This window comes from Flavobacterium sp. Root186 (genome assembly GCF_001428525.1).
Classification (GTDB): domain Bacteria; phylum Bacteroidota; class Bacteroidia; order Flavobacteriales; family Flavobacteriaceae; genus Flavobacterium.
Genome location: NZ_LMHW01000001.1, coordinates 519,042 through 634,384, shown reverse-complemented (window position 1 = coordinate 634,384; position 115,343 = coordinate 519,042). Strand labels below are relative to the sequence as shown.

Sequence of the window (115,343 nt, the reverse complement as noted above, 5' to 3'; positions counted from 1 at the left end):
GCCAAAATATTCAAAAAAAGGAAATACGCCATTTGAATACAGAGAATATTTAAATGCCTGTACTTTCGGCTACACGACTCCGTGGTGGGACTGGAAGCGCTGGGAACAGGAAATTGACTGGATGGGAATGCACGGAATCAATCTTCCAACTGCAATGGAAGGTCAGGAAGCAGTATGGCAGGAATTATGGAAAGAGTACGGTTTGACCAGCACTCAATTAGAATCGCATTTTGCAGGACCTGCTTTTTTACCGTGGCAGCGTATGGGAAACATTAATAGTCTTGAAGGCCCATTGCCACAAGAATGGTTCAGTAAGAAAGAAGACCTGCAAAAGAAAATCTTAGAAAGAATGAGAGCATTAGACATGCATCCCGTTGTGCCTGCTTTTAGCGGTTATGTTCCTAAAGCTTTCGCAGAAAAACATCCAGAAGCTAAAATAACCGAATTAAAATCCTGGTCTGGAGGTGGTTTTGCAAGTACTTTTCTATTAGATTCTAAAGATCCTTTGTTTAAACAAATTGGTAAACGCTTTATTGAAATTTATACTAAAATGTACGGAAAGTCCAATTTCTATCTGGCAGATTCTTTTAATGAAATTACACCGCCGGTTTCTGAGAACAACAAATATGAAGAACTTTCTAATTACGGAAGTGCTATTTATGAAACTATAAATGAAGCTGCTCCCGGTTCAGTTTGGGTAATGCAAGGATGGCTTTTTGGAGACAATAAAGAATTTTGGACAAAAGAAGCCACTAAAGCATTTTTAAGTAAAGTACCAAATGACAGACTGATGGTTCAGGATTATGCCAACGACAGATATAAAGTATGGGAAAATCAGGAAGCTTTTTATGGAAAACAATGGACTTACGGTTATGTACATAATTATGGAGGATCAAATCCTGTATATGGAGATTTGGATTTCTATAAAAATGAATTAACGAGTTTACTAAAAAATCCCAATAGAGGAAATATTGTGGGCTATGGTGCTATGCCAGAAGGCTTAAATAACAACTCTATAGTTTATGAATACATTTATGATCTCGCGTGGAATAAAGGAGAACAGCCTATAGAAGACTGGCTCAATAAATATCTGGATGCGAGATACAGAAAAAAGACTTCTGTTTCTGTTTTTCAGGCGTGGCAATTATTGTTAGAATCTGTTTACAATATCAAATATTGGGAAACACGCTGGTGGAATGATAGGGCTGGAGCGTATTTGCTTTTTAAACGTCCAACTGCGACAATTACAGAATTTAAAGGAAACCCCGGAGACAAGAAAAAACTAAAAGAAGCTTTAGATATTTTGACCAAAGAAGCTAAAAAATATGATAAAAAGAATTTCATTAATTACGATTTAATTGATGTTTCAAGACATTACTATTCACTCTGCATTGATGAAGATTTGATAGAATGTGTAAAAGCGTACCAACAGAAAGACATCACAAAAGGAGATCAACTATTTAAAAAGATCGAAAAACAAATTTTGGCTATTGACAATATCATGATCGGACAACCTTTGAGCAGTCTTGATAATTGGGTAAAATCGGCCTCTGAATACGGAAGTTCTCCAGAGGTATCTAAATTGTACGTAAAAAATGCCAAAACATTAATTACGCTTTGGGGTGGAGAAGGTCATTTAAATGATTACGCTTCAAGAGCATGGCACGGAATGTATAAAGGATTTTACTGGCCAAGATGGAAAATGTTTTTAGAAGCGTTGAAAAAATCAGCAGTAAATAATACTCCATTTGATGAAACGAAAGAAAGGGAACTAATTAAAAATTGGGAAATAAATTGGTCTGAAAATAAATAAACAATACAAAGAGACCATAATTATTACGTATATAAACACAATATAACTTAAGCTTTAACCTATTGCCTTAAACTATACTGAATATATGAAATGAAATCTTTTACGAAATCGATTAATTAGTAAGTTTTTGATTATATAATTTTATAAAAATAAATTCGTAAGCCCTTGCTGTTACTAGTTTTAAAGGATTTATCCATATTTCTGAATAACTTGTCCATTTGTTAACATTTCTTTACCAGTAATTTCGTCAATACTATTTAACCAATTAACCAAAAAAACAATGGAAAAACTTAAACTTTTATTATTAGCCTTTTTTCTTGGCTTCTCAATTAATACCTGGGCACAAAAAACAGAAGTGTCCGGTATAATTTTAGATGACAAAGGTATTCCTCTGCCAGCCGCTAATGTACTTGAGAAAGGTACAAATAATACTGCAACAACAGATTTTGATGGGAAATTTAAAATTTCGGTTTCAAACAAAAATGCGATACTAATAGTTTCTTTTATGGGTTTTAATGATCAGACTCTAAAATTAGACGGAACAAAAACAAATTATTCGATTCAATTACAGCCTAACACAACTAATTTAGAACAAGTAGTAGTGGTTGGTTACGGTAAAGGATCGCGTAAAAACCTTACTACTGCTGTAACTTCAGTTAAAGCTGAAGATTTAAATAGAGGAGCAATTAGTGATGTTGGACAGCTTTTGCAGGGTAAAGTTTCTGGCTTGAACATTTCATCAAGCGGTGACCCTACAAGAACGGCTTCTGTGGTTTTGCGTGGAGCTTCAACATTAAATAGTTCTCAAGGTCCATTTTATGTAATAGATGGTATTCCCGGAGTTGATATCTCAGTAATTGCACCAGATGATATTGCAACTATCGATGTCTTAAAAGATGCTGCTGCAACGGCAATCTATGGTAATCGTGCTGCAAATGGAGTTATCATGGTAACAACAAAAAAAGGAAGTAAGGGCAGAACGCAGATTGCATACAATGGTTATGTTGGCTGGGAAGAAGTTTCAAATAATCTGGACATGATGAATGCAGATCAGCTTAGAGCTTTTACAACTAAAAATAATTTGAATTTTACTCCTGAAAATGACAAAGGTGCTAATACAAACTGGCAAAAAGAAATTTTAAGATCAGGACGTGCAGCATCAAGCAGCCATAACTTATCGATGAGCGGCGGCGGAGATCATGGAAACTACACAGCAAGTATTACTTCGCTTAATAAAGAAGGTATAATGCTAAAAAGTGATTTTTCCCGTATCATTGCCCGCTTATCTGTTGAACAATTTGCTTTTGATGATAAGGTTAAATTTGGTTTAAACGTTACTAATTCTAGTACAAAATATAAAAATGTACCACAGAGAAATACTGTTCTTTTGCAGGCAGCAAGCTATCTTCCTGTTTCTCCGGTAAGAAATGCTGATGGAAGTTTTTTTGAAAACTTTACCAGTCCGGGATATTTTAACCCAGTAGCTTTAATTGAACATGGTACTGATGAAACTAAAACGGATAACCTTGTAGGTAACCTTACTGCAGAAGTAAAACTTCCGTTTGGATTTACTTATAATTTGAATTTAGCACACCAAAGATTAACTGCGGCTCATGGAGAATTTTATGATAGTTATTATTCACAATACAACAGTGCCAACTTTTACAACAACCCAGATCCGCCTTTGACAAAAACATTGGTTAATTTTGGTGTAAATGGTTCTGCATTGAGAAATTCTTACGAAACCAGAAACAATATTATTGAAAGCTTCCTTACTTGGGATAAAGCAATAGGAGAGCATAAAATAAAAGCTGTAGCAGGTTACTCATGGCAGGAAAATACATTAGGAGACGGATTTCAGGCTACAACAACTAACTTTCCAGTAGATAATGTAGGATATAACAACCTTGCTTTAAGTAATTACACTTCTGTTAATGGTTATGTAGTAAATTTTGGAGATAGTAAAGCATACCAAAAAACGCGTTTAATATCATATTTTGGACGTCTAAATTACAATTACAAAGACAGATATCTTTTACAAGGATCACTTAGAAAAGATGGTGGATCTATGTTTGGAGCAAATAATCGCTGGGGGTATTTCCCTTCTGTAGGAGGTGCATGGAGAGTAGACAAAGAAAGTTTTATGCAGAATCAAAACATTTTTAGTGATTTGAAATTCCGCGGAAGCTGGGGGGTAACAGGTAACTCTTCTGGATTTAATGCTTATACAGCTCAGTTTATTTCCGGGAGTTTAGGAACTTTCTACTATAACGGACAACAAATTGGAGCTTATGGACCTAACCAGGCGGCTAACCCAGATTTGAAATGGGAAAAAACAGCTACTGCAAATATTGGAGTTGACTTCTCAATCTTAAAAGGAAAAATATCAGGCTCTGTTGATGTGTACAATAAAAAAACAACAGACATGATTTTTAACTATAATGTTAATCCGGTACTTGTACCAGTAGGAACAATTGTAGCAAACGGAGGAACAATGTCTAATAAAGGTATTGAGGTTAGTTTAAGTGCAACTGTGGTTAAAACTGCAGATTTCAGCTGGACAACTAACTTGAATTTGGCGCACAACAAGAATGAGATCGTTAAATTAACCAGCCCTTTCTTTGTTGGTGGAGATTCTATCCGTCGTGTACAACCAGACGGTGGTGGACAAACAGGAAGTACATTACAAATTTTTAAAGAAGGAAAACCTTTAGGACAATTCTTTACATTGAAGTATGCAGGGAAAAATGCTGCTGGAGTTTCGCAATATTATGATAAAAATGGTAATTTGACTACTACACCTCTAATTGGAGTAGATTATCATTATGCAGGAAGTGCACAGCCAAAATTATTAGCAGGGTGGGCAAATAATTTTCAATACAAAAAATTTGATTTAAGTATTTTCTTCAGAGGAGTTTTTGGTAATAAAATTTTCAATGCAACGCGTGCCGATCTATTTAGACCTAGCACTGCAATGACAAACAATATTTTAGTTGATGCAAGTGACGAGTCACCAAATGATTTAAACTCTTATAAATATTCGGATCGTTTTATAGAAGACGGAAGTTATATAAGATTAGACAATATGACTTTAGGATATAATTTTGGTAAAGTGGGCAGGTATATAAGCAGTGTGCGTATTTATCAAACAGTAAATAACGTATTTGTTATTACTAAATACAGAGGAATTGACCCGGAAGTTGAACAAGGAGGAACAGCTCCAGGTGTAGATTCAAATAATTTCTATCCAAAAACCAGAACTTATATGTTCGGTTTAAATGTGATCTTCTAAAAATTAAATGCTAAAAATTATGAAAAAGATATTAAAATATATAGGGCTTCCAGTACTTATGGCTGGTTTAATATGGTCTTGCGATGATCTAGATGTGCCTATTACAACACAATTAACACCTGAGGTTTTTCCTCAAAACTCAACGCAATATATTCAGACTACAGGTCCAGTTTATGCTGCTTTCAGAGGTGATTTTTCATTTTCTTGGTGGTGGACTCAGTCCTTATCTACAGATGAAGCTATTTTACCTGCAAGAGGTGGTAACTGGTTTGATAACAGAAATTATATCGCCATGCATTACCATGACTGGAATGCAGATAATGGTATCATAGGAAGTCTTTGGGATTGGTCGTCTAAAGTTATTGGAACAAGTAATCAGGCAATTTCAATTTTAAATCAAACAATGCCTGAAGGTTCAGAGAAAGAAACTTTGATTTCTGAGTTAAAAACAATGCGTGCTATTTCTTATTTCATGTTAATGGATAGTTATGGAGATGTGCCATTAGATACATTGTATGGAGATTTTACGTCTCATGCTAAAACTCCAAGAAAAGATGTTTTCAATTTTATTGAGAAAGAATTAAAAAAAGCAGTCCCTAATTTAAATGCTGCAGCGGGAGTTACAACTTATGGAAGACCAAATAAGCAGACTGCTAATGCAATGCTCGCTAAATTGTATTTGAATGCTGACGTATATACAGGAACACAACGCTATAATGATTGTATTGCGGCTTGCGATCAGGTAATTAATTCTGGTTTATATGTTATTGAACCAAGAGCAACTTATCTTCAAATGTTTTATCCTAACAACGGACCGCAGATGAAAGAGTTCATTTTTGCAGTTCCTTACGATCCGGCAGCAGTTACAGTTGGTTTCAATGGACAAATGTACCATGCTCGTTATGATGTACCTCGTTCTGAAAGAACTAAGTTCGGTCTTCCTTATACACCAAGTGCACCAAGAAGTACCCTTCCGGAATTTTATGCCTATTTTAATGATGTAAATGATATACGCAACAAGCAATGGCTTACAGGTCCTCAGTTTATGAATGACGGCGTTACTCCGGTAATGGTTACAACAACTAAAAAAGGGTACGATCAGTTTTATACAGGATCTGATGGAGGTGACGCATTTACCTATCAGGTAAATTTGACACCAGATATTCTTCTTCGTCAAAGTGTAACTTTATTTGATCTTGGAAATGATGAAATTGCCTGGAATATGGGATATAGAAATGTAAAATTCTATCCGGATGCTACTTCAACAAATCGTAACCAAAAGAACGACGTTCCTTTCTTACGTTATTCAGATATTCTTCTAATGAAAGCAGAGTCAATTCTTCGCGGAGGCGGTGCAACATTAGGACAAAGTGCAGATGCATTAGTAAATATGGTTCGTTCTAACCGTACAACATCCGCAGCTTTAAGCGGTGTAACTTTAGAAGAACTTTATCAGGAAAGAAGCCGTGAGTTTACTTGGGAAGCATGGCATAGAAACGATATGATCCGTTTTGGAAAATATGAAGGACAATGGGGTTACAAAACCAATACAGATGTTCGCCGTCGTGTTTTTCCAATCCCAACCAATGCCATGGTTTTAAATCCGGCTCTAACTCAAAATGATGGGTATTAATAATAAGAATTTAATTAAGTACACATTGTAACTCAATTTTAATTTTAAAAAGGAGAGGAGAGTAAAAATCTTCTCCTTTTTTACTAAAGAAAACTGATTTTTCAATTCCTCATGAGAATCAGTTCAGTTTCATTTTTGAATAAAAACAAAGCTTAATCGAATGTCGTTCCAGAAATCGATGAAAGATTAAGCTTTGTAATTTTCTCTCAATGTATGTTTTGAGAATACATAAAAATCCAATAATTATCAGGTAAAATCCTTCGCTTTACATTTTCGATTTAGAAATAAACCAATATTGCCCCAACAATACAAACAGAATAAATGGAACTAAATATAATCTATAAAATAGGACGCATTGGAGTAAGTTTAGCTCTTGTTTTTTTAGTGTCATGTAAAACCCAAAATGGGGTTTCTTTAAAAAAAAAGCAAGTGTCAGATATGGTTTATCCGCTGCTGGATACAGAAAATTCCAGATGGTTTTACTTCTCATCAGCAAGCCGGCCGTTTGGTATGGTAAACTTAAATCCTGATACCGAAATTAACGGCGATTGGGGAGGCGGTTATAAATATACTACAGATACAGTTAAAGGTTTTAGCCACGTTCACGAATGGCAGATGTCAGGCGTATCTGTAATGCCTGTAACAGTTTCTGCTGAAAACAAACAAACTATTTTTAAAGATTTTTATTCCAAATTCAGTCATCAAACCGAAATTATAACACCAGGATATCATTCAGTAAAATTAAATAGATATCAAATAACGGCAGAATTAACCAGCACGCCAAGAGTAGGTTTTCACAAATATACTTTTCCGGTAAAAGCACAAAAAGCAGTTCTTTTTAATCTGAATACTATTTTAGGACCTTGTGAAAATACAAATGGGAAATTAGAAAAAAACAATGATTATGAACTTTCCGGATCATTAGTTTTGAGTACCAATTTTAGACGTCCAAAACCATTAACTGTATTTTTTAAAATTAAAACAAATGAGCCTGTTATTTCTTTAGAAATAGATAATGTGACGGGTAATTATTTAGTCAATTTTAATAAAACGGACGAACAAATATTGATGAAAGTTGGAATATCATACACCTCAATTGAAAATGCCAATAACAATATTGAAACCGAATTACCACATTGGAATTTTAATAAAACAGTTGCTGATTCCAGAAAAGAATGGAGCAATTTATTAGGAAGAATAAAAACAGAAGGAGGAACAACAGCTGATCAAAGAAGATTTTACACGGATCTATGGCATGCCCTGCAAGGGAGAAAAATGATCAGTGATGCAAATGGAGCTTATCCTGATAATACAGGCGACAAATTCAGGGTGGGACATTTACCTTTAAATGCTGATGGAAAACCGAAATTCAATCACTATAATTCAGATGCTTTTTGGGGAGCACAATGGACAATAAATAATCTTTGGGGACTTGTATATCCTGAAATTATGGAAGAATTTGTGTACTCTTTAATGCAATATTATAAAGATGGCGGTATAATTCCGCGTGGTCCGTCAGGAGGAAATGATACTTATGTAATGACCGGAGCTTCGGCAACGCCTTTTATTGTGAGTGCCATCCAAAAAGGAATTGTAAAAGAAGATTTAGAGGAGATTTATATTGCACTCAAAAAAAATCATATGCCGGGAGGTATTATGGAAAAAGCAGGATATGAACACAATACAAACATTGGCGGCGGATTAAAATATTATTTAGAAAAAGGTTATGTTCCCTACCCGCTTCCCGAAGGTAATTTTGGAAGTCATGAAGACGGTGCAAGCCAGACTTTAGAATATGCGTATCAGGATTGGACTTTAGCGCAATTGGCTAAAAAACTTAATCATCAGGAAGATTACAATTATTTCATGAAAAGAGCTAAAAACTACCAAAATGTTTTTGATGCCAAAACAGGCTGGATGCGTCCGAAAGATGTGGAAGGAAAATGGCGTGAAAATTATGATCCGTATCAATATGAAAATGGATTTATAGAATCGAATGGAGCACAATCAACATGGTTTGTTCCGCACGATATTGAAGGTTTAGCCCTTTTAATGGGTGGAAATGAAAAAGCAGTTGCAAAACTCAACACGCAATTTGAAACAGCAAAAAAACAAAACTATACTTCTGGTACATCACATGATGCAGAGTTGCATCCAGAGTTTAGCAGGATTCCCGTAAATTTTGGAAATCAGCCTTCTATGCAGACCTCTAATATTTTTACGGTATTAGGAAGACCAGATTTAGCGCAGTATTGGACAAGAAACATTGTAAAAGAAACTTTCAGCGGATTATCTCCTGCAACCGGTTATAACGGAGATGAAGATCAGGGATTAATGGGAAGTTTGAATGTATTGCTTAAAATTGGTTTATTTCAAATGAATGGAGGAACAGATCAAGAAGCCGTTTACCAAATAGGAAGTCCAATATTCAATAAAATTACGATAGATTTAAATCCGAAATATTATTCGGGTAAAACATTTGTAATAAAAGCCAATAATAACAATCCTGAAAATGTGTATATAAAAGACATCAAATACAACAATAAAGCGGTAAAAGATTTTACTCTTTCGCATCAGGATATTACAAATGGCGGAGAATTAATTTTAGAAATGTCAAAATAAATGCCTGCAATAAGTTTTTTTGCCACAGATTTCACAGATTATTCGGATTATTTTAAATCATTATAATCCTTCAAATCTGAGGCAAAAAAAAGAGTTTTTAGTTATTAAAGAAATAAAATAAGTAATGAAAATATCCAGTAAAAATATACTTTTAGGAATATCATTTTTGTTTACATTAACGATCAATGCCCAGCAAATCGTCCATCAATTTGTAGACCCAATGATCGGATCAGAAGGAGTGGGCAGGGTTTTTATCGGGCCGTCTTGTCCGTACGGCATGGTAAAACCAAGTCCGGACTGCACTTCGAGTCCGAACAGCGGCTGGCTTCCAATGCCAAAAGAAGTAACCGGTTTCAGCCAGGTACATGTAAGCGGAACAGGCGGAGGCCCAAAATACGGAAACATTCAGATTATGCCTTTTTCCGGCAATTTGGATAAAATGGATCAGACTTCATTTCGAGCTGAAGAAAATGTAAAACTGGGTTACTACGAAACGGTTTTCAAAGAAAATAAAATCAAAACTGAAATAACTACAGGCGAAAAAGTATCATTTTACCGTATCACTTATCCAAAAAACACCTCAAAAGAATTAAAAATAGACCCGGGATTTTTTCTGGGAGAAGAAAAAATTCCTGATGCCAGAGAAGCACAGCAGTTTGTAGGTTCGCAGATTGAAATTGTTTCTGATACCGAAGTTCGAGGATACAGCAGAATCAGAGGAGGCTGGAATAATGGGCGTGCTTACACCGTTTATTTCTGGGCAGTTTTCGACCAGCCTATTGCAAAATATATAACCTTTAAAGACGGCCAATTTTACAATAATCAAAAAGCACAGTTTGATTCAGGTAAAAAAACCGCAGCGCTGCTTTCTTTTGGAAACACAGGAAAAGAAGAATTGAATGTCAAAATCGGAATCTCATTTTTAAGTGAATTAAAAGCAAAAAATAATATCGAAGTTGAAATTCCGCATTGGGATTTTAATACTGTTTTATCCACTTTAGAAAACAAATGGGAGGCATTATTAAGCCGAATTAAATTATCGGAAGATACATCAGAAGATTATAAAAAAATGTTCTACACGGGCTTATATCATACGATGATTATGCCTGTTGACCGAACCGGAGAAAATCCGTTATGGACAAATGACGAACCTTACTATGATGATTTTTATACAATTTGGGACACTTTTAGAACTTCAAGTCCTTTAATTACGCTAATAGATTCTAAACGTAAAGTAGAAATAATCAATGCAATGCTCAACATTTACAAACGTGAAGGTTATTTACCCGAAGGAAGAAGCGGCAACGACAACGGACGAACTCAGGGCGGTTCTAATGCTGAGGTTGTACTGGCAGATGCTTTTGTAAAAAACTTAAAAGGAATAGATTACGAATTGGCACTGCAGGCCATGCTTAAAGACGCGACAATTCCGCCGGGAGGAAATGAAGAAAAAGAAGGAAGAGGTGGATTAATAGATTATCTGAAATTTGGATACGTTCCCTATGGAACAGATCGCGCAGGAAACCGAACTATCGATTATGCCTACAACGATTACAATATTGCCATTGTAGCAAAAGGATTAGGTAAAACCGATTTGTACAATCAATACATCAAACAAGCCGACAGCTGGCAGAATTTATGGCGTCCTGATTACGAAAATAACGGTACCAAAGGATTTATTATGCCAAAAGACAAGGACGGAAACTGGCTGGACAATGTTGTTTTCGGTGAATCAAAAATCCAGAAACCTACTTTTAAATACACACCTGTAATTATCGAATCGCCTTGGTATGTCTGCCATTGGTGTGTATTTTTCTACGAAGGAAATTCTTGGGAATATTCATTCAGCATTCCGCACGATGTTCCGGAAGTAATTCGTAAATCGGGAGGTGAAAAAGCGTTTGAAAACAGACTGAATATTTTCTTTAATTCAGATTTGTATAATGTGGCCAACGAACCTTCATTTTTAACGCCATGTCTCTATCACTGGATAGGAAAACCGTATTTAAGCAGTGACAGAATCAGAACGATTATCAAAAATAATTTCAATACTTCAAGAGAAGGACTTCCCGGCAACGACGATTCGGGTGCAATGTCTTCCTGGCTGGCTTTTCATATGATGGGATTGTATCCAAATGCCGGACAGCCTTATTATCTGATTAATGCGCCTTTGATAAAAGAAACGACGATACAATTGGAAAACGGTAAAAAGTTTAAAATCTCTGCTAAAAAAATGAGTGATAAAAGCAAATACATAAAAGCGGCTTTTTTAAACGGAAAACCTTATAACAAAGCGTGGATTTTACATGATGATATTAATAACGGAGGAGTATTAATTTTAGAAATGGATTCGAAACCTTCGGCATGGGGAACTACAGTTTTACCGCCGGCAAAATAAAATGATCAGCAAGATGAAAAATATAATTGCAGCATTTCTGTTTTTGACATTTTATCAAACAGGAATATCTCAGAACTACATTCCAACAATAAAAAATAATACAGCGTTACATTATATCTGTAAGCTTCACGGACAGACCAGAACTTTATCGCTTACGACTGAACCAGCAGACAATAAACTGACTTTTAAATTGGAAACAAGAGGCGTAAAAAGTAGTATTGTTATGCTTCCCGAAGCAGTAAAAAACGGAAATGCCTTAAGTTTTAATCAAGGAGAATATGCGCCGGTTTTAAACTTAAAACCAACAGAAACTTTTTTTATGATTTCGCAGTCTGCTTATCAGGATTTATTGAAAAATAATTCTTTTGTGTATAATAACACGACATATGTTTTGGACAAAAACGAAGATAAAAACAGCGTTTCTATTGACGGAAAATTAATCGATGCGCTGCACGTTATTGCACAAATTGATGAAACTGAAATGTGGATTGTAAAAAATTCGGAATATCCATTAATCTGTAAAATAACTAATAATCCGCTTGGCATCAATTTCACTTTGGTGAAAGTAGTAGATGCAGTAAATTAAAAAATTAAGAGATAGACCTGTCAGTTATATGTTTCAATATCAAAACAATAAACAATGTCATTCAAAAATATCTTTTGTTCATTGATTCTTTTAGTTCTGATTTCCTGTAAAACAGAACAACACTTCAATGAGAAAAAGCTTCAGATCGCTTTTATAGCCGATGTTCATTTACAAGATGTTTTTGCAAAATTTGAAGATAACAATTATCAGGGAATAAAAAATCCGGTTACGGGCGAATATGCCAATATCAGGACGATGAACGCTCAATTGCATTCTACCAGAATTTTCAATGAAAATTATTTTGCCTTTTTAGAAGCTTTAAATGATATTGTCAAAAGAGGAATAAAACAAATCGTACTTCCGGGTGATTTCAGTGACGACGGACAGCCTGTTCACGTACGCGGATTGAGAAAAATACTCAATGAATATTCCCAAAAACACGGAATCTCTTTTTTTGTTACCACTGGAAATCACGATGTTGTAAGACCATTTTCGCAAGATGCCGCTAAAACCGATTTTTTAGGCAAATACGGAAAAGAGCAGATCATCAGCAGTTCAAAAAATTTCGATAAAACCAAAAGTGAACTGGAACCGATTATCACTTCCGATATAAAAAACTGGGGATATAAGGAAACGATTCAGGAAATGCGAGATTTTGGTTTTTTTCCAAAAAAGACCGATTTGTATTGGGAAACGCCTTTTTCTAACTACTCTTATGAGCATTATAATTTTGAAGAAGCTCAAAAAGAATCTGTTTTAGAAAAAAGAACGTATCTAATTAAAAACACGAATCTGTATCTTCCAGATGCCAGTTATGTTGTCGAACCCATTAAAGGAATCTGGCTTTTGGCTATAGATGCCAATGCTTATGTTCCGAACGAGAAATTATCGGGTCAGCCAGATAATCCACACGATTTTTCGGGAGCCAATACGGGTTACAATAATGTTCTGATTTATAAAAGTCACTTATTAAACTGGGTAAAAAAAGTTTCCGCGGAAGCGAAACAAAAAGGAAAAATACTGATCGCTTTTAGTCATTACCCAATGGTTGAATTTAACGACAATGCTTCGCCGGAATTAAAACAGCTATTTGGTGCCGATAAAATGCAGCTACAGAGAGTTCCAGACGAAGAAGTAGCGCAGCAATTTGCTGATGCTGGAATTCAGATTCATTTTGGAGGCCACATGCACATCAACGATACTGGAGTAAGAACATCAACAAAAGGAAATACATTGTTTAATATTCAAACGCCTTCGCTCGCAGCGTATATGCCGGCGTATAAAATATTGACGATTCATTCTGATTCTGAACTTGAAGTTGAAACGGTTGTAATTGGTAAAGTGCCTAAATTCAATAGTTTGTTTCCTTTTTATGAAGAAGAATATGCTCATTTGCAGAATAATAAAAGCGATCATATTTGGAATAAAGAGATTTTAAAAGCAAAGGATTATGCAGCATTTACAAACTGGCACTTAAAAGAATTAGTTCGTTTAAGATTCCTGCCAGAAGATTTTCCAGCTGAATTTTTAAAATCAATTGTAAATCTTTCAGGTAAAGATTTATTGCTAATAAATAAAAATGCATTAGAAATTGATAAAGATTTGAAATCGAATGCTGTGGTAGTTTCTGATTTTGAATCATGGACGGGTTTTGATATGATCTTCGATTTTTACCGCTTAAAAAGCGCCGATGAATTGGCAGTTTCCGAAATTGGAAAAAAGAGATTAAAGGAGTATGAATTGGTTTGCAGGCAGTTAAAAAAATCAAATAATCCGAAACAGATTTTATGGGCAGAAATATTTTCTAAAACCATGAATGGCGAGCCTTCCGATCATTTTATAATTGATCTTAAAAACAACAAAATTGATAATTTATCTGTTAAATAATTTTCATATTAATTAAATCAAAAAGATTAAATTGCATTTATAATTTATTTCGATGAGACAAAAATCCATTATACTATTCTTATTTTTTGCTATTTTTTATCATTCGTACTCTCAGAATATAAAATTTGCGCATTACAATGACAATAACGGATTGTCTCATAATTCGGTACGTCATATTGTACAGGATAAAAAAGGTTTCATGTGGTTTGGCACATTCTCAGGATTAAACCGTTTCGATGGCTATCAGTTTAAAAACTACATGAGTTCTACGCCAGGGAAAAATAAATTGTACAATGATGACATTACAGCTTTAGAGCTGGACGAAGAATCTAATCACTTATGGATTGGTACCAGAAAAGGACTGACTCTTTTTCAAATGGATACCCATGTTTTTACCACTTTTTTTAATAAAAAAGAAGACTCAAACAGTCTGCCCGATGATGAAGTCAGAGCAGTTTATGTAGATAAATTCAAAAGAGTCTGGGTTGGTACTAAAACGAAAGGAGTGTATCTATTTTTTTTGAAAGAAAACCGATTCGAAAAAATTAAGCTTAAAGGTTTCGATTATGTAAAAGAAATTTTTGAAGATAAAAAAGGCAATGTCTGGGTTGGCAGTTACGAAAAATCAGGTCTTGCAAAAATAACAATGGATGCTAAGGGAGCAATTGTGCGAATTAATAATTATATGCTTTCTGTTCCATATTCCAACATAAAAAATCCATATATCAACTTTATTTACGAAGATGCCAAATCTGATATTTTTGTTGGAACCCGAGAAGGATTATACAAATTGGACAAAACCACCGACCAATTTGTCAATTTATATATAGAAAACAAACAGATTAGAGGCGCTTTAGGCCCGTATTTTTTATCAGTTGCCCGCGCTCCAGACGGTAAATATTGGGTTGGAACTTTAGGCGGATTGCTGGTTTGTAATCAATTAGAAGACATTCAAAAAGGAAATTACAAATGGTATTATTCTATTTTATCAGATGATACTTCACTTGTAGATAATCTAATTTCATCACTTTATTTTGATGCTTCCGGGGTTTTATGGATTGGGACAGAAGACGGTTTGGACAAATATGATCCTTATGAAAATCAATTCACTTTAAACAAAGACATTTCACGTTCTATAGGCAATCAGGCACCTCGTATTAGAGGATTTGCTAAAACGTATGACGAAAAAGTGATTGTAGCAACCTACCATAACGGACTTTTTATTTCGAATACAAAAGGCTCAATTCCTTTACACAATACAGGAAAAGACATTGCCAGCATTTATTCTGATGATGGAAAAATTTTTTATTGCGGTCTTTGGGACGGAAACATATTAGTTTACAACTACATCACAAATTCTTCCAGAGAAATAAAGGCAGGATTTGAAAAATCCCCCGTTTTTGCTTTTAGAAAGATTACAGATGATTCTATAATCGTAGGTTCTTTTGGAGAAGGGGCTGTAATTTTAAATACCAAAACGCTGCAAGTACAAACTTCCAGCAAACTTTTACCGGACTTTCAGATTAATGCCATTGAAAGAGATGCCAAAAATAATGTTTGGTTTGCCACCGAAACCGGAGTTGTAAAATACAACATCAATTCTGGAAAAATAGAAACCTATTCGTCGCTTTTTATCAAAGAAAAAGGAGTGCCTCATGATGAAAATGTAAGTGATGTTTTGGTGGATACAAAAGGTAAAATATGGGCATCAACACGTTTCGGATTGTGTTTGTTCAATCCGAAGAAGAACGAATTTGAACCCGTAAAAAATCTTAAAGAACTTTCAGGCAAATGGATTACCGATATCTTGTCAGATGCACAAGGGAATTTGTGGCTGAATATCAATAACAATAATATTGCTTTCGTTAAATCTAATTTGAAGGATATCAGTATTTATCACGTAAACAGCGGTAACAGATTGGACGTTTTTAGTTCAAGCGGTTTCTTTTATTTTAATAATTCAAATATTTTTCTGGGTGGAAAAAATGGTATTATCTCTTTTTCACCGCCTGCAATGAAAAGAAATAATTGGTCGCCTTTACCTGTTATTTCAGAATTTAAAATTCAGAACGAGGAAGTTTTTCCGGAAATGGAGATTAATGGAGAAATTCCGCTTTCAAAAGATTTGAATTATGGAAAAGAAATAGAATTGAGTCATAAAAACCGCAATTTTTCGATTCAGTTTTCTGCTCCATCATTTGCAAACGAAAAGCTGAATAAATTTCAATATATGTTGGAAGGTTTTGATAAACAATGGATTACAGTTAATAGTACATCTAGAATAGTTCAATACACGAATCTTTATCCCGGAAATTATGTATTTAAAATAAGATCAAGCAACAGCGACGGATATTGGAGTAAAATAGTTTCTTATAAAATAAAAATCCTGCCGCCTTTTTGGTTAACGCCAACTTCTTTTTTACTGTTTTTGGCACTTTTATTTGGCGTTTTTTATTTTATCAGAAAGGAAATTAAAAACAGAATTCGTTTAAAACAAGAATTGCTTACCGAAAAAGTAAACAGAGAACACGACGTTAAATTGAATAATGAGAAATTACGTTTCTTCACCAATATTTCGCATGAATTAAGAACACCTTTAACGTTGATTTTAGGACCGGCCAAACAGCTTTTAGATGAAAGCAGTAACGCAACCGATTATGAAAAAAGCAGATACAATCTGATTTATCAAAATGCTAGCAGATTGCTGAATTTGGTAAATCAGGTATTAGATTTTAGAAAAGCACAGTCAGGTGAGTTAAAACTAAAAGTAACTAAAACCGATATTCTGGCTTATTCGAAAAATATTTTTGACTCCTTTAAGGAAATGGCTTATGATAAAAAGATTAAGCTCAATTTTATTTCTGAAGATGACGAAATAAACGGCTGGCTGGATAATGATAAGTATGATAAAATCCTGTACAATCTCTTGTCGAATGCATTAAAATTTACCAATAAAAACGGAAATGTAGACTTGTACATCAGGCTGAAAGATACGGTTGAAGATATTTTAGTGATTGAAGTAACCGATGACGGAATTGGTATTCCGTTGAAAAGCCAGGATAAAATTTTCAAACGATTTTATCAGGCAACAAACAGTAAAGCCCATAATACGGGATCGGGTATTGGTTTGTCGTTGGTAAAATCTTTAGTAGCAATTCATAAAGGAATTATTGCAGTCGAAAGTACACCGGGAAAAGGAAGTACATTTAAAGTCGAAATTCCAATTGACCGCGCTTCTTATGAGCATAAAGAAGTATTTGAATATGCGCTTAAAAATGACAGTTTGAGTATGCTTATTCCAGAAAAAGCGGCTAAGAAAATCATTCAAAATACAGATCTTAAAGAGAAAATATTGGTAATCGAAGATAACAGCGAACTTAGAAAATATCTGGTGGACTATTTATCTGATTATTACAAAGTTTATGACGCAGAAAATGGAGAAGAAGGTTTGAAAATCTGCCGACAAATTAAACCAATTTTATGTGTTACCGATGTTATGATGCCTGTTATGGACGGATTAGAATTTTGCCGACAATTAAAAAATGATGAATTCATAAGCCATATTCCAATTGTGATGCTTACTGCACTTTCCGAAAACATGGATAAAGTAAAAGGCTATGATATGGGAGCAGATGGTTATTTAGTGAAACCTTTTGAGCCATTATTGCTAAAAACGGTTATCGAAAACATGATCAAATCAAGATTAGAACTTAAACAAAAATTCTCAGGAGAAGTTGAAGGCAAGGTGAGCATGTTGACTCATTCTCCAATTGATGAAGAATTTATGGTAAAAGTAACAAATCTGATCAATGATAATTTGAGTGAAGTAGATCTTTCTACAGAATTTCTATGTGATAAATTAGGCGTGAGTTCTTCTAAATTATACAGAAAAATTAAAGAATTAACTGATTTGGCGCCAAACGAATTTATAAGAACTATTCGTTTAAAAAAGTCAGCAGAACTGCTCAAATCTAAAAAGTATAATGTTTCAGAAGTAACAAATTTAGTGGGCTTCAATGATCCTTTATATTTCAGCAGATGTTTTAAGAAACAGTTTGGTTTTCCGCCTAGTAAATTGATTTAATTGTTTTTTACCTTACTATGTCCCCGTGGTTGAAACCACGAGCTATATTTGAACTGTAATTCCGTCATCTTTTCATTTCAATATTAAAACATAGCCCGTGGTTTCAACCAGGGGCACGCAATGTWTATCCATAATCTAATTTTCCTCACGATGTTCCCGTGGTTGAAACCACGRGCTATATTTGAAMTGTAATTCCTCAATCTTTTATTTCAATATTAAAAACATTGCCCGCGGTTTCAACCGTGGGAACGCAATGTATATTCGTAATGTAATTTTCTCTCAATACGTTTCCCATGGTTGAAACCACGGGCTATATTTGAAATTCGATTCCGCAATCTTTTCATCTCAATATTAAAAACATAGCCTGTGGTTTCAACCACAGGAGCGTAATGTGAAACGACAAACAAGAACATGAAATGATGTTTTTTTAAGTAAAAAGCATGTGAAAATCTTACACAAATAAGAATCATCCATGTTTTTGATGTATTAATCCATTTTGAACAGTAGATGTAATTCTATTTTTGTCTTATAACTTTTAAACTTTTTAGCATTATGAAAAAGCATATAGACACAGACAATCCGTTGAATAATTTAGATGAATGGGAAGATGATTTGTTACTGCGATATCCTGATCCATCTGAAAGTGCGCCGGAAAAACAAAAAGAAGAATTCAGGAATTATGTCGATTCGGAAAGGGTAGAAACAGTTAAGGAATTTTATAGAATAAACCATACGTATCAGACTTACGATTTTGTATGCAGCAAAGAGCAGGAATTTTTACAATTCAATAAAAAAGAAATGTCAATCTGGGAAGCTGTTGAGTTTTTAAACACACTTGTAGACGACAGCGACCCAGATATTGACTTAGATCAAACACAGCATTTATTACAGACTTCTGAAGCTATTAGAGCAGATGGCCACCCAGATTGGTTTGTACTGACAGGTTTTATTCATGATTTAGGTAAAATTTTATGTTTGTTTGGAGAACCGCAGTGGGCCGTTGTAGGCGATACATTTCCGGTTGGCTGTGCGTATTCAGATAAAATTGTTTATCCAGAATTTTTTAAAGAAAATCCAGACTATACAGACGAAAAATTCAATTCCAAATTTGGGGTTTATACCGAAAATTGTGGATTAGAAAATGTAAAAATGAGCTGGGGTCATGACGAATATTTGTATCAGATTATGAAAGATTATCTTCCTGATCCGGCTTTGTATATGATTCGTTACCATTCTTTTTACTCTCAGCATAAAGAGAATGCTTATGCCCATTTAATGAATGAAAAAGACATAGAAATGTTTGATTGGGTAAGAAAGTTCAATCCGTACGATTTATACACTAAAGCCCCGGTGAAACCAGATGTAAAAGCATTACTTCCTTATTATAAAGAATTAGTTGCTAAATATTTGCCTGAAAAATTGAAGTTCTAGAAATATCAAAAAATTCATTTGAAAGCTATCTAAAACCACAATAATGCATAAAATCAAAACCAAAATACTTTTATTAAGCCTGCTCGTACTTTGCGGAAATTTTGTTTCGGCTCAGGAACAAGATCGCAACGATTGGGAAAATCCTCAAGTATTTCAAATTAACAGAGAACCAGCCCGTGCTGCTTTTCTTCCTTATGCAGACGAAACTTCTGCAATAAGCGATAAATATGAAAATTCTCCGTGGTATTTTTCTCTAAACGGTCAATGGAAATTTGCGTGGTCGCCAACACCAGATCAGCGCCCAAAGGATTTTTATAAAACAGATTTCAGTACGCTGCATTGGAAAGAACTTCAAGTGCCGTCGAATTGGGAACTGAATGGTTATGGTATTCCAATTTATACTAATATAACCTATCCTTTTGAGAAAAATCCGCCGTTTATCAATCATTGGGATAACCCGGTTGGGTCTTATAAAAAAGATTTTGTACTGCCAGAAAATTGGAAAAACCGACATGTTTTTCTTCATTTTGAAGCAGGAACGTCAGCGATGTATATTTGGGTAAATGGAGAAAAAGTAGGCTATACCGAAAATACCAAAAGTCCGGCAGAATTTGATATTTCGAAGTACTTAAAACCTGGGAAAAACGATCTTGCTATAGAAGTTTACAGGTGGAGTGACGGTTCGTATCTGGAAGATCAGGATTTCTGGAGACTTTCCGGAATCGACAGAAATGTTTATTTATATAGCACTGATAATGTTCGCATTTCAGATTTTTTTGCCAAACCAGATTTAGATGCAAAATACAAAAACGGAAGTTTAAATGTAGAAGTAAGTTTGAAAAACCTGACTTCGACTGCTGTTAACAATCAAAAGTTGGTTGCAAAACTGGTAGATGCTTCGGGAAAAAATGTATTTACAAAAGAATTGAATGTCAATTTTGAAGCATCGAAAATTCAGACTTTAAATTTTGCTCAGAATGTATCCAATCCAAAGTTATGGAGCAGTGAAACACCAAATTTATACACTTTGCTTTTGACTTTAAAAAATGCAAAAGGCGATCTTATAGAAACCGTTTCCACTCAAATCGGATTCAGAAAAGTAGAATTAAAAGGCGGACAATTATTGGTAAACGGAGTTCGATTAATGGTTCATGGCGTCAATATTCACGAACATAATCCGAAAACGGGACATTATCAGGACGAAGCTACGATGATGAAAGACATCAAAATGATGAAGCAGCTAAACATTAATTCAGTACGCTGCAGTCATTATCCAAATAATATTTTATGGGTAAAACTATGTAATAAATACGGTTTGTTTTTGGTGGATGAAGCCAATATCGAAAGTCATGGAATGGGAGTAGAAGGACAGCCTGTTATGTGGATGAATCCAAAAACCAATCCGGGTTATCTTCCGGAATGGAGAGAAGCACATCTGGATAGAATCTATAGTCTTGTTGAAAGAGATAAAAATATGCCATCGGTAATTCTTTGGTCATTAGGTAATGAAAGTGCCAATGGACCTGTATTTCATGAAGCCTATAAATGGATTAAAAAAAGAGACAATACAAGATTGGTTCAGTTTGAGCAGGCCAAAGAAAACGAAAACACAGATATCGTTTGCCCAATGTACCCAACAATAGAATACATGAAAGAATATGCGGCGCGCAAAGAAGTCAGCCGTCCGTACATCATGTGTGAGTATTCGCATGCGATGGGAAACAGCAGTGGTAATTTTCAGGAATACTGGGATATCATTCGCGGAAGCAAAAATATGCAGGGTGGTTTTATCTGGGATTGGGTAGATCAGGGATTTGAAGCAACAGATGAAGTTGGTAGAAAATATTGGGCTTATGGCGGCGATTTGGGAAGTCAGAACTATACAAATGATGAAAATTTCTGCCATAACGGATTGGTTTTTGCAGACAGAACTCCGCATCCGGGAGCATTTGAAGTAAAAAAAGTCTATCAGGATATTTTATTTAATGCTGTAGATATCAAAAACGGAGTGATCGAAATTGTAAACGATTTTGGATTTACAAATTTGAATAAATACAACTTTAGATACGAAGTTTTAGAAAATGGAAAAGTAATTAAAGAAGGAACAATTAATGTTGCTTTAGATCCGAAAACGAAAAAACAATTTAAGCTTGATTTACCAAAATTACAATCAAAAGAAGGGACAGAATATTTATTGAATGTTTTTGCATACACGAAAGTGAGTTCTGAATTACTTCCTCAAAATTTTGAAATTGCCAAAGAACAGTTTGTTATCGAAGACGCCAACTATTTTACAAAATCAGAAAAAGTAAATGCTGCTAAAATTCAGGATGAAAAAGAACAGTTTGTGTTAACCTCAGAAAATGTTGTAGTCAAAATCAGCAAAAAAACAGGATTAATTTCTTTCTATAGTGTAAAAGGAGAGGAATATTTTAAACAATATCCAGAACCAAATTTCTGGAGAGCACCAACTGATAATGATATTGGGAATAAAATGCAGATTAGAACGAATGTTTGGAGAACTGCAGGTAAAAATACCAGTTTAGAAAGCATTCAGCAATCGGAGGAAAACGGAAAGCAATATATCGTTGCCAAATTAAAACTGAATGATGTCGCTTCAGATTATACCATCAAATATTCATTAGGAAATGATGGTGCTTTAGAAATAGAAGCATCTTATAAAAAAGGCAATAATCCAATGCCGGAACTGCCACGTTTCGGAATGATTTTCACCCTAAAAAACACGTTAGAAAATCTGGATTATTATGGAAGAGGACCGTTAGAAAATTATTCAGATAGAAAAACTTCTTCATTCAAAGGAATTTATTACAGTAAAGTTGCAGACCAATATGTGCCTTATACACGCCCACAGGAAAATGGATATAAGACCGATATACGCTGGTTTAAATTGTCAGGCAATAATGGAAATGGCTTGGAGATAAAAGGTCTGCAGCCTTTAGGTATGAGTACTTTAAATAATTACCCGAGTGATTTTGACGGAGGAATTTCTAAGAAAAATATTCATTCCAGCGATATCACTCCAAGAAATGAAGTTGTTGTTTGTGTTGATTTAACCCAACGCGGCTTAGGAGGAGACAACAGCTGGGGATTACCTCCGCACGAACAATATGTATTAACCCAAAGTGAATACAGCTACGGATTTGTTATAAAACCTGTTTTTTAGTATTCAGTGGTCAGTTCTTTAGTATTCAGTTTTTTAGCATTAGTGTTCAGTGATCAGTTTTAGTAGGGGTTTCCACTAAGACTGACCACTAAAAAACTGATCACTGAATACTTAAAACTGACCACTAAAAATCTGACCACTGAATACTAAGCATGAATACTAAAAAAACTATCAACCGACCACTGAATACTAAAAAATGAGTAACACTACAAAAGAAAGATTAATTTCTTTAGATGCGCTTCGCGGATTTGTTATGTTTTGGATTATGAGCGGAGAACATATCATTCATGCTCTGGCAAAAGCAGCGCCAATTCCTGTTTTTATCTGGATGTCATCGCAACTGCATCATGCGGAATGGGATGGGATTACATTTTATGATATGATTTTTCCTGTTTTTCTGTTTGTGGCAGGAGTTTCAATGCCGTATTCTTTTGAAAAGAAAATGCAGCTTGCCGGTGTAAAAACGCCACAAGAATTACCAAGTAATGAAAAGCGAAAAATATACGTATCAATGCTCAGGAGAACCTGTATTTTACTGGTTTTAGGTTTTGTGGTAAATGGATTATTGCGATTCGATGGTTTTGATCATACCCGTTTTGCAAGTGTTTTAGGAAGAATTGGAGTGGCTTGGTTTTTTGCCGGAATTATCTTTTTGAATTTTGATTTTAAAAAACAATTAATCTGGTTCTTCGGTATTTTGATTGGCTATTACGCCGCAATGAAATGGATTCCCGTACCCGATTTTGGTGCAGGAGTTTTAACCAAAGAAGGATCATTAGAAGGATATATTGACCGTTTGCTTTTGCCTGGCAGACTACACAGCACCGTTTATGATCCAGAAGGAATATTTTCTACAATACCTGCTATTGCTACAGCTTTATTGGGAGTTTTTACAGGAACGTTCTTAAAAGCAAAATGCCCTTTTTCTATAAAAGTAAAATTGCTTTTAATGGCCTTGACAGGGGTTGTTCTGATTCTGGCAGGATTAATATGGGATATTAATTTTCCAATCAATAAACATTTATGGACGAGTTCATTTGTATGTTTTGTCGGCGGATTTAGTATTTTGTTTTTTGTCTTTTTTTATTTGATAATTGATTTGTTTGGATTTCATAAATGGGCATTCCCTTTAATCTTAATCGGTTCAAACTCTATTTTAATTTACATCGCTGCCGAAGGTTTAATCGATTTTAAACATACAGCAGATTATGTTTTTGGTGGACTTATACATTTTCTGCCGCTCATTTGGCAGCCAGTTTTTGCAGCGTTGTCGGTAACCACTGTGCAGCTTATTTTACTTTATTTTCTATATAAAAGAAAATGGTTTCTGAAAATTTAAGAGACATGAAGCTTTAAAATACATTTTACTATCTAACCACACAATAACCACACAATTATGAATGTATTACAAACCGCAGATTACATTGTTTTCTTTATTTACTTTGTCATAGTTACGGCTTATGGAATGTATATTTACAGAAGCAAGAAAACCGTAGCGACTAGTTCCAATGAATATTTTTTGGCTGAAGGATCACTTACCTGGTGGGCAATTGGAGCATCGCTGATCGCTTCTAATATTTCAGCAGAACATTTTATCGGTATGAGTGGTTCGGGTTTCGCCATCGGATTGGCCATTGCTTCTTACGAATGGATGTCTGCTGCCACATTAATTATCGTGGCGATGTTTATTTTACCCATCTATCTTAAAAACAAGATATTTACCATGCCGCAGTTTCTGGCCAAAAGATACAGCGGAACAGTAAGTACAATTATGGCAATTATCTGGCTTTTAATCTATGTGTTTGTAAATCTTACGTCTATCATTTATTTAGGTGCTTTGGCTATTTCATCAATTGCTCCTGTAAGCTTTCAGTTTTGCGTTATTGCGCTAAGTTTATTTTCGGTTATTGTTACTTTAGGCGGAATGAAAGTAATAGGATATACCGATATGTTTCAGGTTATAGTATTAATTATTGGAGGATTAGTAACCACTTATTTGGCATTGACTTTACTTTCAGATCAGTTTGGTTTTGGAAAAGATATTTTAAAAGGACTGTCTATCATTGCTGATGAAGCGCCGGGACATTTACATATGATCTTAGAAAAATCAAATCCGCATTATACTGAACTGCCGGGAATGTCTGTTTTGATTGGCGGTATGTTAATCAATAATCTGGCGTATTGGGGATGCAATCAATATATTGTACAGCGAGCTTTAGGAGCCGATTTAAAAACAGCCCGAAAAGGAATTCTATTTGCTGCTTTTCTAAAATTATTAGTTCCAATAATTGCTGTTTTACCGGGTATTGCGATGTTCGTCATGCATTCCAACGGAATGTTTCAACAGGAAATGGTAGATGCCACAGGAGTTTTAAAACCTGATCAGGCGTATCCAACTTTAATGAATTTACTTCCTGCAGGATTAAAAGGCGTGGCTCTTGCCGCTTTGACTGCAGCAATCGTAGCTTCTTTGGCAGGAAAAGCCAATAGTATTTCGACTATTTTTTCTTTAGATATTTATAAAAAATATTTCAATTCACAGGCATCAGAAAAAAAACTGGTACGTACCGGAAGATGGTGTGTGGTGGTTTGTATGATTATCGCAGCAATCGTAGCGCCGGCATTAAAATCATTAGATCAGGCCTATCAATTTATACAAGAATATGTGGGTTTCTTTTCACCTGGTGTTTTAGCGGTTTTCTTACTGGGAATGTTCTGGAAAAAAACAACACCATCAGCAGGACTTGCAGGCGCATTGTTAACAGTGCCGCTTGCCGCTATATTGAAATTCCTGCCAATGTGGACAGATGGCGCTTTTCCTGATTATCCTTTCTTAGACCGAATGACTATTGTTTTCTTCTTAATTGTGTTTATCATGGTGGGTATCAGTCTGGCAAAACCAGTTTCTGAAGAAGAAGCTGAACTACATAAAATAGAAGTCGATAATTCGATGTTTAAAGTGTCTTCAGAATTTATTGTAGGTTCATTTATTATCTGCGGAATATTAGTGGCTTTATATACCGTTTTTTGGTAATTTTTATTTTGCCACAAAGACACAAAGGCTCAAAGTTTATTTAAAAAGAATAAATTGAAAATTGCTTGCAAAGGATTGAAGGCGCAAAGTTTATTGAAAGAAACTGTAGAGAAAAAAGCTTAGCGACTTAGTGTCTTTGTGGCATAAAAAACAAAAAGAAATGAAAAAGAAATCTATAATCGCGATCCTAATTTTTTGTATTTCCTTAACCGTTTCGGCGCAAAAGATATTTGACATTAAAAAATATGGCGCTGTCGGAGATGGTAAAACTTTAAATACAAAAGCAATTCAAAAAGCGATTGATGCGGCCAAAAAAAATAAAGGCGGAAGAGTTGTTTTTTCTAAAGGAAAATTTCTATCAGGAAGCATAGTCCTGAAAAGCGGAGTGGAATTGTTTTTTGAAGAAGGAGCAATTTTGTTAGGAAGCACCAATCCAGATGATTATCCTAAATTTGAAGGAATAAGAGCTTTGATTGTAGCTAATGAATCCAAAAACATTGCGGTAAACGGAAAGGGAATTATAGACGGACAAGGAAGAGAACTGGCATTAGCAATCGATAGTCTGCATCATACAGGAATTCGAATTGATCCAAAATACAATTACAGAAGAATGCGCCCTGAAGATGGAAGAGGAAAGCTGATTTCGTTTGTGAAATGCGATTCTATAACCATGATCAATATCACATTAAAAAACAGCCCAGGCTGGGTGCAGTGTTTTACCGAATGCAAAAATATTGTAATTGATGCTATGAAAGTCAATAGTACCGCTTATTGGAACAATGACGGAATCGATGTTAACGGATGTGAAAATGTTCGAATTACAAACTGCAATGTAAACGCTGCAGATGATGGCATTTGTATAAAATCGGAGTCGCCGGGATTGCAGAATAATAATATTTACATTGCCAACTGCAGGATTAGATCAAGTGCCAATGCAGTTAAATTTGGTACAGGTTCTTACGGCAGTTTCAAAAACGTAAGTGTTGAAAACATAGAGGTTTATGATACTTTTAGATCGGCAATCGCGATTGAATCTGTAGATGGAGCTGAAATTGAGAATATTAAAGTTTTAAATATTACGGCCGTAAATACAGGAAATGCAATATTAATTCGTTTAGGTCACAGAAATGGAGATAAGCCGGGTTATATCAAAAATGTATCTATTAAAAATGTAAAAGTACAGGTTCCTTTTGGTCGTCCAGATATTGATTATGATTTGCGCGGACCAGAAGTTGATTATTTTCATAATCCGTTTCCGGCTTCTATTGTGGGAATTCCGGGGCATTTGATAGAAAATGTGACTTTAGAAAATATTGAAATTACATATCCGGGAAGAGCTTCAAAAGGAATGGCATATCATCCTTTAAGCAGATTAAAAGATGTAAAAGAAAATATAAACGGTTATCCCGAATTTAGCATGTTTGGAGAATTACCTTCCTGGGGATTTTATGTGCGTCATGTAAACGGAATCGAAATGAAGAATATAAAACTTATTTTAGAGAAAGAAGATTTTCGTCCGGCTTTTGTTTTTGATGATGTAAAAAATCTGACAATGAAAGCTATTGATATTCCTTCAGACAAAACTAACCAGATTATTTTTAAAGATGTTTCATCAAGCAATTTAGACAGTGAATCTTTAAAAAGAAAAATAGAACCAGAACAAAATAAATTTGAATTGCCTGCGCATTGAAATTTTGCCACAAAGGTGCAAAGACGCAAAGTTTTTTTGCCACAGATTGTAAATTTTGTTTCACGCAGATTAAAAAAAGATTTAAGCAGATTCTAATGATATTTCAAAAAAATCTAACTAAATCTGCAATATCTGCGTGAAACAAAAAACTTAGCGACTCTGCGACTTTGCGAGATTAAAAAAATAAATCAAAAACTTTGCGTAGACTATCTTAAACAAGGTTTTTAATAAATAAAATGAAATGAAAAAGAAATCTATAATCGCGATCCTAATTTTTTGTCTTTCGTTAACCGTTTCGGCTCAAAAAGTATATGATGTAAAAAAATACGGAGCCAAAGGAGACGGAAAAACCAATGATGCCGCGGCCATTCAAAAAGCAATTGATGCCTGTACGAAAACGGGCGGAAGAGTTTTAATTCCGGCACCATTTACCTTTTTAGCCGGACCAATTGATGTAAAATCCAAAGTAGATCTTCATATCGAAGCCGGAGCGAAATTATTGGCAAGCCCGGATGAAAAATTATACACAAAAAGTGCTTTTAGAACTAATCCGGGAGAAGGAACGATTTGGATTGGAGGAGAAAATGTAGAGGATTTTACCATTAGCGGAAGCGGAAAAATAGACGGAAATGGAATTTCTTTTATGGGTGAGGAATTAGAAGATTCTTATGTTTTAAAACCTTTTAATGTTCTGGATCCGCGACCACACGTATTGACGATTATTGGAGGAAAAAACATCAGAATCAAAGATGTTCATATAGGAAATTCAGCGTATTGGACCATTCATTTGGTTGGCTGTAATGATATTGTAATCAGCGGCATTACATTGTTGAACAGCTTAAAAGTGCGTAATAGTGACGGTATCGATTTGGATCATTCTAAAAATGTGAGAATCAGCGATTGTTATATCGAAAGTGGTGATGATTGCATTTGTTTAAAAAACAGAAGAGAATTTGAAGAATTTGGAGCTTGCGAAAATATTACGGTTACCAATTGCACGATGACGAGCAGCAGCTGTGCTATTAAAATTGGTTCAGAAAATATGGATGCGATTAGACAAGTGGTTTTCAATAATTGTATCATTAAAAACAGCAATCGCGCTTTGGGAATTCAAAATAGAGATGAAGGAACAGTAAGCGATGTTATTTTCTCTAATATCATTATTGAAGGTAAATTGACTACAGACACTTGGTGGGGAAAAGCAGAACCCATTTATGTAACGGCTTTTAGCAGAGCAAAAGGAAATCATAAAGATGCCAACTGGCGTTTTCCAAAAGGAGCGACAGAAGGAAAAGTAGGAGAAATAAAGAATATTTATTTCTCTAATATTCAATGCACAGGAGAAAATGGTGTGTTTGTAAGCGGTGAATCTAAAGATAAAATCAAGAATATTGTTTTTGACAATGTGAGTGTTTTTATTGATAAAACAACTTCTTTTCCTGGAGGAGTGTATGACAGACGTCCTTCTAATGTAGAAGGTTTTGTAAAAGGAAGTACTTCGGGATTCTATTTTGATTCGGCAGAACGCATTAAAGTGCAGAATTGTACGGTACAATGGGGAAAAAACAAACCGGAATATTTTAAATACGCAGTCGAAAGTAAAAATGTAGATGATTTAATTGTAACAAATTTAGACGGACAATCAGCTTTTCCTGCTAAATTAGAGGCAGTAAAAAAATAATTTCTTCCATTCCAGAACTTATGAAAAATAATATCCTTACCAGATTTATCATTTGCGGTATACTTTTAAGCAGTTTTTACGTAAATGCTCAAAAAACAATTTTAGAAGTTGATGCGAAAACCATTACCAAAATTCAGCCAACCATGTTCGGTTTGTTTTTTGAAGATATCAATTTTGCTGCTGATGGAGGATTATATGCCGAATTGATTAAGAACAGATCTTTTGAATTTGATAAACCTTTGATGGGATGGGAGCAGCCCAATACCAAAAGATCTTCTTTGAATAAGGAATCGGGGAGTGCAGCACCAATTAAAATTGAAGCGAATAATACTGTTTTTTGCAGAGTGGAAATTAATAGTGCTAAAGGTTACGCTTTAATAAATGAAGGCTTCAGAGGAATGGGAGGCAAAAAGGATGCAAAATATAACCTTTCATTAAAAGCGGCTAATCACAATTTAGCAATCCAAAAGATTATCATTCAGCTTATTGACAAAGATCAAAAAGTAATTGGAGAAACGAACATTGTTCCAAAATCAGAGCAATGGACGAATTATACTTCATCAATTACAGCAACTCAAACGGAAGCAAAAGCAAAGTTGAAAATAACTTTTGAAGGAACAGGAACGATAGATTTAGATATGATTTCGCTTTTTCCGGAAGATACATGGAAGAACAGAAAAAACGGTCTTCGAAAAGATTTGGTACAGCTTTTATATGATATGAAACCGGGATTTTTACGTTTTCCCGGAGGTTGTATTGTAGAAGGAAGAACATTGTCTGATCGTTACCAATGGAAAAAATCGGTTGGAAATGTAGACGATAGAGAAACAAAGATGAATCGTTGGAATGTGGAATTCAGCCATAAACAAACTCCAGATTATTTTCAAAGTTTTGGTTTAGGTTTTTTTGAATATTTCCAGCTTTCAGAAGATATTGGAGCAGAACCATTGCCTATTTTAAGCTGTGGAATGGCCTGTCAATACAATACTGGTGAATTGGCTCCAATAAACGAACTCGATCCTTATGTACAGGATGCTTTAGATTTAATCGAATTTGCCAATGGCACCGTTACGGCGACTTGGGGAAAAATCCGTTCAGATATGGGACATCCAAAACCATTTAATCTAAAATATATTGGAGTTGGAAACGAGCAATGGGGACCAGATTATATTGACAGATACAAAGTTTTTGAAAAAGCAATTAAGGCAAAATATCCCAATATCATAATTGTCTCAGGAAGCGGACCTTCGCCAGACGGAGAACATTTTGATTTTGCGATGGAAGAGCTTAAAAAACTAAATGCAGAATTGGTAGACGAGCATTATTATAAAAGTCCACAATGGTTTAGAGAAAACGCGGGTCGTTATGATAACTACGACAGAAAAGGTCCAAAAATATTTGCAGGAGAATATGCTGCGCAAAGTGTTTCAGGAGCAAATCCGAATAACAGAAATAATTGGGAATGTGCTTTTTCTGAAGCCGCTTTTATGACTGGTTTAGAGAGAAATGCAGAAGTAGTTCATTTAACCTCTTACGCACCTTTAATGGCGCACGAAGATGCCTGGCAGTGGACACCTGATATGATTTGGTTCAATAATCTTGAATCTTACGGTTCAGCCAATTACTATGTTCAGCAGTTATTTTCAACTAATAAAGGAACAGATTTGTTAAGTATTACCAAAGATGGAAAAGCTTTAACGGGACAAAATAGTTTATATGCTTCTGCAGTAAAAGATGTGAATAGCAAAGAAATAATTGTGAAATTGGTAAATACAGCTACAACAGCACAAGATATCAGCATTGATTTAAAAGGAGCAAAATTAGGATCAAAAGGCACGATTACTAGACTTGCAAGCTCAAATACACAAGATGAAAATACTTTTGCAGATCCGAAAAAGATAACGCCAAAACAAAGTGATTACAAAATAACAAAAGGGAGTCAGCAATTAAATCTTCCTGCTTATTCGGTGACTGTTTTAAAACTCAAAATGATTTAATTATTTAATAAATTTAGAATATTATTTCAACCTAAAATTAAAAATGCATGTTGTACAATTCTCTAAAAAAAAGCTTTTTTCTGCTATTTATAATAACAGGATTTTCTTCCTATGCGCAGCAGGATTTAAAATTGCAATATAAGCAGCCTGCGGTTGAATGGACAGAAGCTTTGCCTATAGGAAACGGTACACTCGGTGCAATGGTTTTTGGAAGAGTAGATTCTGAATTAATTCAGTTAAATGAAGCCACTTTGTGGAGCGGAGGACCTGTGGCGAAAAATGTAAATCCGGATGCTTTTAAAAATCTGGAGCTGATTAGGGAAGCACTTACGAATGAAGATTTTGAAAAAGCATATAATTTGACTAAAAACATGCAGGGTGCTTACAGCGAAAGTTTTATGCCGCTGGGAGATCTTATTTTAAATCAGAATTTTACCGGACAAAAAGCCGATTCTTATAACCGAAGTCTGGATATTGAAACAGGTTTAGCTGTAACCAATTTTAAAATTGACGGCGTAAATTATAAAAGAGAAATTTTTGCTTCGGCACCGGCGCAATGTATTGTAATTAAACTTTCGGCAGATCAGCTGAAAAAACTTTCAGTAACAATTGACGCTTCAAGTCTTTTAAGAAATCAAACATCAATACAAAATAAGTCATTGGTTTTAAAAGGAAAAGCACCATCGCATTCAGACCCAAATTATATTGATTACAATAAAGAACCTGTCATTTACGATGATGTAACAGGCTGTAGAGGAATGCGTTTTGAATTAATTATTAAGCCAGTTATAAAAGACGGAGAATTAAGTTCTGATGGAAATAAGCTGGTTATCAAAAATGCATCTGAAATAGTACTTTTCGTTTCTGCAGCAACCAGTTTTAACGGATTTGACAAATGCCCGGACAGTCAGGGAAAAGACGAACATAAATTGGCAGAAAGCCCAATTAAAAAAGCTGTTGGTAAAAAATACGAAAGTTTATTAAAAGAACATGTTGCAGATTTTCAGCATTTCTTTAACAGAGTTTCATTACAACTTAATCAAAAAGAAACCAATAAATCTAATCTGCCAACAGATACAAGATTAGAACAATATGCAAAAGGAGAAAAAGATGCCGGACTTGAAGCTTTATTTTTTCAATATGGGCGTTATTTATTAATTTCCTCTTCCCGTACTCACAATACGCCAGCCAATTTACAAGGTATTTGGAACAATAAACTCCGCGCGCCCTGGAGCAGTAATTATACAACAAATATTAATTTACAGATGAATTACTGGCCTGTAGAATCAGGAAGTTTGTCTGAATTGTTTTTTCCGCTTGACGAATTCATAAAAAACGTTTCTATAACAGGAGCTGAAACTGCCAAAAGTTATTATCATGCCAACGGATGGGTCTTGCATCATAATTCAGACATATGGGCAACAACAAATCCTGTGGGTGATTTTGGAAAAGGAGATCCAATGTGGGCAAACTGGTATATGGGTGCCAATTGGTTAAGTAGACATTTATGGGAACATTACCAATATACAGGCGATGTGGCCTATCTTAAAAAAGTATATCCAATCATAAAAGGCGCGGCAGAATTTAGTTTAGACTGGCTTCAAAAAGACAAAAATGGTTATTTGGTAACCATGCCATCGACATCACCGGAAAACAAATATTTTTATGATGGAAAAAAAGGAGGTGTTGTCACGACTGCTTCGACGATGGATATTGGAATCATAAAAGATGTATTTGAAAATACCATCGAAGCCTCTAAAGTGCTCAATACCGATTTAGAATTCAGACAAACGGTAAGCCAGGCTGCAGACAAATTACTTCCTTTTCAAATTGGCAGTAAAGGACAGCTTCAGGAATGGTATAAAGATTTTGAAGATGAAGATCCGCATCACAGACATACTTCTCATTTATATGCTTTACATCCTGCTAATTTAATTTCGCCTCTAAAAACTCCGGCATTAGCTGAAGCTGCAAAGAAAACATTAGAACTTCGCGGCGATGATGGTACCGGCTGGAGTCTGGCGTGGAAAGTAAATATGTGGGCAAGACTTTTAGATGGGAATCATGCTTATAGATTATTCAAAAACCAATTAAGATTAACAAAAGAAAATAATACAGAGTACAGTAGACATGGAGGATGTTATCCAAATCTTTTTGATGCTCATCCACCTTTTCAGATAGACGGAAATTTTGCCGGAACTGCAGGCGTTATTGAGATGTTAATGCAAAGTCAAAACAAAGAAATTCACCTGCTGCCCGCTCTTCCCGAGGCCTGGACAGACGGTGAAATAAAAGGTATTACGGCAAAAGGTAATTTTACTGTAGCTATAAAGTGGAATGATGGTAAAATGACTCAGGCAACAATTCTGTCTAATAATGGTGGTACATGTTCTGTAAGAGCTGAAATACCATTTGTAATTGAAAAGCTTAATATCAAAAGTGAGAAATCGTCTATAGGTTATTCTGCAGTATTTGAAACTAAAAAAGGAATGTCATATCTATTGATATCATCAAAATAGTTGACACAAATAATGTAATAGGTTTTAAATGAAAATGACTATTTTCATTTTTTTTTAGAACAGATATTTCACTTCTCATTTGTATGCATGAAATAAAAGTTTAATTTTACTTTTTAAACTATACACCCCTTCTTGCTTGTCATTACAAAATAATCCTTCCTAATTATTTGACAAGTTTGATTAAAGAATGCATTTTTAAGTGCTTATTTTTTATTACGTAACTCAAAATTTCATGTATCAATTTGTAAAATATATTTTGATGCTTTTTTTGGCATCCTTAAGTTTATATTCCTGTAAACAAAAACAGGGAGACAAAATCAAGGTCGGATTTTCTCAGGCCATGACTACTGACGATTGGCGCAAACAAATGAACAGCTCCATAAAAATTGAAGCTTCATTACGACCAGAAGTCGATTTAAAAATTAGTGATGCCAATAATAATATCGAGAAGCAAATCGAAGATATCGAAAGATTTATTTCTAATAAAGTAGATGTTATTATTGTATCTCCAATTCAATCTAAACCTTTAACGGCAGTTGTAGAGAAATCGATAAAAGCAGGAATCCCGGTTCTTGTAGTTGATAGAAAAATTGATGGCGAAAATTATACGGCTTATCTAGGAGCTGATAACATAGAAATTGGCAGAATTGCCGCTCGATATATTATCTCACACAGCAAAGGTTCTGGTAAAATCATCGAAATTACCGGAGCAAATGGTTCATCGCCAGCATATGAACGTAGTCTGGGGTTTGATCAGATCATAAATGAAAACAAGCGTTTCAAAGTCGAAAACACCATTCATGGCAATTGGGAGGGAGAGTCGGTTAAAGCTCCTTTAAAAGCAATTCTTTTGCAAAATCCAGACATTGAATACATTTTTGCCCATAACGATCGTATGGCTTTAAGTGCTTGGGAAACTGCCAAAACAGTTGGACTGGAAAAGAAAATTAAATTTATAGGCGTTGATGGACTTAATACTGTTAATGGCGGGATAGAATTGGTAAAAGGTGATGTTTTAGATGGAACTATTTTATATCCAACAGGAGGAAACGAAGCATTGAAACTGGCTCTGAAAATGTATAATAAAGAACCAATTTCTAAAAATAATATTCTCAATACAATTGTGATTGATCAAAATAACGCTGAAATTATCGAAAACCAAATGGATAAAGTCGATCAGCAACAATTGGTTATTGAGACACAACAAGGAGCGATAAAAGTACAGGAAAGAGAATATGCTTCGCAGAACAATTTGGTTCGTCTGCTTAGTTTTTTCTTAGTTATTATTTTGAGTTTGACCATTTATAGTATCTATTCGACAATTTCTATTTCAAGAAAGAAAAAACAGCTCGAAAGAATTAATCAAACTGTAATTGATCAGAATAATGAAATTCAGGAAATGGCAAAGATTGCTGAAAGAAGCAATGAAGCCAAATTAAATTTCTTTACAGGACTTTCGCACGAATTTAAAACGCCCATAACTTTGATTATGAGTTATGTAGAGTCGTTAATTGAAAATGAAAAAATTAAAGGAACTGCACTTATTGATGAGGTAAAACTGATTCATAAAAATTCGAATAGATTGTTGCGTTTAATAAATCAGTTGTTGGATTTTAGAAAAATTGAAGAACAGAAATTTACACTGAGAGCTTCAAATACAAAGATTTATGATTTTACAAACGAAGTAATGACCAATTTTAAAGGCGAAGCTGCCCGCAGAAATATTGATTTTCAGCTTACTTGCAAAAACAAAAATCTGGAGTTATTTATCGATAAAGGTTTGATGGATAAAGTGTATTTCAATTTACTTTCTAACGCCTTTAAATTTACACCTGATAATGGAAAAGTCACTATTTTGATTGTCGAAAATCAAGATAATACAGTTAAAATCAGTTTTAAAGATTCAGGAATCGGGATACCTGAAAATGAATTGTCTAATGTTTTTAATCCGTTTTTTAGGGCTTCAAACAATAATAAAAACAGCTCAGGAATCGGACTTCATTTATCTAAAGAATTTGTGCTTTTGCATCAGGGAACAATCGAGTTAAAATCGAAACAGGGAAGCGAATTTGTCATTACTTTATTAAAAGGAAACAGTCATTTGCAGCCATCTGAAATTATAAATAAAGCTGAAAAACTAAATACAATTCCAAATTTAATAACAGATAATCTTGATATTGAATCTGATATAAATGAAGCAAACCTGATTTCTGACTCAGAAAAACACACGCTTTTGATTATAGAAGACAATATAGATTTGGTAACATTTTTAAAAGCTAAATTATCGAATGAATATGTCGTTCATACTTCTGACGGAAGCGATGCTATTCAAAAAGCAGTGGAAATTGTTCCGGATGTCATCATTTGCGACATCAATTTAGTTGACAAAGATGGCTATGAAATTAGTAAAGAATTGAAGAAGGATTTACGTTCGTCGCATATTCCAATCATTATATTAACGGCGCAAAGTAACAAAGAATCTGTCTTGAAAGGATTGCAAAGCGGCGTTGATCAGTATCTTACGAAGCCGTTTAGCCTTTCGATTTTAAAACAATCCATTTCGGGTTTGCTTTTCAACAGAGAGAAACTTCGTTATTATTATACCAATAATATTTATCGTGTTGAGCCAGAATCTAAATTTGGAAATCAGGAACAGTCCTTTATTACCAAAATGAATGATATTATTAAGATAAATGTTGAAAATCCCAAATTTTCTGTTGAAGATTTATCAGATAAACTGGGAGTTTCCAGAGTTCAGTTGTATCGAAAGGTAAAAGCTATTATCGGAATTAATATCAGCGATCATATTAATAATGTAAAATTAGAGAAAGCGGCAGAGCTTTTAAAGTCCAATAACATGAATATTTCTGAAATTGCATACTCGCTTGGATTCTCTTCTCCAAACTATTTTTCTACAGCTTTTAAGAATAAATTTGGAATTTCACCAAAGGAATACAAATCATCCAATTGATATTGGTTTAAAATTGATACAAATCAGGTATCAATTTTAAACCTTATGTAACAAAATCGAAACTACACGGTTTTCGTAAATAAATTTTAAAACGTGTAAAGCCTTGTAAATAAAGGTTTTGTTGTTTAAGTATCAAACTATCAATATTTATAGAATTAAATTGTAACATCATTAAAAATAAGTTGTTTTTTTTGCGGATATCTTAGCGATAAGTTTTTAATACATCTACAATGAACAAGATATTGATTTGGTCTGTTACTGCTGCACTGGCAGGTTTTCTATTCGGTTTTGACACCGTAGTTATTTCTGGAGCTGATAAACAATTACAGCTTCTTTGGCATTCTTCTGATGCTTTCCATGGATCTGTTGTTATGGCAATGGCACTTTGGGGAACGGTTGTAGGTGCTATTTTTGGAGGAATCCCAACCAATAAAATAGGTCGTAAAAAAACACTATTCTGGATCGGGATCTTATATTTCATTTCAGCTGTAGGTGCTGCTTTTGCAAATGATCCGTTTGTATTTGCTGCTTTCAGATTTATTGGAGGTTTAGGTGTTGGTGCTTCAACCATTGCTGCTCCGGCTTATGTTTCTGAAATTGCTCCGGCTGACAAACGCGGACGCTTGGTCGCTTTGTATCAGTTTAATATTGTATTGGGAATTTTAATTGCCTTTATATCCAATTACTTTTTAAAAGATGTTGGAGAAAACGCCTGGCGCTGGATGGTTGGAGTTCAGGCTATTCCTTCTTTCATTTATATTCTTTTTATACTTACAATTCCAGAAAGCCCAAGATGGTTATTATCTAAAAACCGTGATGAAGAAGCGCGTAAAGTGTTGTTTCAAATAGATCCGACTGCAAATCTAAAAGACATCATGGACGATTCAAGAGAAAATGGTGTTACCAAACACGAAAATATCTTCATGAAAAAATACCGTTTCCCGTTAATGCTGGCTTTTTTAATTGCATTTTTTAATCAGTTTTCAGGAATCAATGCCTTTTTATATTATGCACCCAGAATTTTTGAAGAAGCAGGTTTAGGACAAAACACCGCTTTATTGAGCAGTATCGGAATTGGGATTACGAATCTTATATTTACTTTAATCGGTGTAGCATTAATTGACAAATTAGGAAGAAAGTTGTTAATGTACATTGGTTCTGTTGGATATATTATTTCTTTAGGATTGGTCTCTGCTTCATTTTACTTTAATTGGGGAGGTTTATCTGTGCCTATTTTCCTTTTCTTATTTATTGCTTCTCACGCCATTGGTCAGGGAGCTGTAATCTGGGTTTTTATCTCAGAAATTTTTCCAAATCACATTCGTGCTTCGGGACAGGCTTTTGGAAGTTCAGTGCATTGGGTTTTGGCAGCAATTATTCCATCTTTAATTCCGATGTTGTTTTCAGAAATAGGTCCGGAGGTCGTATTCTTAATTTTTACATTAATGATGGTGCTGCAGTTACTGTTTGTAATTTTTATAATGCCGGAAACTAAAGGAATTTCTTTAGAAGTATTAAGTGAAAATCTAACCAAAAAAAATATCAAAAAAAATGAAATCAAAGAAACATCTACCGCTGGCATTTTATAGTGCTGCACTCCTTTTAGTAGGAGGTTTAAAACCATATTCAGCTGTTGCACAAACGACTAATGTTTCGGTATCAACTTCTACTGAAGAACAAATGTATCGTCCTAATTTTCATTTTACATCAAAAAAAGGATGGATGAATGACCCTAACGGAATGTTCTATGCAAATGGATATTATCATTTATTCTATCAGCATTATCCTGATGGAAATAAATGGGGACCAATGCATTGGGGACATGCAGTCAGCAAAGATTTAATTAAATGGGATGAACAGCCTATTGCGATTTATCCTGACAAAGACAAGTACATATTTTCAGGAAGTGCTGTTGTAGATTCAAACAATACTTCGGGTTTAGGAACGGGAAAAACGGCTCCGATTGTGGTAATTTATACGCTGCATGATATGACCAAAGAAAAAGAAAATAAAATTGATGTTGAGCAGCAGGATATTGCTTATTCTAACGATAATGGTTTTACATGGCAGAAATTTGAGGAAGGAAATCCTGTCGTGAAAAACCCTGGAATTCGTGATTTTCGTGATCCAAAAGCGACTTGGGATGAAGTCCATAAACAATGGATATTGGTTTTGGCAGCTCAGGACCGATCTCAGTTTTACAAATCGAAAGATCTTAAAAACTGGCAATATTTATCTGATTTTGGCAAAAATATCGGTGCTCACGGAGGTGTTTGGGAATGTCCGGATTTCTTTCAGATAAAAGTTAAAGGAACCAATGAAACCAAATGGGTTTTGATTCAGAGTTTAAATCCGGGTGGCGCTAACGGAGGTTCCGGAACGCAATATTTTATTGGAGATTTTGATGGAACGACTTTTACATTAGATGCAAATTTTGCCAAAAGAGTAGAACAGGAAAAAGCGGTTTGGATCGATTACGGAAAAGACAATTATGCAGGAGTAACCTGGAATAATGTTCCAAGTGCCGACGGACGTCGATTATTTATCGGATGGATGTCTAACTGGGATTATGCACAAGAAGTTCCCACTTATGCCTGGAGAAGCAGTACTACAATTGCCCGTGAAATTCAGTTAATCAAAAAAGGAACTGACTACAGTCTGGTTAGCAATCCGGTAAAAGAAATCAATAAATATGTTTCTAAAACCATCAAAGGAAAAAACCTTAAAGGAAAAGGAAAACTTTCGATTCCTGAAGCAGGAAAAATTGATTTAACTCAGGCAATTGTCAATTTTAATTTAAAAAACTTAAAACAGGATACCTACACTTTTACACTTTCAAACGCAGCCGGAGAATCTTTGACTTTTGGGATCAATAATTCAGATCATTATTTATTTCTGGACCGTTCAAAGTCAGGAAAAAATGATTTCTCAGAAAAATTTGCCGCAACGGTTACTAAAGCAGCTTTAGATGGAAATCAAAAAGAAGGTGTTTTTAAAATCATTTTAGACAAAACCTCTATTGAAATATTTTACAATAATGGCGAAAAAGTAATCACCGAAATCTTTTTCACAAACCAGCCATTTACATCTCTGTCGGTTTCTTCAAACGAAGGAATTGAACTGAGTAATCTTGTACTTGACCAATTAAATATAAACTAACTAAAAACCACTAACCTCATGAAAAGTAAAATTATTTATTTTCTATTTTTCTTCTTTCCAATGCTGATTATGACAGCACAGGAAAGCGGAATTAAAGGAAAGGTAATTTCGTCAGATGACGGAATGCCGCTTCCGGGAGCAACTGTAACAATCTCTGGTACAAATACCAGTACAGCGACAGATTTTGATGGAAATTTTTCTTTCCAGGAAATCAATTCAGACGCCATAATTGTTGTTTCTTTTATCGGATTTACACCGCAATCGATTTCTGTTAAAGGACAAAAAACACTCACTATAATTTTAAAACTCGATAACAATCAATTGAATGAAGTTGTCGTAACAGGATATTCAAAACAAAAGAAAACAGATATTACCGGAGCCGTTGCTGTTGTAAACATGAAGGAAGTCATGAAACAGCCGGAACCCAACCCAATTAAAGCGCTGCAAGGAAGAGTAGCGGGGGTGAAAGTTTCGTCTGACGGATCTCCGAGTGGAGGAAATACAAAAGTAGTAATTCGTGGTGTAGGAACTTTAAACAACACAGATCCACTTTATGTAATTGATGGAATGCCAACTAAATCTGGAATGCACGAATTGAACCCGAATGATATTGAAACGATTCAGGTTTTAAAAGATGCTTCTTCGGCAAGTATTTATGGTTCTCGCGCCTCAAACGGTGTAATTATCATTACAACTAAAAAAGGAAAAGAAGGTAAGATGAGAATCAATTTTAGTACTTATACTTCTATTTCTGATTATTCAAGAAAGCAGGAAGTATTGAATGCAAATCAATTTGGTCAGGCTTTATGGCAGGCAAATATTAACGACGGATTAAACCCAAATAATAATAACCTGCGTTACCAGTTTGACTGGTCTGTAAATAATAACAAACCGCAGTTAAACAAAGTTTTAGTTCCTGAATATTTAGATGCAAATCAAACGTTGAAATCATCTAATACAGATTGGTACGATGCGATTTCACAAACCGGTATTGCAGAATCTTATGATTTATCGGTTTCAAATGCATCAGAGAGAGGAAATTATGTTTTTTCTTTGGGCTATTATGGAAACGAAGGTGTTGTAAAAACTACAGATTTCGAAAGAATTTCGGCCAGAATGAATGGTTCTTACAAATATTTTGATGGCAAATTAGTTATTGGAGAAAACTTTAGTTTCAATCGTACCAATGAAGTTACAGATCCTGGTGTTTTAGATCCTGCGCTTCGTGCTTTACCAATAATTCCAGTACATACTGTTGATGGAAAAGGTTGGGGCGGACCAGTTGGAGGAATGAATGACAGACAAAATCCGGTGCGGCTTTTAGAATATAATAAAGATAATAAATATGATTATTTACGTCTTTTTGGAAATATGTATGCCGATTTAGAGATCATTAAAAATCTTCATATCAAAAGTAGTTTTGGTATCGATTACGGGTTTTATAAAAAACGCACTTTGCAAAGAAGTTACCAGTCTGGTTATTTGCAAAACGATCAAACGTCGGTTACAATTGATCAATCGGTAAGTGATAAATGGACTTGGACAAACACGGCGATTTACAGTTTAAATTTCGGAAAAAGCAATTTGAATTTAATGGCAGGAACCGAGATGTACAAAGATATGTTCGATACAACTACTTTGCGTAAAAACGATTTCTTGATCGAAACGCCAGATTATATGTATCCTGATGCAGGAACAGGAGAATCTTTTACAAGCGGAACCTCAACAGTATATTCATTGCTATCTTATTTTGGAAAAGCAGATTATGAGTTTGATAATCGTTATTTGCTTTCGGCTACAATTCGTCGCGATGGTTCGTCTCGTTTTGGTAAAAATAATCAATTCGGAACCTTTCCGGCAATTTCTGCGGGATGGAGAATCAGCAATGAAAACTTCATAAAAAATAATGCTCCGGTTTTCTCTGATTTAAAGCTGCGTGCAGGATGGGGACAAACCGGAAATCAGGAAATTAGTAATACAGCTGTTTATAGTCTTTATTTGGCAAGTTATGCGGGCGGAAGCCCAACTTGGGCTACTTCTTTTGGTACAGCTTACGATATTGCAGGAAACGGAAACGGTCTGCTTCCATCTGGTTTTATTGCAACACAATCTGGTAATGATGATTTAAAATGGGAAACAACCACGCAAACTAACATTGGTCTTGATTTTGGGTTATTCAAGCAAAAATTAAGCGGATCTGTTGATTATTATATCAAAAAAACAGAAGACATCTTGGTTTTACCACCTTATTTAGGAGTAATTGGTGAAGGTGGAAATCGCTGGGTAAACGGAGCTTCAATGGAAAATGAAGGTTGGGAATTTACTTTAGGATATCATGATGAAACTTCGTTTGGATTAAAATATGACATTTCTGCTAATGTTTCGGCAAACAAAAACAAGATTACACAATTGCCGGATGAAGTAAAAAATAATTATGGTGGAGACGGGTTAAACGATAATATTTTAGGCCGACCAATCAATTCTATGTACGGTTATGTGGCTGACGGATTGTTTAAAAACCAGGATGAAGTAGACAACTCGGCCAATCAGGAAGGAAAAGGGCTTGGGAGAATTCGTTACAAAGATTTAAATGGAGATGGAGCCATTACGGATAAAGATCGTACTTGGATTGGGAACCCAAATCCAGGTTTGCTTTACGGATTTAATTTAGGATTAGGATATAAAAATTGGGATTTCACCACTTTCTGGGAAGGAGCAAGTGATGTTGATGTGATTAACAATACAAAATACCAAACTGATTTTTGGAGTGTTGATGATGTAGGTTCTAATAAAGGAACACGTTTGTTAAACGCGTGGTCTTTGGATAATCCAAATTCTACAATTCCAGCTTTAACAACTGTAGATAGAAATGCAGAATCAAGATTTTCAACTTATTATGTAGAAAACGGAAACTATCTTAAACTGCGCGTTTTACAATTTGGCTACAGTCTGCCAAAAGATTTATTGAAAAGAATAGGTTTTGAAAGCTTTAGATTTTACATCAGCGGGCAAAATTTATTGATCATTGATGCTAAAAGTTTCACAGGCATAGATCCTGAAAACGCAGGATTTGGATATCCGCAGCCAACCACTTTTACGGCTGGGCTTAATTTTACATTATAATAAAAGTTTAAATCTAAAGACATGAAAAAAATACTATATATAGCAGGATTTTTAGTGATGGGAATCATCACTTCCTGTTCAGATTTTCTTGAAAATGATCCTCGTGGTGTTCTATCAGAAGAAGATATTGTAACACCAGAATCAGTAGAAGGGTTTATGAATGCAGCCTATGCGCAATTAGGAAATGACCATTATGATTCCCCATACAGTTTGTGGCCATTTGGAAATGTTCGTTCTGATGATGCTTATAAAGGTGGAAGCGGAACTAACGATATTCAGGATTTTCACTTTTTTGAAGTTTCTAATAATATCAGACCAGATTTTGGCGAATTAGATTCTTTTTGGTACATCAGTTATGTTGGAGTTTCCAGAGCCAATAAAGCTTTGAAAGCCTTAGAACAAATTTCTGAAGCTGATTATCCGTTGAAAAAAACACGTATGGCTGAAATGCGTTTTTTAAGAGGACATTTTTATTTTATGCTGAAAATTATGTTCAGAAATGTTCCTTATATCACAGAAGATATTCCGATAGAAGATTATAAAACGATCTCAAACAAAACACTTACAAACGAAGAACTTTGGGATAAAATAGCCGAAGATTTTCAGGCTGCAGCCGATAATCTGCCAGAAACACAGCTACAAGTTGGGCGTGCAACTAAAAAAGCTGCTTACGCTTATTTAGCCAAAACGCGTTTGTATCAGGCATATACGCAGGACGAAACATTTGCAGTTACAGGAATCAATCAGCAGCATTTGCAGGAAGTTATTGCTGCGACTGATAAAGTAATTGGGAAAGCAAGTTTAGAACCTGATTTTGCCAATAACTTTTTGCCGGGAACCTATGAAAACGGAGCAGAATCGATTTTTTCTATTCAATTTTCAGACAACGATGGAACTTTATACGGAAGATTAAATTTCTCTGATGTTCTTTCAACTCCACAAGGTTTAGGATGCTGCGATTTTCATAAACCAAGCCAAAATTTAGTAAATGCTTTTAAAACAGGTGTCGATGGCTTGCCGGAATTTGACACTTATAATAATCAGGATTTTGATTATAAAAATATAGATGCCAATACGGTTGACCCAAGATTGTATCACACCGTTGCAATGCCAGGTTTGCCTTATAAATATGATCCGGAGTTTTTATATGTTGAAGCTTGGGTAAGATCTCCGGGAACATACGGATATTTTGCATCATTAAAAGAAAACGTGGCTCCAAGCTGCAGTTGTGTGGTAAATATTGACCCATTCTATGGAAATTCAAAAAACAGAATTCAAATTCGTTATGCCGATGTTATTTTAATGCGTGCCGAAGCTCTGATTGAATTAGGAAGACAAACAGAAGCTTTACCATTAATTAATCAAATTAGAGAAAGAGCGGCTCAAAGTACAGGAAGACTTCCGTATGTGAGCAACTTTAAAATCAACACTTATGTTGATGGAGTGAATTGCAACTGGACACAAGAGTTTGCCCGTAAAGCTATGCGTTGGGAACGCCGCTTAGAATTGGCCATGGAAGGAAATCGTTTCTTTGATTTAGTTCGCTGGGGCGTTACAGATCAGGTATTGAATGATTTTTATGCAGGAGAAAAAACAAAACGCACTTATTATCAAGATGCCTTTTTTGATGCTCATAAAGAAGAGTATTGCCCCATTCCGTTGAAACAAATTAATTTCAGTCAAGGATTATACAAACAAAATCCAGGTTATTAATCTATTTTAAGAACATCAATATGAGAAAATTTATATATAAAAACTGGACCAAAGTGTCTTTGATATTGGCATTGATTTATATGGTTTCTGCTTGTGAAAATAGCTTTGAAAATGACGGTTTTGATGTCAATTCACCTTCTAATGTTTCTTCTTTTAAAATAAAAGGAATAACAGGCGAAATTGATCAGAAAACAGGGAAAATTAGCATAACAATGCCTTACGGCTCAGATATTACAGCGGTAACTCCCGAGGTTGTTTTACAAGAAGGGGCAATATCAAATCTAGATGTAACAACGCCAATTAACTTTACAAATCCGATAAAGTTTAGAGTTACAAATGGTAATTTATACAAAGATTATACAGTAACAACGATTGTGTTAAGCCCAATTAAGACTTTTAAAATTAATGGAGTTGTGGCTACTGTGAATGACATAAGTAAAACTATTACAATGACATTGCCAGAGGGAACTAATTTAACAGCATTACAACCGGTTATCGAAGTAACAGAAGGAGTTTCTATTTTACCGGCTTCAGGAGCAGTAATTGATTTTAGTAATCCGGTAACTTTTGTGGTAACGTCTAACGGAAAAAGCGTGAATTATACCGCTAATGTAGGAGTGCCAGTAACAGGTTTAGTAGTGGCGTTTTTAGGAACTGCCGAAACCAGAGCGGAAATTACCAATATAGATGAAATCACAGCTGCCGATTGGTTCTTTTCCACTTTTAGCGGAGCTAAATATATTTCATTTGGCAGTATTGAAAACGGTGTCGATTTAAGTGATGTTGATGTAATCTGGTGGCATTTTGATTCTGCAGTCAATTTACCGGCAATTGCCTATAAACCTGCCGTCACTACAGCTCTAAAGAATTTCAGAGCTAACGGAGGGAATTTACTTTTGACTTCTTTTGCCTCTCAATATGTAGATGCTTTAGGAATTGTTCCTTCAGGAAAAGGGCCAAATAACGTTTTTGGAGATTTTCCTCCAAACGGATTTGTAGATGGCAACTCTTGGGGAATGTCATTTAAAGGGCATGAAAATCATCCCATTTTTGAAGGTTTAACAACTTATGAAACTGGAAAAGCGAATCTATTGCAAAGCGGAACTTTCAGACTAAACCATACCGCATGGTGGTTTGTACCGGAATGGGGAGGTTATGTTAATGGGGAAGGCTGGAGAAACCAAACAGGTGGAACCAATTTAGCCAGTGAGGCCTGGGATAATAATCTTGACGGAAGAGTTACCATTGCAGAATTTCCAAACACTACAGCCAATAAAAATGTGGTAGTAATTTCGATGGGAGCCTATGACTGGTATAATGAAACCAATAGCAGTGGTGTACCAAGCCAGGCTAATGAATTCATTAATAATATTAAGCTTTTGACACAAAATAGCATCAATTATTTAGCTAAAAAATAATTTACTCTGAATTCAATTAAAATGAAATACAAAAATACAATAATGATGGCTTCCATTTTCTTGTCACTTGCGTCATGCAGTCAGGAAGATACTTATGTTGGAGGTTCAATATCGGGAGGCAATTCAGAGATAACTAGTATTTATCCTGTTCCGCCCTCACAATGGATGGGGGCAGACGATCCCTATTACAGTGCAGGTTATACAGGCGATATTATGCCATTTTTTGATAACGGAAAATTCCATATTTATTTTCTTCATGATGCGCAGAATAAACCTGCTGGAAAAGGTTTTCACGATATTCATGAATATATAAGTACTGATTTGGTTCATTTTACCTATGAAGGGCAAATGATTCCATTCGGAAAAACTACTGATCCTGATTTTGCCATTGGCACAGGGTCAGTAGTAAAAGTGGGTAATCTTTATTGCTTTTATTACACCGGGCACAATGAAACACCGGCTTTTGTGCAATCAAATGCCAGAGAAAGTGTATTGTGTGCTACTAGTACTGATTTAAAAAATTGGACAAAAGTACCTTCATTTAAAATTACTGCACCAGCCGGATATTATAATTATGATTTTAGAGATCCGCATGTGTTTTACAATGAGGAGCTGAAAAAGTATTCGATGTTGGTAAGTACGCAGACAGAAGGAAGAAAAGCAGTTTTATTGCATTTTACAAGTGCAGATCCGGCTTCAGGAAAGTGGGATGTTCAAACCCCAATTTATGCCACAACTCCGCAAGAAAATTATTTAATGATGGAATGTGCCGATATTTTTAAAATGGGAAATTACTGGTATTTGATGTTTTCTGAAAACTGGAGCGGAAATAAAGGAACGCATTACAGAATGGCAGCATCTATTAACGGTCCTTGGACAACGCCAGAAAATGATATTATTGACGGAGAATATTTTTATGCCGGAAAAACAGCTTCGGATGGAGGTAAAAGATATGTTTTTGGATGGAATGCCAGAAAAACACCAGAAAATGATCTCGGAAATAAAGATTGGGCTGGAAATATGGTTATTCACGAGTTGATACAAAATTCTGACGGAACTTTAGGAACTCAGGCTCCTCAAAAAGTAAAAGATTTATTTTCTAAAAAGATAACTGCTGAGGTTGATAAAATATCAGAGAATGTAACAATTAATAACGGAAATTATACTTTATCTGGTGTAACAAATAAAGCACTAGCAACATTTAAATCTATAGGTAAAAAAGCAAAGATAACAGCTGAGGTAACTCTTGGAAATGCAAATGGTATTTCAGGATTTGTTTTTCATACCAATGATTCCGGAAGTTATTATAAGATTGTTTTTGATATAACGAAAGGGAAAATCATCGGATATAATTCTGCGTCACAAGAAGTAACCCGAATTCCTTTTCAATTTCAAACAAATACAAAATATGCTGTTGAAATAATTACTGAGGGAAGTGTTGTTGTACTTTACATTAACGGAAAAGCGGCTTTGACAAACCGTATTTACGGAAGAGACAAGAATAAATGGGGATTAATTGCTGAAGGACAAAATACAGTAATTTCAAATCTCCAGATTACACAACCAGAATAAACATTAATATAAAATAATTTTAGAATGAATAACGGAAAAAACCTTAAGGCAGTGGCCTATGGAGAGGTACTTTGGGATGTTTTTGCCAACGAAAAAAAGATTGGCGGAGCACCGCTAAATGTGGCTTTGCGTATGAAAACATTAGGCTGCGAGGTGGCCATGATTAGCTGTGTAGGAAATGATGAGGATGGAGAAGCTATTATCAAACAGGTTAAGAGCTTAGGACTTGAAACAAAAACAATAGTAAGGGCAGCCAATTTCCCGACAGGCTTGGTAAAAGTTAGCTTAAGCGATCGTGGCTCGGCAAGTTATGAAATCAGCTACCCATCGGCCTGGGATAAAATTGTATTGAATGATTTGGCCAGAAATTCAGTTTCTAATGCTGATGTTCTAATTTATGGCAGTTTAGTTTGCAGGGATGAAGTTTCCCGACTGGCACTGGAAGAACTGCTGCAGGCAAAAATCTTTAAAGTTTTTGATGTGAACTTAAGAAAACCCCATTATTCTTATGAAATGCTCGAGCAATTAATGCATGCTGCAGATTTTATTAAGTTCAATGATGAGGAATTGTTAGAAATAACCTCAGCTATGAAGTCGCCTTTTAAAACATTGGAAGATAACATGTTGTTTATAGCAGAGAAAACCAGTATAAATGCGATGTGCGTGACGAGAGGCAAGCATGGGGCTTTGCTAATGTGGAAAGGCCAACTTTATGAAAATACAGGTTACCCTGTTGAAGTTTCTGATACAGTAGGTGCTGGTGATTCTTTTTTGGCTGCTTTAATTACATCATTGCTTACCAAAAAAGAGCCACAATACGCTATCGATTTTGCTTGCGCAATAGGAGCTTTAGTAGCAGAAGCACCTGGAGCCAATCCCGAAATTTCGTGTTCTAAAATTGAAAAATTAATGTCCGGAAATAAAGTGTAATATTTATTTAGAAAAAAGAGTCATAGTATTCGGTTGATTGAATAGCTATGTTTTTTGAAGTTAAGCCTGATATCTTTTGGTATCGGGCTTTTTTTATAATAAGTAAAAGGATCTCTTAATTTCAATTTGCTCATTAAAATATTTTATTAGGACTTTAATAGGGAAATAGAACAGCTTTCTGCAAAAGAACTCAAAGGATTTGACTCTTGTTAATATGCCACGAAAATAAAATGTCAGTTTTTGATTTTTTAAAACGTGTAACGTGTTGTTTTTTTGGGTTTTGTGATTTGCTTTATCCCGAATTTGTTATTGTTTGTAATTAAGCGTTTTGTAATATCTGTATAAATGATCATAAATTATAAGTTCATATGTTCTCTGTTTTGAAGTATACTGTCTGTTGAGCATCATATGTACATGACTTTCAAGGAAGGTAACTAATGAGATTTGAATCTTGCATTTTATAGCTAAAACGGTTTCTTTGTTTTTATTTTCCTTTGTGTTTATGATTTCTGAAAATTCAAAATTATCAAGACAATTAAAATATTGATTTATCGCTGGAGATAATTCTCTATAGTGCTTATCAAGTTCCTTTTTTAAGGTTTTATCTATTTCGAATTCCTTTTTGAAAGAAAGCTGTAATCCATCCATGAGATTAAGCTTATCAGAGTTTGTTAACCCGAACGAATTTAATAAAGAATTAATTGCACAAAAACTGAATAAAAGCTGAGTTTGAGGATTAGGAAAAGAAGCTTTGATTGAAAGATATTCCAAAACCATTTCACTGTCATTCCAAAAAAGAGATTCAGATTCATTTATAGTTGATTCTCCATATCGTTCTAATTCTCTTTGATATGTATCTATTTGTATTTTCCAAATTAAATTTTTGACAAGGAGTTTATTCAATACAGGGTAAAGAACCTGAATCGCTTTTGATAACTTATTTGGATTTTGGATTAAAAATCTAATTCTAATATGAGAACCACCATCATTATAGCGAATAAAAAACCATTTTTGAATTATATTTTTCTTCTTTAATTTCGAAATTACCGGCTCAAGTTTTTCAATCAAAATAATATCTGATGTTTTTACACCAGTGTAAATTTTATAATACAACCATTCACTGCCTATACAGAAGTCTCTTTGCATTTATTGTTCTTTGTAAAATGATAATATAAACTCATTACAGAAATATTGACCAGCATTATTTTTTACAGCTGAATTTTCTGTGAATAAAAATTCTTCTAAAGTAATTTCTTCGCGATTTTTAACCGACTTTAAAAATAATTCTAAACTTATTGGGGCTTCAAAATCAAATAAAAGTGTATTATCATGATTGACCCAGTTTGCATATCTGGAAATATTTCGTTTCAATCGCCATTTTAAAAACGTTTCCGGAAGTATATTTTTATCGATTTTGGAAAGATTTATAATTTCTTCTTTTTTAATTAACCACTTAGCTTTTGATAATATGATTTTTTTATACATTACTCTTGGAAAAAAGTCATACAGTTTATTTAAATTTCCCCAGCTGAAAGAATTAATTGCTTTAGTTCTCTGCCCCTGTAAATCACATAAAAAATGATAGACGGGAAGTGAATTGCGGGAAAAATTATGCGCATTGGATAAACAAGGCAGAACTTCTTTTTTGTGTTTTTTTGAGTATAAAACTATTTTGTTATTGTTAATGGAAATTGATAAATCATTTAAAGAAATAGTGTCTTTTTGTGATACGCCAGGATTTGATAAATAAGGGATTTCATGTTTTCTTAAAATGGGTCTTCTCAGTATATTTCCTGTTCTTGATTCTGGAATGTGAACAATTTCTGCGGTTATTTTATCTAAATGAAGGTTTTCTTCTTTGTCAATGATTTCTTTTGTTAATTCATGAATTTCAGGGTTTCCATTACAAAAACGGCCTAATAGTTTAGCGGCGCTTACATTTCCCGAAGATTCTATTGATATTGTATCTTGTCCAAATATTTCGATAATTGTCGAAAAAGTTGCAGGCATATTTTTCAAATCTAAATTTAAATCTGAAAAATCATTTTCGGATAAAACAATCGTGTTTTCCTTATTTGAAATGCAATCGAATAGTTTTTTCTGTAGAACAAAATCATAAGAAGTCCATGACAAATTTTTTGTTTTTTGTTTTTTAAGCTTGAATGAAAAATTATCTAAGATTTCATGACTGTCATTTAAATCCAGATTTTGAAGATATCCTATGCCAATTTCTGAGTCCAAAACGGTTGTTAGCGGCATTGATTTATATTCATATCTTTTAATGAATTCTTTTTTAAATTCTTCCAGATTTTTTGAAGGCGTTTTAGGTTGAATTCCATTTAAGAAATAAAGTGCCTCAATTACTTGTTTAGATACGGTTTCATTTAAAAAACTCTCAGAAGTTTTAGTATTTAGATCAGTCTGGAAAAGGTATTTTTCATCATATAATGCTCCATTTTTTTCAATTTCGTTTTGGATCTTTTCATAAGCTTCATGAGATGGTGTAAGTGTTAAATCTAAATTCTTTAATTGTTTTTGTATAGTTTCTAAAAAACTATTTGTTTCGTTAAGATTTGGAACTTTTCTCAGGATATCAGTAACTCTTTTCCATTCATTATCGCCGGTAACTACAGCATCTAGTTCACATATCAAAAATTGATTTTTAATCAGGTTTAAAATAAACTCAAAGGCTTCGTTTTTTTCACTTTCATCATCGGCTAAAATAGAAACCATTTCTTCAATATTCATCCCTGATTTTGCACGTGAAAGTATTATTTTTAAAACTTTAGATTTTCTAAAAGCTGCTATTGTATGTTCTGTTCTTTCATTAATATATTTATATTCTACATATCGATAAAAATCTCCTATTTTATAAATACTGGTATTAGGATAATATTTTAATTGCGAGGTAACTTCTTTTTTGTTTCCAATTGCTTGTAATAAAGTAATCCAAAAACGCATGTCGAATTGAGTATTGCGCTTAAATTTATCAGATTCCTCTAGAGTAATTTTTGTTTCTCCAGCTATTGCCCCCACAGAACAGCCTGCAAACAAACCAAAGGGAGTACATCTAGAGGACATTCTGGCTAAATATTTTAAAAGGGTGATTTCAAGTTTTTCAGATTTCTCTTTAGAAATTGATGGATCTTTTTTTGACCATTTATTTAATTCTGTTACTAATTCCGGAGAAGCTAAATTTAAAGCTTCTTTAACCAAAGGAATTTGGTATATCTCTATTGCTTTTTCTAAAGAATAGCTTTCTACAAGATCTAAATAAAAAGACAATGGGTATAATGGTGTTCTTAATACAAACGATGAAAAAGGTACAATTTTGTATGGTTTAAGCATTTTTATTTTTTGCTGACTTTAGAGGCGAGTTTCGTAGCATTTAAACATTTAGGATTTTCCGGATTTGATAGCTTTGAAAAGTGATTTTTTTTATTGTTAGCTACAAAAAATAGAAGCACAAGTATGCCAAAAATAATTCATTTCGATTTGAGAAATATATTACGAATAAAAAAGATTCATCCTAATGCTGAAAGTATTGTTATCCTAAAAATGATTAATTTATTCTTATTGCCTAATTTTTAAGCAATAAGAATATTAAGTAAGAAAAGCTACTGTTTCTTATTGATCTTCATCACAATCTCTACTTGAAGTATTCTTAGGATCTATTGGTCCATCGCCGCTTCCTCCTTTAATTAAATGCAGGTTTTTGAATTTTGCGAACTCCATTTTGTTTAGATCAAATTTTTTGATTTCTTTTTTAGGTTTATTTTTTTTCAAGTTTTTTTAATTTATAAGGTGTGGTAAATAAAAGTATGATTTTAAAAATTATAGATTAATCATTTTCTGCACAATTTCCAGTTGATTTATTCTTAGGGTCTACAGGCTCACCGCCAGTTCCTCCCATAATTAAATGTAAGTTTTTGAATTTTGCGAACTCCATTTTGTCGAGATCAAATTTTTTTATTTCTTTTTTAGGCTTACTTTTTTTCATGTTTTTTAATCTACAAGGTGTAGTAAATAAAAGTATAATTTAAAAATGATAGATTAATGATCTTCTTCACAAACTTTAGTTGATTGATTCTTAGGGTCAGGCTCATCACTGTCTCCTCCTTTAATTAAATGCAAGTTTTTGAATTTTGCGAATTCCATTTTGTCGAGATCAAATTTTTTGATTTCTTTTTTAGGCTTATTTTTTTTCATGTTTTTTAAATTTGTAGGGATGTGACAAATATAAAATGTTGATGAAAAAAAGAGTAATAATTATAGGTTCTATTTATCGAAATTCCTGAATTTCGACATCTAAAAATTATTATAACATCTGATTATCAATTATTTATATTTTAATGATTCTTCAATCTGTTTGATGAAATAAGCTGGTTTTATTCCTGATTTTTTATAAAAAGCCGACGAAAAAGACTCAGCACTATTAAAACCAAATTCTAAAGCCAGTGCCTGAATTGTATATTTTCTTAATTTAGAATCTTTTTTTAAATTTTCCAGTGCATTATCTATTCGTAAATCATTTATGTATTGTATAAAAGATTTATTTCTGTAGGCGTTTACTATTTTAGATAAATATTTAGTATTGGTTTCAAAAACAATTGATAATGATTGTATGGTAATATTAGGTTTCAAAAAGCCTTTTTCTTTCTCAAAAGAATTTAGTTTCTTTAAAATTTGTTCGATTAATTCTTCATTAATTCCTATATCATCAGTTTTAATAGCGACAGTTTTACTATTCTTTAGAGTGTCATTTTCTTTTTCCTGAAAATTTTTGTCTGCCGTTTCCTGCATTATTTTTTCAAATCGGGAACGATACTTTTTTTTATGTTGAAATTGATAAAACCCAAATGCTGAAACGGTTACTATTCCTAAAAATAATATACCATTTCCCCAAAACGATTTTGCTTTATCTTCTTTTAATGACTCAATAAGATTTTCTTTTTCAGACATTAAACGTGGAATATCGTATTCGTTTCTTAAAGAAGTATTTAAATTTCTATACTTTTTCTGCAGGACACTATCAATAGCCATATATTTTGAAATATATTTAAGCTGATTTTCTTTGTCTCCAATGCTTTTATAATAACTAATCAAATAAGGATAACCATCCATAAATTCTTTGGTTATGTCCTTTGTTTTAGAATAAACAGAATCTACCTTTAGGTAATTTTTTACAGCATTTTTATTTTGCCCTAAGCCCTCATAAGCTTTTCCTAAATAAAAATATGAAGACAGGCTACTTCCAGTATATTTGTATTCATTTATTTTAGGGAAAGCTTTATAAATACTGTCCAGAGCAGCTTTATAATTTTTTCTTAAAATCTGATTTGCCCCTTCATTTAAGACAAAATAATAATGCAAAGTCATATTGTTTGTCATTTTTGTTTCCTGTAATCCTAATTTATTATAGTAGGTAGTCGAATCAATATTTTTTAATGACTTATAGCAGTTAGCTATTCCAAAAATGATGTATTGATAGTTTTTTGCATATTTTTTTGATCTGTAATTTTTGGTTCTGTAAAAACGAAAACATTCTTTGTAGATATTGAGCGCTTCATTATACTCTCCAAGATCTTCAGATTTAGTACCTGCAATAAAATCTCTTACCACATAATAATAATTTATGTTTGTTTGAAGTGCTATTTTTTCAGCGAGCTTATAATTAATCATAGCTTCTTCAAACTTAAATTGTCTTTTAAGAAAATCAGCCTTTTCGCAATATGCAGCGACAGGAAAAGACCTGTCATTTGTACCTGTCGAGTATTTTATAACACTATCAAGATATTGAATTGCTTTATTCATATCTGAATCATAGTAGAGTAGTGCGGTTAGGTAATAGCCCCGGGCTTTTCTAACCGTATTATTTTCTTTATAAGCCTTAGCTATATAGGCATCTTTATATGATATCTGTTTTGCAGTGTTTTTGTCATTATCAAAATAAAGATTATGTAATTCATCAAAAGACAATTTCATAAGTTCTTTTTTTGATTCCTGAGCCAAAAGAAAAATTGGAAAAAATAATAATATGAAGGTTTTTGGAAATTTAAGCAAAATCATGATTAAGGGTTTCGTACAAAAATAGAATTTCTGGATTAATTCATACCAAATAAGTATGGAATTTTTATTTGTATTTAATTGTTTGATTTTTAATTGTTTATAATGTTTTTTAAAATGTGAAATTCCTGAATTTCGATAAGAAATTCAGGAATTCAGATATATACTATTTGTGGACAATTTAATGGTTATTTAGCTTTGGCTCCAATAAAGTAAAGTAGCTATTACTATGGCAATATCATAAAAAGCCTTTATTTTTTTGATTTAGCTGTAAAAAGTGACGAATCTTCTGCTGTCTTTTCAAATAGTCCGTAAAGGATAATTTCCAAATAGTTTCCAATTAATTTAACCAATCTATATTCTGCATGTATGAAAAAATCTTATCACTTATTTCCCCCTTTATCGCACAATATTTATTTCCAATGTACTCTTTGGAAAAAATATTATAGAGAAAAGACTGAACCTGTAAAAGTTATTAAATCAGTTAATTAAAAAGTAACATGAAAAAAAACATACAAATACTGCTGGCAGCTTTGTGTCTCTTTTATTTTAATATCTTAAAATCTCAAACAACTTTTCAGACTCCGAAACTGAGTCCGCCTACGCCGGAGGTATTTTCGTTGTTTAAATTTACAGATATACCGGTTTCAAATACAACGGGTATTCCTAATATTTCTCTTCCGGTTTATACCATTAAATTGAAAGATTTTGAATTTCCTATTTCCTTAAGTTATCATTCATCTGGTATCAGGATTGAGGAGATAGCGAGTAATGTAGGTCTTGGATGGACATTAAACAGCGGTGGAATGATATATAATCAGGTAAATGATCTGGATGATAACGAAGCCGGAATCACTTTTCCGGGATCCTCAGGTTCAATACCTCAAAATAGAGAACTTGATCCTGTTATTTCAGGTGTTGAACAGCAATATAATCCCACGAATCCGGACTATCATACAGCTTTAATGCTAACTTCTCCAGATGTAGATACTCAGCCGGATATTTATTATTACAACTGCGGAAATTTAAATGGTAAATTCTTTTATTCTAAAGATGGAAAAATTAATACGATGCCTTACTCTCCAATTAAAATTGAAAGAAATGGCTATTATTCATTTATAATTACAGATGAAAAAGGTACAAAATATACTTTTGAAAGGATATCAGAAACAACTACCACATCTATCAGTATTGAGTCACCGGCTTACAGAATGACTGATGTTGACACTAAAAGCTTTACGTTTCATATTACAAAAATTGAAACTCTAAATAACGAAGTAATAAACTTTTATTACGAGAGTGAAAAATACTCTTATGATGAGCCATCTGTTTTTACTTCCAGAGAGTCAACCTATAAATCGAGTGGTTTATTTGGAGACTTAATTCCCGGAGGATTACCTCTTTTTGTTGAAACAGAAACCAAAAATAAAGTTATTCTTAGAGGAAAAAGATTAACATCTATTACAACCAATTCTGGTGAAAATATTCAATTTATATACAACAATTGCCCAAGACTTGATCTACCAGCATCAACAGGTCCTGATAATGAGGTTTTAAGTGGAGGTTTTGCTTTAAAAGAAATAAAAATAATGAGCGGACAAAGAAATGATTCTTATGTATTGGAGCATGGTTATTTTAATGTACCAAATTATACTCCTTGTGCCGCAAATGCATCTTTTGGATCTGACGTTAGATTAAAATTAATTTCTTTTAAGAAGAATTCTGAACCTGCTTATCAATTTCAATATGATGAAAGCGGTCGTTTGCCAGGAAGATTTGAAACTTCTTACGATCATTGGGGATATTTTAAATCATCTGGAGGGAGATATAGTAAAGACTACGATTTTGGTTTTTTTGATGGAGTTACCAGAGATCCTGAATTAGCAATGACAAAATTAGGGGTTCTAAATAAAATAACCTATCCAACTTCTGGTTACACAACTTTTGATTATGAACTAAATGATTATTATGGGATTTTTAAGAGTTATGCACAAAGAGTTGATAGATCTATTCAGGCACATATAGTGGGGGGAGAAGAACTTGGGTTACCAAATGAAGCGCAATATTTAACCCAGCCATTTACAATTCCACAAAATTTTGAAAGTACCAGTGCACTTATCATAAAAGATATAAGCACCGGGGAACAAACGACAAGTAATTTTGTAAATATCTATATTACAGATGCTAATAATCAATCTAATAATATTATATATAAAATAGTTCCTGAAAGCACAACACCTAATCATTTAGTTTATAGAATGCAAAATTTATTGCCTGGTGATTACACTTTACATGTTGACGGTAGTTATAGCGGCGGCGGAGCAACCATTTTGTGGGTTGAAAAAATTGGTCAGGATATTGAAGAATTAAGAAATATCAATGTAGGAGGACTACGTATAAAAAGTACATCAAATTATGATAATATTAATTTAACCAACCCAAGTTCCAGACAATTTTATGAATATAAGAGAATTGCCAGCCCATTAGAATCATCAGGCAGTATTGTTTCGCCTCCAAGATATTCCTACTTAGACATGAAATCTAACCCTATATGTGTTAATGTAGCTAATACTACTTATCTGGATCCGGGGATTATGACATATCGCAGTAGAAATTCTAAAAATTATTTGCCGTTATCCGGACTTCAGGGATATCATATTATGTATTCTGATGTTAAAGTTTATAACGATCAAAATAAGGTTAATGGTTATACACATTTTAAATATAGTCTGGCAGAAGATGATAAGAGTTATAATATACTAAGAAGTGCACCTGTAACCAGTCATGATTTTGAACGTGGAGATTTATTAGAACAAAATACTTATAAATATAATAACGGCTCATATCTGCCTGTAAAAAAAATAAGTAACGAATACTATTATGGTTTTAACCGTAACAGTTTTTTTTCAGATGCTTCTTTTCCAAACGAAAAACATGCTTTAGGTTTAGTTATTAATAAGTTATCAGGAGATGTTGGCTGTACTACAGGATCGTGGGGAATGCCTATACCGCCTTACAGATCTTTATTTGAGATGTCTTATTTTAAATTATATTCTGTTTGGAAGTATTTAAAAAAATCTACAGAATCAACTTATGATAAAAATGGAGCTAATCCGATAACGACCATAACTAATTATAATTACAATAATCCAACACATGCTCAGCTTTCTTCTGTTGAAATGATAAATTCTGAAGGAGAAACACAAAGCACAAAAACTCTCTATGCTCAAGATCCGGAAATGTCCGGTAAACCATTTGTGTCTGATATGATTGCTAAAAACATGATTCAGGTTCCGTTAGATACACAGACTTTTAAAGGAACTGATAAATTATCTGAGCAATTAACTTTATATGATAAAAGCACAGCAACAAGCAATTTATTATTACCAAAAGAGGTTTATTCGGCTAAATTTCCAAATACTTTGCCTTCTCTTGCAAATGTCGGAAGTCTAGAGAAAAAAATTACTTATAATCAATACGATGACAAAGGAAATATTTTGCAATATACTTTAGATGGAGGAATTCCTGTTTCTATTATCTGGGGTTATAATAAAACACAGCCAATTGCTAAAATTGAAAATGTTGCTTATTCATCAATTCCAACAGCTACAGTAACCAATCTTCAGACACTTTCAAATGCAGATGTTGATAACTGTATGTCGGGTAGCTGTACTGAACAATTGTTGCGTAATGCACTTAATACATTAAGAGGATCTTTTTCGGATGCTTATGTTTCGACCTACACTTATAATCCTTTTGTTGGAGTAACTAGTATAACCGATACAAAAGGAATACCTTCTTATTATGAATATGATTCTTTTGGAAGATTGAAATTTGTAAAAGATAAAGACTTAAACGTACTTCAAAAATATTGTTATAATTATAAAGGGCAACAAGTAAACTGCAGTGATAATACATCAAGTACTGTCATCTACTATAAGAGTCCGGCACAGAGTGGTTCTTTTACAAAAAACAATTGTACTTCTGGCGGAACTGGCTCTAGTGTAAGCTACAGTCAGGCAGTTGGAGTTTATATCTCTACTATTTCTCAGGCAGATGCTGATGCACAAGGGTTAGCTAAATTTAACACGGATGGCCAGGCAAATGCCAATGCAAACGGAATTTGTACTTTTTATAGTATAGCCAGAAGTGGTTCTTTTACAAAAAACAATTGTGCTTCTGGCGGAACCGGCTCAAGTGTTTCTTACAGTCAGGCAGTTGGAGCTTCTATTTCGACTATTTCTCAAGCAGATGCAGATGCAAAAGGATTAGCAAAATTTAATACAGATGGTCAGGCAAATGCCAATACAAATGGAATTTGTACTTTTTACAGTGTGGCCAGAAGTGGCTCTTTTACTAAAAATAATTGTGCTTCTGGCGGAACAGGATCTAGTGTTTCATACAGTCAGGCTGCCGGAGCTTCTACTTCAGCTATTTCTCAGGCAGATGCTGATGCAAAAGGATTAACTAAATTTAATACAGATGGCCAGGCGAATGCCAATACAAATGGAATCTGTACTTTCTACAGTGCGGCATTAAGCGGTTCATTTACAAAAAATAATTGTGCTTCTGGCGGAACTGGTTCAAGTGTTTCATACAGTCAGGCTGCCGGAGCTTCTACTTCAACTATTTCTCAGGCAGATGCCGATGCAAAAGGATTGACGAAATTTAATACTGATGGTCAGTCAAATGCCAATGCAAACGGAGTTTGTACTTTTTATAGTGTAGCCAGAAGTGGTTCTTTTACAAAAAATAATTGTGCTTCTGGAGGAACTGGATCAAGTGTTTCTTACAGCCAGGCTGCCGGGGCTTCTACTTCAACTATTTCACAGGCCGATGCCGATGCAAAAGGATTAACAAAATTTAATACCGATGGTCTGGCAAATGCAAATACAAACGGAATTTGTACTTTTTATAGTGTAGCCAGAAGTGGTTCTTTCACAAAAAATAATTGTGCTTCAGGCGGAATTGGCTCAAGTGTAAGCTATAGTCAGGCAGCTGGAGCTTCTACTTCAACTATTTCTCAGGCAGATGCTGATTCAAAAGGATTAACAAAATTTAATACAGATGGTCAGGCAAATGCCAATACAAACGGAATCTGTACTTTTTATAGTGCGGCCTTAAGCGGTTCTTTTACAAAGAATAATTGCGCTTCTGGCGGAACCGGATCTAGCGTCGGTTACAATCAGGCAGTTGGAGCTTCTACTTCTACTATTTCTCAGGCCGATGCCGATGCAAAAGGATTATCAAAATTCAATGCTGATGGTCAGGCAAATGCCAATGCAAACGGAATCTGTACTTTTTATAGTGCGGCTTTAAGCGGTTCATTTACAAAAAACAATTGTGCAGCAGGAGGAAGTGGTTCAAGCGTGGGTTATAGTCAGGCTTATGGAGTATCTTATTCAAATTCTTCTCAAGCCGATGCCGATGCAAAAGGATTAGCTAAGTTTAATGCTGATGGTCAGGCAAATGCCAATGCAAACGGAATATGTACTTTTTATAGTCCGGCTCAAAGCGGTTATTTTACCAAAAATGACTGTGTGGCCGGAGGTGCCGGTTCTACAATAAGTTTTAGTCAGGCTGCTGGTGCTGTAACATCAACCTATTCTCAGGCAGATGCTGATTACAGAGGAAATATTAAGTTTAATCAGGATGGTCAGTACCAAGTCAATACTACTGGTGTTTGTAATTTTAGAAGTAAAGCAATCAGTGGTTCATTTGTGAAAAATAACTGTCCGGCAGGAACTACTCCATCTACAGTACCATACTATTTTAATGATGGTGTGATTTATTCAACAGTTTCTCAGGCAGATGCAGATAATCAAGCTCAGGCTCTTTTTAATAGTCAAGGACAAGCGTATGCAAATTCAAACGGAACCTGTACTTACTATAACACGGTTAAAAGCGGTCAGTTTACTAGAAACAACTGTGTAGCAGGAGGAACAGGATCTACTGTAACTTACACCGTTAATGCAGGAACTTATAGTTCGACTACTTCTCAGGCAGCTGCAGACGCATTAGCTCAGGCAGCGGTTAATAATAATGGTCAGGCATATGCCAACACAAATGGAGTATGTGTATTCTATAATGTGATGATAAATCCAAAGTTTTACAAAACAGATTGCCCGGCAGGAACCACAAATCCTTATGTGTATTACTACGTTTATGCCGGAACTTATCAATCAACAATATCACAAGCAGACGCTGATAACAAAGCCTGGATAGAAGCAAATACATATGGGCCTGCTTATGCAAATGAAACAGGACGTTGCTTAAACCCTGGTGAACTTGAAGAATAGCAAAATGAGTTTTTTAAAACATTCAAAAGAGATGAAAAAATATATAATAATTATAGTTTTGTTATTGTTTGCAAGTTCTGGTACTATACAAGCTCAGAATTTTAGCGATGATAACTTTGTTTATACCTCGACGCCCAAAAAAGCGGTTCAGTCGGCCAATTACGGTACATTAACAAAAGATGAAGTGACTCAAAATGTTACCTATTTTGATGGATTAGGCAGACCAATCCAGGCAACAGCAATAAATCAGGGAGGAAATGGCTCAGATATCATAACTCCTATTGAGTACGATAACTATGGAAGACAAATTAGAGAATATCTACCTTACTGGCTTTCAAATAGTACGTTGAATTATCCCAGAATTGGAATTACCTCTTCTTTGGCCTCACTTAACGGACTTTATAATACTGCAAAATATGACAATACCACTAATCCATTTTCGGAGAAAAGCATTGAGTCATCTCCGTTAAACAGAGTATTAAAACAAGCAGCCCCTGGTACTTCATGGGCAATGAACAATGGTCATGAAATTAAATCTGATTACCAGACTAATGCGACAAACGAAGTAAAACTATATAGAGCCACAACAAATTGGGATGCTGCCTTAGGATTGTATACTATTGCTTTTGTAGATGCAGGGTATTATGGAGCAAATGAATTGCAAAAAAATGTAACCTACGATGAGAACTCTGCCGCTAATCCTGCAGAGAGTGCAGGATCAACAATAGAATTTAAAAACAAAGATGGAAAGATAGTATTAAAGAGAACCTATGATAGCGGAGTGAAACACGATACCTATTATGTATATGATACATATGGAAATCTAATCTATGTACTACCACCAAAAGCAGAAGGAACTATTACTGTTGATATTTTGAATAATTTATGTTATCAATACAAATATGATGTACGTAACAGACTTGTAGAGAAAAAACTGCCGGGTAAACAATGGGAGTTTATTGTTTACGACAAATTAGACAGAGTAGTGGCTTCCGGGCCTGCTAATTCTCCTTTTTCAGATATTACATCTGCAGGATGGATGGTAACTAAATATGATGTATTAAACCGTCCGGTAATTACAGCTTGGATGTCAGGCAGTGTTACAAATGCTGATAGAAAAACATTGCAGGATACCCAGAATGCATTAACGACAAACCTTAGTGAAACCAAAATCGCTGCGGCAGTCAATACTACTATAAACGGTGTGGCTTTTCGTTACAATAATAATGCCTGGCCAAGCTCAGGATATCATGTATTAACGGTTAATTATTATGATGATTATAATTATCCTAATGCACCAACAATTCCCGCTTCTGTAGAGACGCAGTCCGTTTATTACAATACAACTGTAAAACCAAAAGAGCTGGCGACAGGTTCCTGGATACGTATTTTAGAAACCAGTACGTTATATAAAAATGAGCTTTCGTACACTTTGTATGATGGAAAAGCGAAACCTATTCGGACTTATACCCAAAACCATTTGGGAGGTTATACTTATACCGATAGTAAGCTTGATCCCTTTTCAGGAGAATTGCAGTACAGTATTACCCGACATAAAAGGCTGAGTACAGATACAGAGCTTATGACCAAAGATGTTTTTACTTATTCAGCTCAAAATCGTCTGCTTACACAGACTAATCAAATAAATGGAGGTGCTGTTGAATTAATTGTGAGCAATACTTATGATGAGTTAGGACAGTTGATTTCTAAAAAAGTAGGGAATACTGCAGCTGTACCAACGCAAAATATAAATTTTGCTTATAACATTCGCGGATGGCTTACAGGAATCAACGATGTTACTGCCTTGACAAAAGCAGGAGACCCTAAAGATCTTTTTGCCTTTAAGCTAAATTATAACACTGCAGCTACAGCTGGTGTAAGTGCTTTATATAATGGAAATATTGCAGAAACCTATTGGACTAGTAACAATTCTGAAACGACACTAAGAGGTTACGGATATGTATATGATAAACTGAATCGTTTAAAAACAGGAATCTTTAAACAAAACGGAATTGTAAATAATTTTTATGACGAAACTTTAACTTACGATAAAAATGGAAATATCATGTCATTAATGCGTAATGGTGATCCAGCAGGAGTTAAGCAGATCGATAATTTAGTTTACAGTTATGGTGCCGGTAATAGCTTGAACCAGCTTACAAAAGTTGTCGATAATGCTACAACTTATAAAGCAGGCGGTTTTGTAGACAGCGCAGCAAATACAGTTGATGATTATGCTTATGATGCCAATGGTAATATGATTAAAGACAATAATAAAAATATCACGGTTATTACCTATAATCATTTAAACCTGCCAGCTAAAATAACTTTTACTGCAACAGGGAACATTGTATATCTTTACAATGCAGCGGGGCAGAAAGTACAAAAGATTGTAATTGAAACAGCAAAACCTGCTGTAACAACAGATTATCTGGGAGGTTATCAATATGATAATGCTGCATTGAAGTTTTTTCCAACGACCGAAGGTTATGTTGAACCAGTATCAGGATCTTATAAATATGTATACCAATACAAAGATCATTTAGGTAATATTCGTTTGAGTTATGATAAAACGCTTGCCATTAAAGAAGAAAGTAATTTTTATCCTTTTGGTTTAAAACAAGAAGGTTATAATACTGTTAAAACAGGTGTAGAAAATAAGTATAAGTACAATGGGAAAGAACTTCAAGACGAGCTGGGGCTTAACTTTTACGACTATGGAGCAAGAAATTATGATCCTGTAATTGGTCGTTGGATGAATATTGACCCTTTGGCGGAAAAGATGAGAAGATTTAGTCCATATAATTATGCTTTTGATAATCCAATTTACTTTATCGATCCAGATGGAATGGCTCCTAATGATTGGATAAATTGGACGGGTGCTAATGGTCAACAACATATAACTTACGATAATGATGTTAAAACTAAAGAACAGGCAGAAGCAAAAGGGTACGGAAATGTAAAACAAGTTTTTGCTAATGGAACTGCTCATACAGGCGATTACAGTACGATGGTGGATTTTGCTCCGGATGGAAATTTTGTTGTAAATAATGGTGAAAAAATGAATGTTGATGATACCAGTGTAACTACCGATAACGGTACTTTTATCTCTAAAAATAAAGGTGTTATAGATACAGTAGGTGATATTGTACCTGGTGCAATGCAAAATCTTGGTGATGGAATGACTGCATTAGCAGTTCCAGTAGCTGCTACCGGAATTGGAGCACCTTTAGCGGCAGGTATGGCAGAAGTTGGAGGAATTATTTCAGTTGTTGGTACAGGTGGAGAACTAGTAAATGATGCCTTTGAAGGCAATTTAACCTTTGAGAAAGTCTTAACAAAAGCAGTTATTGAAACAGCTTCTAGGAAAATAGGAGGATCAAGTGTTTTTGGACCAACAGAACAAATCGTTAATGATAACCTTTTCAACGGAATAGATAAGCTCGGAGATGAAATTAGAGATAAAAAATAAAACATATGATGTACATATATTACATTATCGGTATAGCATTTATAATTTACACTTTAGTAGATTTTAAGAAAAAACCAAATGATAATGCATTTAATAGATACTATAATTCTAAGTATTATCGGATTATTATTCTGGTTGCATTTGGTATATTAGCATTAATTATATCTTTTTTTGCTAAAAGACAATAAATCAATATTTAAATAATACTAAAAATGAAGAAATTAAAGTTATGAGTCATAATTGCATTTTGTATTTTAACAAATCTATTAATGCACAACAAGATGGAAAAGCTATTAAAATTGAAAATGCGATTGATGCTATGGGAGGAAAATCTTTTTTAAAAAGTATAAGCACTCTATATTGTAACTCTGAAACGCAAATGGATGGGCGAGCTGTTAATTGGATTACAAAAGAGATGATACCTAATAAGGAAAGTCTTGAAATCATATATCAGGATCGTACAGTTTATAAATCTTGATATGATGAAAATTAGGTTATCAATTGTCTGACGGAAAGAAGGTTCTTGCTAATCAAGATCAATTTAAAGATAAAGAATTAAAAAAAAATATTTTTAATGAATAGGATTATGTAGATACTTCCCTTTATAAATTATAATATGTTTCGATAGAGGATGTTGAATCAAGAAAATGTAATAAAATAAAAGCCAGATTAATAAATGGTAAAATTACATATCTATATTCCCCCACGCTGGCGCGAGCGTCCCGCCTGTGAAAGTAGCAAATAACACATATTATTCTTGGAATAAAATTGAATTAGAAATTCAACTTGCTAACCTTCAAAATCAGTTTATTATTTTTGGGGGTTAAATATGTCTTGCTGTCCCAGTTTAGTCGAGTAGTAGAACCTTTAACATAATCCATAGATTCAAAGCTATAGTTTTAAAGTTTAAGAAAATTGGAGGTAACAGGTTTTAAAAGTTTCGAACCTAAACTTCTTAGAGACTTATTTTGTTAGAATTTTAATTATTTAAAATACCTTGTGCCATGATTTTTGCCACAAGATTTAGACTGGTGAAATATTTCTAAAAAATTGCCTTAAGTTTTTGGGCATTTTTATAAACATTTAAAACTGTCTTAAAAAGAAAAAACCTGCGAATCCTAGGATTTGCAGGTTTTATCACTTTTTTATGGGTTTTGAAAAGATTGAAAAAGTGACCTTTTACTTCTTTTACCCTTTCCGTGGGGAGAGCAGGATTCGAACTTTATCGCTGAAGTCCTGTCTATACTAGGTTTTATAAAATGTCTTTGCCCAAAGTGCACCGATTCTGCACCCAAATTCAAATTTTTTCTACTTTAATATTAAATCATTCACGAAATTTTAAATACTAACGAATTAAAGGGAAATAATATTATCCTTTTTTTGTAGTACAAATATATTAAAAATATGTGATTCTAAACTCCTTTAATCAATCGTTTAAAAATCCCAAGTAACATTGATCTGAATTTTATGAAGTACGAAAGAAGTCTCATTTTAATGTCAAAATTTATAATAATTGATTTCTACAGTCAATCTTAACTTTTAATTGCAAAAAAGGTACCAACTTAAAGAGTTATGCGCCACGATTCTGCCACAAAACTTCCACTTTGAAATATTTCCAAAAAACCGCCTTTTTGTGGCATAAAAGGTATTCATTCCAAAACTACTGGGCCACGATTCTGCCACGGAATTTTAGTGTTTTTGAAAATGTTGAATGTTTAACTAGTTTAAAATGAGTATCATAATTCGTTATTGTTTGAAAAGAAAAAATATAGTTTTATATTAAATAATAGAAAAAAACTGTATCATTAAAAAGAATTGAAGAAAAATATAAACTAAATTTTTATGGTAAAAAAAGGTCTTAAAGTATTTATTAGATTAGTTACAAATTTTCTAAATTAATTGCATGTTGGTCCTTAGGTTATTTTGCAAAGTATTTCTTCTTCAACCAGAAAGCAACGTTAACCAGTGCAATAAGCGCCGGTACTTCTACCAATGGCCCGATAACTCCTGCAAATGCCTGACCGCTGTTTATTCCAAACACACCAATTGCCACTGCAATGGCAAGTTCGAAATTGTTTCCTGTGGCGGTAAAAGCTATTGCAGCTGCTTTTGAATAGTCAGCACCGAAATATTTTCCAACAAAGAAGCTGATGATAAACATGATGGTAAAGTATATTACCAATGGAACTGCGATACGAACAACATCCATAGGAATCTGGACAATAAGCTCCCCTTTAAGGCTGAACATCACTATGATGGTAAAAAGCAATGATATAAGGGTAATAGGAGAAATAAATGGTACATATTTAGTTTCAAACCATTCGGTTCCTTTAATTGCAATTAGAGCATAACGGCTTATGATTCCAAGAGCAAAAGGAATTCCTAAATATATACCAACACTCTCAGCAATCTGGCCAATGCTTATGTTAACTTCAAATCCATTATAACCAAAGTAGGGAGGAAGAACAGTTATGAAAATATATGCATATACACTGTAAAGCAGAACCTGAAAAATGCTATTAAGTGCAATAAGGCCTGCAGCATATTCCCTGTTTCCATCTGCCAGATCATTCCAAACCACAACCATTGCAATACATCGAGCCAGACCTATCAGAACGACACCGATCATATATTCAGGATAGCCATTTAAAAAAAGCAAAGCTAGTAAAAACATTAAAATTGGTCCAACAACCCAATTTAAAAATAAAGAAGCTCCCAGGATTTTTGTGTTTCTAAAAACCTGTCCCATTTGCTCGTATTTCACTTTGGCAAGCGGCGGGTACATCATAAGAATAAGTCCAATAGCCAAAGGAATATTAGTTGTCCCGCTTGAGAATGAATTGATGAAGTTACCGCTGGACGGAATAAAATATCCTATTGCCACGCCAAGGGCCATGGCAAGGAAAATCCAGAGTGTTAAAAACCGATCCAGAAAACCTAATTTTTTGCGTCCTGCGGCAGGCGCACAGTTATTTACTGACATTTTTATTGTTTGATTTGTGAGAATACATAAAACATTTCAGTCCCAATCTGAAGGCTTCGCTCCAGATAAACTTCTTTTTGCTGCGGCGTACCGTCTGATACCTTTGGGTCTTCAAAAGTAATTGGTACGCGCTTTTCGGCACCTGCAATAAAAGGACAGCCTCCATCAGCCTGTGAACAGGTCATTATAGCAGCAAATTCACTTTCGGGATTAAAATCATCGTCATAGGTTTTAGAAAAACCGATAACAGGGAGTTCATTTGCTGAAAATTTTATGGAATAGACAGGATTCTGGCCTTCTGAAATAGTTTTAACTTTAAATCCAGAGTCTTGCAGAGATTGAGCTACCATCGGAAATAGGGCAGTAGCTTCAGTACCGCCTGAGTAACACGATACATTCTGCACATTATATTGTGCAGCAGCAGTCTGTGCCCAGACCTGAGACAAGTGGCTTCTTCTGGAATTATGCGTACAGATAAGATTAAGTCTAATGGGCAGTTTGTTGTCGGCTTTTTTTTGGATATAATCCACTAAAGGCTGCAGGATAGTTTTACGTTCTTCTGAAATCTGATTAAAATCAAATGAGCTCGTGGTATTTTTTATTTCAGTAAATAACATAGTTTTTGTTTGGTATTTATAATAGGTGTTTAATTGTTATTAAAAATTAGCAGCAACCTGATCCGGGTGCACATGAATTTGCACTATCAGTATTTAACTGAGATAATTGTACTCTTGATTTATCTGACTGTATTCCGCATTGTTCCTGAGCTAAACATGCAGTCTGTTTATTTAAAAGAATAAAGTTTTTGCCATTAAAATCAAGATCATATTTACCAATTGTTGTATCCTGATATTCAACTTCAATTTCATGATCTTCAATACCTAAAACCTTTTCTGAAAGTTCAATAATATGAATCAGTTTTTGGGGTTTAAGCCTGTGTTCATAATCATTGGCATCCCAAAGCTGAAAATTTACAACTGTTTCTTTTCGTACTGTTCCGCCGCAGTCAATAAAGTTTTTAGTAATCAGGCCCACTTCTGTTACATGGAAATATTCCGGAACAAAATTTCCGTTTGGCAGTTCAAAATTTACAGCCTCAACTGTTTTTAACACTTCTTTAATTTCTGAAAGTTTCATAATTTTTTATGTTTAGTTAAACTAATTTGTGATTCTATAATGACTGTTAAATGATTAGGGGACTTCTTCTTTCAAGGAGGGCGGTATCTCTCCAGATACCATTTTGTTTTCCAATTTTTTCCCTTATCCCAAGTATCCTGAATCCTGCTTTTTCGTGAATGCGAAGACTTGCGGTATTCTCAGGAAAGATTCCTGCCTGAAGTGTCCAGATGCCTTCTGCTTCACTTTGCTTCACAAGCTCATTTAAAAGAATTAGACCAATTCCTTTTCCTGAATGTGCGGGATCAACATATACACTTACTTCTCCAACTCCTGCATAAACACATCGGGAAGAGACAGGGGTAAGAGCTGCCCAGCCGATTATATGACGATCATTTTCCACCACAATTCTGCAGGATTTAAGATGTGAATTGTCCCAGTACTCCCATGAAGGAGTGCTGGTTTGAAAAGTAGCGTTGCCAGTGTCTATTCCTTTTTGGTAGATTAATTCTACCTGCTGCCAGTCTTCAGGTGTAAGTTTTCTAATTTCCATATCTTGTAGATTAACAGCATTCATTTCTCTTTTTAGCAAGATGATTTGATATATGCTCAAAGAACCCTTTTATCTTTTGCAGTCCAGGTTCATTGATACAGTAGCAGATAGAATTTCCTTCAATACTTCCTTTGATTAAGCCGGCATTTTTTAATTCTTTAAGATGCTGTGAAACCGTAGGCTGTGAAAGAGGAAGTTCATTTACAATATCTCCGCAGATGCATGCATCTACTTTTAATAAATATTCCATAATAGCAATACGCGCAGGATGGCCTAGTGCCTTGGCTAAAACTGCCAGTTCATTCTGGCTGTCTGTAAAGTGATCTGTTTTTGTTGCTCCCATTGTTTTATGTTTATATTGCAATATTACGATAATACATTTAATAAGCAAAAAATATCTGCTAAATTTTAATATTTTTTATAAATGTTTCGCTACCTATAATCTTATAATAAAATAAAACCCCCTTAAAACACAAGGCTTTAGGGGGGGGGTAAGTTAGAACTGTTTGTAAATATTAGAAATTATTTATACTTAATATTAATGCTAATAATATCCGAAATCATATTTGTAGTTCTGGTATAATGACCGTAACGTATCTCCAGGGTATTCCAGTGCTTAAGACCAAAAATTCCATTAAGGGGAGTGAATTTCATTCCCATTCCAAAGAAACTGCTGTCAAATTTCGATAAATCATAGTTGCTGGTGTAGTATTCATCAGCTGCAGTATGTTCCCCGTATGGTTTAAAATATTTCGTTCCTGTCTGGGTGTAATATCTGTAAAATGGACTCACTGAAAATGCCTGTGTTAATTTCACAGGAATTTCAAGATCAGCAGTATGTGCTTTTAAGCTCCAGTCATCCGTATAATATCTGTAATAGGCGCGAATAATTACATTATCTCCGAAAAAATAACTGGCTCTGATTCCCAGTGGAATTTTAAGTCTGGTATCGGGCATTTTTTCCTGATGAACAGTGCCGTCTGCAAAATAAACCCTGTGAAAAGGAAGGCTTAAATATCCGTTTTGGCTGATAACATCACCTATAAGCATTACCTGAAGATTTTTGTTTACAACCTGAGAATAACTTAAAGTTCCTGCAAAAGTATTTCGGTTGGCACTGTCATATCCTTCGCTTCCGGGCGGACGAAGTTCAACAGGTTCAATTAGTTTTAACTGATCGATAAAGGTTTGAAACTTAGCCGTAAATTCTCCATTTCTGTCTGTTGTTTTTTGTGAGAAGCTAATATTACCTCCAAAAGACTGATAGTCAAATTCAGTTGATGATGAAACACCAATTCCCAATGTTCTTCCTTTTTCTTCATTTTCTCTGAAGTAAGTTAGTGATGGATAAAAGCGATTGTCTGCACTTGATGCTGATGAATTGGCACTCAAATCAATCATATCTGAAGAGGCAGATGTATAATGGTCAATTCCTGCTTCGATGTCAAAAGTGTGCTTGATTCCGGTTTGGCCATATTTTACCAATTTAACGTCTATAGTAGTTGCTATATCAGTTAAATGTTCCGTTCCAATTCCTCCGGTAACGGCAGAATTATTTCCATCCTGACTGTAGTAACTTGATACTAAATTTACTTCTTCAAGTTTTAATTTTTTGCTTTTATAACTGGTAGAATCAGCAGGGATATTTTGTGCTCTTAACTGAAAAAGTGCCAATAAAGCAAATCCTGTAATGAATATTCTTTTCATTTTTGATCGTATGAAAATTAGTTACAACCGCAGCCACCACCGCTTTTTCCTGCGTTTGCTCCGGAAGCTCCTTCTCGGTAGGATTGAAAACTGAGTTCTGTCTTTTCTATTTTTCTATTAGAAAGCACCATTTCAGAATCGTTGATTTTTCCTTTCTGATATTCCTTTACCGAAGTGCAGGAAGAGAACGATATGCCGATAAAAGCAATGCTGCAGAATAGTACGAGATTTTTTTGCTTTGGCTTTTTCATTTTAGGTTAATGTTTTTTGAAGTGTAAATTTTGTTGTTGTCATCAATTATAATACAGTATAGATCCGGAATCTGGTCAATTAGAAACAGTCCGGCTTTAATTCCCATAACCGCTATTGGAGTGGCCATTGCATCAGCAAATTCAGCGTTTGAAGCGATAATGGTCACGCTTTTTATTCCGGTTATTGGCAGCCCAGTTTTTGGATCAATGGTATGCGAATATTTTTTTCCGTTGATTGTGATAAACTTTTCGTAATTTCCTGAAGTAGCCACTGCCTTGTTGGATATTTCCATATAAGAGAATGCTGCATTTGGAGAATTAGGATCAGCCACTCCAATAGTCCATTTAGTACCATTTGGCTGTAATCCCCAGGCTGAAAGATCGCCACTTGCATTAATAATGCCACTTTGAACATTGTTTTTTAATAACAGCTGTTTTGCCATTTCTGCCGCATATCCTTTTCCGATACCTCCAAAACCAATCCGCATTCCTTTTTCTTTTAAAAATACCGTTGTGTTTTCTTTGTCAAGAATAATATTTCGGTAATCAATAAGGTGGATCATTTTTTTTGCTGTCTGAGGGTCAGGAAGACTGGTCATTGTTTTGTCAAAATTCCACAGACTTTTATCAAGACTTCCATACGAAATATCAAAGGCACCTTGTGTAATTTTCGAAATTCCTGTAGCTCTTTCAATAAGATTAAAAACCTCCGGATCTACTTTGACAGGCTGAATTCCTGCATTTTGATTTATCAGATTGGTTTGACTGTCCTCTTTATAAGTAGTGAACAGTTTTTCGATCCTTCTGATTTCTTCAATGGCAAGATTGATATTCTCATTTCCTGTTTTCTCATTTCCTGCTACAACTGTAATAGTAAAGTTGTTTCCCATGAGTTTTAGGGATTGCGAATATTTTTGATTTTTTAATATGTTACTTTTTGCTATCACAGATTGCTTTTATTTCTGCAGTCCATTGCTCGGGTGTAGTTTCAGGTTTGCCGTGCCAGGTTTTGATAACTTTTCCGTCGGCATCCAGAAGAAGGGTAAGAGGAAAACTTCCTTCTTTGTTATAAATTTCGGCTAAATCTTCATTACGTTTTACTTGTTCTGGTGTACCAATATTTTTCTTCTTTCTAGGAAAATCAGCATTTACCAATACTAAATTTGAGTTCGCCATATCACTAAATACCTTGCTCTCTAAATAATCCCTGCGAAGAACAATACATGGACCACACCAATCTGATCCGGAAAAATTGAGCAGAATCAGTTCGTGTTTTTCCTTTGCAATTTTTTTTGCATTGTTAAAGTCAGGTTCCCAATTTATAGGAAGTACTGTCAATAAAAGAAACAAGGTAATTAGTTTCATTTTAATATTTGTTTTTAAGGTCTTTACGAAATAACGAATTGTTGTATATCTTATTTTTTTTATTTGCTTAAGATTAGATTAATTTTTACTGGACGAGAAAACAAATCTTTTTAAGGTGTTCAATTCATTTTTAATATTGTCTTACTTCTTCGGGTAAATGTATTAAATCTCTTATTTACGTATAATGACTTACATCACTTTTGAGATTGATGGGGATCATTTGTTTTCCAATCTGCTTTTTTGAATTTTACCTAACTATAAAAAAGGATAATGCTTTGTTTATTATCATTCAAAGCTATAATTTTTAAATTTTTTTGCCATGAAAAAAAATAATGATGTTTTACTTAAAGAAGTAAAAGAAGCGATCAAATGGGAGCCTATTTTAAATTCTAACGACATAGATGTTAGCGTTAATGATGGTATTGTAACCCTTGGAGGTACGGTAGATAATTATACGCAGAAAAAAGAGGCGGAGCAAACTGTTAAAAATATTGCTGGTGTAAAAGCAGTTGTCGACGATGTAAAAGTTGATCTGTATTTTTCAGCAATTAAAAGTGATACCGATATAGCTGCATCAGTTGTTAAGGTATTGCGTGAAAACTGGGCCGTTCCTGACCATCTGCTCAAAGTAACAGTAGAGAATGGATGGGTAACACTTGAAGGGATTTTGCACTGGAATTTTCAAAGAAAAGCAGCAGAGAATGCTATTCGTTATTTAGAAGGTGTTAGGGGAGTAATTGATAAAATAAAAATTGAGGCCGAAATAAAAAATGAAGTAGAAAAGGAGTTCGTTGAAAAAGCACTTCGTCGCAGCTGGTTGCTTGATATTGATAATATACGAGTTAGAGTCGATAATAAGACTATTACTCTCAGTGGTATTGTGAGTTCACTATTTCAGAAAGAGGAAGCAGAAAAAATTGCATGGAATACACCTGGTGTATGGTATGTAGATAATGAGCTTTTAGTCGAATTTGATTGATTTATGCAAACCTTAAATAAAAAAATATGAAAAGTAATGATATTTTGCAAAGAGAAATTCAGGAAGCGCTCAAATTCGAGCCTTTGCTGCATGCAGCCGAGATTGGAGTTATTGTAAAAGAAGGTGTAGTTACCTTAACAGGAAATGTTGACATGCTTGTTAAAAAAACAGAAGTCCTGCATGCTGCAAAAAAAATTAAAGGTGTGGCAGCAATTGTAGATGAAATTCAGGTTATACTTGAAAAAACTTCCTATACCACTGATCAGGAAATTGCAACTCAAATTGTCACAAAATTGAAAGAGAATCAGGTCGTTCCGCAAAATACGGTTGGTATCATTGTAGAAAAAGGCTGTGTAACTGCAGAAGGTATTTTACCATGGAATTTTCAAAGAGAGCTCGCTCTGGAATTAATTAGAAACCAGAAGGGAGTAAGGGAAGTCACCAATAACATTAAACTTAAAAGAGAAGTATATGATGAGGTAGAGAAAGAATTACTGGAAAAGGCATTACAAAGACATTGGGCGTTTGATACAGATGAGATCGATGTTGAGGTTGCTGGTGCAACTGTACAGTTATCTGGAATCGTTGGGTCAATTTTTCAAAAAGAGGAAGCTGAAAGGATTGCGTATAAAACGCCGGGAGTAATCAAAGTTATCAATCATTTAAAAGTGAACCTTGAACAGCCTTATTTGTGTTAAATAATTAATCGATTGAAATTATGACAGAGCAAGAAACTCAAAGTGATAAGTCAGAAATTAAGTTTTTAGAAGGGCCACAGTCGAGATTTGCTGAACTGAAATTTATAATTATTATTTTATGGGAACTGATAAAATCCTTTCGTAAACTCTATTACATTGGTCCTTGTATCACTTTTTTTGGATCTTCCCGTTTTAAGGAAGATCACGTTTATTATGAATTTACCAAAAGGGCTGCAGGTGAATTTGCGAAACTTGGTTTTACAATAATGACAGGCGGAGGACCAGGTCTTATGGAAGCCGCTAATCGCGGAGCAAAAGAAGTGGGTGGGAAGACTGTTGGTTGTAATATTAAACTGCCGGTTGATCAAATGCCTAATTCTTATCTCGATAAATGGGTAGAGACAAAACATTTTTTTATTCGTAAAATACTTTTGGTAAAATATTCTTTTGCCTTTGTAGTTATGCCTGGAGGTTTTGGAACATTAGATGAATATTTTGAAGCGCTTACACTTATACAGACAGGCAAGATTAAAAACTTTCCAATAATACTTTTCAATACACAATACCATAAAGCGCTTATTGAGCATATTAATCTCATGAAAAGTGAGGGAACCATTAATGATGCTGATTCGAAATTATTCATGATAACAGATGATATTGAACAGGCAAGGCTTTTTATAATTGAGCATAGCATTAAAAATTATGGATTAAAAGCAAAATTTCAGCCTACGCCCAGTCAATGGATTTAAGGTTTTAACTTTTCATTTTACATTTGTAATTTAAAAGTTTTAGTCTTTTGAAATCTTTTTTAAGCCGAATAGCTCTATTCTTTCTGTTTATGACCATTATAAATTATATTATTGCTAAGCATATCCTGTATAATTAGTTTTCCATACGCATGCGCAAGACTATTGGTGTTTAAGGGATTAAAAGATTGTGTCTGTACGGAATATTCTAATTTTTGATCTGGCATTGTAAAAAAATTACTTTCCCAAAAATAATAGGTATCATTGACATAATATCCTTCCTGGTAGATTTTAGTGTAAATAGCGTTATAGTAAATAGAGAAGTCATTATCATTATATGGGTCTGTCAAATCATACATACTTTTTAGAGCATAGTATTTTTCTTTTTGTTTATTAAGCAATACAATCGTTAAAACGGCAGCTATATCATCTTGCTCTAATTGTTTTATGATCTCTTTTTCATCTTTTCCTTTAAATGCTTCAATGCCATAAAGTTCAATAGATGGAACGGCATCATAACCAAGATTGCAAAGATCGTCAGCAAGATGATTTTCCATTTGCCACTGAAGCGATTTATCTGATTCTTTTATCAATCCAACTACGACGATACGACCAGTTTTTACATTAAGCTTCTCAGAGGCCTGCCATGAACTAATTATACTTGAGCTAGAGCATTGAACTAAAAAAACAGACAATACTATAATGAACCATATACTTCTTTTCATTGTAATTGTTTTTTGATTACCCAAATTCTATAACAGTATGAGATTATGATTTCAACCTCGATTGAAAATAAAGAGGATTTTTAAAAGTAATATTCAAAGATTGTGAACCATTAAAGATACTACCGCTATTACGAAAAAGCAGGATTGTTTAATATATAAAGTGTTGGCAGGTTAAATCGTATATCTGATTTTCCTGCCAATTATTATTTTTTAAATACAAGCATCGGGGTTCTGGTATTAAAACCTTTTTCAGAAGTTTTAAGCGGTTGAAATAATTGCTCCAACCAGTTTCGGTTTTCTTTGGCAAACATGGTTATGATAGATGGTTTGATTGTCATAATATCAATCTGTAAGTGTCGTAATAGAGATACTTCCGGATTTAACTTTTTGAAATGAAAAGATACTTTGTCAGAATTAAATTTATGCTCTATTTTATTGAGTTTTTTGTTGACTTCTTCTTCCTCTGTAAAATAATCATAATGGTAAACAGCGATCGAAGCATCAAACGAGGATGCAAATTTTTTAATCAACGGCAGTTCAGTTTCTATTTTTTCTAAATCTGACGGGTATAAAATAGTACTTAATTTTTTTATTCTGTAATGTCTTGGAACAACCAGAAGTGGGATCGGAGAGTCATGCAAGATTCTGGTCGTATGACTTCCTAATAGCTTATTTACAAGACCGCCGCCTCTTGTACTCATACAGATATAATCGGCTTTAATTCTTTTGGCACAATTTAGAATGGCTTCGCTTACATCAAGTTTATTTTCCGCAATATAGGTTGTTTTATCTGGCTGTTTGTTGGTTTGTCTGTAGAGTGTATGTACAAATTTTATAAGAGCTTGCTCCTGTTTTTTGTTATCTGGCTCCGGAAGACCTACAAAAGTAACAGCTGAAAAGGGATCAATAATAAATGACGTATTTACATATAGAAATGTAAGTTCATAACCTATTTGAGATGCCAGCTGAATAGCAAAACGTACAGCTACTTTGGAGCTATGAGATAAGTCGGTTGTAACAAGTATTTTTTTCATGCTTTCTAGATTTTTGATCGGGTACGAAGCCCTAATTGTTTTAATTAATGACAAATTCAGTTTATTATTATTTTGAGGCAAACTTCATTTCATTAACATAAAGATTCATTTTTTTCCAGTGTTTGTGATCGATTGTCGCGGTATCAATATCAGTAGTCCAGTCAAATCCGGGAAATAATTTTAACCTGTTTACAACGCGTTTTTTATATCCGAATGAAAAGCGATCACCACGCATTTGAAATTCTATGGTTTTATTATCATTGGTCAAATTCTTGTATAAAATTGTTTGTGTTTTCCAGTCACCACCCCAAGTAAGGAAGGATTTAATAAAACATAAAACTCCAACAATAATGAATGCCAGTAACTGTGATCTTGATCTTTTTAATTTTCCAAATAACTGGCTTGCTATAAATACAAAAGTAAAAGCTGCAATAAAAAGGATGACAAAATGAAGTATTGAATTATTGATATAAAAAGAAGTATAACGATTTACTAACGTAAGTGCCGTCGTTATGAAAAACAGAACATACAGTATTGTAGTTTTCATATTTTAAAATATTTACAGGATAAAATGTCAAAATTTATCTAAGTCATTTACTTCAGATTCTTCTTCATACAGATTTGAAGGTGTATTTAAATCTTTTTCATATTGTTTGCGGTCTTTATTATTTTGTATAAAGATGTAAATCATCACAATTAAAATGACGATGCTCATAAATGTTAATATGATCCAGCTTGGTTCCATGATATTGCTATTTAAGAGTTAGTTTTTTTTGGTTTCGTCTTATGTTACTAATCAGAATTATAGCAGTGATTGCTGTAATTGCCATTAACGTTATTATTGTTTTCATAATTTTTAATTTTAAAAATAATTTTTAGGAAAAACTATCAAAAAAATCTCTTTATGCATTTTAAAAACTGGAATAAAAGGGAGAACTTCATCTCCCTTTTAAAGTTATTCTGATATGGCATACTTATGTTCCACAACAAGCTGATTACTGACGGACCAGATTCCCGGAGTTTTCCAAACTATTTTTTCTGCAAGATCTTTTTGAAAAAGTGAAGAAACAGCTCCTGTCAATGTCACGGTTGTACCATCGACTTTAACGAATATGTTCTCAGAGTGCAGTGTCCAGTTGCTTTCTAAGGCTTTTACAATATTTTTTTTCTCAATTTCATCCTGTATTTCAGATTTTATTTTGATACGGTTAGTTACGCCTTTCACACCTGTAAGATGGCCGACGGATTTATTGGCGGCTTCTTTTTGATAATTCCAGATTACCTGACCCTCAAGGGTGACCCAGCCTTTTTCAACTTTAATCTGAATCTTTTCCTGAGGTACATTCCAATTATCTGTTAGAGCTTTTAATACATCGTTGGCAATATCTTCATCAGACTTGGTATTGCTGGAATATTTGATTTCAATTTCTTCAACAACTGCTTTGACGCCATCAACATTTTTGGCGGCATTTTCAGCTTCAATTTTTTTATAATAGGCGTCTACAGTTCCCATTAGGGTTACTACACCATCTTTTGCAGTTACACCAATTTCTGCGGCATGCAGCTGTGGTTCCCATTTAATGGCGTCTTGAACATCTCTTTGTAATTCTTCATTTGTTTTCATATCATTTTCATTTAGATAGTTAATAGTAATAGTAGCTTTATTTTAAATTTTAGTTTTTAATGTTAAAGGTCAAAAGCTTCGTTTTCTAATAAAGTTTGGTTTTCTTTTTCTTGTATTGAATTTTGTTTGGGAACATGAGTATCGAGTATAGTTCTCATAATTTCAATGTTGGCATTTGTTTCCTGAGCGAATAGCACATATTTGCGGGCTTTCACTTCGGTGCTATATTTTATGGTTTTGTCTTTTGAAAATCCCATACCGATAAGCGGAAGCGTAGCACCCAGAAGTATAGCTATACAGGCATATATTATGGGGATTCTAAAGTATGGAAAACTTGCCATAACGTTGAAAATGAAAAGCATTCCAAATATTAACCCACAAAGACCTATAGCAAATAATCCGGTAGTGCTCCATTTTTCCATTTTGTCGTAAATGTTAAAGTATCCAAGAATATTTTGTTCTATATAGCAATCTTTACCAATTAGTGAAAGTTTTGTAATGTCGTAACCACTTTTTTTTAGTTTTTTGATTGCATCTTCAGCCTGCTGCTGTGTTTTATAATTTGCTACAAATAATTGTTGATTTTCCATGGCTATCTTTTTTTGGGTTAGTATAAGATTTTATTAGGTTTTTAGAAATTAGAAGCTTGTGCAACTCTTAAATCTAAAATTTACCGTTAATTCCTTTTGCTATGTAAAATTGCATTAAAGCACAAAGAATAAAAATGATCTGAATCATTTGTAATAATGACTTTTAGCACTTCTGTTTTTAGTTTTTAATTTAGTGCCAGATAAAAGATATGTTGGATATCATTTATTACTAATGAAGAACTAACTAATTTAGTTATTATGAAAACTTCACAGGAATATCAGGTAGATTTGGAATGTCAGCTAAATGGAACTGCAAAAGTAAGTGCCGTTATCTTTAATAATGATATAGAAGTATCATCTTATTCCTGTTTAAAAAATCTCGATGAAAATGCGTGGTCAGCAGAACATCTATTTCTCGCCGCCGTAGAAAGTTCTTATATGACTGCATTTTTTAATACAGCCAAACACAAAGGAATCAAGTTTAAAAAGTTCAAAAGTAGCGCCCGTGCAGCTATACTACTATCAGATGAATTTTCAGAGATAACTGATATTGTACTAAGACCTATGGCCGTTATTGAGGAAAGCAAAATGATCAACAAAACATTGAAAATTTTCTCAATTTGTAAAGAACATTGTTTGGTTTTAAAGGCCTTAAATGTACGACTGCACATCTTTCCATCGGTTAGTCTGGAATAAAAAAGCTATACTTTTCAATACTTGAAGCCGCTGTTTAAAGCAAAACTTATTTTGTATCTTTAAGATATTATACGGCGATGCTAATTTATGTACAAGCTATGAATAATAAGGAACAAGAATTACAGGGACTAAATATTGAAGAAGTACTTGACTTTAGAGCAAAATATGGAATCAATAAGTACAATTACAAAAAAGAGAACAGGTTCGTAGCTTTTCTAAAAAGCATCTTTGCAGAACCAATGATTCTTTTATTACTCGTTGCTGCCGGAATTTACTTTATCAATAGGCAATATAGCGACGCACTATTTCTTACAGTTTCAATTTTATTAATAGCGGCAATATCACTTTATCAGGAAAAGAGAAGCCAAAATGCTTTGGCAAAATTACAGGAATTCACAGAACCTTTGTGCAAAGTTATTCGTGAGGGTAAACAGCAAAATATTAAAACACAAGATATTGTTGTTAGTGACCTGGTAATTGTAGAGGAAGGGGGATTAGTCCCTGCTGACGGAGTTATCATGAGTTCAAATGATTTTTCGGTAAACGAATCGATACTTACCGGTGAATCGATGAGTGTTTTTAAAGATAAAGATAAAGAAGATAATAAAGTGTTTTCGGGAACTACTATTGTCAGTGGACTGGCTATTATTAAAGTAACAGAAATTGGCAACGAAACAAGGTTAGGTAAAATAGGAAGCAGCCTCGAAGCTATTGCCGAAGAAAAGACGCCTTTAGAACTTCAGATTGGAAATTTTATAAAAAAAATGGTTTTTGTTGGAGTTCTGGTTTTTATTCTGGTATGGGCTATCAATTATGCCAGAATGGGTAATGTTTTGGGAAGCCTTTTGGTAGCGCTTACTTTGGCCATGAGTATATTACCAGAAGAGATTCCGGTTGCGTTTACAACATTTATGGCATTGGGAGCACGCCGGTTAATGAAAATGGGCATTGTGGTCAAGCAAATGAAAACAGTTGAAACACTGGGCAGTGCGACTATTATTTGTACAGATAAAACGGGTACTATTACCCAGAATAAAATGGAGTTAGCGGGTCTTTATCTCCCATCAGGGCTTGAGGCAGACGTTACTACTTTTGAAGAAATAAAAGAAACGGAGGACCTTATAACAACGGCGATGTGGGCTAGTGAGCCCATACCTTTTGATCCTATGGAAATTGCTCTGCATAACACGTATAAAAAGTTTACAGCTAAAGATTTGACGACCAACTTTAAAATGATTCATGAATATCCATTATCAGGCAAGCCGCCAATGATGACCCATATTTTTGAAGATGCAGGAGGAAATCGTATTATCGCAGCAAAAGGTGCGCCTGAAGCAATTTTTGAAGTTTGCCATCTTACAAGTAATGAAAGAGAAGTTTTACAATTGGCTATGGATAAACTGACCGGAAAAGGCTACAGGGTTCTTGGTGTTGCCAAAGGAATTTTAGAAAGCAATAGCTATCCTAAAACACAGCAGGAAATTCCATTTGTATTTAAAGGCCTTGTTGCTTTCTATGATCCACCAAAGGATAATATTTCGCAGGTTCTAAAGTCTTTTTACGAAGCAGGAATAGGAGTGAAGATTATTACCGGAGATAATGCCCGCACAACAAATGCGATAGCGCAGCAAATCGGTTTCAAGGGATTTGATAAAGCGATTACAGGCGATGAGCTAATGAAGTTGAGTGATTCAGAATTACAAAGTAAAGTAATGGATATTAATTTGTTTAGTCGAATGTTTCCCGAAGCCAAACTAAGAATTGTCAACGCTCTCAAAGCAAATGGACAAATTGTAGCCATGACCGGTGACGGCGTAAATGACGGACCTTCACTTAAAGCAGCCCACATAGGTATTGCCATGGGGAAAAAAGGAACAGCTATAGCAAAAGATGCTGCTTCGTTGATTCTGGTGGAAGATGATCTTTCTAAAATGGTAGATGCAGTAGCAATGGGAAGGAGAATTTATACGAATCTAAAAAAGGCAATTCAGTACATTATATCAATACATATACCTATAATTCTGATCGTTTTTATTCCACTTGCTTTAGGATGGATTTACCCGAATATATTCAGTCCACTACATGTAATTCTGCTCGAACTTATTATGGGACCAACTTGTTCGATACTTTATGAGAATGAACCTACTGAAGCAGATACCATGCAAAGAGGGCCAAGAGCATTGACGGCTACTTTTTTTAAGACAAAAGAATTGATAACAAGTATTTTGCAGGGAATTGCTATTACTGTAGGAGTATTAGGCGTATATCAGTGGTCAGTATACAATCAATGGAATGAAGACAGCACGCGAAGTTTGGTTTTTTTGACTTTGATTACAGCCAATGTTGTACTCACATTGGTAAACCGATCTTTTTATTATTCATTATGGGTAACACTTCACTATAAAAATTTCATGGTTTCTCTTTTAATAGGCATTACAGTGCTTTTGGTTATACTACTATTCGCAGTGCCCTTTTTGCGTTCTTTATTTAATTTCGAAATACCTACCATTTTTCAACTTATTTTATGTGTTTTGGCAGGATCAGTCTCTGTATTATGGTTTGAGGTTCCAAAATATTTAAGAAGGAAATAAAAAATAGTTCTAAATTTCTATTTCAGTTCCTATGATCGGAACACTGCAGTTAAAACCATATCGATGCTGAATTTTAATTCGAAGTTCATCTGCGGGAAGATTTTCTCCGTGTACTAAGTAAATACATTTAGGAACATTTTTAAGTGCCGAAAGCCAGTTTATAAGATCTTCCTGATCTCCGTGCGCAGAAAGTCCTTCAATCTGAACTATTTTAGCTTCTACGTTATAGTAGTTTCCGTATATTTTAATTTCATCGGCGCCTTCAAGAAGTCTTCTTCCTCGAGTACCTTCAGCCTGATAGCCTACCATTACAACGGTAGTTTTTTCAAGGCCTATATAATGCTCGAAATAAGATAATACGCGACCCCCAGTGGCCATTCCGCTTGCGGCAATGATTACTTTAGGCTGAGGATCTTCAATGATTCGCATAGTCTGTTCGTATTCAGAAACTATTTTAAACATTTTGCACATTTCATGGCAGTCATTTGAAGAGAGTTTGTGCCATTGCATATTCTGTAAAAAAATATCCAATACACTGGCTCCCATTGGAGTATCAAGAATGTAGGGAACATTTGGAATTCTGCCCTCCGTTTTAAGCTGCCATATTAAGTACATTATAGATTGTGCTCTTTCTACAGCAAATCCCGGAATAATGACAGTTCCTTTTTCTTCAATTGTGGTGTTAATATAGTTTTCAAGCTCTTTTTTTGCATCCAAATCAGAATGAAGGCGATTACCGTAAGTACTTTCTAAAAAGAGATAATCTGCCATTTTGGGTTTTGTTGGCGGAAACATCAAGACATCGTCATCGCGTCCTATGTCACCTGAAAATACCAAAGTTTTGTCTTCGAGATGCAGCGTAATAGTACAAGCACCAATGATATGTCCTGCACCAGTATAAACAGCAGTAATATCTGGAGTAATATCTGTTGAAATGCCGGGTTGTACAATTTTAAAATAGGGAAAAACGGCTTCAGCTTGCTCTAAAGTATAAAGAGGTTCTGCTTTTTCATGTTTGGAATAATGTTCTTTGTTGGCTTTACTGGCTTCTTCTTCCTGAATTTTAGCACTGTCTAAAAGAACAAGTTTTGCCACATCTTTAGTAGGAGAGGTGCAATATATTTTGCCCGCAAATCCCTGTGCAACCAGTCTTGGAAGCCATCCACAATGATCCAGGTGACCGTGTGTAAGTAACACATAATCTATTGTAGAAGGCAAAACTGGTAAGGGCTCCCAGTTAAGTTGTCTAAGCGCTTTTAGGCCTTGAAAAAGTCCACAATCAATCAATATTCTAATACCATTACTTTCTATGAGTGTCTTTGAGCCTGTTACAGTTCCGGCGCCTCCAATAAATTTTATTTTCATCTTAAATAAGTTTACAAATTTGTGAAGCTTCTTTTAATACATTTCGAATCCTGTTTTCACTAATTCCTATTTTATGAAGACTTTTCGAATCATTAATAAGATCTTTTACAAGTATTTGATCCAGAATAAGCAATTTTTCTTTTTCGACCATTGACAGCGTTGTGAGACAGGTAATGGGGTAGAGTCCTCCTTTATCTATTTTATTTTTAATGCTGTTATTTTTAGGATAATCCCAACTTAAGAGCGTTATTCCACTACAGATGGCAAAATTTTCAGCATCTTTAGTAAATCGGTTGTTAGTTACTATTATACAGGAATCGATGTTCTCGCTTCCGCTAAAAATAGTGTGCTGTTTCGCTTTGAGGTCATTAAACCGAGACAGAATATACATTGGTACTTTTACATCCGAAGCGCCTTCTCTGCTGCTGTGAAATTTGCATTCAACCATCGACAGCTTGTTTTCTTTTTTCAGTGCCACATCTACTTCATGCGATACACATTTTCCCTGCAGGGTTAGATTTGTTCTTGTTTTGTAACCTTCAGCAGCATAAAGTCTGGATATAAATTTTTCAAAGAAAAAGCCTGCAGGTCCAAGCATTTGTAACGCATAGCGCAGGTTATAACGAGCAGCATGTCCGTTTGATGCTTTTTTTAAAATCGCAAATGCCAGCTTGTATATTTGCTTGGTAGTTATGCCTTCATACATTTGATTTTGTATCTGTACAAGGCATTCTCTTATAAGATCAGCATCAGCTCCAGATTTTTGAAGAGAAAGTTTTAATTTTTCGATGTCGAACGGGACAACATGACCTGAGTGTTTAATTACTTTCATTATTCAACTTTTTTACTAAAGTTTTAGACTAGTTCGAAAAAACAGATCAGATAGATTTTGTTTTATGAAATAGTGCAACCAAAATTACAGTAGATTATGTTGCAGCCAGATGATGAAAATCATTTGCGAATATGATCTTCATCATTAATTGAATTTTTAGTTTTTTATTCTGCTTAGTTTCTCTAAATTAAGGATATGTATAGTACTCGAGGTCTTTTCTATCAATCCTTCTTCTTTAAAATCACTTAGTGTACGACTTATAGTTTCAGGTGAAGTTCCAGAAAAGGCAGCAAGATCGTCTCTGGAGAATTTAATACTAGTTCCATCAGAGCTGTGCTGCTGTAGTAAATGTATAATACCCTGTGCAATTCTTTTTCGGACTGACATATAGGCAATTTGCAACAATCGCTCTTCTTTTTCCCGCATATCATTGGCGAGAATTTTGATGAATTTAGCACCAACATCAGGATACAGAAAAAGAAGTTTATCAAGTTGTTCTGTTGGCAAAAAGCTTAAAACTGTTTCTTCGAGTGCGATAGTCGTATCATTATACGTATCATTCGAAAACAGTATACTAATATCCAGATAATCGTTTTCTTTATAAACACCCGTAATAAGTTCACGTCCTTCCTGAGTAAGTTTTACAGTTTTGACTTTTCCGCTTATGATATAATAGATTCCTAATACATGATCGCCTTCGTAATGGATATATTGATTTTTTTTAAAATGTCGGGTACTACGATCGAGCATGATTTCTTTTAGTTTTACTAACCCGTCTTCTTTAGAAATAACTGTATTGAGGTTTTCGGCACTCTGTCCATAAAAAAGTTGTTGTTGCTCTTTTTTCTTTAACCGGGCTTCTATTGCTTTCAAGAGTTCGACATCATCAAATGGCTTGGTAAGATAATCATCGACTCCCAGTTCCATTCCTTTTCGGATGTCGGCTCTTTCCGCTTTGGCAGTCAAAAATATAATAGGTGTTGCTTGTGTTTCAGGATGTTTATGAAGAATATGTAAAACGCCATATCCGTCAAGTTCAGGCATCATAATATCACATAGTATAAGATCAGGCAACATTTTAAGCGCTGTTTCCACTCCTGTTTTTCCATTAGCCGCGGCAAAAACCTCATATCCTGAGAGTTCAAGTATTTCAACAACATTTTCTCTGATATTGTCATTATCTTCAATGATAAGTATTTTAGTCATAACGTGGCAATTCAATAGTAAATAAGGTTCCTTTATCAATGGCGCTTTTAAATGAAATGGTTCCATTCATTAGTGATACATAGCGTGAAACAATATGAAGTCCCAGACCCGTCCCTGGAATCTTTCCTGTATTATGCGCTCTAAAGAAAGCTTCAAACAAATGTTTATGATCTTCCTCAGGAATACCAATGCCATTATCTTTAACATTGATGGTTATCATAGTATCCGTGGTTGAAGTCGATAGTTCGATTTCGGTTTCCTCTCCTGAATATTTTATAGCATTGGATACAAGATTGATGATGCAATTTTTGAGTAAGTTTTTGTCCAGCTTTACCAAAATAATTTCAGTATTGGGTATGCTAATTATCTTTTGTCTCTTTTTTGTGAGGAGCTTCAGTTCTCCTATAATTTCTTTGATAAAATCCTGTAGATTAAAAGTTGATATTTCGAGAGTAATTTTATTCGATTCTGCTTTTTCAAGAAGTAAAAAATCATTCAAAATTGTAGTCAGGTTTACAATGGCGCTTTTGATTTTTCGAATATGGGTTTCAATTTTTGGATTATCTATATTTTCTACATAACGCTGCAGTAGGGCAGTGGAAAGCTGAATGGTGCTTAAAGGTGTTCTAAATTCATGGGAGGCCATCGATAAGAGGCGACTTTTAATTTTATTAAGTTCTTTCTCTTTTTCGAGGGTATTGCTCACCTCTTCTTGTGTGGCGGTTAAGGCTTCAATGGTTTCGTTTAAAGTCTGTGTACGATCTTTTACTAGTTCTTCTAAATGCTGAGTGTATTGCATTAAACGGTTTTCCGCTTCTTTTTGGTGGCTCATATCATGAATGAAACCTGCAAAAATTCTTTCTCCCTCAAATTTAACTTCACTTACTCCAAGCCTAAAAGGAAATATGTTTCCGTCTTTTTTCCTCCCAAGCACATCCCTGTCATGTCCAATAATATGCGGAATTCCAGAAGATTTATAGTTTTGTATATAAGAATCGTGTTTTTCTCTATCTGGAGAAGGCATTAAAAGTGAAATGTTTTTGCCAATAACTTCATCAGGATTATACAGAAAAAGACGGCATGCAGAAGGATTAATAGATTCAACAATTCCTCTTTCGTTAATTGTGATTATGCCATCGATTGCATTTTCAATAATTGCATTTAAAAGTGCCTGGTTTTTCATTTTGCAATCGATTTTTTTTAAACAAATTTCGGCAAATGTTTTTGATAATCAATGTTTTGTCTTGTTGTTTTTATCTACTGGTTTCATTCTTTAATTTATGATTCAAAAAGTTCTCTTAATGTATAGAAGCACCTCTTTTGAACTTTAGAGAAAGTGTTGATGTATTGATATTTTTAATACCATTTATTAGAGCATCAGCATTAAAAGAAATACTATCGATTCCTGCCATAACTAAAAATTTTGTAAAATCTGCTGAATCACTTGGCGCCTGTCCGCAAAGGCCAATTTTCTTACCCATTTTCACAGCGGTATTTATCATTTGGAGTATGAATTGTTTTGAAGCTGGATTTTGTTCATCAAAAAGATCTGCAATTAATTCAGAATCTCTGTCGATGCCTAAAGTAAGCTGTGTTAGATCGTTGGAACCGATAGAAAAACCATCAAAAATTTCAGCAAACTCTTGAGCCAGTAATATGTTTGATGGAAGCTCTGCCATAACATATATTTCAAGACCATTATTACGCTGTTTTAAACCGTATTCTTCCATTAGAGCGATCACTTTTTTTCCTTCTTCGGGCGTACGACAAAATGGAATCATGAGTTTTACATTGGTAAGTCCCATTTCATCCCGAACTATTTTCATCGCTTCACATTCAAGCCTGAATCCTTCGCGATATTTTTCATGATAGTAACGGGAAGCGCCACGAAAACCAAGCATTGGATTTTCTTCGTGAGGCTCAAAAAAAGAGCCTCCGAGAAGTTGAGAATATTCATTGCTTTTAAAATCACTCATTCTGACGATGACTTCTTTGGGATAAAAGGCTGCCGCTATTGTGGCTACACCTTGTGAGAGTTTTTCGATGAGGTAATTTGGCTTACTACTATAGTTTTGTGTGAGTGCTGCTATCGCTAAACTTTGATCAGCATCAAGTACTTTTTCCGGATGAATGAGCGCCATGGGATGTATCTTCACGTTGTGGCTTATAATAAATTCAAGTCTGAGTAAGCCTACGCCATCATTTGGATAAAATGATAAATCAAATGCTTTCTCGGGTTCAGAAACTATCAGCTGTACTTTTGGTTTTTGAGGGAGCTTTATTTTGTTGAGTGGCACAGTTGTTTGCAGGTATTTTAATTTGCCTTTATAGACATAACCGGTTTTTCCTTCTGCACAGCTCAGGGTAATAAGATCCCCATCTTTAATAATTTCAGTGGCATTACCGGTTCCCACAATGGCTGGTGTTCCCATTTCTCTGGCTACTATAGAGGCATGACTTGTTCGTCCGCCTTTATTGGTAATGATTCCAGCCACTTTTTTTAGGATAGGATCCCAATCCGGGCTGGTAAAATTAGTAACCAGAATTTCTCCACTTTGGAGTTTTGAAGCGTCTTTTGGCGATACAAGAATTCTTGCAGTACCACAAATTATACGGTTTCCAACAGCCTCGCCCTGAACAAATGCTACTCCTTTTTTTTCTAATTTATAAGTAGTAATTGATAGTGGTTTTAAGAGGGAATGTACCGTTTCTGGTCTGGCCTGAATAATATAAAGCTCTCCATTTAAGCCATCCTTCGCCCATTCAAAATCCATTGGTTTATTATAATGTTCTTCTATAATAAGGGCCCATCTGGCGAGTTTTTCAATTTCGGAGTCGTCAAGGACAAATTTGTTGCACCATTTTCGGGGCGTAATTTTTAGAACAGTTGAATTAGTACCGGAAGAATTATCATTGTAAATGAGCATCTTATTTTTTGCTCCGAGATTTTTCTGCAAAATAGCCTTTTTATTGTTTTTAATGGATCTTTTAAATACAAGAAATTCATCAGGAGTTACGATACCTTGTACGATTGTTTCACCTAGACCCCAGGTCCCTGCAATATGAATCACATCAAGGAATCCCGATTCGGGTTCCAGTGTAAATCCGATACCGGAACAAGCTAAATCAGAGCGGACCATTTGCTGAATACCAACAGAAAGAAATATTTTGTCGTGATCAAAACCTTTGTCAAATCTGTATTTAATGGCTCTGTCTGTATAGAGTGACGCAAAACAGCATTTTACGGCATAAATCAGCGGCATTGTACCTTTAATATTTAGAAATGAATCGTGTTGTCCAGCAAAGCTTGCATTGACAAGATCTTCTGCAGTGGCACTGCTTCTAACGGCAACTGCCAGATCTTTGTCTTCACATAAACAGGAGTAGGCGTCTGAAATTTCGGTTTGAAGATCTAAGGGAAATTTTGCATCAAGTAGCAGCTTTCTCGCTTTCTCACCAATTTCAGTTAAGTTGATAAAGTCTTTCTTATCCAAAAGTTGCATTAATTCGTTTAGAGCAAAACTTAAATGATTGTATTCTATAAAATCTTTGTAGGCAGTTGTTGTTATGGCAAAACCATTGGAAACTCTAATACCATGAAGACTAAGATTATTGTACATCTCTCCCAGAGAAGCATTTTTGCCACCTACTTTATTAATATCGTTAATTCCGATCTCACTAAACTTTAAAATATATTTTTCCATTTTCATTTCTTTTAAATCTCTCTTTTTATGGTTTTTAATTTATTTTAAAGATAGTTTGACACGTAAAAATTAAAAATGATTGTGATCATCTTTTGATATTTATAGCTTTCTTATAAGGTGATACAAATCATTTTTCTGCTTAAATTAATAAATGATATTTGATGTATTCGATTATAGCTAAGATGTATTGAGGATAATTTTAATTTAAAATAAGTTTAGAAAATAATCTCAGATTTTAATAAAAAGCACAATGAAAGCAAATAAATCACAAAGCAAAAGCATATCTATATTTGAGAAACTCAAAAAAACAGATAAGGCCGGTAATGAGTATTGGAGTGCCAAGGATCTTGCAAAATTGCTAGGGTATTCCAAGTATAGTTCATTTATTGAAGTGCTGGATAAGGCAAAGGCTTCCTGTATTAATACAGGTCAGGAGACAGCATCACATTTTAAAGATTTTAGTGCAATAAAATCAGTTGGTAATGATTTGCAAAGGAATGGGGTAGACGTAAAATTATCACGCTATGGCTGTTATCTTATAATTCAAAATGCAGATCCTGCTTTAAAACCGGTAGCGCTTGGACAAGCCTATTTTGCGATATAAGCTCGTCTGCAGGAACTGAACGAACAGCAGAAAAGTAAAAATTTTAAAATGATAAAAAACCGGAGATATTTTCTTCGCAAAGAATTGGCTAAGAGAAATCTTCAGTTGGCTGGAGCCGCACGAAAAGCAGGTATTGTTACCCCTGCAGATTATGCCTTTTTTCAAAACCATGGATATAGAGGGCTTTATGGAGGTCTGGATGTAAAAGCGATACGCAAGATTAGAGGTCTTGATTCTGATGAAAACATTCTCGATCATATGGATAGTACAGAATTAGCAGTCAATTTATTTCGTGTCACTCAAACCGCTGAAAAGCTAAATGATGAAAATGTGCAGGATAGTGCCGAGGCTAATAGTATTCATTTTGCGGTTGGATTAAAAGCTCGTAAGGCAATTGAAGACATCGGAAATACATTGCCAGAGAATATGCCCTTAATGGAAAGTATTACATTGCAACAAAAGCATGATAAAAAATTGCACTCAGAAAATAATCGTAAAAAGAAAACATCAGCTAGTTAAAGATATTGAGTTAAAATAAAATCTTTATAAATAATGCTTTAAAGTAAAGATTCTTAAGAAATTAAATAATTAATATTATGAAAAGAAAGTTCTTTATACCAATTGCCATCATTACGCTTTTATATTGCTGCCAGAAAAAGGATTGGATAGATCCAAATGAAAATGACATAGGAATAGATTCAGCTGAAATGTCCGGTATCAATGATAATCTACTTAGAAAGTGGTTCGCATTGAACAGAGAATCAGACAGTATAATTAAATCGGCACAGCTAATTATTGATAAGCAAAGAGATGAAGTCGAATCTCATCCACAGGACGAGCGGGAATACATGAATACGTGCATAGAAGATGCTCAGAAGCAACTTAACTTACTGAAGGAAAAAGTAAAATTTACTAAACAATTTGCTGGGGATATTAAGCACTATGATCCATCTTTACAACAGACGATTGACTCATTAGAGGAAGATTATGTTCGGGAAAAATATAAACTGGAAGGTGCATTAAAAGAGTTGAAATAGTGTAAATAATCAACAATATTTTAAATTAAAATTTAATAGAGGGTAACTTACTAGTTTTAACAAATCCATTTTCCATACACAATACTACTAATTTAATTTTTGGAAGTATAGGTTTAGCTCATGGGGCTGCTGGATATATAAATTTTTTAATTGATTTAAAAAGAAATTTTAAGGAATTGAAACTAGATATCAAAAAACCATTGTATATAATTTCAGATTTCTTAATGAATTATAAAAGGGTACATAGCAGTTCAAAACAATTTTATCCTAATTTGATTATTTTAGAAACGGATCTTCAAATAGAGCCTATAGTAAGTTGGTGTCAAGGAGATTTAGGGATATCTAACGCATTATTTAACTTAGGTCTCTATTTTAACGACAGTTCTATAAGGTATGAAGCTGTTGAATTAGTTAACAATGTAACTCGTATATTATCTGATGATTCAGGAGTAAAAGATTATACGTTTTGTCATGGTTCTATAGGCATAATTCTTCAGTATGATTTGGCTTCATCTAATATGAGTATAAATTTCAGTGATTCGATTAATGAGTGGAGTGGAATTTTAGATCAACAAACTAAAAAATTTAATGAGTTTTTAACGTATTATGATGGATCATATATGAAAGAGGTTAACCTTTTAAATGGTTTAGCAGGTTTGGGTATGGGAGTGTTGACTTTAAAGAAACAGAGTTCATTCCGATGGCTGGATATATTTAATTTGCATTAATAGTTTATTTACCATAAATAAAACAAATAGAGTAATCCAATACAGCATATGATTTTTTTTGATAATATAGTAAAACGAGTTGCAAATTTTTCGATTCAATCATACGAAGAGAATAGAAAGAACAAAATCCATTTTTTTAAAACTAATGAGTTATTTAGACTCTCCATTTTAATCTCATCCAGAACATTATATGAAGATGTTACTAAAAGCAAGGATGATAAAATTAAAAAATCGCTGTCTAAATATTTTATTAGGGCACATTTTAATCCTACGCCATTTGGTGTTTTTAATAGTGTTGGAACTGTTAAGTGGGGAAATTCAACCGTAATAAAAAATGAAAAGGTACTTGCATTAAATGTGAAGTATGACAGCTTGTTTTTGTCAAATCATTTAAATTCGATTTCTGGAAATGAGTGGTTAGAAAAAATGTATTGCATTAATCGCTCAATACATTTTTTAAACAAGTCAAAAATAAGTTTTTTCAAATCAGATATACATAATGGAGATAAGGTGGAGCAGCAGCATGTTGAAATTGATTATGATAGTGATTTAGAGTGGTTAGTAAATAGATTTAAAAAACTTACAGTTCTTCAAGATGTTTTAAATGAGATAATTTTAGAGGGTTTTGAAATAGATGAGGTGAAATCTTACTTGAAAAATGTAGTAGACTGCGGATTGATTATTGAATATTTTCTTTTTTATCCTTATGCGGAAAAATTATCAAAAGAAAATATATACTTACATTCTAAATTGGTGAGAAAAGATTTTTTTATACTAGAAGGATCAAATGAAATTAAAAAATTTTCTCAGCAATACTTAGGTGAACAAGACAGTTTTTTTAAATTTGAAAATAATGAGGGTAGGTACTCGCACGCAGTCAATACATACGATAAAGAAGGGGGGACTTTAGATTTTGATTTTAAAGAAAAAATAGGACGCTATATTGATTTTACTATTCAATATAACTCCCATACTTCTTATAGAAATGACACTTTAAAAAAGTTTATTGGCAAAATAGGTGAGCGTTATAATGACGGATTTATACCAATAAGTAAAATTTTTAATCCATATTCAGGATTAACATATACATCACTTGTAGAATCTTATGATTTAGAATTAGATAAAGAAGTCCTGCAAAAGATTTTAGCAGAGTCAGAAGATGATATTTATTTGAATTTGCCCGTAAATTCGAATAAAGAAAAAAAGACAAATAAGCTGCCTGCTTCATTCAGTGTTATGGCTGAAGGATTAATTTGTAAAAAAACAAATGCAAAAATATTATATATAAAATCATTAGGTTCTAGTTCAGCTTTGAATTTAATTGCACGGTTTAGTGATATTACAGATAGTATTTGCCAAGAGATTGTTGATTTCGAGAAAGAAATGAATTGTGAAAAAATTTTAGCGGACATTAACTGTATTGGTACTTTTAGAAGTATAAACGTAACTGCTAAAAAACAATTCTATGACTTCTCTATTCCAGTCAATACATCATTTGATGACGAAAACGCCATATTGCTTTCCGATATATTTGTCCATTTAAATGGAGGAGAAATAAGACTTGTATCTCAAAAGCATAAAAAGGAAATTTTGCCTAAAATAACTTCTGCATTAAATCCTATTCTTTCTGATTCAGAGATATATAGATTTTTATGTGATTTTGAATACTACAATCAGGAAATATATGGAGTTATTTTTAATTTTAATTCATATAGTTATTTCAAGCCTTATGTTCCTAGAATTTATATGGAAGAGAATGTGCTGCTTTCTCCTGCACAAATATTGCTGGTAGATAAAGATTATACATTTGCCGAGTTTGTAAAGTATGTATTAGGAAAGATCAAACAACATAATTTCTCAATATTGATTAATATTGTGGAAAGACAAGGGATTCTTGTACTTGATACAGAAGATGAAGATGACCTAAAGGTTCTCTACGAAAAGATCAAAGCAATTAAGCTCGTCTATATATCCGAGTCATTATATGAATTTTTTAATCCTATTGTTAATGATAAATGCAATTCCAATTACTCGCATGAACTGGCAGTGGGTGTAAAAAATACTAGCTACTTCAGACAAATAGTTCCTTATGGAGATATTGAGGAAATTGCAAATAATAATTTAAATATTCCTATAGTTTCTGATTGGTTATATGTAGAAGTGTTTACAAATTCATACTCAAATAAAGATATTTTAAAATATGTCCATAATGAGATTCTTGCAAATCTCAAAGTTGATCAATTCTTTTTTGTAAATTATTACAATCCCGATAAATGCCTTAGGTTACGATTTAAGACTAATTCGCAAAAAAATAAAGAAGATATAATCGGTAAAATACATGAGTTGAAAAATATAAATCTTATCAGTAATTATCATATATCACTTTACGACCAGGAAATACATAGGTATGGAGGCATCAGGTTAATGGAAGTAGCAGAAGATATATTTAATCTGGATAGTTTAAATGTTTTAATGACTATAGTTAACGGAGAATTAAATGATGATTTAATTAAAATGATGGCGATATTAAAAATAAAAAGTTATCTTGAAATCTTTGATTTTTCGTTGGATGAAATGATTGACTATTGCGAAGATTCAATTAATATGTTTCAAAATGAATTTGATCTGACTTCAGATTTAAGAAAGTCATTTAATAAAGAATTCTTAACCATTAAATTTCTGATTAATGAATTTCAGTTCTTCAATTACCTAAATAACGAAAAGATAAAAAGGAGTATTGAAAGAGAGCTAGACGATAAATCTGCAAAGAAAAATTATGTGTCAATTTTGATTCATATGAGTATGAATAGACATTTTGAAGATAATCAAAGGTTTAATGAATTTAGGACCTATTATTTGACAAAGTCTTTTTTAAATCAATTAAAATTTACAAAAAAAGGATGATGAGAAAGTTAAACTTACTTTTGTTTATCCTGTTTCTGCAGATAGGATATTCTCAAAATAATATAAGTGAAATTAAAAAGTTAGTGGTGACAGCTAAAGTTTGGGGCTTTTTAAAGTATTACCATCCAAATGTGGCCGATGGAAGCAAACAATGGGATAATGAGCTTGTAGAAATTTTACCTAAGATAGATAAGGCGAAAACCGCACCTGAATTCTCAAAAATTATTGAAAACTGGATAGATTCATTAGGAATGGTTAAGGAAATGAATATTGTTCCTTCGAAGGATGTTATTTATTATGATCGTAATTTTGATTTATCCTGGATAGTTCAAAATGAATTATTCTCAAAAGATCTTTCTCAAAAACTTAAATTCATAGAAGTTAATAGATATCAAGGGGTGCCATATTATGTTGGAAACACTGAAGCGGGAAATATATTTTTAATGAATGAAAACTCTATTGATTTTCAGTGGAATAATACGAATCTGCGTTTATTAGCTCTTTTTCGATACTGGAATATTATTGAATATTTCTACCCCTATAAATATTTGATGGATAACAATTGGGGCAAAACCCTTGAAGACATATTGCCTAATTTTTTAAATGTTAAGAATGAAGACGATTTTAAATTAGCAATGCTAAAATTAGTTGTCCGTATAAATGATACTCATTCATCATTTTATTATACAATGTCTAAAAATATTGGAAAAATGAGAAAATTTCTTCCCATGAAATGTGTTATTCTGGATCAAAAAATGGTGGTGACAGAAATTTTAAGTGATACATTAGCCGAACATTATGATATTAAGATTGGTGATTTGATTAACAAAGTTGATGGAAAAACTATTGCGCAAATTATTAGAGACGAAAGACCATATATAAGTGCTTCAAATGAATCAGCATATCTTCTAAATCTGGTTTCTGAAATTTCTTCTGGCTATAATGATTTTATAGATGTAGAGGTCACGCGCAACAAAATTACCAGCAGCAAAAGAATTGATTGTTTTGACTATAATATATCACATAGTAATGAATTTAAAAAATCGAAAAAGGAAAAATACTATGTGCTAGAAGATAATATAGGTTATGTAAATATGGGCAAACTCAAAATATCTGAAGTTCCTCTAATGATCGATAAGTTACGTGACACACAAGCCATAATTTTAGATTCCAGGAACTATCCTAAGGGGGCTAATTTTGAAATTTCTAAATTTCTAAATTCAAGCCCAAGACCTTTTGCTAAATACACAATTCCTGATCTCAGTTATCCAGGTAAATTTTATTGGCTGAAAGAATTACATATTTGTGGTACGGAAAATAAAAACAATTATAAAGGTAAGGTAATTATATTAGTAGATGAGAATTCAATAAGCCAATCTGAATGGGCAACAATGTGTTTTCAAACCGCAGATGACGCTAAAGTAATTGGCAGTCAGACAGCTGGAGCAGATGGCAACACTAGTCATATCGATTTTGTTAAAGATTACGATGCGCCTTTTTCAGGAATAGGTGTTTACTACCCCGACGGTAAAGAAACTCAAAGAATTGGAATCGTTCCTGATATAGTTATAAAACGTACTGTTTTAGGTATAAAACAAGGAAAAGATGAAGTGCTGGATCGAGCAATTCTCTACATTAAAGATAATAAGTAAAATTTTGAATATGCAAACGAGAATTGGAGATACGATAAAAGTGTAAAAATGAGCCCTTAATTATGGTAAAGGTGGATTTTAAAGCAGCGGATAGATAAAGCAAATTTAAACACAATGAGTATCATCAAAATTAAGTTTTTGATTTTATGGCAGTTCGCTAAAAATTATAATCAAGAGATTCGCAAAATCTGAAAATGTATATAATTTTTTAAGTTCTCTAAATAAAGACAACATCTTATACAGAGGTTGAAGAGAAAAAAGAGTTGTATGTACAACGGTCCTTCAAGGCAATTAATGTATATGATGATAATTTGGAGGGAATAAACAGTTGTGAAAGCCAAGATAAATTCCACAAAACTTGAAGTGATAATTTTTAAAGCATTTTTCTCTTATCATGTGGAGTCTACTAGGTCATATCTTATAGGTTCTAAACCTGTGATTTAAGCCCTCTAATGGCTGCCTGTAGCACATTTCTCAAAAAATGGATGTGTTCATTTCAGTGCACTTCCCAAATTGGATGTTTATAAATAATTGCTTTAAATGTGTTGATGTTCAGCTGCAGATTCGAACATAACAGTTGGATGAGCTATCATAACTCGTTTTTTATTTTTACAATATTGGCGTGCCACGATTCTGCCACGAAACTTCAACGGGTAAAATATTTTTAGAAAACCGCCTTAACTTTGTATGGCAAAAAAGGTATCCACTCCAAGAGGATGATAGAAATAGACAAAATCAAAATTAGCTTTTTTATTATAGTATTTCATTTAGATCTGCTAGGACCCCAAAAAGCGGCTCAAATTCTGTAGTACCAAAATCATTGTAATGAATCATGGAGAACTATATCAGTAAACAGCCTTATACCTCCTTGCTTTACATACTCATGCAACAGTAAGCGAACTTATCCTAACGATGTTTTTGTGAGTGCGATGGTATATAGACTCTTAAAAATTGTAAATAAAATTCAGTACATTTAAGACTTTATTTAAGCTCTTCTTTTATAGACATTACAAAATGATAAATAATTTAGAAAATGAAAAGATGCTAGCGGCAAAAGCAGCAATTAAATTACTTAAAGATGATATAATTGTAGGACTTGGTATTGGTTCAACAAGTTTCTATGTAATTAAGGAAATCGGTGAGCTTGTTAGAAATGGGTTGAAAATAAAAGCAATTGCAACTTCTAATGAAACCAAGGCATATGCAAAATCTTTGGACACTCCACTAGTAGATATTAATACGGTAAATTCAATTGATATTACAATTGATGGTGCTGATGAATTTAACTCTGATTTGGTTCTTATTAAAGGTGGTGGCGGTGCCTTATTAAAAGAAAAAATCGTTGCTTCACTGACAAAGCAGGAAATTATAATAGTAGATTCATCAAAAAAAGTAGATTTGATTGGAAAATTCAAAATACCAATTGAAGTAATTCCATTCGCTTCCAATTATGTGCTTGCAAGAATTGTACTCATTGATGGTTTGGGTGAAATCAGAAGAAGTAAAGATATCCCATTTATTACTGATCAAGGCAATTATATTATAGATGCTGATTTTGGTTTAATTTCGAATCCTCTTGATTTGTCTAAAAAATTAAACGAGATTGAAGGACTTGTTGCACATGGAATTTTTATAGGGTTGGCCACTAAGGTAATAATGGGAAAAGATGATGCAACAATTATTTTTGAATGATATACAAACTGTATTCTACAGTTAAAATTAACAGCCTTAACTTTTATAATTAAAAAGGTAGTAACTCGAAATAGTTATAACGATTTAATCACAAAAGCCAAAACGTTAACGACTTAGATTATAAGTAACTTATTTCAAGTTTATTATATTATGAAATAAAATGTGTCGATTTTCTATTTATTCTTCTCAAGGATGGCAGTTTTAAGATTTCGGAATGCAGGAAAAAAATTACTTTATTGCGTCAAGCCATTCTTTTGTAGGCTTAACCAGTTTTCGCTCGTGGGTGTCAAATAATCCGATCTTCATTTCTGTATCTGAGCATATTTTTCCTTCACTGTCGGTAATCCATTGTTTGATAGTACCAATTCTTGAATTATATTCCCCTGTTTGAGAATGAATGGTTATTTTTTTACGCAGGTGTAATTCTTTAATAAATCTTAGATTTATCTCCAGAATTACAGGACCAAGCCCTGTTTCTTTTATTGTATCCAAACCATAACCGTTCTGGGTAATAAACTCCCATCGGGCTTCTTCATAAATTTGAAGATATGTAGCATTGTTCACGTGTCCAAATGTATCAAGATGAAATTCCTTAATGGTCATTTCGTATTTGAAAATTCTGTTTTCCATATCCTTATTAATATTTTTTATTTTCTTTTCAAGAATAAACATAATTCATTTTAGACTGCATCATTTTTTGCAGTTGTTTACGCTGGTATTCTTAGAGGTTATATATAATAAATTTCAGCGTTTATCTACAAAGATAAGTATAAGGTTTAATTTAGAAAACTCAAATAATGCTGTCTGTAGTACTTAACGGGTTACAATCTATGACTGATACTACTTTTTCCTGTAAGACCTGAATAAGATTTTCCTTAAACCATGTGTTTTTCTTTTGCCAAATATTGTTCCGAGGCGATGGATGAGGTAAAGGGATATAATTGGCTAAATATTCCTGGTAGTTTTTTACTGTTTCCGTTAAGCTAGCCTTAACGTTGTTTTTCAGGTAGTATTTCTGGGCATGTTGTCCAATCAATAGGGTCAGTTTTATCTCTGGCATTGATTCTAGAACCTGTTGGTGCCATAAGGGTGCACATTCAGGTCTTGGCGGCAGGTCACCTGATTTTCCATTGCCGGGAAAACAAAAGCCCATTGGTATGAGCGCAAAAATCTTATCATTATAAAATGTTTCTTTATCAACTCCTAACCATTCTCTTAAATTATTGCCGCTGGCATCGTCCCAAGGAATACCACTATTTTGAACTTTTTGACCTGGAGCCTGCCCAATTATTACAATTTTTGAAACACTGCTCGCTTGAATAATTGGTCTGGGAATATTGGGCAAAAAATCTTTGCAAACACTACAATTCCGAATTTCTGAAAGTAATTTATCCATTTTAAGTTTGACTATTGTCTTTGAATGTATCTTTTTTATTTTAAAGTTATATGCACTTTAGTTATTTCTAGAGTAAAGATAATACGCCTGTACTGATAAAGGGATTATTTCGATTTACTATTTTCATTTGCCATACGAAGAGCGAAAAGAATGAGTAGATGTATAAGTGTTTTCATCATTTCATTTTGGTATAAATCTGTTTTGTTACTTTCAATCAGCATATTTTCAAAAATTTCCTTTATACGCCATGCCTGATTGTGATTAATGGGAAACAGCACTGGCTGTAGCGAGTTGAACAGTTTCAATTTTTCAGCCAAGTTTACGGATTCATTGTTAAGAAGGTCTTTTGTGAAATATATTTCATAACCTTTAAAGTTTTCAAAATTTGTCGGCTGCTGAATTGTACAAGAAAAACTTAATACTGAATTTGATATTGAAGTATCTTCACTGATGCTAAAACTAATATTATAAAGTGATTCAGATTTTAGCTGAAGGTGCACTCTCTGATTTATATGCGTGTTCATACAAAACGGGTAAAACCTGGACTGATTACCTTCCATGTTGTCGGCAGGGCTGTCTGTTTTTAGTATTCCCTGGTTTACTGAATTTATACTCATTATCTCGAATCTCTTATATCTTGCTTTGCCTATATTTAAAAAGGCCACCTTAGAAATGTTCAGTACTTTTAGTGCCCATATGGAGGTGGATTTCGAATCCTCAGGATCGAGTTCCGGCTTTAGAACAATAGTTCCTGGCATACCAGTTTATTTTCTGTTCTAAATTTTTTGGACTATAAAAGAATAAAATTATGATTTAATTTGGGTACCTTAGCGGGCCAAATTCAATATATAAAGGGGGTCCAGATATGATTCAGAAAATTCTAGAAATTTCATTTAAAAAGGAGGGAGATTACCGTCCTTTATATCAGCAATTAGAGTCGGAAATTATCCAGTTGATTTGTCGCGGCATCCTGAAGCCTGGGCAGGCACTTCCTTCTTCGAGGGAGTTGGCTCATGGTCTGAAGGTTAATCGTAAAACAGTGGTAGCGACTTATGAGGAACTCAATGCGCAGGGCTGGGTGGAAACCAGGGACAGAAGTGGCGTTTATGTTTCAACTAGTTTGCCCGATACTTCAGATCGAGAAGTAAAAGAAAACAAAGAAAAATTGATCAGAAGCCAGCAGCCTGGTTATCCACTGATTATTAAGCAAAGTTCTGGCGAACCAAACAAAATAAATCCAAATATAAATGTCGATAATTCCAGCATTCCGGCACCGATTTACAGAATTGATGATGGTTTTCCTGATCCCAGAATAGCACCCATTGAGGAAATAGTACGGGAATACAGAAGATTTGGAAAGAGCTATTTAACAAATCGATTTCTTATGTATGGTGATGAGCGGGGCTCTTATCGTCTTCGGGTCGAACTCGCTAAATTTTTAAACAGGACCAGAGGACTTCAAATCACTGAAAAGGAAATACTAATAACCAAAGGGACGCAGATGGCTATCTATCTAAGCGCACAGCTTCTTGTCCGCCTTGGGGATACGGTATTGGTACCCGAACCGGGTTATAGGGACGCTAATCTAACCTTTAAGATGGCGGGAGCTAAACTTGTTTTCATTCCGGTAGATAAAGATGGTATGGATGTAGACATGATTGAGCAGATTTGTAAAAAGAAGGTACCCAGAATGATTTATATTATTCCGCATCACCACAGGCCCACGACTGTTACCCTGAGTGCGGAACGCAGAATGCGGCTGATGAACCTTGCCTCTAAATACGGATTTGCATTACTTGAAGATGATTATGATTTTGATTATCATTTTACAAGCGACCCTCTTTTTCCTTTAGCGAGCCTTGATACGGGGGGACACATTATTTATGTGGGCTCATTTTGCAAAAGCATTGCGCCAGGTATACGGATTGGTTTTATGGTGGCTCCTGAAGTGGTGATTAACGAAGCCGCCGCAATTCGTAAATTAATAGACCGCCAGGGTGAACGGTTAATGGAAGAGGCAACCGCCGAGCTTTTGAGTACAGGAGAAATTTCAAGACACCTCAAAAAATCCCATAAAATTTATCATGGCAGGTTAGAGAATGCCTGCAGGCTGCTTGACGAGCAACTGGGTGACTATTTAACATTTGACCGGCCAAACGGGGGTCTGGCTATTTGGGCAGCATATGAAAAAGGCACAAGCGGCAAAATAGTTGCAGCGAATGCAGGAAAGCTGGGATTGCACATCAGTGATAGCAGTAATTATTTTTTTTCACCAAATGCCTCTATGCCGCAGGACTTCGTAAGAATAGGGTTCTGTTCTTTAAATGAAAAAGAAATGGCTGAAGCTATTGATATATGGCGACGGGCTCTTACTCATTCCAGGCGGCATAATGGCTAGTGATTTTTGAATAATTACAAATACAATTAGTCCGTTTTTAGAAATTGTATGTACAAATTGTTCTAAAGAGATTATCTTACCTCTAATACCGACCTTGTGTGGCTGAAGGTATGGAAACTATATTGTCCATGATATTTACCCATTCCTGAAGTTCCTACACCACCAAATGGTAAAAAATGCACGCCGACATGTGCTATAGTGCTGTTAATTTCAGCATCACCACTGGTAGTTCTGTTTAGAACATCATCGGCAAAATCTTTATCCTCTGAGAAGACATATAATGCTAATGGTTTAGGTCGGAAATTGATCTCCTGTAGCACCACATTAATGTCAGAGTAGGTAAGAAATGGAAGAATTGGCCCAAATATCTCCTGCTGCATTACCGCGTCCTCCCAGTTAACATTATCCATTATGGTAGCCTCAAAATCACGGGTTTCAAGATTATATCCGCCACCGTATATTACTTTATCTTTCGCTGCATTCAGATAGCCTGCAAGATTCTTTACCTGTTGCTGTGAAACAATCTTGCCAATCTTACCTAATGAATTACCATCGTAGGTCTTCTCGATATAGCTCTTAAATCTTTGGATTAGTTCTTCTTTTATTGATTCATGGATGTAAATATAATCCGGGGCTACACAGGTCTGTCCGCAGTTCATCCATTTTCCCCTTGAAATCCTTTCGACTGCCTTGTCGATGTCTGCATCTTTATGCACTATAGCTGGTGATTTTCCCCCCAGTTCCAACGTCACCGGGATTAGATTATCGGCGGCAGCCTTCATAACGATCTTTCCAACATTAGGACTTCCGGTAAAGAATATATAGTCAAATTTAAAGCTTAACAAAAGCGTATTTTCTTCGATTGCCCCTTGTATTACCGCTACATAGTCAGAAGAAAATGCATCATTCACTATTTTTTCAATAACTCCGGCAACAGTCGGTGTGTTCTCCGAGGGTTTGATGATGGCTGTATTCCCACCTATTATAGCCCCTAATAAAGGGCTAAATGTCAATTGAATAGGATAGTTGAACGGGCCAATGATATAGCTTACCCCATAAGGCTGAAAGGTTACCTTACTTACAATTTCACTACCTGATTCAGTAAAGCTTAACGGCATTTGCACAGGTTTAGTCCAGGTTACAAGATTTTCAATACAGTAATCAAGTTCTTCTAACACTAATCTTATTTCAGCATACTCTGTTTCTGATCTGCTTTTTCCTAAATCTATGAATGTCGCCTCGCAAATAGCATCATTATGCGCTATAAATGATTTTTTTAAATTCTCCAGCTGCTGAATTCTGAAACTAACAGGCTGGGTTTTCCCTGCTGCAAACAACTTTTTTTGGCTTTGAAAAACCGAAGTTATGTACTCTTTTTGATTTATATCCATTTCTATTTCCGGCTTTTAGTGATTAGTAATTTCAATTTTATGAGACCAACAGTTTATCCTTTTCATTCAGTCCCAGTTTTAAACCATAGAGAAAGTTACTGCCTGTCTCTATGGTTTCATGAGTTTTCTAAAATGATTATCAGGCAAATCCATTTTTGTAAAATGATTTTGTCATACTAGGTAGTGGTCAAAATACATTTTGTATTTTAAAAAGAGTTTTGCTTTGTTGGGATTAACGTCTTGTGGTTGTCAAGCCCCATCCTGTTCCTGAAGTCTTTAAGAACGCAGGCGAATGATCGTTTTTCCTGTGAGTGTTACGTTTGGAGCAAAAGCCGCAATAGCATTCTCAAGAGTAGCAACATTTCCAACGTTAGTTTTAAGGCGTCCGTCACGAACTCTTTGAGCCAGCTCGGTCAATTGTCCACGATTAGCCTCGACAATAAAATCTATCGTACGGCCGTCTACTGGTCTTGCCTCGCTTGGACCCGTGATAGTAACAAGTGTCCCTCCGGCGCGAATTATACCGGCAGATCTTGTAGTAATATCTCCGCCCAGAACGTCAAAAACAAGGTCAACCTTACCAACGTCTTCTAATTTTTCATTATCGAGATCGATATATTCATGAGCACCAAAATCGAGTGCTGTCTGACGACCGTTCGCACGCCCGGTTCCGATGATGTATGCGCCAGCCTCACGCGCAAGCTGAACTGCCATTGAGCCCACTACACCTGCTGCACCATGAACGATTACACTTTGTCCCGATTGAATCTTGCCATGGTCAAATATCCCTTGCCATGCTGTTAATCCCGGCATTACCAGGGCAGCACCAACTGTGAAGTCGATATCACCTGGGAGAGGTGCGAGATTACGAGCCTCGATAGCTATGTACTCCGCCAATGAGCCATTGCGATACCAGTCAGCAAGCCCGAATACACGCTGTCCAACTGAGAGCCCGGTTGTCCCATAGCCAAGGGCTGTAACTACACCGGAAAATTCGTGTCCGGGGATAGCCGGTGTTCGGCTGACATCATAGCGGTCAGTCCAGGTCGATGGCCACTCAAGCTCATTGAAAGTGAATCCCGAAGCATGAACCTGAACGATAACTTCGTTCATTGCAGGGGTAGGTTCCGGATGCTCCACCAACTTCATGCCGGCCGTTCCTTCGGCCTCGTTTGTTACAATAATTGCTTTCATAATATTTTTTCTTTTTTACCCATATGCCACTACTTAGCATAAAGCTAAGTAGCTGAACATTATGGATTTGTTTTTTGAACTAGACTTGATTTAATAGATTTAAAAGATCTTTTTTGGTATGTTAAACTTACCTTTTTTCATGATTATTTAGAAAATCCAATTTGCAATACAGCCGGATGTGGTTTTCCATCGTTTTTTGAAACCAGAAATGTTTATACATCGTTGGATCTTAAATCATACCGGCCGGCGTAACTGCAGGAAAGTCTATGTCGTGATCAAACACGTTATTGAAGAAGTTTGTGAACGAATACATAGTAACCAGCGCGATAATCTCCATGATGTTTGCATCAGTGTATCCTACATCGCGTACGGCTTTAAGATCAGCATCACTGACCTGTCCACGTGTCTCGATGACTTTACGTGCAAATTGCACGACAGCATCCCTCTTTGGGTCAGTTGCACGGCCCTTACGAGCAAGAATGATTTCATCAGCTGGTAGCTTAGCCATATGCTGGGCAGTATAACTATGAACTGTCAGGCAATAGTTGCATCCATTTACCTCAGAGACAGCAAGGCCGATACTGTCACGTGTCTTCACGTCGAGCGCCTTACTTAAGGAACCGAACAGGGTAGCCCATGCGTTAAATGCGATCGGGCTCTGGGCAAAGGCTGCCATCATATTTGGGGTGAACCCGATATTCTTCGTTAGAGTATCAAGAGTAGGTTTCGAATCAACCGGTACTTGTTCCGGTGTTAAAGGTTTAGTTCTAGGCATCGTAGCTTATTTAAATTGTTTACTTATTAATTATACAAAGTCCAATACCTCGGTGATCGGACGACGTGGCTTCTGAGCCCAGTTTCCTGGACGTTCAGTCCCTATTGATAATAACATAACAGGTATTTCATCTGCGGACAATCCGAATTCGCGGTGAACGGCATCGGCGTCGAAGCCGATCATAGGCGTTGAACCCAGACCTAATGAACGGGCAGCATAGATTATCGTTGCTGCGCCAAAGGTAGCAGTACGTATAGCCTCGTCGCGTCTTCGTTGCGGATAGGCCATATAGAGATCTCTTGCCGGAATTTCCCATTCAGCAACCATGTCTGCAGGCATTACACCCGCTTCCACTAAAGGCGCCAGGCGCTGTGGTATTACACTGGTCTCGACCAACTGGCCACAAATGATGAATGTAACAGCAGCATCACCAACGGCGGGCTGATTCCAGGCAATCGGTTTCAGTCGAGCCTTTGCTTCGGGTGTGCGTACGGCAATAAATCGCCAGTTTTGCAGGTGAAAAGATGTCGGTGCGGTAGTGCCAATTCGCACCAATTCACGGATTTCATCATCACTCATGGTGGCGGCGGGGTCATAATACTTGGCAGCAGTGCGGCTCAAGATAGTTTCGATAACAGGATTAGTCATAATTCTTGGATTTTATAGTTGTAAAATGATTTAAAACCAGTGTAAAATTATATCTAATTTTGGATGCATTAATGGGCCAAATTTAAAATGACAAAGGATCCAATTTTTGAAAGTTTAAAAATTTGAATTGTACATTAATAAAGTGGTATGATGTTCATATAGTGTTATTTAAGTTGTTTTGTTTTATCGCCACGGAGTAATCTTCTTTTTTTAATAGCTTCATTTTCTGGTCCCCAATGCATATGACAATTGGATCCCTTTTATTTTCGAAATGAAATATAAATTTGGGCCAAAAATAAAACATATGAAAAACCCTTTTGGAATAGCCCAGTTTATTTTAAGACTTGCTTTAGGAGCCGGCTTTATATTACCTGTAATGGATAGGTTAGGATTAATGGGACCGCCTGGTTCCGGTGCTGCCTGGGGCGACTGGAAGCATTTTGTTGATTATACCAATACGATACTTCCCTTTGCGAGCAGGTCAATTGCCAATATTATGAGTGTACTGGCAACGATTGCGGAATTTGTTTTTGGAACGTGTCTCATCATAGGCTTCAGAATTAAAGAAGCATCGCTGGGTGCAGCGGGTCTAACTCTTTCGTTTGGCTTATGTATGGCAATATTCGTAAGTATTGGCGCACCGTTCAATTACCCGGTTTTTGTTTTTACCGGTGCAGCATTGGTGCTTTCAGGCCTTGATCATTATCAGTGGAGTATCGATAATGATATAAAAAAACTGCGTAATTAAAGGAAGATTAAAAATAGGAGTATTATGGAGTGTAAAAAAGCAACCACCAGAGAAGATATTGAATTTTGCAAAGATGCAATTCTTGAATTTCTAAGAAATTTAAATCCGGCAACGGCAGTTGATCAGGTTTTCGAGATGATAACCAACGAAGGATATGAATTGGTCTTTATACCCAATGCGGACAACACAAGAGCCGGCGCCTTTATAGGGTACCGTATACTCAACCTGCTTCGTACCGGCCCTTCGATCTATATTGATGACCTGTTTACATTTGCCGATTCAAGAAATCAGGGATTTGCCGGCATGCTGCTGGATTATGTAGAAAGCTATGCCGCTGCAGAAGGACTCAAAAGTATTCATCTGGACAGCGGTTTCATCTTACATACAGCGCACAGATTATACCATAATAAAGGCTACAATCTGGCCTGCCACCATTTTTCCAAGCCCCTTAATCAAGTATAGAACTCTTATTGAATTTTGTGACATCACATCGATAACTGTTTTTTTTTCATTTACTCCGGATGCGCTGAAATTTAACTTCGCACTGATAAGAGACGATGATGTTCTGCCCGGTTATCAAAGAAGGAACTTTTTGATCCCTAATTTATATTATTAAACACAATTCTGCACAATGAAAAAAGGACGTATGGAAGCCTTCAGCGATGGGGTTATCGCCATCATTATAACTATTATGGTACTGGAACTTAAGGTACCCGAACACGGTCAGGACCTTAGCTCACTGATCCCTCTTGCCCCATTTTTTCTGAGCTACATAATGAGTTTTGTGTATGTCGGTATTTACTGGAACAACCATCATCACATGCACTATCTGGTCAGCTCGGTTAACGGCAAAGCATTATGGGCAAACCTCTTTCTGCTTTTCTGGTTATCACTCATTCCTTTTGGCACCGAGTGGATGGCAGCAAATCATTTCGGGCAGGTACCCGTAGCGGTCTATGGATTTATACTTCTTATGTGCGGAATATCTTACACCTTATTAGCCCACATTTTAGCACGCCATTGTGGAAGACAGTCTGAATTGGCGCAGGCCTTGGGCAAGGACTGGAAAGCAAAGCTTTCTACTGTAGTATATGTTATTGCAATAATAACTGCACTATGGCTGCCTGTGCTGGCTTGCGTACTATATGCCGCTGTTGCCTTTATCTGGTTTATGCCCGACAGGCGCATAGAGAAAAAAGTCCTAAATGATGAGAATTATAACAAGGAATGAGGTTTATTAGACTTTCAGTTTTTTTGACCTTTTGCACAATGATTTTTTTTTTAGGTTGCTTAAAATCCCTGATATATTAATAAATATTTGTTAGGAAAGACATTGACCCTAATAGATCTTTTTTTCCTTTATTTGTCTTCACATATTCGAGCTCTAAAAGTTTCGAACCTAAACTTGCCAGACCTTAATTTTGGTTGGATTTCTATTTTTAAAAATACCCTGTGCCACGATTCTGCCATAAAAAAGACTACGCTTTATCGTTTTTTTAGTGTTTAAATCTTTAGTTTTTGACATTAATTTTAAAATTGGAGAAAAAAGGTTTTTTCCTATTTCGACTTTAAATTATGGTATTCGGTTATTGTAAAATTCCCTAAGGCAGAGTGCCTTCTTTCAGTATTATAGAAATTTTCAATGTATTCCGAAATTGAGGTTTTTGCTTTTCGTCGGCTTGTGTAATTATTTTTTGAAATCAATTCTGTTTTCAACGTCTTAAAAAAGCTTTCAGCTACTGCGTTATCATAACAGTTACCTTTTCTACTCATGCTTCTTGATATTTGGGAGTTTTTTGTAATTATATAAACAAAATCCTTACATGCGTATTGAATTCCTCTGTCAGAATGAAATATCAATTTTTGGCTGCTGGTTAAAGGACGGTGTAATACACTTTTTTTATAAGCGGCAATAGAAGTGTCGATTGCTTTCATAGTTTCGCTTGCTGACCAGCCTATCACTTTGCGGTCAAATAAATCAATTACTATTGTAAGATATAGCCAGCCTTGTCCAGTTCTGACGTAAGTAATGTCAGATACCCAAACTTCGTTTTCTTTCTTAACTTTAAAATCCTGGTTTAATAAATTATCCACTACGGGATATTTATGAAATGAATTTGTAGTTTTTTTGAATTTTAATTTTGATACTTTTTGTAAATGTAATCTCTGCAGCAACCTTCCTACATACCCTCGAGAGATTTTAATGCCAATTGAGTGTAATTCCTTTGTAATTCTTGTGCCGCCGTATCTGCCTTGACTCCAATTAAAGATTCTTGAAATTTCAGAAAAAATAAAAGCCCTGCGATCTCTTTTGCTGTTAGGCTGCGATTTGTTCCAACGGTAAAAACTGCTTCTGTTTATTTCGAAAATCTCGCACATCTTCCAGGTAGGGAATATCTGAGCATTATCTTTAATAAATTGATATCTTACCTGCCGTTCCTGGAGAAGATGTTTAGCTCCTTTTTTAGAATATCGCGTTCCAGTTTTATATTTTTAATTTCTTTCCTCAATTTCAATAAATCTTCTTTGGTGATATCTGAAGCGATTAATTTCGAAGAAATAAGTTTTCCATCCTTATGCAGTTTTTTCCAATGTGAGAGAGTGTTTTCGCTAATTCCAAGTTCTTGGGCAACGTCAATGACGCTTCCGCATTTTATACTCATATCGACAGATGATATTTTAAATTCTAAGCTGTATTTTTTTCTAACTGTTTCCATGCTCTTAAAGGTAAAGAGAATAATTTTTAGGCTATAGAATTAGAAATAAAATTTCACATTCTGATTGGATAATTAGCTGCTAAATTTCTAAATGCTGTAGGTTGGATTTACTGGTTTTTTCAGTTTAAAAATACCTGCACTGCCTTAACTTTTTGGTGCATTTACGAGAGGTATTCCAGCCGAAAAGTGCACCGATTCTGCACCTTTAATTTTGTGAGGATTTATAAATATTGAAAACAGGCCTAAAATAAAAAAAACCTGCAAATCCTTGAATTTGCAGGTCTTCAGACATTTTTTGTGGCTTTTTAAAAAGAATGAAAACTTTAAGTTTTCCGCCTTTTAGGCCTTTCCGTGGGGAGAGCAGGATTCGAACCTGCGAAGTTCACACAGCAGATTTACAGTCTGCCCTCGTTGGCCGCTTGAGTATCTCCCCGATCTCAATTTGTTGTGCTTTGTTGTTCTAAGCGGTGGCAAAGATAGCAACGTTTTCTAGATTTGCAAACAAAAAAAGAACTTAATTTAAAGTTATTTTAAAGTTATTTTTTAATTCATTGGAATTGAATAAAATAAAAAAATCTCCACAAGGGAGATTTTTTGACTTTATTTCAAAAGTAGGATTATTTCGCTAATAATTCTACGATTTTTGCTTTCAATTCCGGACCTCTTAAGTCTTGAGCAACCACTTTTCCTGATGCATCAAGAATAAAAGTTGCAGGAATAGATTCAACATTATATTGTTTCGCAATTGGTTCATCCCAGAATTTAAGGTTAGAAACATGTGTCCATGTTAAACCATCTGCTGCGATAGCTTCTTTCCAGTGTTCAGCATCTTTGTCTAAAGAAACCCCAACAATATTTAATCCTTTTGAATGTAATTCTTTGTAAATAGCTACAACGTTTGGATTTTCTTTTCTGCATGGTCCACACCATGAAGCCCAGAAATCAACGATAGTTACTTTACCTAAACTTTCTTTAAGCGAAACTACTTTTCCCTGTGGATTTGGCGCAGAAAAGTCTGCTCTTCATTTAGCGCTGCCAACTGGAGGAGCTGATGCACCAACCGCAGGCAATTTAGCTTGACCTAGTCTGGTTTTGATTTCTTTACCAGGAGTTGTGTTTTTTACAGATTCGTCTAAAGCGTTGTATAAACTCTCTGTTTTTTTGATATCGTTGCTTGGATCATTAATCATACTTTGAATAATCAATGCAGAAATATAAGATTTTGGATGTCCTTCAGCGTAAGCTAAATATTTCTTTTTAGTACTAGCTTGTACTTCTGTTTGGATTTCCATGTATTGTTTCATCAAGCTGTTGATAGTTGCTGTATCTTGAGCTTGTTGAGCTTGCTGCATTTTTTGAGTATTCTTTTTCTGAAAATCAATTAAGTTTTTTTGAGTTTTTGTAAGATCATCATTGAATTTTACATACTCGTCATTATTGTAAGTTCCAGAAATTTTAGATTTATGGATGCTGTCTTTGTCGATTTCGATATTGATTTCTCCAGTTTCTAAGATAAATGGGATTGGCCCGTTAGCACCTTGAAGTATTAATGTATGAAAAGCTGGTTCTTTAACTTTTCCTTTAATTTCAAATTTTCCATTTTCAACTTTTACAGTATCTAACGCAATTGTCATTCTTGTAGCTGGATCTTGACCCTGAAGAATGATAGTTTTTCCGTTTTCGATTCCTTTTGCAGTACCAGTAATTAGGTATTCTCCGTCTTTAACTTTACTGCATGAAATGATAGCTGCAGAAGCTGTAAGTAAAAAAAGTATTTTTTTCATTATAAAAAATTAATTAGTTAATTGATTTGTGCAACAAAAGTATCTAAAATTATAAAACATATAGAATTTTGTAACCTAAAATTTTGTTATAGTTTTTTTATGTCTAAATGTCCTGTAATCAAGTGTTTTGAAGCGTTAATTTGATTTAAAACTCTTATTTATTTATTGTTTTGAATGCTAATATAGAATTTTTTTAATAGTAAGCCATAAAAAAAGCACTCTGTAAGAAGAGTGCTTTTTAAATTATTTTCGAATAAATTTATTCTTGATTTGTTTTCTTTCTCCAAGTAAAAGAGTTCAAAATGTGTCTTTTTGCAAATCTTCCAGGAGAATCAGCATTTACCATTTTTACGTAAGTTGCTTTCGGAACACTAATGTATTCGTAAACACTTCCGTTAGAAAAATCAATAATCAAACGACCTTCTACAAATTTGTAATCTGTAATAGTGCAAGTTGAAATTGTTTCTGTATATTCAGGTAAGTTAAGTTTAATAGTATCAGGGTGAATACTTACTAAAAAGTGGTAAGCTTCAATGATTGTTTTGCTTTTTTCTTCTGCGTCTTTTAAACCAGCGTCGTCTCCTACAAATTTATCAGGATGAGATTCTTTCATCGCATTACGATAAATTGTTTTTAAATCTTTTAACTCTGCAGTTTTTTCTACATTTAGTAACTTGCGGTATTCAACTATTTTTTTCATAAATAAAAGGTAACTACTTGTCTATTAGTTTGAAATCGATATTAATTAGTTCAAATCGACAAATTTTTTGCAAAGGTACACTTTTTTTTAACTTTTCAGTTTTGATCGAAAAAATATTCAGGAAAGTTGTTTTATGAAATCCTTAATTATAAAATTAATTTACCGCAAAGTGCGCAAGGATTTTTTATATGTATGATTTTTATAAAAATGCAAAGTTCGCAAAGCTTTTGTATGGATAAAGCTTTGCTAACTTTATAAGCTCAGTTTTTGATGAAAAAATCTTAGCGTGCTTTGCTGTTAATCCCCCTCATTTCAACATGAAACTTGAAACAAAAGAAACCTGAAACAAAAAACTTATTCCGGCTTATGATTTGCCTTGTCAAAGTTTTTAGATTTCTTTGGATATTTATCGTAGCTAATATCACTTGGATTCTCAATTACAGACTTAATCGTAACCCAGTCTCCAATATTAAAGTTAGTATGAGCGATTTTATAATCTAAAAGATATTCACCACAGAAATAATTGTTGTTTTCATCTTTTTCGATAATGCCAGTATAAACTCCTTTTTGAGGCATTTTTTCTTGTGAATCTTTAGACATAGTTTTTTATTTTAAAATTGAAGTCGCAAAGTTAATCAATTTAGGTTTGTTTTAGGGAGTTCGCGACAATCTGAGTATATTTGCAGATGCAGAAAAATTTTAAGCCAGATCCAAATTCTTTTAAAAATACCTTTTGTGTTTTTAATGAAGTGCTTCCAAATGAAATAGAAGGTTTAAAAAAACAGTTTGAAAGCAAGGCAGGAAGTTCTTATTATTATACTGAAGCCGGAATGTATCGTGTTTCCAATCATTGGGGAAGACTGGCAAATAGTAAATGGCGTTTAACTGCCCGTGAACCGGAAACAGAATCGAAAACAAAAATTGGTTTTGCATCCTGGGAAGAATTTTATCCAGATAATGCAGAAGAGAAACTATATTATATAGAAGCAGATTTCGAAAAGAATCTGGCAAATTATCAGCATAAAAAAAATCCGAATTACGACGGAAAAGCGATTTTGAGAACAAGTTTTGAAACTACAAAACGTTTAAAACAAATTAGAAATCTGCAGCAATTAACTTCGTGGGCAAAATATTTTGATCATGAGGATATAGCCGATCTAAGAATGCAGATTATCAACGAATTGATTTTTACTGAAAGAAGTTTAGAAGAAATTAAAAGAGAAATATAATGGGACGCAATAACGAACGAAACATCAAAACTCACAATGACAAATTGCACAAAGCTCAGGCGAAGAAAAAACAAGCCGAAGTTTCCCGCAAAGAAAAACTCAAAGAAATTGTGAAGAAATTTAATGAGAGTAAAACAGAGGAATAAATATAGTTTTAAGTGTCAAGTTTCAGATTCTGCTGCAACTTGAAACCTGAAACAAAAAAAACAAACATATATATGAATGCAAAATTTGAAACTTTAAAAGCAAGTGTACAGGAAATCATTGATTTCATTGCTGTAAAAAATGATAGAGAAGCTAATAATAAACTTTTAGAAGTAAGTGATGTCTTAGACGAAATGTTAGATTTTGCTGAAGAAGATGAAGAACTGAGAGAAATAAGCAGATATCAGGTTTTATTAAACCAGCTGCATGTAAAAATTAACGGAGAAGAAGAAGTAGATGGCGACGCATAAATGCCATTGCGATACAGGGTTACAATTTGAAAATTGCTGCGGATTGTATCTCGAAAACAATCAAAAAGCACCAACAGCTTTATCTTTAATGCGTTCCAGATATTCGGCTTATGCGACTCATAATGCTGAATATCTTTTAGAAACAACTTATATTTCTGAAAGAAAATATTATTCGAAAGCCGAAATTTTAAAATGGGCGACGGCAAATAAATGGCAGAAATTAGAAATTCTCAGTTACACAGAAAATACAGTTGAGTTTAAAGCTTATTTTTTAGACTCCAATAATAAGCCACAGACTCATTATGAGTTTTCAACCTTTAAATTTGAAAATAATGCCTGGTTTTATGTTGATGGAAAGGTTGAATAATTATTACATCTAACGCTGTTAGCTGTAGATTTTGGTTAAATATTTTAACTAAAAATTAATAAACGTTTCTATTTTCATAATTCCAAAAAGGCTTAATTTTAGAATTATGAAAAACGAATTTAAAAAAGGTTTTTATTTTAAGTCGTACGAAGCCCCGTTTCAGTCTCCGTTTGAAAAACTTTTTGGTATTTTTAAAGAGCTAATCACCCATACTTCAGGCGATTTTGACGAAGCAATAAACTGGCTTCGGGAGTTAGATATAGAATATAAACTGACAGATGAGAACTACACAATCGATGATTTTATCGAAGATTTAAAAAAGAAAGGTTACATAAAAGACGAAGTCAAAGAAGACGGAACAGATGGTTTTGGAATCACTGCTAAAACAGAACGCGCGATTCGTCAGCAGGCTTTAGATCAGATTTTCGGAAATCTGAAACGTTCCGGAAACGGAAATCACAAAACAAAACATGCCGGAAATGGCGATGAACATACAGGAGAATTTCGTGAATTTAATTTTGGCGATGGTTTAGAACGTATTTCATTGACCGAAAGTCTGCGAAATGCTCAAATTAATAATGGCGTTGAAAGTTTCATGCTGACCGAAAATGATTTGGTTGTCGAAGAAACGCAGTACAAAGCACAAATGAGTACCGTTTTGATGATCGACATAAGTCACAGTATGATTTTGTATGGTGAAGACCGAATCACGCCTGCTAAAAAAGTAGCGATGGCTTTGGCCGAATTAATTACAACCCGTTATCCAAAAGACACACTTGATATTTTGGTTTTTGGAAATGATGCCTGGACAATTCCAATTAAAGACTTACCGTATTTGCAAGTTGGTCCTTATCATACAAACACAGTTGCCGGATTGCAATTGGCGATGGATATTTTACGACGAAAAAGAAATACCAACAAGCAGATTTTCATGATCACGGACGGGAAACCAAGCTGCGTGCGCGAACGCGATGGTTCGTATTATATGAACAGCAACGGTCTCGACGAATATATTGTGGACAAATGTTATACACAGGCACAGCAGGCAAGAAAATTACACATTCCGATTACGACTTTTATGATTGCAAATGATCCGTATTTGCAGCGTTTTGTAAATCATTTTACAGAAGCCAATCAGGGAAAAGCATTTTATACAGGGTTAAAAGGTCTGGGCGAAATGATTTTTGAAGATTATGAAACGAATAGGAAGAAGAGGGTGCGTTGATTAGGTTCAAAGTTGCAAAGGTTCAGAGGAACAAAGGTTCAGAGGAACAAAGGTTTCGGTTGTCACGCTGAGCGGAGTCGAAGCGTTTTTAAGACAACGTATATCGTAGAGACGCACAGCAGTGCATCTACACAAAGTATGACACAATATTTGTCGTTAAAAAAACAATAAACAAAATCGATATTTCAATAAAAATGGAAATTAATAATATAAAAACATTAGGACAGTTAAAAGCTGCAGGATATAAAAGCACAAGTATAAAGGACGAATTGCGAAATAACCTTCGTGAGAAAATAAAATCGGGAAAACCGGTTTTTGAAGGTGTTCACGGATTCGAAAATACCGTAATTCCAGAATTGG

General features: G+C 34.4%; 87 protein-coding genes, 1 tRNA gene and 2 pseudogenes (2 of these 90 cut by a window edge). 49 read left to right on the top strand and 41 right to left on the bottom strand.

All coding sequences use genetic code 11. The features are described 5' to 3' along the window. The 24 genes from ASD98_RS02290 to ASD98_RS02175 all read left to right on the top strand — a co-directional run. Positions 1–1,813, top strand: the 3' portion of a protein-coding gene (locus tag ASD98_RS02290) for an alpha-N-acetylglucosaminidase (protein WP_056199560.1). 362 nt of this gene lie to the left of the window's left edge; the window shows 1,813 of its 2,175 coding nt (coding positions 363–2,175); the start codon falls outside the window, past its left edge; its stop codon occupies positions 1,811–1,813. Positions 1,814–2,093: 280 nt separating this feature from the next. Then, a complete protein-coding gene (locus ASD98_RS02285; protein WP_056199557.1) occupies positions 2,094–5,105 on the top strand; it encodes a TonB-dependent receptor in 3,012 nt (1,003 codons plus the stop codon). Positions 5,106–5,124: 19 nt separating this feature from the next. Then, positions 5,125–6,738, top strand: a complete 1,614-nt coding sequence (locus ASD98_RS02280) for a RagB/SusD family nutrient uptake outer membrane protein (protein ID WP_056199554.1) — start codon at positions 5,125–5,127, stop codon at positions 6,736–6,738. Between the two features lie 321 nt (positions 6,739–7,059). Further along, positions 7,060–9,360, top strand: a complete 2,301-nt coding sequence (locus tag ASD98_RS02275) for a GH92 family glycosyl hydrolase (protein WP_056199550.1) — start codon at positions 7,060–7,062, stop codon at positions 9,358–9,360. 124 nt (positions 9,361–9,484) lie between these two features. Then, a complete protein-coding gene (locus ASD98_RS02270; RefSeq protein ID WP_056199546.1) occupies positions 9,485–11,758 on the top strand; it encodes a GH92 family glycosyl hydrolase in 2,274 nt (757 codons plus the stop codon). Positions 11,759–11,771: 13 nt separating this feature from the next. Next, the gene (locus tag ASD98_RS02265) at positions 11,772–12,344 is read left to right on the top strand and encodes a hypothetical protein (protein ID WP_056199671.1); all 573 of its coding nucleotides are present in this window, start codon (positions 11,772–11,774) and stop codon (positions 12,342–12,344) included. Positions 12,345–12,398: 54 nt separating this feature from the next. Beyond that, on the top strand, positions 12,399–14,231 hold the full coding sequence (locus ASD98_RS02260; RefSeq protein WP_056199543.1) for a metallophosphoesterase: 1,833 nt from the start codon (positions 12,399–12,401) through the stop codon (positions 14,229–14,231). Positions 14,232–14,283: 52 nt separating this feature from the next. Next, on the top strand, positions 14,284–18,315 hold the full coding sequence (locus tag ASD98_RS02255; RefSeq protein WP_056199541.1) for a hybrid sensor histidine kinase/response regulator transcription factor: 4,032 nt from the start codon (positions 14,284–14,286) through the stop codon (positions 18,313–18,315). A 552-nt stretch (positions 18,316–18,867) separates the two neighbouring features. Next, a complete protein-coding gene (locus tag ASD98_RS02250) occupies positions 18,868–19,746 on the top strand; it encodes an inositol oxygenase family protein (protein WP_056199539.1) in 879 nt (292 codons plus the stop codon). 43 nt (positions 19,747–19,789) lie between these two features. Continuing rightward, the gene (locus tag ASD98_RS02245) at positions 19,790–22,930 is read left to right on the top strand and encodes a glycoside hydrolase family 2 TIM barrel-domain containing protein (protein WP_056199535.1); all 3,141 of its coding nucleotides are present in this window, start codon (positions 19,790–19,792) and stop codon (positions 22,928–22,930) included. A gap of 196 nt (positions 22,931–23,126) precedes the next feature. Beyond that, positions 23,127–24,269 carry an acyltransferase family protein gene (locus tag ASD98_RS02240; RefSeq protein ID WP_056199531.1) on the top strand — a complete coding sequence of 381 codons (1,143 nt, stop codon included), beginning with the start codon at positions 23,127–23,129 and terminating at the stop codon, positions 24,267–24,269. Positions 24,270–24,326: 57 nt separating this feature from the next. Continuing rightward, positions 24,327–25,964: a sodium/sugar symporter gene (locus ASD98_RS02235; protein WP_056199529.1), complete on the top strand. Its 1,638-nt coding sequence runs from the start codon at positions 24,327–24,329 to the stop codon at positions 25,962–25,964. A 160-nt stretch (positions 25,965–26,124) separates the two neighbouring features. Continuing rightward, positions 26,125–27,654 carry a glycoside hydrolase family 28 protein gene (locus ASD98_RS02230; RefSeq protein ID WP_056199525.1) on the top strand — a complete coding sequence of 510 codons (1,530 nt, stop codon included), beginning with the start codon at positions 26,125–26,127 and terminating at the stop codon, positions 27,652–27,654. Between the two features lie 241 nt (positions 27,655–27,895). Then, a complete protein-coding gene (locus tag ASD98_RS02225; protein WP_056199523.1) occupies positions 27,896–29,335 on the top strand; it encodes a glycoside hydrolase family 28 protein in 1,440 nt (479 codons plus the stop codon). Positions 29,336–29,355: 20 nt separating this feature from the next. Continuing rightward, positions 29,356–31,332: an alpha-L-arabinofuranosidase C-terminal domain-containing protein gene (locus ASD98_RS02220; protein WP_056199521.1), complete on the top strand. Its 1,977-nt coding sequence runs from the start codon at positions 29,356–29,358 to the stop codon at positions 31,330–31,332. A gap of 47 nt (positions 31,333–31,379) precedes the next feature. Then, the gene (locus ASD98_RS02215; RefSeq protein ID WP_056199518.1) at positions 31,380–33,851 is read left to right on the top strand and encodes a glycoside hydrolase N-terminal domain-containing protein; all 2,472 of its coding nucleotides are present in this window, start codon (positions 31,380–31,382) and stop codon (positions 33,849–33,851) included. Positions 33,852–34,083: 232 nt separating this feature from the next. Further along, a complete protein-coding gene (locus ASD98_RS02210; protein ID WP_056199516.1) occupies positions 34,084–36,822 on the top strand; it encodes a substrate-binding domain-containing protein in 2,739 nt (912 codons plus the stop codon). Positions 36,823–37,052: 230 nt separating this feature from the next. Beyond that, positions 37,053–38,411, top strand: a complete 1,359-nt coding sequence (locus ASD98_RS02205; protein ID WP_056199512.1) for a sugar porter family MFS transporter — start codon at positions 37,053–37,055, stop codon at positions 38,409–38,411. Beyond that, the gene (locus ASD98_RS02200) at positions 38,374–39,981 is read left to right on the top strand and encodes a glycoside hydrolase family 32 protein (RefSeq protein ID WP_056199507.1); all 1,608 of its coding nucleotides are present in this window, start codon (positions 38,374–38,376) and stop codon (positions 39,979–39,981) included. The genes ASD98_RS02205 and ASD98_RS02200 overlap by 38 nt, the downstream gene beginning before the upstream one ends. 18 nt (positions 39,982–39,999) lie before the next feature. Then, complete coding sequence (locus ASD98_RS02195; RefSeq protein WP_056199504.1) at positions 40,000–43,104, top strand: TonB-dependent receptor; 3,105 nt, start codon at positions 40,000–40,002, stop codon at positions 43,102–43,104. A gap of 21 nt (positions 43,105–43,125) precedes the next feature. Beyond that, positions 43,126–44,817, top strand: coding sequence for a RagB/SusD family nutrient uptake outer membrane protein (locus tag ASD98_RS02190; protein ID WP_056199501.1), 1,692 nt, complete (start codon positions 43,126–43,128; stop codon positions 44,815–44,817). A 20-nt stretch (positions 44,818–44,837) separates the two neighbouring features. After that, on the top strand, positions 44,838–46,235 hold the full coding sequence (locus tag ASD98_RS02185) for a DUF4960 domain-containing protein (RefSeq protein ID WP_056199497.1): 1,398 nt from the start codon (positions 44,838–44,840) through the stop codon (positions 46,233–46,235). A gap of 21 nt (positions 46,236–46,256) precedes the next feature. Next, the gene (locus ASD98_RS02180) at positions 46,257–47,807 is read left to right on the top strand and encodes a glycoside hydrolase family 32 protein (protein ID WP_056199494.1); all 1,551 of its coding nucleotides are present in this window, start codon (positions 46,257–46,259) and stop codon (positions 47,805–47,807) included. A 24-nt stretch (positions 47,808–47,831) separates the two neighbouring features. Next, a complete protein-coding gene (locus ASD98_RS02175; protein ID WP_056199491.1) occupies positions 47,832–48,737 on the top strand; it encodes a carbohydrate kinase family protein in 906 nt (301 codons plus the stop codon). A gap of 306 nt (positions 48,738–49,043) precedes the next feature. Here the strand turns inward: ASD98_RS02175 and ASD98_RS02170 are convergent, their stop codons facing one another. From ASD98_RS02170 to ASD98_RS02160, 6 genes are all read right to left on the bottom strand, one after another. Beyond that, the gene (locus tag ASD98_RS02170) at positions 49,044–49,883 is read right to left on the bottom strand and encodes a thiopeptide-type bacteriocin biosynthesis protein (RefSeq protein ID WP_056199488.1); all 840 of its coding nucleotides are present in this window, start codon (positions 49,881–49,883) and stop codon (positions 49,044–49,046) included. Further along, positions 49,884–52,085: a lantibiotic dehydratase family protein gene (locus ASD98_RS02165; RefSeq protein WP_056199485.1), complete on the bottom strand. Its 2,202-nt coding sequence runs from the start codon at positions 52,083–52,085 to the stop codon at positions 49,884–49,886. It lies immediately after the preceding gene. A gap of 279 nt (positions 52,086–52,364) precedes the next feature. Further along, entirely contained in the window at positions 52,365–52,523 is a 159-nt protein-coding gene (locus ASD98_RS23940; protein ID WP_157849135.1) for a hypothetical protein, read from the bottom strand. Between the two features lie 55 nt (positions 52,524–52,578). Then, the gene (locus tag ASD98_RS23935) at positions 52,579–52,737 is read right to left on the bottom strand and encodes a hypothetical protein (RefSeq protein ID WP_157849134.1); all 159 of its coding nucleotides are present in this window, start codon (positions 52,735–52,737) and stop codon (positions 52,579–52,581) included. A 53-nt stretch (positions 52,738–52,790) separates the two neighbouring features. Continuing rightward, complete coding sequence (locus tag ASD98_RS23930) at positions 52,791–52,946, bottom strand: hypothetical protein (protein ID WP_157849133.1); 156 nt, start codon at positions 52,944–52,946, stop codon at positions 52,791–52,793. 129 nt (positions 52,947–53,075) lie between these two features. After that, positions 53,076–54,722: a helix-turn-helix domain-containing protein gene (locus ASD98_RS02160; RefSeq protein WP_157849132.1), complete on the bottom strand. Its 1,647-nt coding sequence runs from the start codon at positions 54,720–54,722 to the stop codon at positions 53,076–53,078. Positions 54,723–55,303: 581 nt separating this feature from the next. Between ASD98_RS02160 and ASD98_RS02155 the strand changes: the two genes are divergently transcribed. From ASD98_RS02155 to ASD98_RS02145, 3 genes are all read left to right on the top strand, one after another. Then, positions 55,304–61,102, top strand: coding sequence for a DUF5977 domain-containing protein (locus tag ASD98_RS02155; RefSeq protein WP_056199480.1), 5,799 nt, complete (start codon positions 55,304–55,306; stop codon positions 61,100–61,102). Positions 61,103–61,133: 31 nt separating this feature from the next. Then, positions 61,134–64,574 carry a DUF6443 domain-containing protein gene (locus ASD98_RS02150; protein WP_242412058.1) on the top strand — a complete coding sequence of 1,147 codons (3,441 nt, stop codon included), beginning with the start codon at positions 61,134–61,136 and terminating at the stop codon, positions 64,572–64,574. 229 nt (positions 64,575–64,803) lie between these two features. Further along, a complete protein-coding gene (locus tag ASD98_RS02145) occupies positions 64,804–65,052 on the top strand; it encodes a hypothetical protein (RefSeq protein WP_056199475.1) in 249 nt (82 codons plus the stop codon). 1,440 nt (positions 65,053–66,492) lie between these two features. Here ASD98_RS02145 and arsB read toward each other — a convergent pair. The 9 genes from arsB to ASD98_RS02100 all read right to left on the bottom strand — a co-directional run bounded on the left by arsB (position 66,493) and on the right by ASD98_RS02100 (position 72,549). Further along, the gene (gene arsB / locus ASD98_RS02140) at positions 66,493–67,557 is read right to left on the bottom strand and encodes an ACR3 family arsenite efflux transporter (protein ID WP_056199472.1); all 1,065 of its coding nucleotides are present in this window, start codon (positions 67,555–67,557) and stop codon (positions 66,493–66,495) included. A gap of 2 nt (positions 67,558–67,559) precedes the next feature. Further along, positions 67,560–68,174 (bottom strand): low molecular weight phosphatase family protein, encoded by a 615-nt coding sequence (locus ASD98_RS02135; protein ID WP_056199469.1) that lies wholly within the window; start codon positions 68,172–68,174, stop codon positions 67,560–67,562. Positions 68,175–68,220: 46 nt separating this feature from the next. Next, the gene (locus ASD98_RS02130) at positions 68,221–68,694 is read right to left on the bottom strand and encodes a DUF6428 family protein (RefSeq protein WP_056199466.1); all 474 of its coding nucleotides are present in this window, start codon (positions 68,692–68,694) and stop codon (positions 68,221–68,223) included. A 46-nt stretch (positions 68,695–68,740) separates the two neighbouring features. After that, positions 68,741–69,286, bottom strand: coding sequence for an N-acetyltransferase family protein (locus ASD98_RS02125; RefSeq protein WP_369814741.1), 546 nt, complete (start codon positions 69,284–69,286; stop codon positions 68,741–68,743). Continuing rightward, positions 69,237–69,569 (bottom strand): helix-turn-helix transcriptional regulator, encoded by a 333-nt coding sequence (locus ASD98_RS02120; protein WP_056199462.1) that lies wholly within the window; start codon positions 69,567–69,569, stop codon positions 69,237–69,239. Before ASD98_RS02120 ends, ASD98_RS02125 begins: the two co-directional genes overlap by 50 nt. A gap of 179 nt (positions 69,570–69,748) precedes the next feature. Further along, a complete protein-coding gene (locus tag ASD98_RS02115) occupies positions 69,749–70,933 on the bottom strand; it encodes a DUF3570 domain-containing protein (protein WP_056199459.1) in 1,185 nt (394 codons plus the stop codon). A gap of 17 nt (positions 70,934–70,950) precedes the next feature. Then, positions 70,951–71,184: a DUF4266 domain-containing protein gene (locus tag ASD98_RS02110; RefSeq protein WP_056199456.1), complete on the bottom strand. Its 234-nt coding sequence runs from the start codon at positions 71,182–71,184 to the stop codon at positions 70,951–70,953. Further along, a complete protein-coding gene (locus ASD98_RS02105; RefSeq protein WP_056199454.1) occupies positions 71,181–72,074 on the bottom strand; it encodes an FAD:protein FMN transferase in 894 nt (297 codons plus the stop codon). The genes ASD98_RS02110 and ASD98_RS02105 overlap by 4 nt, the downstream gene beginning before the upstream one ends. A 40-nt stretch (positions 72,075–72,114) precedes the next feature. Beyond that, positions 72,115–72,549 (bottom strand): thioredoxin family protein, encoded by a 435-nt coding sequence (locus tag ASD98_RS02100; RefSeq protein ID WP_056199451.1) that lies wholly within the window; start codon positions 72,547–72,549, stop codon positions 72,115–72,117. Positions 72,550–72,868: 319 nt separating this feature from the next. Here ASD98_RS02100 and ASD98_RS02095 point away from each other — a divergent pair, with 319 nt between their 5' ends. From ASD98_RS02095 to ASD98_RS02085, 3 genes are read left to right on the top strand one after another with little or no spacing between them, the layout of a single operon-like run. After that, positions 72,869–73,528 carry a BON domain-containing protein gene (locus ASD98_RS02095; RefSeq protein ID WP_056199447.1) on the top strand — a complete coding sequence of 220 codons (660 nt, stop codon included), beginning with the start codon at positions 72,869–72,871 and terminating at the stop codon, positions 73,526–73,528. Between the two features lie 26 nt (positions 73,529–73,554). Further along, entirely contained in the window at positions 73,555–74,226 is a 672-nt protein-coding gene (locus ASD98_RS02090; protein ID WP_056199443.1) for a BON domain-containing protein, read from the top strand. A 20-nt stretch (positions 74,227–74,246) separates the two neighbouring features. Beyond that, complete coding sequence (locus ASD98_RS02085) at positions 74,247–74,975, top strand: TIGR00730 family Rossman fold protein (RefSeq protein ID WP_056199440.1); 729 nt, start codon at positions 74,247–74,249, stop codon at positions 74,973–74,975. A gap of 74 nt (positions 74,976–75,049) precedes the next feature. Here ASD98_RS02085 and ASD98_RS02080 read toward each other — a convergent pair whose 3' ends face one another. The 6 genes from ASD98_RS02080 to ASD98_RS02060 form a co-directional block, all read right to left on the bottom strand. Next, positions 75,050–75,529, bottom strand: coding sequence for a hypothetical protein (locus ASD98_RS02080; RefSeq protein ID WP_128414766.1), 480 nt, complete (start codon positions 75,527–75,529; stop codon positions 75,050–75,052). A gap of 371 nt (positions 75,530–75,900) precedes the next feature. Further along, entirely contained in the window at positions 75,901–76,731 is an 831-nt protein-coding gene (locus ASD98_RS02075) for a universal stress protein (RefSeq protein WP_056199434.1), read from the bottom strand. A 67-nt stretch (positions 76,732–76,798) separates the two neighbouring features. Continuing rightward, positions 76,799–77,278, bottom strand: coding sequence for a hypothetical protein (locus tag ASD98_RS02070; RefSeq protein WP_056199431.1), 480 nt, complete (start codon positions 77,276–77,278; stop codon positions 76,799–76,801). Positions 77,279–77,305: 27 nt separating this feature from the next. Beyond that, positions 77,306–77,476 (bottom strand): hypothetical protein, encoded by a 171-nt coding sequence (locus ASD98_RS23925; protein WP_157849131.1) that lies wholly within the window; start codon positions 77,474–77,476, stop codon positions 77,306–77,308. Between the two features lie 210 nt (positions 77,477–77,686). After that, positions 77,687–78,355 carry a BON domain-containing protein gene (locus tag ASD98_RS02065; protein ID WP_056199430.1) on the bottom strand — a complete coding sequence of 223 codons (669 nt, stop codon included), beginning with the start codon at positions 78,353–78,355 and terminating at the stop codon, positions 77,687–77,689. A gap of 62 nt (positions 78,356–78,417) precedes the next feature. Beyond that, positions 78,418–78,945, bottom strand: coding sequence for a hypothetical protein (locus ASD98_RS02060; RefSeq protein ID WP_056199427.1), 528 nt, complete (start codon positions 78,943–78,945; stop codon positions 78,418–78,420). Between the two features lie 258 nt (positions 78,946–79,203). Between ASD98_RS02060 and ASD98_RS02055 the strand changes: the two genes are divergently transcribed. Next, the gene (locus tag ASD98_RS02055; protein WP_056199424.1) at positions 79,204–79,641 is read left to right on the top strand and encodes an OsmC family protein; all 438 of its coding nucleotides are present in this window, start codon (positions 79,204–79,206) and stop codon (positions 79,639–79,641) included. Between the two features lie 98 nt (positions 79,642–79,739). Beyond that, positions 79,740–82,232, top strand: coding sequence for a cation-translocating P-type ATPase (locus tag ASD98_RS02050; protein WP_056199663.1), 2,493 nt, complete (start codon positions 79,740–79,742; stop codon positions 82,230–82,232). 9 nt (positions 82,233–82,241) lie between these two features. On the opposite strand, the gene ASD98_RS02045 is transcribed toward ASD98_RS02050, so the two are convergent. The 5 genes from ASD98_RS02045 to ppsA all read right to left on the bottom strand — a co-directional run bounded on the left by ASD98_RS02045 (position 82,242) and on the right by ppsA (position 89,339). Continuing rightward, the gene (locus ASD98_RS02045; RefSeq protein WP_056199421.1) at positions 82,242–83,597 is read right to left on the bottom strand and encodes an MBL fold metallo-hydrolase; all 1,356 of its coding nucleotides are present in this window, start codon (positions 83,595–83,597) and stop codon (positions 82,242–82,244) included. A gap of 1 nt (position 83,598) precedes the next feature. Further along, the gene (locus ASD98_RS02040) at positions 83,599–84,429 is read right to left on the bottom strand and encodes a restriction endonuclease (RefSeq protein WP_056199418.1); all 831 of its coding nucleotides are present in this window, start codon (positions 84,427–84,429) and stop codon (positions 83,599–83,601) included. Between the two features lie 156 nt (positions 84,430–84,585). Then, on the bottom strand, positions 84,586–85,635 hold the full coding sequence (locus tag ASD98_RS02035; protein ID WP_056199416.1) for a response regulator: 1,050 nt from the start codon (positions 85,633–85,635) through the stop codon (positions 84,586–84,588). After that, positions 85,628–86,818 carry a PAS domain-containing sensor histidine kinase gene (locus ASD98_RS02030; RefSeq protein WP_056199412.1) on the bottom strand — a complete coding sequence of 397 codons (1,191 nt, stop codon included), beginning with the start codon at positions 86,816–86,818 and terminating at the stop codon, positions 85,628–85,630. Before ASD98_RS02030 ends, ASD98_RS02035 begins: the two co-directional genes overlap by 8 nt. A gap of 115 nt (positions 86,819–86,933) precedes the next feature. Further along, positions 86,934–89,339, bottom strand: coding sequence for a phosphoenolpyruvate synthase (gene ppsA / locus ASD98_RS02025; protein WP_056199409.1), 2,406 nt, complete (start codon positions 89,337–89,339; stop codon positions 86,934–86,936). 250 nt (positions 89,340–89,589) lie between these two features. Between ppsA and ASD98_RS24285 the strand changes: the two genes are divergently transcribed. The 7 genes from ASD98_RS24285 to rpiA all read left to right on the top strand — a co-directional run bounded on the left by ASD98_RS24285 (position 89,590) and on the right by rpiA (position 97,956). Continuing rightward, entirely contained in the window at positions 89,590–89,943 is a 354-nt protein-coding gene (locus ASD98_RS24285) for a BRO family protein (protein ID WP_242412057.1), read from the top strand. Positions 89,944–89,991: 48 nt separating this feature from the next. Further along, positions 89,992–90,462, top strand: coding sequence for a hypothetical protein (locus tag ASD98_RS24280; protein WP_242412056.1), 471 nt, complete (start codon positions 89,992–89,994; stop codon positions 90,460–90,462). A gap of 77 nt (positions 90,463–90,539) precedes the next feature. After that, a complete protein-coding gene (locus tag ASD98_RS02015; RefSeq protein ID WP_056199406.1) occupies positions 90,540–90,980 on the top strand; it encodes a hypothetical protein in 441 nt (146 codons plus the stop codon). Between the two features lie 35 nt (positions 90,981–91,015). After that, positions 91,016–91,708: a lanthionine synthetase LanC family protein gene (locus ASD98_RS02010; protein ID WP_082577770.1), complete on the top strand. Its 693-nt coding sequence runs from the start codon at positions 91,016–91,018 to the stop codon at positions 91,706–91,708. Between the two features lie 48 nt (positions 91,709–91,756). Beyond that, on the top strand, positions 91,757–94,612 hold the full coding sequence (locus ASD98_RS02005; RefSeq protein WP_056199400.1) for a lantibiotic dehydratase: 2,856 nt from the start codon (positions 91,757–91,759) through the stop codon (positions 94,610–94,612). Continuing rightward, entirely contained in the window at positions 94,612–96,264 is a 1,653-nt protein-coding gene (locus tag ASD98_RS02000; protein WP_056199660.1) for a S41 family peptidase, read from the top strand. Before ASD98_RS02005 ends, ASD98_RS02000 begins: the two co-directional genes overlap by 1 nt. A gap of 1,014 nt (positions 96,265–97,278) precedes the next feature. Further along, entirely contained in the window at positions 97,279–97,956 is a 678-nt protein-coding gene (gene rpiA / locus ASD98_RS01995; protein ID WP_199866261.1) for a ribose-5-phosphate isomerase RpiA, read from the top strand. 228 nt (positions 97,957–98,184) lie between these two features. On the opposite strand, the gene ASD98_RS01990 is transcribed toward rpiA, so the two are convergent. The 3 genes from ASD98_RS01990 to ASD98_RS01980 all read right to left on the bottom strand — a co-directional run bounded on the left by ASD98_RS01990 (position 98,185) and on the right by ASD98_RS01980 (position 100,110). After that, the gene (locus ASD98_RS01990) at positions 98,185–98,586 is read right to left on the bottom strand and encodes a thioesterase family protein (protein ID WP_082577777.1); all 402 of its coding nucleotides are present in this window, start codon (positions 98,584–98,586) and stop codon (positions 98,185–98,187) included. Positions 98,587–98,746: 160 nt separating this feature from the next. Then, positions 98,747–99,352, bottom strand: a complete 606-nt coding sequence (locus ASD98_RS01985; RefSeq protein ID WP_056199396.1) for a uracil-DNA glycosylase family protein — start codon at positions 99,350–99,352, stop codon at positions 98,747–98,749. 104 nt (positions 99,353–99,456) lie between these two features. Beyond that, on the bottom strand, positions 99,457–100,110 hold the full coding sequence (locus tag ASD98_RS01980) for a hypothetical protein (RefSeq protein WP_056199393.1): 654 nt from the start codon (positions 100,108–100,110) through the stop codon (positions 99,457–99,459). Between the two features lie 107 nt (positions 100,111–100,217). Here ASD98_RS01980 and ASD98_RS01975 point away from each other — a divergent pair, with 107 nt between their 5' ends. Next, on the top strand, positions 100,218–101,750 hold the full coding sequence (locus tag ASD98_RS01975; RefSeq protein WP_056199391.1) for a PLP-dependent aminotransferase family protein: 1,533 nt from the start codon (positions 100,218–100,220) through the stop codon (positions 101,748–101,750). A gap of 71 nt (positions 101,751–101,821) precedes the next feature. Here ASD98_RS01975 and mdlD read toward each other — a convergent pair whose 3' ends face one another. From mdlD to ASD98_RS01955, 5 genes and pseudogenes are all read right to left on the bottom strand, one after another. Next, positions 101,822–103,141 (bottom strand): NAD(P)-dependent benzaldehyde dehydrogenase MdlD, encoded by a 1,320-nt coding sequence (gene mdlD, locus ASD98_RS01970; RefSeq protein ID WP_082577769.1) that lies wholly within the window; start codon positions 103,139–103,141, stop codon positions 101,822–101,824. Positions 103,142–103,417: 276 nt separating this feature from the next. After that, positions 103,418–103,855, bottom strand: a complete 438-nt coding sequence (locus tag ASD98_RS24275; protein WP_242412055.1) for a zinc-binding dehydrogenase — start codon at positions 103,853–103,855, stop codon at positions 103,418–103,420. A 225-nt stretch (positions 103,856–104,080) separates the two neighbouring features. After that, positions 104,081–104,254 (bottom strand): annotated as a pseudogene (locus ASD98_RS24530) (alcohol dehydrogenase catalytic domain-containing protein); the annotation flags it as partial. A 310-nt stretch (positions 104,255–104,564) separates the two neighbouring features. Continuing rightward, positions 104,565–105,110: a carboxymuconolactone decarboxylase family protein gene (locus tag ASD98_RS01960; protein WP_056199385.1), complete on the bottom strand. Its 546-nt coding sequence runs from the start codon at positions 105,108–105,110 to the stop codon at positions 104,565–104,567. Positions 105,111–105,140: 30 nt separating this feature from the next. Continuing rightward, positions 105,141–105,758 (bottom strand): nitroreductase family protein, encoded by a 618-nt coding sequence (locus ASD98_RS01955; protein ID WP_056199382.1) that lies wholly within the window; start codon positions 105,756–105,758, stop codon positions 105,141–105,143. A 304-nt stretch (positions 105,759–106,062) separates the two neighbouring features. Between ASD98_RS01955 and ASD98_RS01950 the strand changes: the two genes are divergently transcribed. The 3 genes from ASD98_RS01950 to ASD98_RS01940 all read left to right on the top strand — a co-directional run bounded on the left by ASD98_RS01950 (position 106,063) and on the right by ASD98_RS01940 (position 107,737). Then, the gene (locus tag ASD98_RS01950; RefSeq protein ID WP_128414765.1) at positions 106,063–106,506 is read left to right on the top strand and encodes a DoxX family protein; all 444 of its coding nucleotides are present in this window, start codon (positions 106,063–106,065) and stop codon (positions 106,504–106,506) included. 24 nt (positions 106,507–106,530) lie between these two features. Next, complete coding sequence (locus tag ASD98_RS01945; protein ID WP_056199376.1) at positions 106,531–106,968, top strand: N-acetyltransferase; 438 nt, start codon at positions 106,531–106,533, stop codon at positions 106,966–106,968. 169 nt (positions 106,969–107,137) lie between these two features. Further along, on the top strand, positions 107,138–107,737 hold the full coding sequence (locus ASD98_RS01940; RefSeq protein ID WP_056199374.1) for a TMEM175 family protein: 600 nt from the start codon (positions 107,138–107,140) through the stop codon (positions 107,735–107,737). Between the two features lie 326 nt (positions 107,738–108,063). On the opposite strand, the gene ASD98_RS01935 is transcribed toward ASD98_RS01940, so the two are convergent. The 7 genes and pseudogenes from ASD98_RS01935 to ASD98_RS01910 all read right to left on the bottom strand — a co-directional run bounded on the left by ASD98_RS01935 (position 108,064) and on the right by ASD98_RS01910 (position 112,307). Then, complete coding sequence (locus ASD98_RS01935; RefSeq protein WP_242412062.1) at positions 108,064–108,921, bottom strand: IS3 family transposase; 858 nt, start codon at positions 108,919–108,921, stop codon at positions 108,064–108,066. A gap of 11 nt (positions 108,922–108,932) precedes the next feature. Next, a complete protein-coding gene (locus ASD98_RS01930; protein WP_056199368.1) occupies positions 108,933–109,223 on the bottom strand; it encodes a transposase in 291 nt (96 codons plus the stop codon). Positions 109,224–109,575: 352 nt separating this feature from the next. Then, a tRNA-Tyr gene (locus ASD98_RS01925) sits at positions 109,576–109,656 on the bottom strand. 184 nt (positions 109,657–109,840) lie between these two features. Next, positions 109,841–110,227: pseudogene (locus ASD98_RS24525) on the bottom strand (peroxiredoxin family protein); the annotation flags it as partial. An 18-nt stretch (positions 110,228–110,245) separates the two neighbouring features. After that, positions 110,246–111,007, bottom strand: a complete 762-nt coding sequence (locus ASD98_RS01920; protein ID WP_053474413.1) for a DUF4369 domain-containing protein — start codon at positions 111,005–111,007, stop codon at positions 110,246–110,248. 259 nt (positions 111,008–111,266) lie between these two features. Then, positions 111,267–111,707 carry a KTSC domain-containing protein gene (locus tag ASD98_RS01915; RefSeq protein ID WP_056199365.1) on the bottom strand — a complete coding sequence of 147 codons (441 nt, stop codon included), beginning with the start codon at positions 111,705–111,707 and terminating at the stop codon, positions 111,267–111,269. Positions 111,708–112,061: 354 nt separating this feature from the next. Then, entirely contained in the window at positions 112,062–112,307 is a 246-nt protein-coding gene (locus ASD98_RS01910) for a hypothetical protein (protein WP_053474415.1), read from the bottom strand. A gap of 86 nt (positions 112,308–112,393) precedes the next feature. On the opposite strand from ASD98_RS01910, the gene ASD98_RS01905 reads away from it, so the two are divergent. The 6 genes from ASD98_RS01905 to ASD98_RS01885 all read left to right on the top strand — a co-directional run. Continuing rightward, positions 112,394–112,936 (top strand): hypothetical protein, encoded by a 543-nt coding sequence (locus ASD98_RS01905; protein WP_056199362.1) that lies wholly within the window; start codon positions 112,394–112,396, stop codon positions 112,934–112,936. Then, on the top strand, positions 112,936–113,082 hold the full coding sequence (locus ASD98_RS24080) for a hypothetical protein (protein ID WP_199866260.1): 147 nt from the start codon (positions 112,936–112,938) through the stop codon (positions 113,080–113,082). The genes ASD98_RS01905 and ASD98_RS24080 overlap by 1 nt, the downstream gene beginning before the upstream one ends. Before the next feature lie 72 nt (positions 113,083–113,154). Further along, positions 113,155–113,391: a hypothetical protein gene (locus ASD98_RS01900; RefSeq protein ID WP_056199653.1), complete on the top strand. Its 237-nt coding sequence runs from the start codon at positions 113,155–113,157 to the stop codon at positions 113,389–113,391. Continuing rightward, the gene (locus tag ASD98_RS01895; protein WP_056199359.1) at positions 113,378–113,758 is read left to right on the top strand and encodes a YchJ family protein; all 381 of its coding nucleotides are present in this window, start codon (positions 113,378–113,380) and stop codon (positions 113,756–113,758) included. Before ASD98_RS01900 ends, ASD98_RS01895 begins: the two co-directional genes overlap by 14 nt. Positions 113,759–113,864: 106 nt before the next feature. Next, positions 113,865–114,983: a VWA domain-containing protein gene (locus tag ASD98_RS01890; protein WP_056199357.1), complete on the top strand. Its 1,119-nt coding sequence runs from the start codon at positions 113,865–113,867 to the stop codon at positions 114,981–114,983. Between the two features lie 194 nt (positions 114,984–115,177). Beyond that, positions 115,178–115,343, top strand: the 5' portion of a protein-coding gene (locus ASD98_RS01885) for an AAA family ATPase (protein ID WP_056199354.1). The gene runs 1,298 nt beyond the window's last position; 166 of the gene's 1,464 nt are visible here — the first part of the coding sequence; it begins with the start codon at positions 115,178–115,180; its stop codon lies beyond the right edge, outside the window.

Bases quoted from the DNA above. Each gene is read 5' to 3' on its own strand.
- ASD98_RS02285 (WP_056199557.1), top strand. From the start codon at position 2,094: ATGGAAAAACTTAAACTTTTATTATTAGCCTTTTTTCTTGGCTTCTCA.
- ASD98_RS02280 (WP_056199554.1), top strand. From the start codon at position 5,125: ATGAAAAAGATATTAAAATATATAGGGCTTCCAGTACTTATGGCTGGT.
- ASD98_RS02275 (WP_056199550.1), top strand. From the start codon at position 7,060: ATGGAACTAAATATAATCTATAAAATAGGACGCATTGGAGTAAGTTTA.
- ASD98_RS02270 (WP_056199546.1), top strand. From the start codon at position 9,485: ATGAAAATATCCAGTAAAAATATACTTTTAGGAATATCATTTTTGTTT.
- ASD98_RS02265 (WP_056199671.1), top strand. From the start codon at position 11,772: ATGAAAAATATAATTGCAGCATTTCTGTTTTTGACATTTTATCAAACA.
- ASD98_RS02260 (WP_056199543.1), top strand. From the start codon at position 12,399: ATGTCATTCAAAAATATCTTTTGTTCATTGATTCTTTTAGTTCTGATT.
- ASD98_RS02255 (WP_056199541.1), top strand. From the start codon at position 14,284: ATGAGACAAAAATCCATTATACTATTCTTATTTTTTGCTATTTTTTAT.
- ASD98_RS02250 (WP_056199539.1), top strand. From the start codon at position 18,868: ATGAAAAAGCATATAGACACAGACAATCCGTTGAATAATTTAGATGAA.
- ASD98_RS02245 (WP_056199535.1), top strand. From the start codon at position 19,790: ATGCATAAAATCAAAACCAAAATACTTTTATTAAGCCTGCTCGTACTT.
- ASD98_RS02240 (WP_056199531.1), top strand. From the start codon at position 23,127: ATGAGTAACACTACAAAAGAAAGATTAATTTCTTTAGATGCGCTTCGC.
- ASD98_RS02235 (WP_056199529.1), top strand. From the start codon at position 24,327: ATGAATGTATTACAAACCGCAGATTACATTGTTTTCTTTATTTACTTT.
- ASD98_RS02230 (WP_056199525.1), top strand. From the start codon at position 26,125: ATGAAAAAGAAATCTATAATCGCGATCCTAATTTTTTGTATTTCCTTA.
- ASD98_RS02225 (WP_056199523.1), top strand. From the start codon at position 27,896: ATGAAAAAGAAATCTATAATCGCGATCCTAATTTTTTGTCTTTCGTTA.
- ASD98_RS02220 (WP_056199521.1), top strand. From the start codon at position 29,356: ATGAAAAATAATATCCTTACCAGATTTATCATTTGCGGTATACTTTTA.
- ASD98_RS02215 (WP_056199518.1), top strand. From the start codon at position 31,380: ATGTTGTACAATTCTCTAAAAAAAAGCTTTTTTCTGCTATTTATAATA.
- ASD98_RS02210 (WP_056199516.1), top strand. From the start codon at position 34,084: ATGTATCAATTTGTAAAATATATTTTGATGCTTTTTTTGGCATCCTTA.
- ASD98_RS02205 (WP_056199512.1), top strand. From the start codon at position 37,053: ATGAACAAGATATTGATTTGGTCTGTTACTGCTGCACTGGCAGGTTTT.
- ASD98_RS02200 (WP_056199507.1), top strand. From the start codon at position 38,374: ATGAAATCAAAGAAACATCTACCGCTGGCATTTTATAGTGCTGCACTC.
- ASD98_RS02195 (WP_056199504.1), top strand. From the start codon at position 40,000: ATGAAAAGTAAAATTATTTATTTTCTATTTTTCTTCTTTCCAATGCTG.
- ASD98_RS02190 (WP_056199501.1), top strand. From the start codon at position 43,126: ATGAAAAAAATACTATATATAGCAGGATTTTTAGTGATGGGAATCATC.
- ASD98_RS02185 (WP_056199497.1), top strand. From the start codon at position 44,838: ATGAGAAAATTTATATATAAAAACTGGACCAAAGTGTCTTTGATATTG.
- ASD98_RS02180 (WP_056199494.1), top strand. From the start codon at position 46,257: ATGAAATACAAAAATACAATAATGATGGCTTCCATTTTCTTGTCACTT.
- ASD98_RS02175 (WP_056199491.1), top strand. From the start codon at position 47,832: ATGAATAACGGAAAAAACCTTAAGGCAGTGGCCTATGGAGAGGTACTT.
- ASD98_RS02170 (WP_056199488.1), bottom strand. From the start codon at position 49,883: ATGCAAAGAGACTTCTGTATAGGCAGTGAATGGTTGTATTATAAAATT.
- ASD98_RS02165 (WP_056199485.1), bottom strand. From the start codon at position 52,085: ATGCTTAAACCATACAAAATTGTACCTTTTTCATCGTTTGTATTAAGA.
- ASD98_RS23935 (WP_157849134.1), bottom strand. From the start codon at position 52,737: ATGAAAAAAAGTAAGCCTAAAAAAGAAATAAAAAAATTTGATCTCGAC.
- ASD98_RS23930 (WP_157849133.1), bottom strand. From the start codon at position 52,946: ATGAAAAAAAATAAGCCTAAAAAAGAAATCAAAAAATTTGATCTCGAC.
- ASD98_RS02160 (WP_157849132.1), bottom strand. From the start codon at position 54,722: ATGAAATTGTCTTTTGATGAATTACATAATCTTTATTTTGATAATGAC.
- ASD98_RS02155 (WP_056199480.1), top strand. From the start codon at position 55,304: ATGAAAAAAAACATACAAATACTGCTGGCAGCTTTGTGTCTCTTTTAT.
- ASD98_RS02150 (WP_242412058.1), top strand. From the start codon at position 61,134: ATGAAAAAATATATAATAATTATAGTTTTGTTATTGTTTGCAAGTTCT.
- ASD98_RS02145 (WP_056199475.1), top strand. From the start codon at position 64,804: ATGAGTCATAATTGCATTTTGTATTTTAACAAATCTATTAATGCACAA.
- arsB (WP_056199472.1), bottom strand. From the start codon at position 67,557: ATGTCAGTAAATAACTGTGCGCCTGCCGCAGGACGCAAAAAATTAGGT.
- ASD98_RS02135 (WP_056199469.1), bottom strand. From the start codon at position 68,174: ATGTTATTTACTGAAATAAAAAATACCACGAGCTCATTTGATTTTAAT.
- ASD98_RS02130 (WP_056199466.1), bottom strand. From the start codon at position 68,694: ATGAAACTTTCAGAAATTAAAGAAGTGTTAAAAACAGTTGAGGCTGTA.
- ASD98_RS02120 (WP_056199462.1), bottom strand. From the start codon at position 69,569: ATGGGAGCAACAAAAACAGATCACTTTACAGACAGCCAGAATGAACTG.
- ASD98_RS02115 (WP_056199459.1), bottom strand. From the start codon at position 70,933: ATGAAAAGAATATTCATTACAGGATTTGCTTTATTGGCACTTTTTCAG.
- ASD98_RS02110 (WP_056199456.1), bottom strand. From the start codon at position 71,184: ATGAAAAAGCCAAAGCAAAAAAATCTCGTACTATTCTGCAGCATTGCT.
- ASD98_RS02105 (WP_056199454.1), bottom strand. From the start codon at position 72,074: ATGGGAAACAACTTTACTATTACAGTTGTAGCAGGAAATGAGAAAACA.
- ASD98_RS02100 (WP_056199451.1), bottom strand. From the start codon at position 72,549: ATGAAACTAATTACCTTGTTTCTTTTATTGACAGTACTTCCTATAAAT.
- ASD98_RS02095 (WP_056199447.1), top strand. From the start codon at position 72,869: ATGAAAAAAAATAATGATGTTTTACTTAAAGAAGTAAAAGAAGCGATC.
- ASD98_RS02090 (WP_056199443.1), top strand. From the start codon at position 73,555: ATGAAAAGTAATGATATTTTGCAAAGAGAAATTCAGGAAGCGCTCAAA.
- ASD98_RS02085 (WP_056199440.1), top strand. From the start codon at position 74,247: ATGACAGAGCAAGAAACTCAAAGTGATAAGTCAGAAATTAAGTTTTTA.
- ASD98_RS02080 (WP_128414766.1), bottom strand. From the start codon at position 75,529: ATGGAAAATCATCTTGCTGACGATCTTTGCAATCTTGGTTATGATGCC.
- ASD98_RS02075 (WP_056199434.1), bottom strand. From the start codon at position 76,731: ATGAAAAAAATACTTGTTACAACCGACTTATCTCATAGCTCCAAAGTA.
- ASD98_RS02070 (WP_056199431.1), bottom strand. From the start codon at position 77,278: ATGAAAACTACAATACTGTATGTTCTGTTTTTCATAACGACGGCACTT.
- ASD98_RS23925 (WP_157849131.1), bottom strand. From the start codon at position 77,476: ATGGAACCAAGCTGGATCATATTAACATTTATGAGCATCGTCATTTTA.
- ASD98_RS02065 (WP_056199430.1), bottom strand. From the start codon at position 78,355: ATGAAAACAAATGAAGAATTACAAAGAGATGTTCAAGACGCCATTAAA.
- ASD98_RS02060 (WP_056199427.1), bottom strand. From the start codon at position 78,945: ATGGAAAATCAACAATTATTTGTAGCAAATTATAAAACACAGCAGCAG.
- ASD98_RS02055 (WP_056199424.1), top strand. From the start codon at position 79,204: ATGAAAACTTCACAGGAATATCAGGTAGATTTGGAATGTCAGCTAAAT.
- ASD98_RS02050 (WP_056199663.1), top strand. From the start codon at position 79,740: ATGAATAATAAGGAACAAGAATTACAGGGACTAAATATTGAAGAAGTA.
- ASD98_RS02045 (WP_056199421.1), bottom strand. From the start codon at position 83,597: ATGAAAATAAAATTTATTGGAGGCGCCGGAACTGTAACAGGCTCAAAG.
- ASD98_RS02040 (WP_056199418.1), bottom strand. From the start codon at position 84,429: ATGAAAGTAATTAAACACTCAGGTCATGTTGTCCCGTTCGACATCGAA.
- ASD98_RS02035 (WP_056199416.1), bottom strand. From the start codon at position 85,635: ATGACTAAAATACTTATCATTGAAGATAATGACAATATCAGAGAAAAT.
- ASD98_RS02030 (WP_056199412.1), bottom strand. From the start codon at position 86,818: ATGAAAAACCAGGCACTTTTAAATGCAATTATTGAAAATGCAATCGAT.
- ppsA (WP_056199409.1), bottom strand. From the start codon at position 89,339: ATGGAAAAATATATTTTAAAGTTTAGTGAGATCGGAATTAACGATATT.
- ASD98_RS24285 (WP_242412057.1), top strand. From the start codon at position 89,590: ATGAAAGCAAATAAATCACAAAGCAAAAGCATATCTATATTTGAGAAA.
- ASD98_RS24280 (WP_242412056.1), top strand. From the start codon at position 89,992: ATGATAAAAAACCGGAGATATTTTCTTCGCAAAGAATTGGCTAAGAGA.
- ASD98_RS02015 (WP_056199406.1), top strand. From the start codon at position 90,540: ATGAAAAGAAAGTTCTTTATACCAATTGCCATCATTACGCTTTTATAT.
- ASD98_RS02005 (WP_056199400.1), top strand. From the start codon at position 91,757: ATGATTTTTTTTGATAATATAGTAAAACGAGTTGCAAATTTTTCGATT.
- ASD98_RS02000 (WP_056199660.1), top strand. From the start codon at position 94,612: ATGAGAAAGTTAAACTTACTTTTGTTTATCCTGTTTCTGCAGATAGGA.
- rpiA (WP_199866261.1), top strand. From the start codon at position 97,279: ATGATAAATAATTTAGAAAATGAAAAGATGCTAGCGGCAAAAGCAGCA.
- ASD98_RS01990 (WP_082577777.1), bottom strand. From the start codon at position 98,586: ATGGAAAACAGAATTTTCAAATACGAAATGACCATTAAGGAATTTCAT.
- ASD98_RS01985 (WP_056199396.1), bottom strand. From the start codon at position 99,352: ATGGATAAATTACTTTCAGAAATTCGGAATTGTAGTGTTTGCAAAGAT.
- ASD98_RS01980 (WP_056199393.1), bottom strand. From the start codon at position 100,110: ATGCCAGGAACTATTGTTCTAAAGCCGGAACTCGATCCTGAGGATTCG.
- ASD98_RS01975 (WP_056199391.1), top strand. From the start codon at position 100,218: ATGATTCAGAAAATTCTAGAAATTTCATTTAAAAAGGAGGGAGATTAC.
- mdlD (WP_082577769.1), bottom strand. From the start codon at position 103,141: ATGGATATAAATCAAAAAGAGTACATAACTTCGGTTTTTCAAAGCCAA.
- ASD98_RS24275 (WP_242412055.1), bottom strand. From the start codon at position 103,855: ATGGCAGTTCAGCTTGCGCGTGAGGCTGGCGCATACATCATCGGAACC.
- ASD98_RS01960 (WP_056199385.1), bottom strand. From the start codon at position 105,110: ATGCCTAGAACTAAACCTTTAACACCGGAACAAGTACCGGTTGATTCG.
- ASD98_RS01955 (WP_056199382.1), bottom strand. From the start codon at position 105,758: ATGACTAATCCTGTTATCGAAACTATCTTGAGCCGCACTGCTGCCAAG.
- ASD98_RS01950 (WP_128414765.1), top strand. From the start codon at position 106,063: ATGAAAAACCCTTTTGGAATAGCCCAGTTTATTTTAAGACTTGCTTTA.
- ASD98_RS01945 (WP_056199376.1), top strand. From the start codon at position 106,531: ATGGAGTGTAAAAAAGCAACCACCAGAGAAGATATTGAATTTTGCAAA.
- ASD98_RS01940 (WP_056199374.1), top strand. From the start codon at position 107,138: ATGAAAAAAGGACGTATGGAAGCCTTCAGCGATGGGGTTATCGCCATC.
- ASD98_RS01930 (WP_056199368.1), bottom strand. From the start codon at position 109,223: ATGGAAACAGTTAGAAAAAAATACAGCTTAGAATTTAAAATATCATCT.
- ASD98_RS01920 (WP_053474413.1), bottom strand. From the start codon at position 111,007: ATGAAAAAAATACTTTTTTTACTTACAGCTTCTGCAGCTATCATTTCA.
- ASD98_RS01915 (WP_056199365.1), bottom strand. From the start codon at position 111,707: ATGAAAAAAATAGTTGAATACCGCAAGTTACTAAATGTAGAAAAAACT.
- ASD98_RS01910 (WP_053474415.1), bottom strand. From the start codon at position 112,307: ATGTCTAAAGATTCACAAGAAAAAATGCCTCAAAAAGGAGTTTATACT.
- ASD98_RS01905 (WP_056199362.1), top strand. From the start codon at position 112,394: ATGCAGAAAAATTTTAAGCCAGATCCAAATTCTTTTAAAAATACCTTT.
- ASD98_RS24080 (WP_199866260.1), top strand. From the start codon at position 112,936: ATGGGACGCAATAACGAACGAAACATCAAAACTCACAATGACAAATTG.
- ASD98_RS01900 (WP_056199653.1), top strand. From the start codon at position 113,155: ATGAATGCAAAATTTGAAACTTTAAAAGCAAGTGTACAGGAAATCATT.
- ASD98_RS01895 (WP_056199359.1), top strand. From the start codon at position 113,378: ATGGCGACGCATAAATGCCATTGCGATACAGGGTTACAATTTGAAAAT.
- ASD98_RS01890 (WP_056199357.1), top strand. From the start codon at position 113,865: ATGAAAAACGAATTTAAAAAAGGTTTTTATTTTAAGTCGTACGAAGCC.